This is a genomic window from Kribbella sp. NPDC048837 (genome assembly GCF_055586945.1).
On sequence record NZ_JBVJHF010000016.1, the window covers coordinates 1 to 86,140 of the forward strand.

Genomic DNA, 86,140 nt, shown 5'->3' on the forward strand with positions numbered 1-86,140 from the left:
CCCTCGGCCAGGAACCGCGCCACCCACCGGTGCGCACACTGCCGGGAAACCCCCAACTCCTTGGCAACATGAGCCGCCGGCCGACGATCCCGACAGATCCTCTCGATCAACAACAACCGACCATGCACAGTCAGACGCGCGTTACGGTGGGACACGAAGACCTCCGGGCAGGTGAAGACGGCTATCTCCACCGCACTCGGAGGTCTTCCCTACGTCAACCCACCAACCCCACTGTCACCAACGTCCTGGCCGAGTACATCTAGAGCGACACCTGTTCGGTGCTGTCCGTCCACCCCGTCGACCGGGTAGAGGAGGATGACGACCTTCGACCGTTCCTTGACGATCGTGCCGCTGTCCGAGGCAGGTCTGTTTCCGAATGACCGGTCACACAGCGTAGTGAAACGACGTCTGGACAGCGCACCGGGTGACTGCTCAAATGCACCGAGATATTCCGCCCGTACCCCAGGAGGGGACACATGAGGAGTCGACTCGGCCGCATCATCGGCATCTGCGCACTGGCACTCGGCCTGGCCACCACGCCGGCTCTGTCCGCCAGCGCCATCACCGGCGGCCAACCCGACGGCAACGGCCACCCGGCTGTCGGGTTGATCCTGTTCTACCAACCGGACGGCCGCTTCCGGTGTACGGCGACGCTGGTGTCGCCGACGGTGCTGGTCACCGCGGCGCACTGCACGCTGGGCACGCTCGGGAAGACGCTGGTGACGTTCGACTCGGTGATCGCCGAGCAGCCGCCGTCGCCGTTCCCGGTGGCCGCGGACCCGGCGAAGGGCTACACCCAGGCTGAGCTGGAGAAGGCCGGATACAAGTCCGGTACGGCGCACGCGCACCCGAACTACTCCGACTTCACCGACCTGGCCAACTGGAACGACGTCGGCGTGATTGTGCTCGACCGTCCGGTGACGAACATCGCCCCGGTCAAGATCGCCCCGCAGAACTACCTGAACGCGTACCAGCAGCCGAAGCTGAACAGCACTGTCTTCACGTCGGTCGGCTACGGCACCGAGGTCCGCAAGGCCGACTCCGGTCCGCAGAAGCCGACGCCGATGTCGTACCCACTGCTGCGCCGCTGGGCCGAGGAACCGGGCCAGAAACTCACCCCGCAGATCCTGCAGGTGAACGGCAACGAGAACGACAACCGTGGTACCGGCGGCACCTGTTTCGGTGACTCCGGCGGCCCGACCTTCCACGGCGGCTACCAGGTCACCGTGACCAGCTACGGCTACACCCAGAACTGCCGCTACCTCGACGGTCTGCAGCGGATCGACATCAAGGTCGTCCAGGACTGGCTGAAGACGTACGGCGTACCGATCGGCTGACAGTCCGTCGCTACCGGTGCCGCGACCATCTCAGTAGGTCGCGGCACCGGTGCTATCCTGGGCCCATGCGAGTGAGCCTGCTCCTTAGTTAGCCGTACTGGCATCAAGGCGCCGTGAGAGCGCCGGTCAGTGCGGCGTCCCCTCCTGTGCGAGGGGCTTTTTCATTTCCAGGGATGCCTTCTGGCACATTTAGGCTCAACAACCACGATTCGCAGGAGTAGGACAGTGAGCGAGCAGGTGGAGGACGCCCCGATCGACCGGGGTGGGTACGACTTCAACGCCATGCAGGCCAAGTGGCGCCCGGTCTGGGAGAAGCTGGACCCGTTCAAGGCACGCGACGACGGCACGGCCGAGCGGCGCTACGCGCTCACGATGTTCTCCTACCCGTCCGGCGACCTGCACATGGGTCACGCCGAGGTGTTCGCGCTGCACGACGTGCTGTCGCGCTACTGGTTCCAGCAGGGGTACGACGTGCTGAACCCGATCGGCTGGGACTCCTTCGGGCTGCCGGCCGAGAACGCGGCGATCAAGCGCAACGAGCACCCGGCGACGTACACCTACGCCAACATCGAGACCCAGGCCGAGTCGATCCACCGGTACGCGATGAGCTTCGACTGGTCCCGCCGGCTGCACACGTCCGACCCGGAGTACTACCGGTGGACGCAGTGGCTGTTCCTGCGGTTCTACGAACGCGGACTGGCCTACCGCAAGGCGTCGTACGTGAACTGGTGCCCGCACGACCAGACCGTGCTGGCCAACGAGCAGGTGATCCAGGGCCGCTGTGAGCGGTGCGGGCACGAGGTCACCAAGCGCGAGCTGACCCAGTGGTACTTCAAGACCACGGAGTACGCCCAGCGGCTGCTGGACGACATGGAGCTGCTGCAGTGGCCGGAAGAGATCCTGCTGATGCAGCGCAACTGGATCGGCCGGTCCGAGGGCGCGTTCGCGAGCTTCCAGGTCGAGGGCCGCGACGAGCCGATCAAGGTCTTCACCACCCGGCCGGACACGCTGTTCGGCGCCACCTTCATGGTGGTCGCGCCGGACGCGAAGCTGGCCGCCGAACTGGTCACGCCGGAGCAGCAGAGCGCCTTCGACGAGTACCTGGCCGCGGTCAAGTCCGAGACCGAGATCGAGCGGCTGAGCACCGAGCGGGAGAAGACCGGTGTCTTCCTGGGCTCGTACGCGATCAACCCGGTGACCGGCCAGCGGATCCCGATCTGGGCGGCCGACTATGTGCTGGCCGACTACGGCACCGGCGCGATCATGGCGGTCCCCGGCCAGGACACCCGGGACTGGGAGTTCGCGGAGAAGTTCGGGCTGCCGATCGTGCGGACCGTCCAGCCCGCGGCGGACTTCGACGGCAAGGCGTACACGGGTGAAGGCCCGGCGATCAACAGCGCCAACGACGAGATCAGCCTGGACGGGCTGGACGTCGCCGAGGCCAAGGCGCGGATCAGCGACTGGCTGGAGAGCAAGGGCCTGGGCGAGCGGACGATCAACTACCGGCTGCGCGACTGGCTGCTGAGCCGGCAGCGCTACTGGGGCTGCCCGATCCCGATCATCCACTGCCCGTCCTGCGGCGAGGTGCCGGTCCCGGACGACCAGCTGCCGATGGAGCTGCCCGACCTGCGCGGCGCCGACCTGGCGCCGAAGGGGGTCTCGCCGCTGGCGGCCGACCGCGAGTGGGTCGAGGTCGACTGCCCGAAGTGCGGTGGGAAGGCCGAGCGCGACACCGACACGATGGACACCTTCGTCGACTCGTCCTGGTACTTCCTGCGCTACCTGTCCCCGGAGTTCGTCGAGGGTCCGTTCGACCCGGCGGCGGCCGAGCGCTGGATGTCGGTGTACCAGTACGTCGGCGGCAAGGAGCACGCCGTACTGCACCTGCTGTACGCGCGGTTCTTCGTCAAGGCGCTGCACGACATGGGCCTGCTGACCGTGGTCGAGCCGTTCACCCGGCTGCTGAACCAGGGCCAGGTGATCAACCAGGGCAAGGCGATGAGCAAGTCGCTGGGCAACGGTGTGAACCTGGGCGACCAGATCGACCTGTACGGCGTCGACGCGATCCGGCTGACCATGGTGTTCGCCGGTCCGCCGTCGGACGACATCGACTGGGCCGACATGTCGCCGGGCGGCTCGCTGAAGTTCCTGCAGCGGGCCTGGCGGCTGGCGGGTGCGGTCGAGGCGCCGGTGGGCTCGGATCCGTCGACCGGTGACGTCGCGCTGCGCAAGATCACCCACCGGACGGTGGCGGACGCGGCCGAGCTGATCGACTCGATGCGGTTCAACGTGATGGTGGCCCGGATCATGGAGCTGGTGAACGCGACCCGGAAGGCGATCGACGCCGGCCCGGGCCCGGCCGACCCGGCGGTCCGCGAGGCCGTCGAGACGGTGGCCGTCCTGCTGAGCCTGGTCGCGCCGTACACGGCCGAGGAGATGTGGGAGGAGCTGGGCCACGAGCCGACCGTCGCCAAGGCCGGCTGGCCGAAGGTCGACCCGGCGCTGCTGGTCCAGGACACGGTCACCTGCGTGGTCCAGATCGCCGGCAAGGTGAAGGATCGGCTGGAGGTCTCGCCGGACATCACCGACGCCGACCTGGAGCAGCTGGCGCTGGCCTCGGACGCGGTCCAGAAGGCCCTGGACGGCCGAGGCACCCGCAAGGTCATCGTCCGCGCGCCGAAGCTGGTCAACATCGTCCCTGCCTGACAGTCTGCTCAGATGCGTTCCGAGCTGATCGACGTCGCGACCGGCGGGACCGAGGTCGTCTTCGATCTCACCAGCAGGTGCGAGCAGTTCGTCGCCGCCGAGGCCCACCAGGCCCAGGGCGACGGACTGCTGCACCTGTTCGTACCGCACGCGACCGCGGGGATCGCGATCCTCGAGACCGGGGCCGGCAGCGACACCGACCTGCTCGCGGTGCTCGAGGAGTTGCTGCCGCGCGACTTCCGCTGGCGGCACCGGCACGGTACGCCGGGGCACGGTCGTGACCATGTGCTGCCCGCGCTGATTGCGCCGTACGCCAGCATCCCGGTGCTCGACGGCCGGCTCGCGCTCGGCACCTGGCAGTCGATCTGTCTGGTCGACACCAATGTGGACAATCCCCGCCGGCAGGTCCGGCTTTCCTGGCTGCCTGGTTAACGGACTACCCGGTAACCGCATTTCGCGGTTTTTGGTGACTTATCGTGATGTTGCCGATCGCGTTACGTTTGCGAAACACGGCTCCGCTTGAATTGTCCGCATGGCAGCCCTCGACTCCCTGCGTGACATGACCGCGGACCTGCTGATTCGCGCCACCCGCGGGATCTGCCTCGGCAGCCTGCTGAACGCGGATTCCGGCCGCGCCGACACCAGCGCCCGGCTCGACGACTGGGCCGCGGTGCTTTCTCTCTACACCGGTGAAAATGAATCCACCTCGGTTCGCGCGACTGCTTGAAACAGTTCTTCTGCCACCGCAGTAATTGCAGCCTGAATCAGATTTGTTGCCCTCATCAACGTTTTGGTGTGATCCAGGCCGCATCCCGCCCCTCGGTTCCGCCCGACGCCGGGCCCGCTGTCACGCTATGTTGTGACAGGTACGTGGGGCCTTCAGAGGGGTGACGGGCTGTGTCGGACGCGGGTGGCCGGGCTGACGGTCGGCGGAGTTTCGCCGATCTCTTGCTCGACTTGCGGGTCCAGGCCGGGCTCTCCCAGGAGGAGCTGGCCGAGCAGGCCGGTCTGAGCGTCCGCTCCATCCGTGAGATGGAAGCCGGGCGCGTGGCGCGGCCCAGGAAGGACTCGGTCCGGCTGCTCGCTTCCGCTCTCGAACTGCAGGGCGACGACTCTGAGGCGTTCCTTGCTGCCGCCGGACGTGGTCCCGGAGCCGGCCGAGCGACGGTGCGGCCGGTCGTGTCGGTGGCCGATCCCGCACCGACCGGACTGCGCTGGCGCGGTACTAGACCCATCCCCGATGGTCTCGTCGGTCGTGAGCAGGAGCTGCTGGAGCTGGAGACGCTCCTGGGGCAGAACAGGCTGGTGACGCTGGTCGGTCCGGGTGGGGTCGGCAAGACCGAGCTCGCGCTCGCCGCGGCCGATCGCTTCTCCGGTGTGGACACCACCGTCGTGGTCGTCGACCTCACCACGGTCCAGCGCGACGCCGCCGTACCGTCGGCCATCCTGGACGCCTTCGGCACAGCCCCCGGTACGTCGGACCTCGACGACGTCCTGTCCGGACGCCAGCCGGGCGACCTGGTGATTGTCGAGGACAACGCCGAGCACGTGCTCGACGGAGTCGCCACGGTCGCCAACCGGATGGTCCGTAGCTTCCCGGGCATCGGCGTACTGGTGACGTCGCGGATCCCGCTCGGCCTGCCCGACGAGGTGGTCCGCCGGGTGCAGGTGCTCGGCGTACCGGCCAACGACAAGGACTTCGAGGAGATCGCGGCCAGTCCGGCGGTGGAGATGTTCTGCCGGCGGGTGGCGCGGGTGCGGCCCGGCTTCGTGCTGACCGAGGAGAACGCGGCCACCGTGGCCGGCCTGTGCCGGCGGCTGGACGGACTGCCGCTCGCACTGGAGCTGGCGGCCGCTCGGGCCGGGTCGTTGTCGGTGGAGACGATCCTGGCCGCGCTGGACGACCGGTTCCGGTTGCTGTCCGGGCCGCGGCGGTTCGGTGCGCCACACCAGCGGACGCTGGCCGACACGATCGCGTGGAGCGTCGATGCGCTCTCCGACCCGGCGCGGCAGTTGTTGTACCGGGCGTCCGTCCTCGGTTCGCCTTTCACGCTCGATGCCGTGGCCGGCGTGTGTACGGGCGATCCGATCGACGCTGCCGACGTACCGATGCTGCTGGCCGAGCTGGTGGAGAAGTCGCTGCTGCAGCCCGTCCACGAGTTCGAGCAGCTCTATGGCGCGCGCTACAAGCTGCTGGAGACGATCCGCGAGCACGCGTACGCCGGTCTGTCGTCGCAGGGCGATGATCTGATCGAGTTCCGGGACCGCACGGTCGCATGGTGTTCGACGTACGTCTCGGGGCTGGAAGGCGCGTGGTCGTCGCCGGACCGGGATCGGCGGTATCGGGCCGCGCATGCCAACTCCGCTCTGTTCGAGGTGGCGCTGGAGCGCGCGTCCGAGCTCGGGCACTGGGACGTGGCCGCGCGGATCGTGCTGGGGTTCCGGATCGCGTGGCAGTACCAGGCGAGCGTGGCCGAGAGCGGGATCCGCTGGGCGACGCTGTGCGCCGGCAACGTGGCGGACAAGGAGGTCAGTGGCAGGCTGCTCGCGATCGCGGGACGGCTGTCCAGTCTGACCGGTGACATCCGTGGAGCCCGCCGGTACTACGGCGAGGCGCGGACGCTGATCCCCGGCGAGACCGAGATGGGTCTGGTCGCCCGGGGCGGCTGGGTGTCCTCTGGCTCGCACCTGCTCGACCAACAGAGCCTCGCGGAGATCCCGGCGCTGGTGGACGACGCACGCAAACATGGCGACCTCCAGCGGTCGGCGACCGTACAGGCCATCTGTGGGCTGGCTCTGCTGCGTTGGGGCCGGCTGCCGGAGGCGAAGGAGCTCCTGCTCGCTTGGGAAGCCGCACTGGTCAACCCGGGCGTCTACGCGGACGAGATCGCGTACATGGCGCTCAGCCGCGTCGAGCTCGAGCTGGGCAACCTGTCCGAGGCCCGGCGCTGGGTTTCGCTGGCCCGGGACAGCCAGGCCTCCGACGATCCCGAGCGTACGAAGGTCGCCGGCTGCCTGGCCATGGTCGAGTACCACGCCGGCCGGTACGACGAGGCGCGGGCACTGCTCGACGCGGCGGAGGCGGACATCCGTGGGCACCGCGGGTACTTCGACTACACGGTGATGCTCTACCGGTCGCGGCTCGCCCGTGACGCCGGCGACGTCGAGCAGGCCCGGGTGTGTATCCGGGACGCGGTCAACCGGCTCCTGGTCGAAGGCCGGGTCGTGTACCTGCTCGAAGTACTGCCGGAGGCTGTGGCGGTCCTGCACGCGCTGGGGCGTTCGGATGCGGGTGACGCGTTGTGCGGCCAGTTGCTGGCGTGGCAGCGGTCGATGGACCCGCCGATGCTGCCGACCGCCTGGGCGGTCCTGCAGGAATCGTGCGCCAGTGCGTCCGTCGCCGAGGGGTGGCCGGAGCCTGACGCCGCGGCCGCGGTGCAGCGGCTGGCGAACGACGTACTCGTCTCGCTTTCGTGACGCGCATCCGCTGAAACTGCCGGGTAACTGCCGGTCCTTCTGCCTCGTCCGGACATGGCTGCCCGACGAAGAATTACAGCCGTAGGACAGGTTCCACGAAGCAGAGACCGACGCCGGGCAGTGCGGGCAGACAGGGCGGTGAACCCATGAACAAGAGGCCGTGGAGCACCGCTGGACTGCCGTCGAGCTTGGGGGAGGCGACGCGGAGGGCATCCGGCGGCCGGACGGTGGGGGCGCCGATCGGCTGTCGAGAGCTCCGGAGTGCTGCCGTGTGCGGATCTGTCCTGCCTGAACCGGGTGCCGTGCGCCGTCAGGGCACCACACCCGGGGCGAGGTCCCAGCAACGGGCCAGGCACACGAGACAGGGGACGAGTGCCGCGGTCCGGCTGACACGGGGAAACCGGTGGGTTTGGTCACCCGCCGGCGGGTCAGTCGCTGGGGCCTCCCGGGATCTCGACGAGCTCGCGGTCAGAACGGTCCACACCGGACCGGCACGGGGAGTAGCTCGCCGAGGAACCGAACACAGCCACGCCGGCACGCTGGCCGACAGGGGGAGCCAGCACGCCGGCGCCATGAGGAAGCCGCCCGCTGACGGACGGGGGGAGTCACCAGGCTGACGCACGTGGGGACGTCAGCCCGGTGACATCCGGCAGTCAGCAAAGCGAGGTGAAGGTCCCGGAGGGGTGGCCTTCACCTCGCTGCGTCTTTGAGCACCGCGGCTTTGTCGAAGGCGTAGCCGACCATCCAGCTCGGCTGCAGGCGGCAGTAGACGATGTCGTCGGCCCAGCTCGACGGGGAGCTGCCGTAGTGCTTGACCAGATGCGCCTCGATCTCGGCGAAGTCCGCGTGGTCCGGCGTCAGGAACTCCACGTCGCCGTGACTGAACACGCCGATCCGCTCGCCGTCGACGTACGAGAGGCTCGCCGCCGGTCTGGCCTTCAGATGCCGCGCCTTCGCCGCCGAGCCGGAGGTCGTGAACACCCAGCGCGCGTGCAGGAAGTGCCCGTCGACCGCACTGATCCGCGGCTCGCCCTTCGCGGTGACCGTAGCCAGGTTGAGCGTGCACATGCCGGTCAGAACCCGCACCAGATCGTCGGCGTCCAGCCGGCGCGGGTCCGTGATGATGTTTTGCAGATGCTTCGTCGAACGCCCGTACGAGGCATCCAGAAGCGTCTGCAACCCGGTGACTTCTGCGGCTGTCTCCTTCATCTTGTGAAGTCTGGCACTGCGCGTGGACATAAACCGTCCGGTAACCTCGCTGCATGTCAGCCCGCGTGCAGGTCGTCACCGACTCCACGGCCGGCTTGTCCACGCACGAGGTGCTCCGGTACCCGCTGACCGTCGTACCGCTCCAGGTCGTCATCGGCGGGACGTCGTACGACGACGGCGCGACGTCGGCCGATGCGGTCGCGGAGGCGCTCAAGACGTTCACACCGGTGTCGACCAGCCGTCCGGCGCCGCAGACGTTCGCCGACGCGTACATGCAGTGTGCGAAGGACGGCGCGGAGTCGGTGGTGTCGATCCACCTCTCCGGCGACATGTCCGGCACCTTCGAGGCCGCCATGATCGGGGCCAAGGACTCACCGATCCCGGTCCGCGTCGTCGACTCGCGCTCACTCGGTATGGGGCTCGGCTTCCCCGCCCTCGCCGCGGCCGCCGCAGCCGCCGAGGGGGAGGACCTGGCCGGCGTCGAGGCCGCGGCCCGCGCCCGGATGAAGTCGATCTCGACGTACTTCTACGTCGACACCCTCGAGTACCTCCGCCGCGGCGGCCGCATCGGCGCCGCCCAGGCCCTCCTCGGTACGGCGCTCGCCGTCAAACCCCTGCTCACCATCAGCGGAGGCCGCATCGTCCCCCTCGAAAAGGTCCGCACGTCCAGCCGAGCCATCGCCCGCCTCGCCGACATCGCCGTCCAACGCGCCGGCGACACCCCCGTCCAGGTAGCCGTCCACCACCTCGCCAACCTCGAAAAAGCCCAAACCCTCGCCGACGGCCTGGCCGACCGCCTCCCGCAAGCCGAGGAGATCGTCCTCCGGGAAGTAGGCGCAGTCATAGGAGCCCACGTGGGTCCCGGGCTCCTGGCGGTAGTGATAGCCCCCCGCTGACCGCGCGCCGCCCAGCTCGCGACCGGCCTCGCCTGACCTGCTTTTCCACAGCTTCGAACTCGCGGTCCCACCTGCCTCGCGGACTCGTACTTTCTCTGGCGTGAAGGTCTTCCGTCGTGCTCCAACGCCCACCCCGGGCGCCCGCGAGCGTGCGCTGTCACGTCTCGGCGCCCGCCCACCGGAGCACGCCCCCGACGAACACCTGGAGGAGCGTGATGAGCAGGTGCGAGGTGGATGGATCCCCGAATCAGTCCGACCCGAACGACTACGAGACACCCGCTGGACCCTGTCCCCACGACACGTCGCGGTCCTGGCCGCCGTACTGGCCATCGGCCTGTCCTGGGCCGCCTGGTCCCTCTTCCGCGCCCGCCCCGAACCCCTCCCCGACACCCGCCCCTCCACCGCCACCACAGGCGCACCCGTCACCCAACCCTCGTCCCCAGGCGCAGCACAACCCAACACCACGCCGCAGCTCTCACCCGGCCAACCCAGCCAGTCAACCGCCATCGTCGTCGTGCACGTCGCCGGCAAAGTACGCCGCCCCGGCCTAGTCCGCGCCCCCACCGGCTCCCGCGTAGCCGACGTACTCACCCTCGCCGGCGGCCCCCTCCCCGGCGTAGACCTCACCACCCTCAACCTCGCCCGCCAAGTCACCGACGGCGAACAAATCCTCGTCGGCCAACCCAACGCACCCCCACCCACCACCGCCCCCGGCACAACCACCTCACCCGCACCGGCCGACGCCCCCATCAACCTCAACACCGCCACCGTCGACCAACTAGACACCCTCCCCGGCGTAGGCCCCGTCCTAGCCCAACGCATCCTCGACTACCGAACCCAGAACGGCCCCTTCACCACCATCGACCAACTCCAAGAAGTCCCCGGCGTAGGCCCCAAAAAGTTCGAATCCCTCAAACCCCATGTCCGCCTCTAACCCCACGACCTCCTCCGAGCCCCCCACCAACCCCGAACCATCCGACCCCGCCACCAACCCTGAGCAACCCGGCTCGACCCCCGCCTCCGCGCTACCCGATCCCAACAACCTGCCCGCCAACGCCGACCCGACCGTCCCCGCCGACCCCAAACACTCGACCGACCGCGCCGACTCCGCTGCCACAACCGACCGCGCTACCCTCGCCGACCCCACCGACCCCGCCGACCCGGCCGACCCGGCCGACCCCGCCGACCCGGCCGACCTGGCCGACCCCGCCGACCGCGCTGCTCCGTCCGACTCAGCCACCTCCGGCGACTCGACCGATCCGACCGACCCGGTTGCTCCCGCGGAGCCGCTGGATGTCCGGCTGCTGGTGCCTGCGGGTGCGGGCTGGCTCACGGCGGTGCTCCTGGTTGGCCACCGTCCACTCGCCGGCGCGATCACGGCTGCAGTCGCCCTGACCATCGCCGTCGTACTCGGCCTGACGCTTCCCCGGACACTCATCACCTCCTCCGTCGTCGGCGTCCTGGTCGTCGTCTCCGGAATGGGACTAGCGGCCGGCTTACAGGTGGAGAGCCTCCGCGCCGGCCCGGTGCACGGCTTGGCAGCCGACAACGCAACGGTCAGTGTCCGACTGAAGATCAGCGCCGATCCATCCGTGCGCCAGAGCCCGGGCAACCGGCGCCCGCCGTACGTCGTGGTGAAGGCAACGATCGAGCAGGTGAAGTCCCGAGGGACGACGACCCGAGTGCGTACGCCGGTGCTCATCATCGGCACCACGCAATGGCAAGCGATCCGCTACGGGCAGCACGTCGACGCCAACGGTCGACTCGAAGCGGTAGAGCCCGGATCCGACGTCGCCGCGATGCTCTCGATCCGTTCACCACCAAGGGTTGTGGACGAGCCGGCCTGGTGGTTGCGCGCCGCCGAGCAGGTACGCGCCGGCCTCCGCGAGTCCGTCGCCGGCGAGCCAGAAGACGTCCGCGGCCTCGTGCCCGCGCTCGTAATGGGTGACGAGTCCGCCCTGCCCGCCGACCTGACCGAAGACTTCCAGACGACCGGACTCACTCATCTATCAGCGGTCTCGGGCACGAACCTGACCTTGCTGCTGGCGTTCATCCTGCCCTTCGCCCGGCTGATCGGTGTACGCGCTCGCGGCTTGACCGTGTTAGGGGTCATGACGGTCGTCGTGTTCGTGATCCTCGCAAGACCGCAGCCGAGCGTGCTCCGAGCGGCCGCGATGGGCCTGATTGCCTTGGCGGCAATGACCAGCGGCGGAGCGAGCCGACGCGCCGCACGCAGCCTGTCGGTCGCGGTCATCGCCTTGCTCCTCCTCGACACCTCGCTCGCGCGATCGGCGGGCTTCGCGCTGTCCGTCCTCGCAACCGCAGGGATCGTCCTCCTCGGCCCCGGCTGGCGCGACGCGTTGGCCAAGTGGTTGCCGACCTGGCTGGCCGAGGCGATCTCCTGTCCGCTCGCCGCGCAAATCGCCTGTACGCCGGTCGTCGCCTGGCTCTCGGGTCAGGTCTCACTCGTCGCAGTCGCTGCCAATCTGCTGGCAGGTCCAGCCGTCGGCCCAGCAACCATTCTCGGATTCACCGCGGCCGGCGTCGCACTCATCAGCACGGCGGCAGCCCAACTCGTCGGCTGGGCAGCAGGCTGGCCGGCGCGATGGATCATCCTCGTCGCCCGCGAAGGCGCCGATCTCCCCGGCGCCGCGAACGCCTGGCCCGCGACCACAGTCGGCGTCGCCGTACTCACCCTGCTCTGCATCGCGCTTGTCCTCGGTCTCCATCGCATCCTGGCAAGACCGATCGCCATGGTCCTCGCGGTGGTCTTGCTCGCGGTCGTCGTACTGCGTCCGGTCGGCCAACTCGGTTGGCCGCCGGACGACTGGCTGCTCGTGATGTGCGATGTGGGCCAGGGAGATGGGCTCGTTTTGCGCGCGGGCGAGCGTACGGCAGTGGTCGTTGACACAGGCCCGGATCCTGCCGCGATGGATCGGTGTCTGCGTGACCTCGGGGTCGAGCACATCCCGGTGCTCGTGCTGAGTCACTTCCACGCGGACCATGTCGGCGGACTGGCCGGCGTACTGAAGGGTCGGCGCGTCGACGAGATCGAGGTGACGCCGTACTTCTCACCTCGAGCGGAGTACAAGCGTGTCGTCGATCTCGCGTCGCAACACGGGATCAGCCTGCGTACGGTCACTTATCGCGAGAAGCGTGTCGTCGGTCAACTCAGCTGGACCACCCTCTGGCCCGCCCGCGTCCCCGCGCTCCCACCACCCGGCACCTCATCCGCGACCCCGACCGACGAGGGATCCCCGGAGAACAACGCCAGCATCGCGATGATGGTCGAACTGTCCGGTCTCCGGATCCTCCTCACCGGCGACCTGGAACCCGAATCCCAACGGGCCATCCTCGCCACCGGCGCCGACCTCCACGCCGACATCCTCAAAGTCCCGCACCACGGCTCGGCCCAACAAGACCCGACCTTCCTAGCCGCCGCCAACGCCCGCTTGGCCCTCATCTCCGCCGGCCGCAACAACGACTACGGCCATCCCGCCCCCCGAACCCTCGACCTCCTCTCCCACGACGCCACCCGTACCGCCACTACCAACACCAGCGGCACCCTGACCGTCACCAACCCCAACAACCACCTATCCCTAACCACCCACGAAGCCGCGTCCCTTTCCCGCTGAGGCTCCGGTTGGGCTCAGGCGGTGGTGGTGAAGGTTACGGCTGCTGAGGTGACTGTGGTTTCGGGTTGGTTGCCCAGGGACCAGGCGGCTACTCGGGAGACGGTGCGGGCAGGGATCTTTTCGCTGACGCCGGGGGCGGCGGGGATGTCGTAGGTCGCGTGGGTGTCGTGGGGGAGGACGACGCGGTAGCCGCGGGTCAGGGCTGTTCTGGCGGTTGCTTGGACGCACATCTCGGACATGACGCCGCAGATTGCCAGCGCGCGTACGGCGGCTTTCACGAGGAGCTCGCCTAGTGGGGTGCTGTCGAAGCCGTCGTCGTGGGGTTTGCGGACCACGTGCTCTCGGGGGCCGGGTTTGACCGGGAGGTAGAGCTCCCAGCCGGGGGTGTTGGGTTCGTCGTCGGCGCCGGGTGGGCCGTCGTTCTGGAGGTGTACGACGAGCGCGCCGGCCGCTCGGGCGCGGTCGAGCAGGTCGGTGGTGCCGGCGAGGAGGCGAGGGGCGTCGGGTACGGCGTTCGGGCCTGCGACGAACGCGGATTGCATGTCGACGATGACGAGGGCGTCGACAGGCTGGGTGTTGGTCATGCCGTCATCCTCGCGGGTGCCTGCGCGAAGTCTCCAGGGAGTTTCCACGCGGCTTGCTTTGTTGGCGGGGTGACCTCCGCAGATTGTCCGGGGTGAGTTGTCGGTATGGGCGGGTCGTCGGGAGGTTGGGCGGGGCGGGGGTTGTCGGTGGGGCGTGGGATGCTGGCGGGGTGGCTGCTCGTAGGGGTTCTGCGCCGAAGCTGGGCGACGTGTTGCTGGTGACCGGGGCCGAGGCGTTTCTGGCGGATCGGGCGGTGCGGTCGGCGATCGCCGCGGTGTCCAAGGGGAGCGCCGAGGTTGAGGTGACGGACCTCGAGGCGTCGACGCTGGATGTGGGGGTGTTCGCGGAGCTCACCGGGCCGTCGCTGTTTGCCAGCGAGCGGGTGCTTGTGTTGCGGGGGCTGGAGAATCTGCCGAGCGAGATGGCGCCGCACCTGATCGAGTACGCCGGCTCTCCGGCGGACGACGTACTGGTCGTGCTGGTGCACTCGGGTGGGCAGAAGGGGAAGGCCGTCCTCGACAAGTTGCGGAAGGCATCGGTCAACGAGGTGGTCGCGACGGCGCCGAAGGCGTGGGAGTTGCCGCAGTTCGTCGCGGGCGAGATCCGGTTGCAGGGCGGGAGTGTGGACGAGCGGGCTTCGTCGGCGCTGGTGGATGCGGTCGGGCACGATCTGCGGGCGCTGGCGGGGGCGTGTGCGCAGCTGGTGTCGGACTCCGGCGGGCAGGCGGTCACGGCGGAGCTGATCGGGCAGTACTTCGGTGGTCGTGCGGAGGTCACGAGCTTCGCGGTGGCGGACGCGGCGATCGCTGGGCGGACCGAGCCGGCGCTGGAGCAGTTGCGCTGGGCGTTGGATTGCGGGGTCGCGCCGGTGCTGGTGACGAGTGCGATGGCGGGCGGGTTGCGCGGGCTGGCGAAGTTCGCGAGTGCGCCGGGCGGTATGCGGGAGGGCGATCTGGCGCGGGAGGTCGGCGTACCGCCGTGGAAGCTCAAGCAGTTGAAGCAGCAGTCCCGGGGCTGGACTCCCGGGGGACTGGCGACCGCGATCAAGGCGGTGGCTCAGGCCGATGCCGATGTGAAGGGTGCTTCCGGTGACGCCGGGTACGCCCTCGAGCGCATGGTCATCACCGTCAGCCGCGCCCACGGCCGCCGCTGATCTGCTCCGTCAGCCGACGGCCGGCGCTGGTGTACTTCGTCAACCGCGCGCCGACTCAACTCGGTTCGAGCTGGGGCTGTTCAGGCACGCAAAAACGATCGGCCGGTCGAGGACGGGCCGATCGTTGGCGGGCTGCTTCAGAGAGAAGCGGCCTTCTTGAAGATGGCCGACTTGCGGTTGGCGGCCTGGTTGGCGTGGATGACGCCCTTGCTGACGGCCTTGTCGAGCAGCCGGCCGGCCTTGCGAGCGGTGTCCTGCGCCTTGTCGGCCTCGCCGGCCTCGACGGCCTCGTGGAAGCGGCGAACAGCCGTCTTGAGGGTCGACTTCACCGACTTGTTGCGAAGTCGCGCAGCCTCGTTCTGGCGGTTGCGCTTGATCTGGGACTTGATGTTCGCCACGTGAGCAGAGCCTCGATCAGGAGTATGCGGTCATTACAGGAAAATGTCGCGGCGCACGGCTGAACACCACCCGTGGGCGCGCGAAGAGCCAGATTACCAACAAGCGGCCGCCAGCTCCAAACTCAGCCCCGGCGGGCTCCAGGCTCAGCCACGCGTGGGCCGAAGGCCATCATACGGCGGAGGGGGCAGCTTCGGCGGTGGCCTTGAGGCGCACGAGGGTCGTGTGGATGCCGTGCACGTTGCGCGGGACGCGGTCGCCGAAGATCGGGCGGAAGAGGAGGCGCAGGGCGGACGGGCGGTGGTCGGTCCAGGACTCGGTGACCTCGCAGCCGGTCGCGGTCGGGGTGACGTCGTAGGCCCAGAGGGAGATCGGGATCGGGCCGAAGTGGATGGTGAAGGCGAAGCGCCGCCCCGGATCGGCGTCGACCACTCGCCCGAAGGTGAACCAGCGGACCACGCCGGCCTTGTTGTGTCCGACGAACCGCGCCCCCACTGCCGGTCCCGGCGTACCCGAGCTCCAGGTGACCCGCGTGCATTCGGGGCTCCAGTCGCGCATGCGGGGGAGGTCGCTGACCAGGGCGTAGACCGTGGCGGCCGGGCTTGGACCGGGATGGACTCGGTCAGGTCGGCCATGGGGTTTTCCCTTGCTCTCGGCTGGCAGGTGGCCATCGAAGCGTGACATCCGGCCGGGCCGGACGGCATACTCGGCCCCGCGTGACGCTGATCACCGCAGTCGCCCGGTTGCGCGCGGAGAGTCACCGATCCCAGCGAGCCCAACTCCACCATCGCGCCGTCCCAGCCCTGGAGGAACTCAGTGACCCGCCGTACCCCCAAGCGTCAGGCGATCCTCGTCGCCACCGCGCTGATCGCCGCGGCTGCCGGCGTACCGATCCTGGTCAGCGCGGCCAGCGCCAGCCAGACCCCGCCCGCCGTCGCCGACCCGGAGGTCAAGCGCTCCGGCACCGGCTCGTACATCGTCCAGCTCGACGACTCCCCGGTGGCCGAGTACGACGGCGACATCGCCGGCCTGGCCGCGACCAAGGTCGCTCCGGGCGGCAAGCTCCTGAAGACCGCCGCCCCGGTGATCGACTACGTCAAGCACCTCACCACCGAGCGCGACGAGCTGCTGCAACAAGCCCCAGGCGTCAGGAAGCTCTACGACTACAGCTACACCTACGCCGGTTTCTCCGCCGAGATGTCGTACGACGAAGCCGTCAAGCTGGCCAAGTCCTCCGGCGTGAAGAGCGTCGAGCCGAGCGAGCTGCAGCACGAGGACACCGTCGACACCCCGCGGTTCCTCGGCCTGTCCGGCAAGGGCGGCGCCTGGCAGCAGGCGGGCGGGATCGACAAGGCCGGCGACGGCGTGATCATCGGCATGATCGACTCCGGTTTCGTCCCGGAGCGGCCGAGCTTCGCGCCGATGCAGACCACGAAGCAGTCCGACGCCATCGTCGCGAAGAAGTGGAAGGGCACCTGCCAGGCCGGTGAGGAGGCGCCCGTCACCTGCAACAACAAGGTGATCGGAGCCAGGTACTTCGACAAGGGCATCGGCACCCGCCCGATCCCGGAGGAGTTCAAGTCGCCGCGCGACTACGGCGGCCACGGCACCCACACGGCCAGTACGGCGGCCGGCAACTACGGCGTCGAGATGAGCGTCATGGGCCGGGACTACGGCAAGGGCTCCGGCATCGCCCCGCACGCCCGGCTGGCGATCTACAAGGCGCTCTGGGCGGTGGACGCGACCGGTGGCGGCAGCGGGACCGACGCCGACATCGTGGCCGCCATCGATGCGGCGGTCGCCGACGGCGTGGACGTGATCAACTACTCGATCTCCGGCTCGGGTTCGACGTACGTGAACGCGACCGGTCTGGCCTTCCTGCGGGCGGCCAAGGCGGGCGTGTTCGTCGCGACCAGCGCGGGCAACACCGGTCCGGGCGAGGCCACGGTCGGCAAGACCTACCCCTGGGTGACTTCGGTTGCCAACGGCACCCATGACCGCGACATCCAGACCACGGTGACGTTCGGCGACGGCAAGTCGTACACCGGCGCGGGCATCGGTGCCGGTACGCCCCAGGCACCGGTGATCCTCGCGAAGGATGCCGGCAAGGACGGTGCCAACCCCACCAACCTCGTCCTCTGCCAGGCCGGCACCCTCGACCCGGCCAAGGTCACGGGCAAGATCGTGGTCTGCGACCGCGGCGTCAACGCCCGCGTCGACAAGAGTCTGCAGGTGAAGACCGCCGGTGGCGTCGGCATGATCCTGCTCAACATCACCCCGGGCACGCTGGACGCCGATCTGCACACGGTCCCGACCGTGCACCTCGACGACAAGGCCGCGCCCGAGGTCAAGGCGTACGTGAGCGGTACGGCGAACCCGACCGCCACCATCGGCGCCGGTACGCCGGTCCGCGTGACCGCACCGAAGGTCGCCGGCTCGTCCAGCCGCGGCCCGTCCCCGGCCGGCAACGGCGACCTGCTGAAGCCCGACATCATGGCTCCGGGGACGAACGTCCTCGCCGCGACGACCGCGTTCAGCGCGGCCGGTGGCGAGTACGCGTTCATGAGCGGTACGTCGATGTCGACGCCGCACATCGCCGGGATCGCGGCCGTCCTGAAGAGCAAGCACCCGACCTGGTCCCCGATGGCGATCAAGTCCGCGCTGATGACGACCGCGACCGACAAGGACACCAGCGGCAAGCCGATCCAGAACGACTCCGGCTCGCAGGCCACCCCGTTCGGGTACGGCGCCGGCGAGGTCCAGCCGAAGCAGGGGATGGACCCGGGACTGGTCTACGACTCGTCGTACGCCGACTGGGCGAAGTTCGTCTGTGGATCCGGCCAGGTGCCGAGCACGCACGAGCTGTGCGCGGGCGGAAAGATCGACCCGAGCGACCTGAACTACCCGACGATCGCGATCGGCGACCTGGCCGGCAAGCAGACCGTGACCCGGACCGTGACGAACGTCGGTCAGCTGCCCGAGGTCTACTTCCCGAAGGTCGAGGGTCTCAAGGGTCTCAAGGTGACGGTGTCGCCGCGGATCCTGATCACGCTGCCCGGCCGCAGTACGACGTACAAGGTGACGATCGAAAACGACGGTGCGCCGCTGGAGCAGTACTCGTTCGGCAAGCTGACCTGGAGATCGGACCGGCACGCGGTGAGCAGCACGCTGGCGATCAAGCCGCTGACCGTGAAAGCGCCGGTGCAGGTCAACGGCACCGGGACCGCGGGATCGGTGCAGGTGCCGATCACGGCCGGGTACTCCGGCACGCTGAACACCACGTCGGTCGGCCTGACGCCGGCCACCGTGGTCGATGCCGCGCTGAAGAACCCGGGTGGCGTGTCGTTCCCGACGACGAGCCCGCAGGTCAACGACCACGTCGCCAAGTTCACGGTGACCGTCCCGGCCGGCGTCAAGTACGCCCGGTTCTCGACTTTCGACGCGGACTACCCGGCCGGCACGGACCTGGATGTCTTCGTCTACAAGTCCGGTACGACGACCCTCCTCGCCAGCAGCACCGGTGGTTCCGCCGAGGAAGAGGCGAACCTCCCGGCCCCGGCCGGCGGCTCCTACGACGTGTACGTCGACCTGTACGCCGGAGCCACCGAGCAGCAGGTGAAGCTCAACCACTGGGAACTGCAGAACCCGGAGAGCAACCTCACCGTCAGTCCGGCCGGCCAGTCAGTCCAGGTAGCGGCTCAGACCAACGTCACCGCCTCCTGGACCGGCCTGACCACCGGGACCCGCTACCTCGGCCAACTCCACTACTCCGACGGCGCCGACGGTTCCGGCTCCACGATCGTCCGAGTCGACAGCTAGCGCCTCTGACGGGGCCGGCCCAGGCCGGCCCCGTCGAACGGTCAGGGCGCCTGCAGCGTGATGCCCGTGGCGTTCTTCTGCAGGACCGCGCACTGGCCGCTGCGCACGTCACACCGGTACATCGTTTGCGGCGCCAGCTTGCGCGTGCTGTGCGGCGGTGTGGTGAGGAGGATCAGCTGGTTCGCATCCTCGAATTGCGCCGACGGGAAGTCGGTCATCTCCTCCGCCGCGGGCAGCTGTAGCTTGGTGACCTTCCCCGACCGTACGTCGACCACAAGCTTCAGCAGGCTGTTGACCATTTTCCGGCCGCCCGGCGACATCACCGGGTAGAGCCCCTCCGGACCCGCGTCGCAGTACTGACGCAGGATCTTGAGCGCGTTGTCGTGCAGGACCGCGGCCTTGATACAGCGGTCGTTCCCGTTCCTGGAGTAGAGGGCGATCGTGTCGGTCTCCGCCGGAGCGCTCAGCCCACCACCCTGGAAGCCGGCGAAGTCGAGGTGTTGGGGCTGACCGGACCCCGGCTGCTGCCACACCATCAACTCCGACGTGGTCGCCGTGTCGTTGCTCATCCAGAGCCCGCTCTGGTTCCAGCCGAGCAGCGTCGGCTGGTACGGCAACGGAGTGGTCGACACCGCCTTGCCCGACTCGACATCGACGATGACGATCTCGCCCTGAGTGGCGGTCCGGTAGCGCATCACGGCGACCTGCCTGCGGTCGGGAGACAGGGTGGATCCGCCCGAGCGCTCAGGGCCGATCGTGCGGAAGGTTCCGTCCGCGTTGAGCACGCCGGCCTGGAACTGCCCGGGCTTGGGCAGGCTCATGCCCAGCCAGCCACCGTCCACCCTCCCGAAGAAGAAGCCGTCGATGCCCTTCGGGACCCGCACCCGCTGATCACCGTCGTGCAGCGTCGCACCAACGGTGTACGGGATCTTCGGGGCAGCGGTGGACACCGGGCCGGCCGGCTCCGGCATGTCCTCCGGGAGCCGCGTCAGGACGGTCGCGGTGATCGCAACTGCCACGGCGACCGCGGCGGCGGCCGCGAGGACGGGCCAGTGGCGGCGGGCGCGAGGTGCGTCGAGGCCGGGCCCCTGGGCGGTGTCGGGAACAGTGCTCGCTTTGGCCTGCAGATAGTCGCGCAGGCGGGTCTCGGTGTCGTTCATCGGAGTTCCTTCAGCTTTTCGGTCAGGACGGCCATCCCGCGCGAGGAGGCGGATCGGGCGGTGGACTCACTGATCCCGAGCGTCTGAGCGATGTCGGCGAAGGGGAGGTCGAGGTAGTACCGCAGGACGAGGACCTCCCGGGTGCGGGTGGGCAGAGCTTGGAGCGCGCGCTGGACCTGAGCCCGCTCCTCGCCGATCAGGGCGGCGCTCTCGGCGGAAGCGTGCGGTTCCTCGTGGGGTGGGGTGTAGAGCCGCGCCGCCTTGCGACGCCGCAGTACCGACCGGCAGCGGTTCACCACCGTGGTCCGCAGCCACCCCAACGCCTTGGCGTTGTCCCGCAGCGGCCAGTGCCGGTACAGCTGCGCGAAGGACTCTTGTACGGCGTCCTCCGCCGCCTGCCGGTCGTCCACCACCAGTACGGCCAGGCGCACCAGTCCGGCCCAGTGCAGCCGGTAGAGCTCCGAGACGGCAGCGTCGTGCGCCAGAGTCCGGACCTGGCCTCTGATGCTCACCAATGGATTCGTCACACCCCTTAGACGCGCATCCCCCGAGAACGCTGCGTCTAGCCGAGCCTCTCCCGCACCCAGTCCAGATGGATCAGCGCGTGCCTACGCTGCCAAGTACGGATCGTCGGCAACCCGGGTGGGGGCGGCTGAAACGCTCCCCACCACAGGCCGCCCGCTATGGCGGCGAGGAAGCCGGTGATGGCGATGTCGTCGGGCAGCGTGGGCAGGGTGACCGATTCACGCATGTCTGCCTGCAGGATGACGGTGTCGGCCCAGTGCGGCGCGAGCGCGGGGTGCGCCCAGTCGATGAAGACCACACGGTCGTCGGTCAGGATGATGTTGTCGGCCCGCAGGTCCCAGTGCGCCAGGGCCTTGCCCTCCGCGAGTGCCCGCACCCCGGTCCGGGCGAGCTCCGCCAGCTCCTCCTCCCGCCCAGCAGCCCACGCGGGTACGTCGAGACTGTCGGCGATCACGTTGTCCCACCGGCTCAGGAACTCCAGACTCCGTACGGCGGCCACCGGCGCATCCGGCCACGGCGACGGGTCCAGGGCCTCGGACAGCTCGGACACGGCCTCCAGGACGCGATCGGCGTCCCGCTGCTCCCACGGGTGGGACGGCAGCCGGCCCTCGATGTCCTCGAAGAGCAGGCCGACCCAGTCGCCGTCGTCGTACACGTCGTACAGCGCGGGTGCGGTCGGCAGCGGGCCGATGGCCCGCACGGCGGTGATCTCCTGGCGGAACAACGACGGCGTCTTCGGATTGAGCGACGGACCGACGGCCTTCACGAACGCGCGGCGCCCGGAGGCTGTCACCAGGCGGGCGGCGACACCGGGGGAGAAGCCGCCGTGCTGGGTCGCGGCGGAGACCACCACCGATCCGAGCGCGCGCTCCACCCACGCCCGCACCGCGGCGGGCACCTCCTCGAACGGCAACCGGACCCCAGCAGCGTGTGCCATGCCGCCCTACGGTAGGTCCCCGGGCCCCGGGTCGCTCGGCATTTTCGAATCCACTGGCCCCGCATGGGATGATTGACCGGTTGACCTGCATTATCTAGACGAACTGGATCCCCTCCGTGCCCGTAGGCCCCACGACCGTGCCGCAGCCGGGTCGCACCGACCCGTCGCTGATCCGGAACTTCTGCATCATCGCCCACATCGACCACGGCAAGTCGACGCTGGCCGACCGGATGCTGCAGATCACCGGGGTGGTCGACGACCGTTCGATGCGGGCGCAGTACCTGGACCGGATGGACATCGAGCGGGAACGCGGCATCACGATCAAGTCGCAGGCGGTCCGGCTGCCGTTCGCGCCGAAGGCGGACTCCCCGGGCGGACTGCTCGGCCCGGACGGGACGACGTACATCCTGAACATGATCGACACGCCCGGCCACGTCGACTTCACCTACGAGGTGTCGCGGTCGCTGGAGGCGTGTGAGGGCGCGGTGCTGCTGGTCGACGCGGCGCAGGGGATCGAGGCGCAGACGCTGGCGAACCTCTACCTCGCGCTGAACGCGGACCTGCACATCATCCCGGTGCTGAACAAGATCGACCTGCCCAGCGCGCAGCCGGAGAAGTACGCCGCCGAGCTCGCGCACATCATCGGCTGCGACCCCTCCGACGTGCTGAAGGTGTCGGCGAAGACCGGCGAGGGCGTCGAGGAGTTGCTGAGCGAGATCGTCGCCCAAGTCGAGCCGCCGAAGGGCGTCAAGGACGCACCGCCGCGGGCGCTGATCTTCGACTCCGTCTACGACACCTACCGGGGCGTGGTCACCTACGTCCGGGTCGTCGACGGCGAGCTGACCCACCGGGACCGGATCAAGATGATGTCGACCGGCGCGGTGCACGAGATGCTCGAGGTCGGCGTGATCTCACCCGAGCCGATGAAGTCCCCGAGTATCGGCGTCGGCGAGGTCGGCTACCTGATCACCGGTGTGAAGGACGTCCGCCAGTCCCGGGTCGGTGACACCGTCACCGCCGCGGTGCACGGCGCGACCGAGGCGCTCGGCGGCTACAAGCACCCGCAACCGATGGTGTACTCCGGCCTCTTCCCGATCGACGGTGACGACTACCCGACGCTGCGTGACGCGCTGGAGCGGCTGCAGCTGAACGACGCCGCCCTGCAGTACGAGCCGGAGACCTCGGGCGCGCTCGGGTTCGGCTTCCGCTGCGGCTTCCTCGGTCTGCTGCACATGGAGATCGTCCGGGAGCGGCTCGAGCGCGAGTTCGACCTGGACCTGATCTCGACCGCGCCGAACGTGGTCTACCGGGTCGAGATGGAGGACGGCAAGGAACACGTCGTCACCAACCCGAGCGAGTTCCCCGAGGGCAAGATCGCCGAGATCTACGAGCCGGTGGTGAAGGCGACGATCCTCAGCCCGAAGGACTACATCGGCGTCATCATGGAGCTGTGCCAGACCAAGCGGGGCAACCTGCAGGGCATGGAGTACCTGTCCGAGGACCGCGTCGAGCTGCGCTACACGCTGCCGCTGGCCGAGATCGTCTTCGACTTCTTCGACCAACTCAAGTCCAAGACCAAGGGGTACGCGTCGCTCGACTACGAGCCGACCGGTGAGCAGGCCGCGGCGCTGGTCAAGGTGGACATCCTGCTGCAGGGCGAGACGGTCGACGCGTTCTCGGCGATCGTGCACCGCGACAACGCCTACTCGTACGGCGTCGCCCTGGCCGGCAAGCTGAAGGAACTGATCCCGCGGCAGCAGTTCGAGGTGCCGATCCAGGCCGCGATCGGGTCCCGGATCATCGCCCGCGAGTCGATCCGCGCGATCCGCAAGGACGTGCTGGCCAAGTGCTACGGCGGTGACATCACCCGGAAGCGCAAGCTGCTGGAGAAGCAGAAGGAAGGCAAGAAGCGGATGAAGATGGTCGGCCGCGTCGAGGTCCCGCAAGAGGCCTTCATCGCCGCGCTGCGGACGTCGGACACCGCGGAGAAGGCCAAGAAGTAAGTGCCGGTCGACATTCCTGAGGGCCTGCTGGTCGTCGGTTCCCGCGGTCCGGACTGGGCCGGCTGGCTCGACCGGCTGCCTCGGCTGACCCGGGACCTGCTCGACGAGTGGGACCTCAGCGTCGACGGTACGTCGTTCTACGGGAACTGCGCGCTGGTCGTCCCGGTGGTCACGGCCGACGGGCAGAGCGCCGTACTCAAGGTGCAGTTCCCGCACTGGGAGGCGGAGACCGAGCATCTGGCCTTGCGGGCGTGGGGTGGGAACGGCGCGGTGCAGCTGCTGCGGGCGGATCCGCGGCGGTTCGCCTTGCTGCTCGAGCGGCTGGAGCCGCGGGACCTCACCACGATCGACGCGCTGGACGCGTGCGAGATCGTTGGCAGCACCTACAAGCGACTGCATGTGCCCGCAGGTCCGCAGTACCGGACGCTGTCGGGTGAGCTGACGCGCTGGCTGGAGCGGTTCCGGCAGTTGCCGCTGTCCGCGCCGGTCCCGCACCGGTACGTCGAGCAGGCGATCTCGCTGTCCGAGGATTTCGTCGCGGACCCGGCCACCGACGGGCGGCTGATCCACACCGACCTGCACTACGAGAACATGCTGGCCGCGGAGCGTGAGCCGTGGCTGGTGATCGACCCGAAGCCGCTGTCCGGCGATCCGCACTTCGAGGTCGCGCCGCTGGTCTGGAACCGCTGGGACGAGGTCGTTGCCTCCGGCGACCTCCGGTTCGCGGTCCGGCAGCGGTTCTACACCGCGATCGACGCCGGCGGCCTGGACGAGGAGCGGGCCCGCGACTGGGTGATCGTCCGGCAGATGCTCAACGTGCTGTGGACGCTGGAGGACGCCGGCAACGACGAGTCCCTCCCGCAGGACTGGCTGACCCGCAACATCTCGATCGTGAAGGCGATCCAGGACTGAGAGTGAGTTGGCCCACTCCGGCTTAAGTTAGTAGTTACTACCTACTAACTTAAGAGTATGTCGCCGACACGGATGAGCGGGCGCGAGCGCCGCGAGCAGATTCTGGCCATCGCCGAGGACGAGTTCGCCACCGCCGGTTTGTACGGTGCCTCGACCGAGACGATCGCCCGTCGGGCCGGGATCACCCAGGCGTACGTGTTCCGGTTGTTCGGCACCAAGAAGCAACTCTTCCTGGAGTGCGTGGACGCCGCGTTCGAGCGGATGACGCTGGCGATGCTGGCCGCCGCCGGTGGTGCGAGCGGGATCGAGGCGCTGACCGCGATGGGCCACGAGTACAACGAGATGCTCGCCGACCGCACCACGCTGCTGCTCCAGTTGCAAGGCACCGCCGCCGCGGCCGCCGGGGATGGTGAAGTACGCGACGCGGTCCGGGGCAGCTTCGGCCGGCTCTGGCAGGCCGTCGCCGACACCGCTCGCCTGGACCCGGTGACCGTGAAGGCGTTCCTGGCCTTCGGGATGTTGCTCAACACCAACGCCGCCCTCGACCTGCCCGAGGTCGATGAAACATGGGCGCGGCAGGCGCGTACTCGCATCCAGCCCGGCCTGTTCACCCACATCACCAGCGAAACCAACCGATGACCAGATCGGAAACCGTCGGCACGGAGACCTCGCCGCGGGTCCTGGTCGCGGTCGTCGTCTTCGTCGGTCTGCTCGTCGCCGTCATCGGGAGCCTGGGCGCCCCGCTGATCACCGCGGTCGCCGAGCATTACGACGTCTCGCTCGCCGCGGCCCAGTGGACGCTGACCATCGCACTGCTATCGGGTGCCGTCACCACTCCGGTGGTGGGCCGGCTCGGGTCCGGTCCCCGGCGGCGGACCGTCGTACTCGTCACGCTGGCGGTTGTCGTCGCGGGCAGTCTGCTGACGGTGATCCCGCTACCGTTCGCGGTGCTGCTCGTCGGCCGTGCGGCGCAGGGCGCCGGGCTCGGCCTGATCTCACTGATGATGGCGACCGCTCGCGATCACCTCGACGCGAGGCGTTCCGCCAGTACGATCGCGCTGCTGTCGGTCGCCTCCACCGCCGGCATCGGCATCGGCTATCCACTGGCCGGATTGCTGACCGACCTCTGGGGTATCCGCGCCGCCTACGGGCTCGGCCTCGCCATCACCGCCGCCGCGCTGATCGTTGCCGTGGTCGGCATCCCTGCAGCACCGGCGCGACCGTCGAGTCGCGTCGACGTGCGTGGGGCGGTGCTGCTCACGGTCGGTCTGCTGGCCCTGCTGATCGTCATCAGCCAGACCGATCTCTGGCGACACCACACCGCGCTCGCGGTCGTCGTACTCGCGGTTTCGATCCTGGTGCTCGCCGCATGGGCAGTCGTCGAGGCGCGGACCGAGAAGCCGCTGGTCGACGTACGGCTCCTTCGTCATCCAGCGATCGCCGCCGCCAACCTGGTGATGCTGACCGGTGGTGTCGGCATGTATCTCCTGCTCAGCCTGATCACGCGCTACGTCCAGACGCCCGCGTCCGCCGGGTACGGGTTCGGGCTGAACACGTTCCAGGCCGGGCTCGTCCTCGTGCCGTTCTCGGTGCTCGGGTTCGTGGCCGGCCGGATCCTGCCGGGCCTGCGCGGCCGGGCCGGAGTGCGTCTGTTGCTCGCGGCAAGTACCTCCGTCGTCCTCGCGGCGTTCGTCCTGTTCGCGCTGGCCCGCGGGCACCTGGCCGAGCCGGTCATCGCGATCAGCATCCTCGGCTTCGGTGTCGGCGCGTTCTCCGCCGCCATGCCGGCGGTCATCCTGGCCGCGACTCCCTCGGCCGAGACCGCGAGTGCGATGAGCGTCAACCAGGTCGTGCGCAGCGTCGGCTTCTCCATCGGCAGCGCTCTCGGCGGACTCATCCTCGGTGCCTACACCACCGACATCTTCCCGCGGGAATCCGGCTACACCGCAGCCGCCTGGGCCGGTGCGGCCACCACGGCCGTCACTCTGCTGGTCGTTGCCGCCGTACCCCGGTCGCGCGAATAACCGGTGGATCCGGCCCGGCGATCGGGGAGAGGATGCCGGTATGCGGTTGCTGACGGTCAACGTGGTGGAGAAGCTGATTCCGGGTCCGAAGGACACCGGCTTCACCGCCATCGACAAGCGACCGCAGCCAGGACGTGTCGCCGTCCGCGAGCTCGGCCTCGCCGGTGACCGGGTGTGTGACACCGCGAACCACGGCGGTCCCGACCTCGCGCTCTACGCGTACGCCGAGGAGGACGCGAACTGGTGGGCCGCGGAGCTGGGCCGCGAGATCCCGACCGGCCTGTTCGGGGAGAACCTGCGCACCGAAGGGCTCGACATCACCAATGCACTGCTCGGTGAGGTCTGGCGGATCGGCGACGAGGTCGAGGTGATGGTCCGCGCACCCCGCATCCCCTGCGTCACGTTCCAGCACCGCATGCAGATACCGCACTGGGTCAAGCGCTTCCACCAGGCCGGCTGTCCCGGCGCCTACCTGAAGGTTCTCCGGACCGGGACGATCGGCGCGGGGGACCCGATCCAGATCCTGAGCCGGCCGGATCACGAGGTCACCATCGGCGAGATGTTCAGCGCCCAGGATTCGGCGAAGATGCAGGGGATGCTGGACTCGGATGTCGACCTGATGGACGAGCTCCGCGAGACCGCGCGGCGCGTGGCGGCGCGCGCGTGAGCGCGCGGCAGTCGACCGGGATCCTCCCAGCCCCCGGACCATTGCGCCCGTTGGCGCTCGCGACCCTGCTCAGCCGGATCGGCAACGGGCTGCTGATGACGGTCAGCGTGCTGTACTTCACCCGGATCGTCGGACTGTCCATCGCGCAGGTCGGTCTCGGCCTCACCATCGCCGGTCTGTTCGGTCTGCTGTCGGCGGTGCCGCTGGGACACCTGGCCGACCGCCGTGGTCCTCGCACCCTGTTCGTGATCCTCAGCCTGCTGCTGTGCGCGATATCGCTGCTCTATCTGCTGGTGCACGCGTTCTGGCAGTTCCTGATCGTCTCCGTGGTGCTCACCGTGCTCGACCGGGGAGCCGGAGCCGTGCGGGCCGCGCTGATCGCCGCCATCACGCAGGGAGCGGACCGGGTCGCGGCCCGCGCTTACCTGCGGGCGGTGACCAACATCGGCATCATGGCCGGCGCCGGGATCGGGGCGTTCGCGCTGCACTTCGACACGGGGACGGCGTACCGCCTGATGTTCGTGCTCGACGCGGTGCTGAGTGCCATCGCGGCCCTCGTCGTACTCGCGGTGCCGCGAGTGGAACCGCTGCCCCACGGCGACGGCGGGCCGGTGTGGGTGGCGCTGCGGGACCGTGGATACCTCGCCGTGGCGGCCCTGAATGCCGGGATGTCGATCCACTACGCGGTGTTCGACGTCGCGATCCCGCTCTGGGTGGTCGACCACACCGACGCGCCCCGGTGGGCGGCCGCACTGGTGCTCATCATCAACACTGCCGTGGTCGCACTGTTCCAGGTCCGCTCGTCGCGGGGGATCGCCGACCCCACCACGGCGGCCCGGGCGACCCGGCGCGCCGGGGTGTTGCTGCTGGCATCGATGGTGCTGTTCGCGACGGCGTCGGCCGGTGACGCCGTGATCGCCGTCGCCCTGCTCGCGCTCGGCGCCGTCGTGCAGGTGATCGCCGAGCTGCTGCAGTCCTCCGCCTCGTTCCTGCTCGGTTTCGACCTCGCGGCCGACCACGCGCAGGGTCAGTACCAGGGTGTCTGGAACACCAGCATGTCGATCAGCAATATGGTCGCCCCGACCGTCCTGGCCCTGCTCCCGCTCGGCCTCGGCGTTCCCGGCTGGATCATCCTGGGCGTGTGGTTCGCCGTGACCGGGGCGCTGTTCGTTCCGGTCGTGCGGTGGGCGGCGGCGCGTCAGTTGGTCGGCTCGCGGTAGCCCAGGGCCGCGGAGATCTTGCGGGCGGCCTCGATCGCGGCCGGTGCCATCAGGGCGACCTGGGCGATCGACTGCTCGAGCGACAGCGTGGAGATGCTGACGGCGGCGATCGCGGTGCCGGTGTGGTCGTGGATGACCGATGCCACGCAGCGGATGCCGGGCTCGTTCTCCTCGTCGTCGAGGGCGTAGCCGCGAGCGCGGACCTGGGCGAGGTCGGCCTTGAGAGCGGCCGCGGTCGTGTGGGTCAGGGGAGTGCGGGCGGGCAGGCCGGTCCGGGTGATGTGCGCGTCGAGCGCCTCGTCGTCCTTCTCGGCGAGCAGCGCCTTGCCGATGCCGGTGCAGTGCAGCCAGAAGGCCTTGCCCACGCGGGAAGGCATCCGGTACGGCTTCGGGCCGTCGAGGCGGGCGACGTAGATCGCCTCGTCACCGTTGAGCAGGCCGACATGCACGGTGCACCGGGTCTGTGCGACGAGGTCCGCGAGGACCGGCCGGGCGACCGTGGCGAGGTCGACGTTGGTGAGGGCGTGACCGGCCAGCCGGAGTGCCTTCGGTCCCGGGTGGTACGAGCCGTCCTCGGCCTGGGCGACGAACTCGTGCTCGACCAGCGACGCCATGATCCGGTGCACGGTCGACTTCGCCAGGCCGGTCGCGTTGACCACGTCGGTGAACCGCGAGTGTTCCAGTACGGCGTCCAGCACCATCAACGTCTTGTCGATGGCCGAAGGCGAGCTCATGTCAGGCATCCTTGCACTCCTATCTGGCCAGCCAGCCGCCGTCGACCGCGAGCACGTGCCCGTTGACGTAACCGGCCGCCGCCGAGGCCAGGAAGACCGCGGCGCCGACGATGTCCTCCGGCCGCCCCCAGCGACCGGCCGGGATACGCTCCCGGATCGCGGCCTCGCGAGCCGGATCCGCGCGCAGCACGGTGGTGTTGTCGGTACTGATGTACCCGGGCGCGATCGCGTTCACCTGAACGCCGGCCGGTCCCCACTCGCTGGCCAGTGCCCGGGTCAGTCCCGCGGCCGCGTGCTTGCTCGCAGTGTAGGCCGGAACGGTGATCCCGCCCTGGAAACTCAGCAGTGAGGCGATGGTGACGATGCGGCCCTGACCGCGTGCGACCATCGCGCGGCCGATCGGCCGGGTGACCGCCCAGGTGGAGTTGAGGTTCACGTCGATCACGTGCTGCCAGTCGGCGGTGCTGGTGTCGGCCGCCGGCGCGCGCCGGATCGTGCCGGCGTTGTTGACCAGGATGTCGATCCGGCGCTCGGCTGCCAGTGCCTCCGCGGTGGCCTCCACCGCTGATGGATCTGCGAAGTCGGCGGTGACGACCGTCGCCTCGCCGCCGCCGTTCTGCTCGATCGCTTCGAGGGTGTCCTCGAGCGCCGCGTCCCTTGCCATCAGGATCAGCTCGGCGCCGGCCGCGGCGTACCCGGCCGCGATCGCCGCCCCGATACCCCGCCGGGCTCCGGTGACGAGCGCCGTACACCCTTCGAGACTGAAGGGATCAGGCGTCACCGCAGATCCCGTACGTCGACGCCGTCCATGTCGCCGAACGCCTGGTTCTCGCCCGCCATCGCCCAGACGAAGCTGTACGACGAGGTGCCGGAGCCGGAGTGGATCGACCAGCTCGGCGAGATCACGGCCTGCCGGTCGGAGACGATCAGGTGCCTGGTCTCGCCGGGTTCGCCGAGCAGGTGCACGATGCGCTCGCTCTCGGGGAGTCCGAAGTACAGGTAGCACTCGGTCCGGCGGTCGTGGGTGTGGGCGGGCATGGTGTTCCAGGTGCTGCCGGGGTGGAGCGTCGTCACACCGAGCACGATCTGGCAGCTACGGACGCCGTCGGCGTGGATGTACTGGTCGATCGTGCGGCGGTTCGCGGTCTGCTGGTCGCCGAGCTCGAGCCGGTTGCCCTCGCCGGGATTCACCTGGGTGGTGGGGAAGTCGGTGTGCGCGGCAGCGGAGAAGACGTAGAACGCCGCGTCCGGTCCGTCGAAGACGACCTCGCGGACGCCGCGGCCGGCGTACAGGCAGGCTCCGGTGCCGAGTTCGTACTTCGTGCCGTCGGCGGTGACGGTGCCTGGGCCGCCGACGTTGACGATGCCGGCCTCGCGGCGTTCGAGGAAGTACTCGCTGCGCAGCTCGGGCCAGGTCGGCAGCGTGAGCGGACCGTCCGCGGGCCGCGCGCCGGCCAGGACGATCCGGTCGTGGTGGGTGAGCACCGCGGTGATCGTGCCGGGGGTGAAGAGGTCGTCGACCAGGTAGTGCTCGCGCAGCGCGGCGGTGCCGAAGCCGGGAACCTGGGCGGGATGGGTGGCATGCCGGATCTGCAAGGTGGTCTGCACAGAACCAGGTTCTAGTGGACGGAACCTGCTGTCAACGGATGCTGGCGCTGGAACAAGCGCCGGAATTGTTCCGGGTTCCGTGTCTTGACACGTAGTTCTGTTCAGTGGAACCTTCCAGGCATTCGCCCATCGGCCCTGGTCGTCGCGTTGCCGCTGGCAACATCTCTGGTGGTGTACGTCGGCCTCGGCCTGCTGCTGCCGGAGGGTGGTTCCGACGTGGACGAGCTGGTCGACTCCCTGAACACCGACCCCGCCGAGGTCACCGTTCGCCCGGCCGCCGCCCTCAGCTGAAACACTTGCCACCGCCAACCCCTTTGAGGAGAACCCCTTCATGCCGAACATCACCGTCGAACTCCTGTCCGGCCGCACCCTCGACCAGCGCCGGGAGTTCGTCGCCGCCGTCACCGACTCCGCCATCGCGATCCTCGGCGCCAAGCGCGAGTCCGTCCGCATCGTCTTCCAGGAAATCGAAAAAACCGACGTAGCCAACGGCGGCACCCTCGCCGCCGACGCCTAGAAACGCGCGGCCCGGCACCTCCGTCCGCTCCACGGCGCCGGGCCGCCGCACGCCCACCCGCAGCCCCGCTGCCCCCTCCCTCCGCCTTAACCCCAGGGGGCAGCACCGCATGCTGAAACAACCGGGCGGTCGGGGCAGCGACCTACTACTGTTCTTGAGCATGCGAGTAGGTGTTTTCGGAGCCACAGGCCAGGTCGGTAGCGTCATGCGGGAGCTGCTCATCAAGCGCAAGTTCCCGGTGGACGAGGTGCGGTACTTCGCGTCCGCGCGGTCGGCGGGGACCAAGCTCCCGTTCGGCGCCACGGAGATCACCGTCGAGGACTCCGCCACCGCGGACTTCACCGGCCTCGACCTCGCCCTGTTCTCCAACGGGAAAACGGCATCCAAGGAGTTCGCTCCGAAGGTGGCCGCGGCCGGCGCGGTCGTGGTCGACAACTCGTCCGGCTGGCGGATGGACCCCGACGTACCGCTCGTCGTCTCCGAGGTGAACCCGGGCGACCTCGACCACCTCCCGAAGGGCATCGTCGCCAACCCGAACTGCACCACCATGGCCGCGATGCCGGTGCTCGCCCCGCTGCACCGCGAGGCGACGCTGACCCGGCTCGTGGTGTCGACGTACCAGGCCGTCTCCGGCTCCGGCGGCGTCGGCGTCAGCGAGCTCGAGGACCAGGCCCGCGCCCTCGTCGAGCCCGGCGGCAAGCTGGCCCGCGGCACCGAGGGCATCACGCTGCCCGAGCCCAAGGTGTACGCCGGTCCGATCGCGTTCAACGTGCTCCCGCTGGCCGGCTCGATCGTTGCCGACGGCACCGGTGAGACCGACGAGGAGCAGAAGCTCCGCAACGAGAGCCGCAAGATCCTGCACATTCCCGACCTCCCGGTCGCCGGCACCTGCGTCCGCGTCCCCGTCTTCACCGGCCACTCGCTCAGCATCCACGCCGAGTTCGCGGAGCCGATCACCCCCGAACGCGCCACCGAGCTCCTCGGCGACGCTCCCGGAGTCGCGCTCGCCGACCTCCCGACGCCGTTGCTCGCCGCCGGCCAGGACCCGTCGTACGTCGGTCGCATCCGCCAGGACCAGTCCGTCTCCGGCAACCGCGGCCTGGTCCTGTTCGTCTCGAACGACAACCTCCGCAAGGGCGCCGCCCTCAACGCGGTCCAGATCGCCGAGCTGCTCGCCAACCGCTGAAACGCCCGCTCAGCCGTGCTCCGGAGGCACGGCGACGGGCGGCGTGGCCGCGCTCGCCGGGGCGACCGGATCGAGCGGTAGAACGGATTGTGAGTCGTCGGCCACCGACCGTAGGCACCTGTTGCGGAAACGTAATGGAGAAGGTTCAGGCGGGCGAGCGAGTGCCATGGTCAGGCATGCCTTCCACCAATTACCCTCCGGTTACTTGACCCCCGATGGAGGCCAGTTATGAAGCCTGTCGCCGATTCCGGCCAGCTCGCACTGCTCAGCAACCGCAAGGACACGATGGCCCAGATGTTCCTGGACCGCGTCGCCGCGACCCCGCACCGCGAGGCGTTCCGGTACCCGGCCGGGGATCAATGGAAGTCGGTGACCTGGCGCGAGACCGACGAACTGGCGCGCCGCCGGGCGGCCGGCCTGATCGCGCTCGGCGTCGAGCCGGAGCAGCGCGTCGCGATCGCGTCGAGCACCCGGATGGAGTGGATCGACTGCTACCTGGGCGCCGTCCTGGCCGCGGCCGCGACGACCACGATCTACCCGTCGACGATGTCGTCCGACGTCGCGTTCATCGTCGCGGATGCCGACGTACAGGTCGTCTTCGCCGAGGACGCGGGGCAGGTGGACAAGCTGCGGTCGCACCGGTCCGAGACGCCGTCGCTGCGCAAGGTCGTGCTGATCGACGGCACGCCGTTGGAGAGCGACGGCGACTGGGTGATCAGCCTGTCCGCGCTGGACTCGCTGGGTGAGTCGTACCTGGCCGAGCATCCGTCGGCGGTCGACGAGCGGTTGGCTCAGATCAAGTCGGACCACCTCTGCACGTTGATCTACACGTCCGGCACGACCGGTCGTCCGAAGGGCGTGCGGCTGCCGCACTCGGTGTGGACGTACGAGGGAGCGGCGGTCGAGGGGATCCGGGTGCTGAGTCCGGACGACCTGCAGTTCCTGTGGTTGCCGTTGTCGCACGTGTTCGGTCAGGTGCTGGTCGCCGTACAGTGCCAGATCGGTTTCGCCACGGCGGTCGACGGGCGGATCGACAAGATTGTCGACAATGCGGCGATCGTCCAACCGACGTTCATGGCCGCGGCGCCGCGGATCTTCGAGAAGGCCCACGGGCGGATCGTGACGATGGTCGCGTCCGAGGGCGGGATCAAGGCCAAGCTCTTCGACTGGGCCTTCGGGGTCGGTGCGCGCGTCTCCACGCTGCGCCAGGCCGGCAAGGAGCCGAGCGGCTTGCTGGCGGCGCAGTACGCGACGGCCGATCGCTTGGTGCTATCGAAGATCCGGGCTCGCTTCGGCGGCCGGATCCGGTTCTTCGTCTCCGGCTCGGCCGCGCTCGACAAGAAGCTGGCCGAGTGGTTCCACGCCGCCGGGCTGCTGATCCTCGAGGGCTACGGCCTGTCCGAGACCGCGGCCGGCTCCTCGCTGAACCGCCCGACGCAGTACCGGCTCGGCAGCGTCGGTCCGATCTTCCCGGCCACCGAGATGAAGATCGCCGAGGACGGCGAGATCCTGATCAAGGGCCCCGGCGTGATGAGCGGCTACCACAACCAGCCCGAGCAGACCGCCGAGGTGATCGACGCCGACGGCTGGTTCCACACCGGGGACATCGGGCACTTCGAGGACGAGTTCCTCTTCATCACCGACCGCAAGAAGGACCTCTTCAAAACCTCCGGCGGCAAGTACGTCGCCCCGCAGGTGATCGAGGGCCGTTTCAAGATGATCTGCCCCTACGCGTCCCAGTTCGTTGTCCACGGCAACAAGCGCAACTTCGTCTCCGCCCTCGTCACCCTCGACCCCGACGCCATCATCGCCTGGGCCGCCGCGAACAACCTCGCCGGCCGCCCCTACGCCGAGATCGTCACCTCGGACGCCGCCCGCACCATGGTCCAGACCTACGTCGACGAACTCAACGTCGGCCTCAACCGCTGGGAAACCATCAAGAAGTTCACCATCCTCGACCGGGACCTCACCATCGAATCCGGCGAAATGACCCCCAGCCTGAAGCTCAAACGCAAGTACGTAGAAACCCAGTACGCCGACCTCCTGGACAAGATGTACGAGTAGCCCCGGCGCCCTGTGTCGCCTCGCACACCGTCCCAACCCTGAACTGACGGGGCGGCGCAGACACCCGCGCCGCCCCGTGACTGAACCGTCGTCCAGGCTGATCTGATGCCAGGCTCGTCGTCGGTCATCGGCTCAGGGTGAGACGGCCGGGTCGGCAGCCGCGGCGGTTGCCGGTGCGCCCGCTTCGGCCGGGGAGGGCGCCGGTGACGCGGCGCGCAGTGCGTAGAAGCAGCCAGATCCCGGGTTCGGCGGTGCCGATGCGTACCCCATGATGCCTGACATCGCGTCCGCGGAGACCGTGGCCGTGTAGACCAGCCCCGGCGCGTTGGTGAAGTTCCAGAAAGCGTTGCCCCCCACCTGGACCCAGCGGCCGCCGCCGAAGGCGTAGCTCCAGGTGCCATCCGGATTGAAGGTGAACGCGCTTGCCTTGAGCACCGATCCGGAGCATCCCCAGTCGACCGCCACCACGGGCCAGGTTCCCACCACACTCGCCATCGCACTTCCTCCTTCTGTAGTCACAGTCATCGATGCGCCCGGCGCGGAGACGCTGACGATCTCCAGCCCGGATGCGGTTCCGTCCCACCACTTGCTGTCGGGTCCTGTCGCCGTACCGAATCCCTCGGCCGTCGGCGCTCCGTACAGGTCATCGACGTCGCCGGGATTGACCCGCCGCTCGAGATCGAATCGGTCGTCCGCCTGCTCCAGCGACAACTCGTAGTGCATGGTGGGCGTCATCTGCTCGTTGTTGTTGCTGCCCAACCGGTCGACATGCCAGATCAGCAGCCCGGCGTCCGGTAGCGCGCTGTCCCGGCCGCTCTGTTGCCGGTTCTCCAGGATGAAGTACTCGTTCACATCGCGGCGGTGCATCAGGAAGTCATTGCTGCCGGCCCCGACCGTCGCTGTCATACCCGGCCCGAGTGTGGTGAGTCGCGACGTCCACCCGGACACGTCCTTGAGATAGGCGCTCACGTGGCACGGGTTGGTGTCCGACGCGCCGTAACACATCAGGCAGTAGTTGCCGACCCCGTAACCCTCGCCACCGTAGTCGTACAGGTCGGGGTAATCGCAGACCATGTGCCCGTTCTCGTGGCAGAACGTGCGCAGCGTCAGCTGACTGCCGACGTTGGTGATCTGATAGTCGGACAGCTTCTTGGTCGGCGTCGCCTGGTACGGCGTGGACAGCCCCGACGAGTGTGGCCACAGCCCCTGGGCCCAGTTGTTCACCCGGTCGCCCGCGTAGAACACGTTCAGCGCGTAGACGAAGCCGGCACCGTCCGCGCTCAACCCGGAGAAGTCGAATCCGTGCGCGGTGAGATCCGCCAGCGCTTCCCGGATGAGCTCCTGAGCACGCTGACCGTAGGGAATCGCCGGGTCCGTGTAGTACGACCGCGGATGTACGGCGGTGTAGTACGTCGTCACCGCGTTCGTGTAGCGCAACTTGCCGTCCGACACGGACCGGAAGTAGTCGTAGACCGAGCCGTTGTTGCCGAACCCCGTGTACCCCGGCTGGTTGCAGAAGTTGTCGATCTCGCCCTGCGCGATCGTGGCAGGCACGTCGGGGAACTGAACCAGCACGCACAACCCGCGGTAGTCGCCAACCGTTCCGGCCGGCTCCGGAGGACCCGCGTCGACGTCCGGTTCGGCTGCCAAACCGGCATCCCGCCTGGCCTGTGTCCGCCGCTGCTCGCGTCGAATCTGCCAGCGTGGCCGGCTGCCCTGCTCTTCCAGTGCCGCATGCACCGCCGCCGCGCGAGAGCGGCTGGTGGCGCGCGGTGCCCGCAGGTGCCGCGCCATGCCGAGACCGCTTGGATCGGCCTCGCCGACCCGGGTGGTCGTGGGCACCAGGTCGGTGAGATCGGCCGCCAGCGTGGCGTAGTGGTAGAAGCCGGTGTCCGGGTCCTGCACGACGGTGTAGCCGTCGAGCGTCTCGAACACGGCCTGGAACTGATCGCCCCAACCACGCACTTCGACCTGTGTGCCGTCGGGATTGGTGAACGTGAACTGCTCGCCAGAGAATGGTGTAGGCATGAGACCCCCTCAGAACCCTCGTATTGGTCTGAGGCATGCACCGCCCGGTCAGATACATCGGCTTCCCGAGCGCTCAGCCACGATCTGCAAGAGCTGCCCGGGCTAGCGCGACGCTGCCGTACCGAACGACGGGTAGTGGTGCGCCGCTCCCGGTGTCGTCGAGCGGGCTCCAGTCTGGCGAGTGGCAGCCTGAGCGACCACTACCCGTTGTTCTGCACGGTGCGCGGCGGTCAGCTGTTCCGCCGCTGGCCCCGTGGGCCCGCTTGAGCGAGCTGATCGCTCAAGCGGGCGCGGGCAGGCTGGCGGTCGTCAGGTGGCGCGATGAGGCGTGGCAAGAGGTGCCGTGCCGCCAGTCTGTTGTCACCTCGGACATGGCGCTGGGGACAACTGCACCTCACCTCAACTTCAGGTGGTGGTTTGCGAGGCGGGGACGGTGGGGTCGCTGGCGCCGAGCACGGCCCGAAGCCGCTGTAGTGCCCGGTCGGTGAAGAGTCCCGCCAATGCCCCGGCGATGGCGAGTATCGTCACGCCGGCGACCGACGTGGTGGTGTCGCCGATGCTGACGAGGCCTGCGCTGACGGCGAGTACCGTGATTGCGCCGAGCAGTGCAGACCACATCGGTCGCAGGAGGTACCACCAGAGGTAGCCGCGCTCGAGTGACTCGTTGCCGGCGCGGAGTGCGAAGACGATGCTCTGCTGGATAGCGCTTCCTACCGCACCGGCTGCAGCACCCACCATCATCAGACTCATGTTCAGGCTGATGAGGCCGGCCTGGCCAGCCGGACCAGCCAAGGCGAGCGTCTGCTGCGTCGAGGTTTTGGCTTCTGCGGCCTCTTGTGCGATCACCAGTTGCTCGGCCAGGCCGAAGGCAGCGACGAGCGCGGTCAGTGCAACGGTGCCGACCGCCAGGTTCACTAACCCGATCTGGCGCCGTCGTCGGGAGGACATCAACCGTAATTGTCCGCCAGTAGAGATTTCTGCGGTTGTCATTTCGAGCTCCTTGTGTGTTTGACGCCCGCGGGGCGAGTGCGCCGCCGGCGAGTATGGGGTAGGGACCTCGCGTCCCGGGTCCCGGGGCCGATTGAGGCGGATTCACCTTCGTGGGCGGCGAAATCGCCCACGAAGGTCCTTTGATCAGCCGCCAACGGCGGCGAGCGTCTTTGCGATGTAGAGCCCGACCTGAAGCGGTGGTTGCAGCAACTGCCACTGCGGTTCACCCGCCGGTGCGGGTCGTGCCTCATCGAGCCCTGCCCCTGGTCTCCATCAGTGGCCTGGAGGCCGGCGACGATCGCGAGCCGCACCTGGGCGACCCCGCCGCCGCCTGGGCCCTCCAAACATCGTTTGATTTGTCATCGGCGACCTGGATGCCGATGGCGGTTGGTCGAACTCTCCGGATCACTGTCCCTGCCTTCGATCGGACGAAATGGATTTCGTCGGTTACCGAGGGAGACTGGGCGACTCGGACCTTCGGATGACAGGTCGTGATTCTGGTCTTTGGCGCTGGGTCACTTCGAGGAGTGATGACGGTTGCGCGTCATCCATGGACGGCTTTCAACCGGTCTTCCCAGATGTGACCATCGATGTACGCAGGCTTGCACTGCGGTCAGGGGGACCGATGACGGCAGCGGAGGGATTCGACGCATTCGTCGGGGCACGCTCGCGCCAGCTACTCCGAACGGCGTACCTGCTGACTCACGACCATGCGTTGGCCGAGGACCTCGTGCAGACCGCGCTCGCCAAGGCGTGGTTCTCGTGGAGTCGAATCGAAGCCGACGACCCGGAACCGTACGTACGCAAGATCATGGTCAACACCTACGCCTCGTGGTGGAGGCGCCGCTGGAACGGCGAGCAATCTACCGACGAGGTTCCGGACATCGGGGAAGTGGCCGGCGGGGCGGACGAGCGGACCGATCTGTGGGCAGCGCTTCGCCGGCTCCCCAAGCGGCAGCGCGCCGTGATTGTGCTCCGGTTCTACGAAGACCTTACCGAGGTCGAGACCGCGCGGGTTCTCGAATGCACGGTCGGCACGGTGAAACGCCACTCCAGCAGGGCACTTGCGAAGCTTCGCGTGGACCCGGCGCTGCTGGACCAGTCAGGGCAGGAGGCGAACCGATGAACCTCAACGACCTGCGTGGTGAACTCAAGGCACGCTCCCACGACGCTGACTCGAGCGAACCGGATATGCGCCCGGGAATCGAACAGAAGATTCGAACCACGAAGCGGCGGCGCGCAGCCATCGCCACCGCTTCGGCAGCCGTGGCCGTCGCGCTACTGGTCGCCACGCCAGTCATTCTCGAGCGTCACCGTTCGAGGCCGGACAACCCGGTCGACAGACCGACTACACCGGTCGTGGTCGTTTCTCCACCAACCGGCGACGTTACGGCTGCCGGCGTCACCTACCGCAAGAAGATCGGCGGCCGGACACTGCTCGCGGCGGTGCTCGGCGAACCTGGCCAGCGTTCGGTAACGCTGCGGTGGAAGATCTCCACCACCAACATCGCGATGTACCAGTACTGTGACGCCATCGGGGCGGCGAACGGAGTGTGGCCACAGTTGGAGATGGCAATCAACGGGCCGTTTCGCAGCGTCGGAGATTGTGGTGACAGGAATCTCCCGGACGCGACATTGGGGTCGAATATCGACATGACGAGTGTCTCCAGCCTCAACCTTCAGGTGGGTTCCACACTCGAGTGGACCGTCAGGTTCACGGCGTCACCAGGTGCGCCGACGCCCGGCCCGCAGGCCCGCTTGGGTCTGGCGATCTACGACCGTGGCGAAGAACGACAGGTCCCTGGTGGTGTTCTCGAGGTCCTGCAGGAGATCGAGGGTCAGAATTACCGCCTCAAGGCCATCGTCAGCAAACCGATCTGGCGTGGCGCCGAGATCAGTATCCCGACGCCGGCCGATCGCCGCTTCTTCCTGCGGTACGGAGGAGCCAAGGTTGGCCCCGGAGCCCGGACCCGTCTGGAGGGAATCGGCGTAGGTCGGGGCAATGTGTGGCCTAACGAGAGCGGCTTCCCGTTCGCCGGCACCGGGGTCACTGACATTCAGCCGAACGGCCTGGTAATCAAGCCCCGCCCGGCAGGCGTCGCGACACTGCGGGTTCTGGTCAGCAAGCCGACTCCTGGCACCATGTTCCTCGCGTTGTACGAAGCAGACCAGTGATGACTTGCTCCTTGCGGTTCAGTCTGGCAGGAGTGATAAGGACCTGCGCCGTACTCGGGACAATCTGGGTGGGTTCTTCTGACGAGCAAGGCGAGGCTTTCGAAGTACACGTGCCAGCGGGTCGGGTCGGAGACACGATCGCACCGAGGTTGTCGTAGTGCTCAGCCAGACGTCACATTCGTTCGAGGGTTTGCTTCAGTACGGCGAGGTTGGCGGCGACTGCGGACTTGATGCGGCCCGCCACCAGCGGGCCCAAGAGGTTGAGTGGGCCTGGTGGGTGGAGGTCGATGGTGTTGGTGAGGGTGGTGGCGTTGGTGGTGGGGTGGAGGGTGTAGGTGAGGTGGGCGGGGAGGGCGTTGAGGGTGCCTTGGATGGTGAGGGACTGGGGTGGGGTGAACTCGGTGATTTCGAGGGATTCCTCTGTGTGGACAGGGATTGTGCGGGTTTGGAGGTAGCGGGTGCCGATGCCGGGTGGGCCGGGGGTGAGTTGGCGGGTTTCGGCTAGGGCGTAGTTCCATTGGGGGAGGTTCTCGAGGTTTGCCAGGTAGGCCCAGACCGCCGACGGGGAACGGTTGATGGTGATCGTGTTGGTGAACTTCATCGGGGCCGCCGGGAGCTGTCGACGAGGCGTTGGGCGGCGGTGGGGTCGTGGGCGGGGAGGATGACGAGGCCGGGGAGCTGTTCGGCCAGGGCCAGGACCTTGTCGGTCGTACGCGCGAGTTCGCCACGCGCGCCGACTCCGGGGAGCTGGCGGCGTTCGAGGAGGGCGGCTTCGTAGGTGAGGTCGCCGACCATCAGGAGGGGTGGGAGGTCGCGGCGGCGTACGAGCATCGAGATCGAGCCGGGCGTGTGACCGGGGGTCGGGAGCAGGACGATCGAGCCGTCGCCCATCACGTCGAACGCCTCGGTGAAGGGCCCCAGGTCGGTCGGTTCGAAGGTGATGTGCTTCCAGCGCCTGCCGGGGATGTCGATGTGGGCGCGAAGGAAGCCGCGGGCCTCGGGGGAGAACCCGGAGAGCTGTGCCCATTCCGCCGGCGTGATGAGAAGTTCGCCGCCGAGCTGGGGGATGCCGCCGATGTGATCCTGGTGCAGGTGCGAGATGACCGCCTTGTCGACGTCCGCGGTCGAGTACCCGAGGGTGCCCAGTTGCGCGTCGAGCGTCTCGTGCTCGGCGATGTGGAACTTGGCGAGCCGGTCGTACACGACGCCGTTGAACCCACCCGGGAAGTACGACGGATCCGTCACCGAGGCGCGGTCCTGGCCGGTGTCGAACAACACGAGTCCGTTGGCGTGCTCAACGACGTACACGTTGATCGGCCGGGGTGGCAGCCACCGGCGTGAGGTGAGCAGCCACCAGTAGAGCGGCTTCTTCGAGCCGTGGGCGTGTTCGGGGTGGATCTCGACGGTGCCGGTGCTGATCACCGACACCGCGCGTACCGGGTCGCCAGTACCGTTACGGGCCGGCAATCTGGTCGCTTCCGTGGACATGTTGACTCCTGAGGTGCCGATCGGTCCCGACGGATTCGGGGCCGAGGGCATCAGTCTTCGCCCGCGGACGCGCTGTGTCTGTGACTTTTGTAGTGCGCCGGAGTAACCGAGGTCACGCGTCGTCCGGGTTCCACGTCTGGTCGTGGAGCCCGGTGGGGTCGAGGATGTGGACGCGGTCCGCGGACGTCGCGACCAACTGGGCCAGCCGGAGGTCCCGCAGCACGCGCGCGACCACCTCACGGACCGAACCGACGGCATCCGCGAGCTCCTGCTGGGACACGCGAGCGACGAGCTCACCGCGTGGACTCTGCTGGGTGGACGCGAGGTCCAGCAGGTGCGCGGCGACCCGTTGGCGCACGGTGCCGAAGGCGTTGACCGCTGTCTGCTGCAGGTTCTCGTACAGGCGGCGGCTGAGCTCCTCCGCCATCGCCCACGCGACCCGGCTGTCGTCCCGCGCCGTGGCGGTCAACAGGCCGGCGTCGATCCGGAAGAGGCTCGAGTCGGCAAGCGTCTGTACGCCGACGTCCGCCGGACCGCCGACGAGTACGGCGATGCCGAGTACGTCGCGGGGACGCGCGTACCGGACCGTCACCTGACGACCCTCGGGCGACGACATGTACACGCGCAGCAGCCCGTGGACGACCAGCAGCGCCCGCGGCGCCGACCGCTCCCGATAGAGCGTGCTACCCGCCGGGTAATCGATCCGGTCACCCGTGGCCAGCAACCGCTCGACCAGCTCGGCCGGCAGCCCGCCGAGAAAGCTCCCGGCCATCGCCGCCGCGACATCCGCATCCACCCCCCAAGCATCCGCCACTCATCACCGGATTGCTTCAAATGGGTGCTCTTTCGAGCGGGATGTACGTTTCGGCCTCGATCTCTCCTCCGGATAGGTGAGGGGGAATCATGAGGACCATTCGGGGGCGTCTGGCGTTGCTGGTCGTACTGCCGTGTCTGGCCGTCACGAGTTGTGGGTCGAACCCGGCTCGTTCGGGTGTGGCAGACGCGATCCCGGCGGCATCACCTACGCCTGGGCAGAGCGAGGCGAAGACCTGGACACCGGCGCAGCCGTCGACGCCGGCACCGACCGGTACGTCGTCGACGTGGCCTGGATCAGGCAGTACGACGACCCCGCCGGCGCGCACCTCCACGCCAGGGCAGACCCCCGCGCCCGGGCCCACGTCGACGCCAGGCGAGACGGCCCGACCAGGTAAGACATCCCAGCCAGGTCACACATCCTCGAGCAAGCCAAGTCAGACGACCTCGACAGGACCAGGTGCTACGACCTCGACCCAGCCGGGCCAGGGACGCACGTTCCCTCGGAAGGTGGCAGTCGCCAAGGTGACCTGGGTCCCGTTCGGCCCGGCTGCCGCCGACTCGCCGCCGCCGATGGAGTGGTTCGGCCGGACGCATCGCGCAGTTCTCGCCACCGGAACGGAACGCGTACGGCGCTGCGAGGACCTGGCCGTCGTGGAAGGCGACACGCTCGGACGGATGCGCTCGGCGTACCGCGGTGTCGGCGAAGCCTGCCTGGGCGCCCTGAGCGGTGACCCGGCGCGCTGGAGCACCGCGATCGCGTACCTGAACCAGTCCCAGCAGGCCCTCGCCGGCCAACCACAGAGCTGCTTGGAGCGCTCGGTGGTGTCGCTGCTGGAGCGGCTCGTCTCCGTGCACCGTGCGCAGCCGCGCGCTCGGCTGGAGCTCGTCCCGTCGGCCGGAACGGCTTGCCCGTGGGGCATCGACAAGCTGGAGCTCAGAGACCCGATCGAGAGCGCTCCCGAGCAGGTCGCGGGACCGCTCACCGGTGGGACCGAGGTGAAGATCGTCGGCGCGGGTCTCGTGCAGGTGTCCGAGGTGTACTTCGGTGACGTCAAGGCGACCAAGTTCACGAGCGGCAACGACTTCGCCGGCCAGTTCATGTACGCGTGCTCGCCACCCGGCATCGGTCCCGGGAAGGTGCCCATCACGGTCACGTCGCCGGGCGGCCGTCGTACCAGCCCATCGGGCGCGGTCTTCGAGTATTCGGCTGGTCTGCCCGCGGCCGGTACCAGCTGTGGATCCTAAGGAGCGATCCGTTGTCGACAATCAGACGTCGTCGAGGTCGAGCGAATCCGGCACAGCCCGAGGCAACCGGACATGAGCCGTTCGACGTCCTGAGGTCAGCGCTGAGTCTCGTCAGCGTCTTCGGTCCGCCGCTGACCGTGGCCACTGCGTTGCTCGTCTATTTCGGCTGGGCGAGGAGCGATGAGCAGGCCCGTCAGCTCGGGCTCGAGGAGAGCGTCCTCGGCATGTCCACCCGTGACTACGTACTCAGGAGCATCGACACCCTGTTCGTACCGCTGCTGGTGGTGGGTTGTGCCGGGATCGCATGGCTGCTCGCGCACGAGCAGATCTCGGCGGCGATCGATCACGGCCGAGGTCTGCCGGGCTGGCGTAGGAGCTTCCGTTGGCTGAGGTTCAGCTGGATCGCGCTGCCGGCACTCGGCCTGATCGCGGCCTTGGTGTGGCCGATGTGGCTGGAACTGATCGTGCCGCTGGCCATGGCGGTCGGCATCCTGATCTCCAGCTACGCGTCGGTGATGTGTCGCCGGATCGACGATCTGACCCGGTCCGACGACGAAGGCGGCCGGCTCGCCAAGTGGCATTGGCCGCTGATGAAGCTGCTCGTCGGAGCCTTGGTCGCACTCACGATCTTCTGGGAGCTGTCGACGTTCGCCGGCGTCGTCGGCCGCGGGCTCGCGCACCAGATCGTGGCCGGCCTCGATCAACGTACGGGCGTTGTCGTCTACAGCAAACAGGACATCCAGCTCGGCGGCCCCGGCGTCACGAAGTACCGCATCACCGAGCCCGCGTCCGCCTACGGCTTCCGGTACGACGGCCTCCGCCTGCTCCAGCGCACCGGCGACAAGTTCTACCTCCTCCCCGTCGGCTGGCGAACCGCCGCCGACGGCGTCATCGCCCTGCCGGACGACGGATCGGTACGAGTCGAATTCAGCACAGCCGGGAAGTCGGCAGACGATCCCGGCCAATAGCAGTACCCGTGGTGAGTGAGGGGAGTGTCATGGCCAGTCCTGAGGCAAGGACGTATCGAAACGTGCGGCTCGCGATGATCGCCGTTCTGGTTCTGCTGACCGCGTCGGTCCTGATCGAGCGGTTCAACACCGATCCGCTGTGCTGGCAGGGGTCGATCAGTGCGTACTACTACACACCGGCGCATGCGGTGTTCGTCTGCTCGGTGCTCGCGATCGGCGTCTGCATGATCGTGCTCAAGGGGAGTACGGCGCTGGAGAACGTCCTGCTGAACATCGGTGGGATGTTCGCACCGGTCGTGGCCCTGGTACCGACGCCGGGTCCGGGGGACTGCTGGTCGGTGGAGTACACGCCGAGCAACGCGTCGCCGAACATCGGCAACAACATCTGGGCCTTGTTCGCCGCCGGCGCGCTCGGTCTGCTGCTGTCGGTCTGGATCAGGGGCGATACCAAGCGCAACCCCGCGGGGACTGGGGACGACGAGCGGTGGGGCACCGCGCAGGACCGGGCACTGGGGGTGTCGAGTGCGATCCTCGTGGTCGGCGTCCTGTGGTTCGTGCTGTCCCGCTCCACCTTCGAGCGCAACGCGCATTACGTGGCGGCCGTCGCCTTCTTCGCGCTGATCATCTGGATCGTCGCGCTGAACGCGCTGCACGCACCCCGCAACCCCGAGACCGGCGAACGACTGAAGGCCCGGGTGACCTGGATCTACCGAGTGATCGCGGCGTTGATGCTGATCTTCGTCGTCTACGGACTCCTCGGCTGGTGGCGAGACTGGACGTACTCGCTCCTGCGCGTCGAGGTCGCCCTGATCTTGTTGTTCCTCGCCTTCTGGATCACCCAGACCAAGGAACTCTGGACCCCGGGCGTGCGACCACCTGACTCGGCGGAGAAGGTGAAGGTGTCGAAGTAGATGTGGGGTCCGGAGGTTCTCAGCCCGCGCGACAAGGTCTGTCTGTTGCCCACCGTGGTTGCTCGACTCAGCACCACGGTCTTCGGGTTGGCGGCGTACTGCGCGGGCAAACGCGGCCGCCCGCTGTCACCGGAGGTTGACGTGGAACCTCCGGTGACAACCTGGACGACGAACGCCGAGGTCCGCAGTCTCGAGGTCCTGGGTCACGACTTCTACGCGCATTCCCTGCGGACGTGGTGTTTCGGGCTGGCGCTGGCCCAAATCGAACACGCCGTACTCGACCGGGAACTGTTCTACGTCGCCGCGCTGCTGCACGACATCGGCCTACGCAAACCGATTGCCGATCGATGCTTCACAGTCGCCGGAGCCGAGGCCGCGGAGTCCCTCGCCCCCGCTGACACGCCACCGCAAGACGTCGAGCGAGTCCAATCGGCAATCCTCGCGCACATCGACGTCAAGCAGCCCACCGATCCGCTGGCCCATTACCTCCAAGCCGGATCCCTCCTGGACGTCGCCGGCGCACGAATCTCCGACCTCGATCCATGCTTCGTGCACCAAACCTGCCAACAATGGATCCGCGCCGATTTCCCAGCAACCTGCCGCTCCCTCTGGCGCGCCGAGTGCCACCGCTTCCCCCACGGCAGAGCGGCCTACGCCCGCCGCCCAGGCGCACTCCTCCTGAGCACCCACCTCAACCCCCTCCCGAGCTAACCGCCGTACGGCAGTTGGGGTGGCTAGCCGAGCTGGCCTGGTTGGTAGTTGCCGCCGGGTTGCTGGAAGGTGACCATCATGCGGTTGAAGGCGTTGATGAGGGCGATCTGGCATACCAGGGCGGTGAGTTCTTCTTCGTTGTAGTGCTTGGCCGCGCTCTCCCAGGCGTCGTCGGTGACGCCGGTGCCGTCGGCGAAGCGGGTGCACTGCTCGGTGAGTTCGAGGGCGGCCCGCTCGGCGTCGGTGAACACGGTCGTCTCCCGCCAGGCCGCGACCAGGTTCACCCGGAGCGGCGTCTCGCCGGCGTGCAGGGCTTCCTTCGTGTGCATGTCGAGGCATCCGCCGCAGCCGTTGATCTGGCTGGCGCGGATGTTGACCAGTTCAATGGTTGCCATCGGCAACGTAGTACCGGCGACGGCCTTGTGGGCCGACACCAGATGCTTCGCGACCTTCGGCCCGAGGACGGTGGCCTGCGGGTTCAGCCGAGCCATCTCAATCTCCTTCGTCGTTTTGGTAGACCTTCTACTCACCCCGACGAGCCCGCGACCAAAGAGGTAACAGCTCTCGAGGTGTGACGTGTGTCCCATCGACAGCACTACAATTAGGCGGGGGTGGAACGGTGATGCGACTGCTCGGCGTTGTGATGACGGCGGCAGCGCTGGTCGCGGCCGCGTGCGGTAGTGACGCGTCAACTGGCGCGAGTGAAACGGGTGCAAGCACAGCGTCTGTTGGCGCGGCGGGTGGTGGGTCGCCGGTCGGCAAGACGTACCTGTCTGTGGCCGTGACCGAGGCGGGCAAGGACCGGCCGTTGGTGTCGGAACACCGGATCCGGCTGATGTTCCGGGACGGCGCGCTGTCGGCATGGGCCGGGTGCAATGACCTGAGCGGAAGGGTCACGACCACGGGCGGGACGCTGACGTTCGACACGATCGTTGGTACCGGCATCGGCTGCCGTCCCGACTGGCAAGCGCAGGACCAGTGGCTCGAGAAGCTTCTCCTGGATCGGCCGACGTGGAAGCTCGAAGGTGACGTACTGACCATCACCAGAGCCAGTACGACGCTCGTCCTGAAGGACCGCGAGATCGTGGAACCCGACCTGCCCCTCGAAGGCACCACATGGCTCGTCGACTCAGTCGTTGCCGGCCCGGCCCTCGATCATTTCCCTGACGCGGAGACGGCGTACTTCACCATCACCGGCAACCAAGCCACGGGCTCGACTGGCTGCAACACGTTCACGAGTCCGGTCAGCCACACCGGCAACACGCTCAGCTTCGGCCACCTCACCGTCACAACCGCTGCCTGCACAGGCGATCCAGCCCGGCTCGACCGCGCAGTGATCGGCAACCTCCGCGGCACGCTCACCTACACAGTCGACTCCAACTGCCTCGAACTCCGCACCCCCAGCAACAAGGCCGGCCTCAATCTGACATCACCAACCCAGCCCACCCGCAGCCCGACAGGCAACTGCTTCCGCTGAGATGATCGGATGCAGGGACGGCTCACGGGCTGTCGACGCGGGCGAGGATGATGGCGTAGCGGCACTCGGCGTTGCTGGTGTTCGCGAAGACGCACGCGACGGGTTCGTCGACCTCGATCGAGTCGCCGGGGTTGAGTTCGTGGACCGTATCGCCCTGGTGGAAGGTCAGCCGGCCGTCGAGTACCCAGACGGCCTCCCGTTGGAAGGCCAGCGATGCTGCCGGATACGGCACGCGGGCGCCGGGCGGTAGGTGGACCTCGGCGATGTCTGCGGGGAAACGCGGCCCGGTGATCTGGCGCCGGCGGTATCCGGTGGCGGGGTCGTGCCATTCGGTGGCGTCGGCCATCCGGTGCACGCCAGTGGCCTCGGCCGGGGTGAGGAGGGCGGACACGGAGACCTGGAAGGCAGCGGCCAGTTTGCCGAGTACGACGGCGGTGGGGCTGCTCTCGGCGCGCTCGATCCGGTTGATCATCGCGCGGGACACCCCGGAGGCGTCCGCGAGCTGTGCCAGGGTCCATCGGCGCTGTTCCCGTTCGCTGCGGATGCGGGCTGCGATCTGTTGGGCCAGCGGATCTACTATATTGGGCACAGGTTCTAATATATAAGAAAGGGACCCACTCGGCACGTCAGCGAGCCGCCCTGATCCGATCAGTCCGACGAGACGGTCGGCGACCCCCTCATGCAGCGCCGCTGCCCGAGGTTGGCCACCGCGTCGGCAGGACCGCCGATCCCCGGGGGCATACGGCCGCGCGCAGAACCGTGCCATCGCTGACTCGCCGGGACCGCGATCCCTGACAACGTTGATGAATTCCACCTGCTGGAGGACCCATGGAACTCGGTCTCGCACTGCCCACCGCCGGGCCGCAGACCTCGCCGGAGACGATCGTGAAGGTCGCCAAGGAAGCCGAGCGGCTCGGCTACGCCGCCGTGTGGACGTTCGAACGCCTGCTCCGTCCGCTCGACAAGGTCGTGCTGTGGACGGGAGGTGAACCCGAGATGTTGCCGGACTTCTACGGCTCGGTCTACGAGCCGCTGGAGACGCTGAGCTCTGTCGCCGCTGCGACCGAGCGGATCAAGCTGGGTACGGCGGTCCTGGTGGCGCCGCTGCACGTGCCGGTGATGCTCGCCCGCCGGCTCGCCACGCTGGACCAGTTCAGCGGCGGCCGGGTCATCGCCGGTCTGGGCCAGGGCTGGCAGCACAACGAGTTCGAGACGGCGAACGTGTCGAGTAGCCGCAAAGGCGCCCGTACGGAGGAATTCATCACGGCGATGCGGGCCGCGTGGGGTCCGGATCCGGTGCGGCACGAAGGCGAGTTCTACCGGATCGCGTCGTCGCAGGTGAACCCCAAGCCGGTCCAGGCCCATGTTCCGGTACTGCTGGCCGGGACGTCGCCGGCCGCTATCAAGCGCGCCGGCCGGATCGCGGACGGGCTGATCCCGATCACGTCCTCGGCGGAGGAACTGCGCGGCGTCGCGTCCGCGTTCTACGACGCCGCCCGGGAGGCGGGCCGCGACCCTGCGGACCTCATGGTGGTCAACCAGGTGCCCTGGCCGACCCCGATCACCCGTGATCCGATCGGGTCCGGCCGGCCGTTCCTCGGCGGATCGCCCAAGCAGATCGCCGAGGACCTGACGGCCGCGCGCGAGAGTGGTGTGACCCAGGTATACCTCGCCGGCGGCCAAGGCCTCGGGCTCGACGTCGGCCTGAACGCCGCCGACGTCGACCAGTGGCTCGAACTACTCGCCGAGGTAATCGAGGCGGCCGGCCACCTCGGCGTCCTCGAGCCGTGAGCAACATGCCCTCCACGAGCTGGGCAAGAACCTAGACAGAGATGAGGGCGGCGGCGTGTTTGCCGGTGGTTAGGGATTGGCCTTGGTCGATCATTTGGGCGGCTAGGCGGTCTATGGCGCAGGAGAAGGCTTCGGTGTTCTCGGGGTCCCAGTCGTCGAGGCGGGTCGAGCATCCAGATCCGGAAGGCGCCGACGAAGCGCTGGAACATCTCCAGGCCGGCGGTGGTGAAGCGGTAGTGGCCGAGGGTCTCGGAGAGGTAGCCGTCGGCAACCAGTTGGGTGGCGAGGGGTTCGAAGACGCCGGGTGGGACGCGGAGGTCGCCGGTGATCTCGGCGAGGGTGGCCGAGCCGTTGCCGGCGCCGCCGCGGAAGACGCGCATGATCATCCAGGCCTGAGCGACGTTCAGCGGGATGCCGGACTGCGCGAGGACTTCGGGGCGGGGTTGCGTTTGTGGTGGCGTACGACGAGGGCCGCGAGCTTCTGGAGTTCGCGTTCGGAGTCGAACGAGGCGGGGGCGGCGAAGTTCTCGCCGACGTGCCGCGACGGGGACGGCCCAGAGGAAGACGAGGTGCAGGGAGTCGGCGTACGCGGCGGTGACCAGGGAGCGCGCGGGTTCGGGCAGGTTCCGGACGCCGTCGACCGTGGTCGCGAGCCGCGGGTCGATCTGAGCGGCCTGGACGGCACTACCGAGATTCTGCGGCAGCTGGTGGGCGTAGATGGACCCGAAGACCGCGACCCCGAACGAGCTCCCCATCGTGCGCAGGAAGCTCACCCCGGAGGTCGCGACACCGAGGTCGGCGTAGTCGACGGTGCTCTGGACGACGACCGTGGGGACCGGCATGCAGAGTCCCACGCCGGCCCCGAGGACGATCATGAAGCCGGCGATCTCGAGGTAGGAGGTCTGGTTGTCGAGGAGCGACAGCAACCACAACCCGACGCCGATCAGCACGGTCCCGGCGATCGGGAACAGCCGGTACCGCCCGGTCTTGCTGATGATCTGACCGACCACGACCGATGCGACCAGCAGACCACCGACGAGCGGCAGCATCTGCAAGCCGGACTCGGTCGCCGAGGCGCCGTGGACGAACTGCAGGTACGTCGGCAGATACGTGACCCCGCCGAGCATCGCGAACCCGATGATGAAGCTCATCACCGCGCACACCGTGAACACACTGGACCGGAACAACCGCAACGGCAGCAGTGGTTCCGCAGCCCGCTGTTCCACCACCACGAACAGCACGAGTGCGAGCACCGACCCGATCGCCATCGCAATGATGACCGTCGACGTCCAGGCGTACTCGATGCCGCCCCACGTGGTCACGAGCGTCAGCCCGGTCGCGGCCAGCCCGATGAACAGGATGCCGAGATAGTCGATCGTCGGCTCGACCGCGGCCTTCACCGACGGAAGGGTGATCGAGGCAACGATCAGGACGACGATGCCGAGCGGGATGTTCACGTAGAACGCCCACCGCCAGCTCAGGTGGTCGACGAACAGTCCGCCGAGCAGCGGCCCGGCGACGGTCGCGACGCCGAAGACCGAGCCCATCACGCCCTGGTACTTGCCGCGCTCGCTCAGCGGTACGACGTCCGCGATCACCGCCATCGCGGTCACCATCAGCCCGCCGGCGCCGAGACCCTGGATCGCCCGGGAGCCGACCAGCCACAGCATCGAGTCGGCCATCCCGCACAGCGCGGAGCCGGCGAGGAACAGCACCACACTGATCAGGAGCCTCGGTCTCCATGAGCCGAATGTAATCGGATCAGCACCCTCCGCCACTTCAGCAGCACTGCGATCGCGTCAATAATCCGCGTCCGTACGATGGAGGGGTGCCGTCGACACTGCCCGAGGGGGAGGTTGCGCCCCGGGACGGGTCGCTGCCGGAAGCCGCCGTCCGCGAGGCCGGATCCCGCCCGCTGGGCTTCTACCTGCATGTCCCGTTCTGCGCGTCCCGCTGTGGCTACTGCGACTTCAACACCTACACCGCGAAGGAATTGGGCGGCGGTGCGTCACAGGCGTCGTACGCCGATACCGCGGTCGCCGAGGTCCGCCAGGCCAGGCGAGTCCTGAAGGACCTGGACCGTCCAGTCGACACTGTGTTCTTCGGTGGGGGTACGCCGACGTTGCTGCCGGCCGGTGATCTCGGGAAGATACTGGCCGCGGTCCGCGACGAGTTCGGCCTGGCGCCCGGCGCCGAGGTGACGACCGAGGCCAACCCGGAGTCGGTCGACCCGGCGTATCTCGAGGCACTGCTCGAAGCCGGCTTCACGCGCGTGAGCTTCGGGATGCAGAGTGCGTCGACGCATGTACTCCGGATTCTCGATCGGCAGCACACGCCGGGCCGGGCGCTGGAGGCGGTGAAGGAGGCGACCGCGGCCGGGTTCGAGCACGTGAATCTGGATCTGATCTACGGGACGCCGGGGGAGTCGATCGACGAGTGGCGAGCCTCGCTGGAGTCCGCGTTGTCGGCGCAGCCGGATCACGTCAGCGCGTACGCGCTGATCGTCGAGGACGGCACTCAGCTGGCTCGTCGCGTACGACGGGGCGAACTGCCGATGCCCGATGACGACGACCTGGCCGACAAGTACGTGCTGGCGGACGAGATGCTCTCCGCGCAAGGGCTCAACTGGTACGAGGTGTCCAACTGGGCTCGCACCGAGGACGCGCGCTGCCGGCACAACGAGCTCTACTGGCGTGGCGATACCTGGTGGGGGATCGGCCCGGGCGCACACAGCCACGTCGGTGGCGTCCGCTGGTGGAACGTGAAGCACCCCAGCGCGTACGCCGAACGCCTCGACGCCGGCGACAGTCCGGCGTACGCGCGCGAGACCCTCGACGCCGAGACCCGCCGGGTCGAGCGGGTACTCCTCGAGGTCCGGCTGTCCGCCGGGCTCCCGCTGGACGTGTTGGACGACGCGGGGCGAGCCGCGGCCGAGCAGATGCCGGACCTGGTCGAGCACCGCGACGACCGGCTCGTCCTGACCCGGAAGGGCCGACTGCTCGCCGACGCGGTGGTGCGCGACCTGCTCCCGTGAAGTGGGGCATGATCACTCACAGCGAACTCCCGGTCAGCGGCGCACTGGGTAGTCGGCGGGGTTCGCAGCGTGACCACGGCTGACACTATGTACTGACCTGGAAGAGCCGGTATCTCAGCGTGACGACCGAGTGCTTGACATATCCGGGCGCAACGCTGAAAACTCAGCACACTTTCGCGATCCGAGAGCGCTCTCAACTCCGTCCAGTTCCAGGGAGCTTTCCCATGCGGCCCAGTGCCCGCTATCGCCCCATCGCAGTACTGCTCGCCTGCGGTGCGGTCCTGCTGGCCGCCGCCTGCGGCGGGCCCGGTGATTCCGATGCCTCCGGCAACGAAGCTGACGGGCCGAAGATCGAGCTCACCATCGCCACCTTCAACGAGTTCGGCTACGAGGACCTGTACCGCGAGTACGAGGCCCAGCACCCGAACATCAAGATCGTCGAGCGCCGCGCCCCGACCGTGGACGCGCACATCAAGAACCTGGAGACCAACCTGGCCTCCGGCTCCGGGATGGCCGACATCGAGGCGATGGAGGTCAGCTGGATCTACAAGTACCTGGCCAAGGCGGACCAGTTCGTCGACCTGCGCGACTACGGCGCCGACGACCTGAAGGACCGCTGGCTGGACTGGAAGGTGGCCGGCGCGACCACCCAGGAGGGCAAGATCCTCGGCTACGGCACGGACATCGGGCCGGAGGCGATCTGCTACCGCCGCGACCTGTTCGCGAAGGCCGGCCTGCCGACCGATCGCGCGCAGGTGGCGAAGCTGTTCGCGGACTGGCCGTCGTACTTCGCCGCCGGCCGCAAGTTCAAGCAGAAGGTGCCCGGCTCGGCCTGGTACGACTCCGCGGTGCTCACCTGGGAAGCGATGCGCAACCAGCTGATCCAGGCCTACTACTCCAACCAGGACCGCTTCCTCGGCGCGGAGAACCCGTTGCTGAGGCGGACCTGGAACCAGGTGGTCCAGGGCAGCGAGGACGGGCTGTCGGCCCGGTTGCCGGCCTGGAGCGACCCGTGGAACCAGGCCTTCCGCACCGACAAGTTCGCGACGATCGCGTGCCCGGGCTGGCTGCTCGGCGTGATCCAGGACAACGCGGGCACGTACGGCAAGGGCAAGTGGGACGTCGCCGACGTCTTCCCCGGCGGGGGCGGCAACTGGGGCGGGTCCTACCTGACCGTGCCGAAGCAGTCGCAGCAGCCGGCCGAGGCGGCCCGGCTGGCCGCGTGGCTGACCGCGCCGGAACAGCAGGTCAAGGTGTTCAAGAAGGTCGGTTCGTTCCCGTCCACCCTGGACGCCTACAGCGACCCGCAGGTGAAGTCCCAGGTGAACGCCTACTTCAACAACGCACCGGTGGGCCAGATCTTCATCAACCGGGCGAGGAACGTGATCCTCAAGCAGCACAAGGGTCCGCGGGACGGTGAGATCAACCAGGTCTTCAGCGCCGCGCTCGCCCGCGTCGACGAAGGCAAACAGGCCCCGGACGCCGCGTGGAAGCAGGCCCTCGACCTGGCCGACAAAGCCGCCAACACGAGGAAGAGCGGGTAGGTCGGGACACGACCGAATCCTGACGCGCGTTCGACCGGGTAAGTACTACGGTGTGAACGCAAGCCCACCGACCCCGGGAGGACCGATGAACGAGTCTGGTTCTCCGACGTTGGAGCAGGTCGCGGCGCTCGCCGGGGTGTCTCGCGCCACCGTGTCGCGGGTCGTGAACGGATCGCCCAAGGTGCTGCCGGACACGGTGGCCGCGGTCGAGCGGGCGATCGGCCAGCTCGGCTACGTGCCGAACCGGGCCGCCCGCGCGCTGGTCACCCGCCGGACCGACTCGATCGCGATCGTGGTGCCGGAGCCGGACAGCCGGGTGTTCTCCGACCCGTTCTTCGCCGGCATGCTGCGCGGCGTCAGCCTGACGCTCGCGCCGACCTCGTCCCAGCTGGTGCTGCTGATCGAGCCGGCCGAGGGGGACGACCAGCGCCTGCTGCGGTACCTGCGCGGCGGGCATGTCGACGGCGCGATCATCATCAGCCACCACGGCCGGGACAACGTGCTGCAGGAGCTCGCGCAGTTGCCCCTGCCGATCGTGTTCAGCGCCCGTCCGCTCGGCGTCGACGTGCCGGTGGCGAGTGTGGACGTGGACAACGTCGCGGGCGCCCGGACCGGCGTCGAGTATCTGCTGTCGATCGGCCGCCGGAAGATCGGGACGGTGGCGGGCCCGCTCGACATGACCGCGGGCCTGGACCGGCTGACCGGGTACCAGGAGGTGATGAAGGAAGCCGGCCTGCCCCAAGCCATCGCGTACGGCGACTTCACCGCCGACGGTGGTGAGCAGGCGGCCCTCCGGCTCCTCGACGAGCACCCCGACCTGGACGGACTGTTCGTCGCATCCGACCTGATGGCGACCGCGGCGCTCCGCGTCCTGTCGCAGCGCGGCCGCCGGGTGCCGGGCGATGTCGCGGTGGTCGGGTTCGACGACTCGGTGCTGGCGACCACGACGACGCCGAAGCTGACCACGGTCCGCCAGCCCGTCGAGCAGCTCGGTGCCCGCCTGGCCGAGATCCTGCTCGCGAAGATCGGCGGCGCCGACCTGCACAGCCCGGAGATCTACGACACCGAGCTGATCGTCCGCGAGTCCGCCTAGGGATTGAGGCGCTGCGGATCTGAGGGTTTGTGGCGCGTATCTGAGGGTTTCCCTCGGATGTGGCTGCCGGGGGTGCGGGCGGACCGTGAAGGGGTAGCGGCGATCCGCGTCGCACAGTCCCCTGGGAGAAGTCATGAACCGCAAGTACTACTCAGCTCTGGCAGTGTCCGCCGTTGCGCTGGGCACCGTCGTCCTCACCGCGACCGAGGCTTCGGCCACGCAGCAGGACCCGCAGCCCAGACCCACGTCGCAGACCGCGCCCTGGCCGGACGAAGGGTCGGGCTTCCCGGGTTCGGGGCAGACGACGGAGTACAACTACCCGAAGTACGACCGGAAGTACCAGATCACCGGACCGACCAAGGCCGAACCCGCCAAGGTGACGACGCAGAGCTCGTCCGACGGCAACGGCGGCCAGTTCGTGCAGTCCGGCGCCTCCGCGCTGGGCGGCGCGGCCCTCGCCCTGAGTGGCGTCTGGCTGTACCGCCGCCGCCAACTTCACACCGCTTAGCCCGCATGGCGAAGCCCTGACGTGAGGGGGAGGGACCGATGTCAGGAATCGTTCAGCTGCTGATGGCCGGAGTCGCTCTGGGCCTGGGTGTCCTGGTTCTGGTCAGTGTGCATGGTCGCGGTGACCAGGATCAGGAGACCGAGATCGAGAACTGGCGCCGGGTGAACGCCGAAGTGGTCTCGGTCCTGCGTACCGGCACCTCCACGTTCCTGCTGGTGCGCTACGTGGTCGGGACCTCGCTGATCCAGAACGACGTGCGGTACCCGCTCCCGGGAGCCGTACCGCACGCGGGTCAGCGGGTCCCGATCCGGTTCGATCCGCTGGCGCCCGCGAGAGCGGTGTTCGACCGGCAGGCGGAGAGCGCGACGCCGAAGAAGGTGGCCGGTCCGGCCTGATCACGTCAGACTGGGAGCCGTGGGAGGGGCGGCGGTCGCGCGCTCGCCTGGCATGGTGGGCCGGATCGGGGAACGAGGGATCCTGGGCGCCGCGGTCCAGGGAGCCGTCGAAGGGCGGCCGTGTGCGGTGTTCGTGCACGGAGAAGCCGGCGTGGGCAAGACCCGCCTCGCCACCGCGGTCTGTGACGAGGCGGCTGCGAAAGGCGTCGCGGTCCTGTGGGGCCGATGCGTCCGTTTCGGTGCCGTGGATGCGCCGTACGTTCCGTTGATCGGTGCGTTGGAGGGGTGGCTCGAGTCGGCCGAGCCTCGCGAGCGGTCCGCGGTACTCGCTGCGGTCCCGGCCGCGGGGGAGTTGTTGCCTTCGCTGGGCGGGCGCACGTCCGACAGTGCGGTCCGGCTGTTGTCCGTGGTGGATTCGCTGGTTCAGGCGATCGCTTCGCATGGTCCGACGGTGCTGGTGGTGGACGACGTGCAGTGGGCCGATCTGGCCTCACGCGATGCCCTCGCCTACCTGGTCGCCGGCTTCCGCGGACAGCGGCTGGCCGTGCTGACCACCTACCGGGACGAGGAAATGATGTCTGGTGACCCGATGCACACGTGGCTGGCCGACCTGCGTCGGCTGCCGTCGGTCACCGACCTGCGGTTGGACCGGCTGAGCTGGGACGAGACCGAGCAACAGTTGACACTCCTGCTGGACGGTCCGCCGCAGCGCCGCTTGGTGGATCAGGTCGTACGCCGGTCCGACGGCAATCCGTACCTCACCGAGCTGCTCGTGCAAGGTCTGACGAGTAGCGCCGAAGGGCTCCCCACCGATCTCGCGGCGGAGCTGACCGGAGCCCTGCTCGCGGCGTGGCACCGGCTCTCGATCCCGGGCCGTGAGGTCATGCGGTTGATGGCAGTCGCCGGGCGGCCGACGTCGATCGACGATCTGCGCGAGGTCGCGGCGGCGCGGGGGATCGACCGTGAGGCACTGACCAGCGCGCTGACCGAGGCGACGAACGCCGGCATCAGCGTGGCGCAGGGGCGGGACCTGTGCTGGTTCCGGCATCCGCTGCTCGCCGAGCTTCTCTACGCCACGTTCGTTCCCGGTGAGGCCGAGCCCGTGCATGCCGCGTGGGCGACGACGCTGGAGTCCCGTCCCGCCAGCGGCCTCGACGAGCTGCAACGACAGAGCGACCTGGCGCTGCATTACGAGCGCGCCCGCAACCTGGAGGCCTGTCTGGAGGCGTCGCTGCGAGCCGCCGATCTGGCCAAGGGTGCCCGATCGCCGCATGAGGAGGCGGTCCATCTCCGTCGTGCGGCCCGCCTGTGGCCGATGGTCCGCCGCGGTGCCGGCGAGGATCCGGACAGCGAGGTGGATCTGCTGGAGCGGGTTGCCCGGGCCAACGACCTGCTCGGCGACGGCGAGGCGAGCTTCGCGGCGTGGAGCCGCACGCTCGAGCTCGTCGACGAGCGCACCGACCCGCTGCGCGCCTGCCGGCTGCTGCGCCGGTGGGCGGATTCGGCCTGGGCCACCGGTCGGACGAAAGGCAGGCCGGTCGCCGAGGCGGAGCACGCCGTCGAACTCAGCCGCCCCTTCCCCGACAGCGACGAGTACGCCGATGCCCTGGCCTACCTCAGCTGGTGTCAATGGTGGAGCAACGAGCTCGAGCTGTCCCGGACGTACGCGGAGGACGCCGTCGCGGCAGCTCATCGATCGGGATCCAGCGCGGCCCTGAGTCTGGCGTACGCGGTCCGGGGCAACGGGGACATCCGCAGCGAGCACTCCGACTCCGACACCGCGGAAGGCCTGCGTTTCGCCAAGCTGTCCGGGGACCCGGAACTGACCTGGCGGGTTCTCGTGATCAGGCACAACTACCTGGAACGGCGAGGTCGCGTGACGGACTGCGTCGACGTGACCCGCGAGTTCCTCCCCGTCGCGCTCAACGTCGGTGCGTTCTCGGTAGCGGTCTTCGCCGCCGGACTGCTGGCCCATCACCTCCTGATGCTGGGACGCCTGCCCGAAAGCGGCGTCGCCATCCGCGAAGGGCTCTCCGTGGCGGCCCTCCCGAATGCGAGTGCCATGGTCCGGTTGGGCGCAGCCTCGCTGGCAGTCCGGCGGGGCGAACTGGACGTGGCCGGACTACACCTGCAACGCGCGCGAGAGTTGATACCGGGCCTCGAGGACCGAGCCGGTCTGTCGGCCCAGCAGGTCCTGGCCGAGTACTTGATCGCCGTGGGGCAGGCCGAGCAGGCCTTGGATCTGCTCGCGCGCACGATGGTCGCCCAGGTAGCCGACACCCGCGACGCGGACGAGATGCTGGTCTGGGGTGCCCGGGCGGCCGCCGACCTGATGGAGGCGGCGCGGGACCGCAGCGACGGTGCGGACGTCGGCAGAACCCAAGAGGCCTTCGAGGATCTCCTCGAGGTGCGACGCGGCATGCAGCCGGCGCCGTTCGAGGTCATCGGTCCCGAGGACCTGATCCAGCCGGCGAGGAAGGCGCTCTTCCAAGCCGAAACCGCCAGGTACGAGGCGGAGAAGCCCACCTCCAAGCTCTGGGCGGAAGCGGTACGCCGGTGTGCCGCCGCCGGACTGCGGTGGGACGAGGCGATGGCGTCCTGGCGCTGGGCGCAGGCCTTGCTCGGCGAGAGAGCGACCCGGTCCACGCTCGCCGAACCGCTCAGATCGGCGTACCGCTTCGCGCAGGAGGTCGGCGCGATCCCCCTGCGGGAGCAGGTCGAGACACTCGCCGCCCTCGCCCGGATCCGGCTCGAGGAACCGGTGACGACCGCGCCGCCCGTCCAACCGCCGGCGCCGTTCGAGTCGTTGACGCGACGCGAGCGGGAGGTACTGTCCCATCTGGTCGCCGGCCGGACGTACGCCGAGATCGCGAAGGCGCTGTTCATCAGCGAGAAGACGGTCAGCGTGCACGTGTCGAACCTGCTGCACAAGACCGGGACGGCGTCGCGGCGTGAGGTGGCCGCCCTCGCGGTCAGACTCGGTCAAGAGCCCGGCGCTCGAGGCGGTTCCCACTGACGGGGTGACCGACTGCCGTGCCGTACAGGACGATCTCCGACTCGGTGTCGAGGGCAAGCAATTCGGAGAGCTCGTCGTCCAGGAAGCCACCGAGAGTGACTGCGCCGAGGTTGAGCCCGGTCGCCGCGAGGACGAGGGTCTGCGCCACGTGTCCTGCTTCGAGGAGCAGGTAGCGATATCCGCGGTCGGCGTACCTGGTCAGGCTGCGTTCGCACACCGCGGAGAGCACGAGTACGGCGGCGGCCTCGGCTGCCCACGGCTGACCCAGGAACAGCCGGCTGACCAGGGCCGGCGGCACAGCCTCAGCCCGGACCTGCTCGAGGCCGTCGGCGAACGGCACATAGTGGTAGATCCCGGCGGGGAGGCCGTGCACCGATCGCACCAGCACACTCACCTCGAGCGGGTAGAGCCCGCCGGCGGACGGCGCCGCGCGATCGATGATGCGTACCGGGCCGCCATCGGTTGCCCCGGTGACGCCGTACCCGATCCGCAGCAGGGTGGCCAGTTCGGCGAGGCCGAGCGGCTTGTCGAGGAACGCCCGGCAGGAAACCCGTGCGCGGACGAGATCGGTCAGCGCTGCTCGGATCAGTATACCGGGTGGCAACGGGAACCAAGGTGCCGTCGGGTCCTCCCGCCCCGGCCCGTGCTGCGGTGAGGTCGGCTGCGGAGGATCGAGCAGCACGCGGGAACTGCCACGGTGATAGGTCCAGGCGAGCGGCTGGCCGTCGCGGAAGGTCTCGGACATCGGTCAGCCCTTCACGCGAGTGGATGCGGGTCGAGGTTCAGCTCGTCCCACCGGGCCGGCCGCGGCCGCAGACCCATCCGGCTCGGCAGCTCCAGCAACCGCTGCCCGCCGAGCCGGGCCTGGTCCGCACCGAACCAGATCGGAACGAACCCAGGCACCACCGCGCGCACCACGCGGACCCCGAGGCCGGCCACATCCGGTGGCGTGAGGTCCATGGCGAGCACATCCGGCGCCACCTGCGCCAGCGACCGGGTCAGCTCGGCGAGACCATCCTTGCCCTGAGCAACGAGTGGTACGGCGTCCGGCCACGGCTGACGCGGTGCCTCCCGGAGGAAACCCATCCCGGCCGCGGCCGCGTGCGGGTCGGCGTACAGCAGGTCGTGGTCGTCCAGGGTCGCCACGTTCGACGGCGCGGCGGCCAGCTCCGCCATCCGGGCTCGTACGGCGGACTCCCGCAGGCGACCCAGCAGGATCGGCCGCACCTGCCCGGCCTCGAGGACGGCGGACCTCGCGGCGGTGACCGGATCGAGCGCCGCACTCACGCCGACCACCGCGGCCGGCGCCTGAGCGGACCACAGGATCGCGAGGGCCACCGCCGCCACCGTGTCGGACGGCAACAGATGCACCACGACCTCGACGCCGCGGCGCGCGTACGACAGGGCGATCGCGCGGGTCTGCTCGTCCGGAACGTCCGTCGCGGCGACACAACGCCCGGGCAGCCGGTGCGACCAGGCGATCGAGAACGCGTCCCGCTCGACCACCTCGAGCAAGGCCCGCAGCGTCGCGCCGGCCCGGTCCGGCCAGGCGGCGAACCCGTTCGATGTCGCCGGGAACAGGGCGGCTTCGGCAGGTGGGCGGTACCCCAGATGCGTTGCCAGCAAGGGGATCCAGACCTCATCACCGGTCACGAGCGACTCGGCCGGCACCCACTCCAGCTCGGTCTCGGGCCGCCACGGCTGGTAGGGCAACGCGTCGTACTGGTGGTCGGCGAACAGCACGAGGTCGCGCGGATGCACCGCCGGCCGGCCGAGTCCGTCGTACGTCGAACTGACGCGGCGGTCGGGGTGCCAGGTCATGGCGGCGTACCGTTCCAGGGCTTCGCCGAGCGCGCCGTCGCGGGCCTCCTGCCGCGTCCAGCCCTTGCCGGAGCACACCAGGAAGGCAGCATCGCCGGTGCGGAAGTGCACGTTGGCCAGCTCGGCGGCGGCAATGAGGGGTCGCTCGGGCTCGGACACATCCTTCGGCAGCATTTCGAGCCGGCGGACCACGCCGCACAACGAGTCGACAGCAGGCCCGGCAGCGACCACAACGTCGCTGGCGCGCACTTTCGAACAGGCTGGGCAGTCCGGGCGCGGCAGCACCGGGTGCAGGTCTTCGGTGCCGTGCGCATCGAGTGTCAGTACGCCGGCATTGAGTCGTGGTGGCGCGATCCCGAGCGTCAGCGCGAACAGCTCCGCCACCAGCACGCCGGTGACCATCGGCAACAGCGCCGGCAGGACCGGCCACTCCGCGTCATCCGGGATCCGGCGGGCGTCGAGCTCCTCCTCGAGCGCCATCGCCGCCGCGAAGTCGTCCGCACACGCCAGCGCGCGCATCCGCCAGCACAGGAAACAGGGTCCCGTGCCGGGCAGCACCAGCGGACCTACGGTCGCCCGCGTGCCGCGGAGCTCGGTGTGGACCGTCGGTACACCCAACATCAGGCCGGTGGTGTTGACCCACGGATGCAGGACCGGAAGCGAGCCGTCACCTGCCGCGACCACGAGATCCGCACCCGTCATCAGCTCGGGCAGTTCGTCGCGCTGCCGCGGATACGGCACCCGGATGACGAGGTCAGGCTGGATCCCGGAGCCGGTCAAGACCGCGCGCACCGCGTCGGTGATGTCCGCGCGCCCGATCAGTACGACGCGCAGCGCGGCCAGCCGGCTCGCGAGCATCTCCCGCTCGCGAGCTGACGACGACACCACGGACAGCCAGTCGGGGACCGGAACCGCCCGCACCGAGGTCATTCGCCGAGATCAGCGAACCGCCGTACGGCGCCTTCGTCGTACCCGCCGATCGCGCCGGCACCCACCGCGGGCTCGAAGACACCGAGCATCGCGCACCGCACGACCTTGCCGAAGAAGGCCGTCGCTCCGGCCGCTTCCGTCGCTCCCGCACCGCCGCCGAGCAGGAGATCGGAGCCGAGCGCCAGAATGTCGCGGACCTTGACGTAGGCCTCCCACTCGGTCTCGGTGATCGAGTTCAGCTTCTCCTTCAGATCCGTCAACTCGGACATCGCTTCCCCCTTGGTTGCCTGCCTCCGAGTATCAGCCCGGCCCAGTCCGGCCGTCGAGGGTCAGGGTGGGTCGTTCTGGAACTGGAACTGGACCCGGATCGAGTCGTCCAGCGGTACGACGACCGTCGTGTTGGACGCGGTCCAGTTCTGCGGGACCAGGAACAGGCGGTTCTCGCCGACCACGAGGAGCCGGAGACCGCGGTAGCGGTAGTTGAAGGTCTGGCCGGCGCCGGCGCGGAGGGTGGTTTCTTCGAGACCCGGTGACCGGAGGGCGAGCTTCTCCTTGGTGTCCAGGATGACGACCGGGAAGCGGTCCAGGTGCCGCGCGTCGGACTTCGCCAGCCCGCGTCCGGAGTACTGCGCTGTCGTTGCCGTCGCCCAGAACGCGCAGGTCACCGTCACGACCCCGAGCAGCACGATCAGCACTCGCTGGGTGCCGAGCCCCGGATCGACCTTGCGGCGCAGGTACGTGAGGTACGCGAGCGCGGCCGCGGCCAGACCGATCACGGCCGGCACCACCAACGCGTAGTACGGAAGGTGCCCGATCAACGGATACGCGAGCAGTCCGGCCACCCCCAGCACCAGGACGACGACGGCCAGCCGGGCGGCCCGTCGTACGCCGGAAGCCGTTGGATGGATCGCGTTGTGCAGCAGCAGACCGGCGACCGCGAGCAGCGTAATGACGAGCAACGGCACCAGCAACGGCTGGGGACTGCGCATCACGTAGTCCTGCGTACTCAGACCGATGGTGTCGACGTCGATCCCGAAGTACGCGTACTGCGATCGCGCGGACACATACCCGAAGTAGAACAACAGCGCGCTGATCAGGGTGATCGGCGTGACGATGCCGGCGGCGAAGCTCACCCAGCGTTCGGCCTGCGACCGCTCGTCCGCCATCCCTACCCGCCCGAGGGTGGTTGTGCGGTGAGCAGGATCTGGCTGCCGCTCCGGCCTTCCAGGCTGTCGCAGTCCTCCTGGCTCGCACAGGTCGCCTTGCCCGGGATCTGCAGGGTCGTGGTGCCGGTGTCGGCGCTCTGCCGGACGCCGGCGTAGCAGGTGTCGTGGCTGTCCGCCGTCCACTTGACGCCCGGACAGGCCAGGAGATCGCCGGGGCAGGCCGACTGATCGGCGTCGAAGACCCCCGGAGGGTCGAAGGTGGGTGAGCCGAGTTCGATCGTGGTGCCGTCCGGGAGCGATGTGTCCGTCAGGCTCACCGAGGTGCAGTTCGGACTGGCGTCGTCGATCGGCGATCCGCCGACCGGTAGCGATGCGATGTTTATCGACGGCTGCTCTTGTTGGGGCTGTGTCGATTCAGGCTCTGTCGGTTCGGGTGCCGGCTCGTTGGTGTTCTCCGCCGGCGTGGTGACCTCCGGTGACGACGTGCCGCTGTCACCGGACGTGTCCGAACACCCCGCGAGCAGAACCACCAGCACCGAAACCGTCACTGCGAAACCGCGCATGACGACCACCCCCACTGAACAGGATGACCCTGCGTGCAGATCGCGACAACCTTTTGTTCACTCTCCGCTGCGACAACTGTCAATCGACGTCACGGCCGTGGTATCTCTGGGTCGAGGGGGGACGCATGACCGATCACGAGATCCGGATCGCGCTGGTGCTGAACGGTGGGGTCAGCCTGGCGGTGTGGATGGGTGGGGTGACGCACGAGCTGGATCTGATCCGGCGGGCGTCCGGCGACGGCAAGGCACCGAAGTCGCAGCCGTACGACGAGGAGCTCGCGCGCCGCTGGCGGGAGCTGTGCCGCAGTGGTGAGGACGACCGGCGGGTCGTGGTCGACGTGATCGCCGGCACGAGCGCCGGCGGGCTGAACGGGTCGTTGCTCGCGACAGCGATCTCCAACGGCTCGACGCTGGACCCGGGCGGCGACGGCGGTCCGTGGCTGCGGCAGAAGTGGGTCGGCCTCGGGTCGCTCGAGGTCGGCAAGCTGGTGCCGTCGGCGGGGGAGAAGTCCAGCTCGGTGCTCGACGGCAAGTATTTCCTGCAGGAGCTGGACAACCTGATCAAAGGTGTCGCCGACGCGGGCGAGAGCGCGGCGGAGGAGCCGGTCACGCTGTTCGTCACCGCCTCCGGGTTGGGTGTGCAGCAGTTCGAGGCGAGGGACGCCGCGGGCCAGGCCTTCGTCGTACCGGATCACCGCTATCTGTACGCGTTCACCAGTGAGAACGCGGAGACGTACGACGGCAAGACGCGGAAGTACTCGGTCGCGGACAAGAACGGACTGAAGGACACCAGGCTGCTGGCCCGGGCGGCTCGTGCGTCCGCGTCGTTCCCGGCCGCGTTCGGACCTGTGCTGGAGACGCCGAAGCTGGCCGCGGCGCCACCGCGGATGCAGCCCACCGCGGTGGCCGGATCCGGTGCCTGGCTGGTGGACGGCGGGGTGCTCGACAACGCGCCGTTCGGGCCGGTCCTCGATGTCGTCGCGCGCCGGCCCGTGGCCGGACGAGCGAGCCGCTACGTGCTGTACGTCGTACCGTCGGCCGGGATCGGGAGTGCGTCGACGGCGCTGCCCGAGGCGAAGGAGCCGAGCTGGCGGGTGTCCGCGTTGTCGGCGGTGCAGTTCCCGCGCGAGGTGGACTTCCGGTCCGATGTCGAGCAGCTCGAGCGGCTGCTGATGGAGGCGGACGCGTCCTGGTCGGACACCCAGCGGCTCTTCGATCGTTGCATGGAGCACCCTGAGGAGCGGGTCCGGCTGAAGGCGGCCGCCGAAGCACTGCAGCCGGTGTACTCGCGGGGTCGTGCGGCCGGCGGGGTGTGGGAAGCGGTGATGATCGCGAACCACGACCAGTCGACCGTGCTGGATGCCGCGACCGCACTGTCGGAGCCGGAGATCGACGAGGTCCTGGCGACCAAGCATCCGTGGGTTCCGGGCCCGGACGGTTCGACGGCCGCGTTGCAGAACGACGAGGCGGGTCAGTCGAGCTGGCTGTGGGGGACCGGGGCGGCGGAACGCGTCGTACGGCTGATCCTGCGGTCGCTGCGGAGCCGGGTCAGTGACGCAGGGCCCGCCGAGCGGGGCGAGCTCGAGCGGCGGCTGAAGGCGGCCAGTGATTGCCTGCTGCACGTACAGGCGGTGCGGGACGCGCTGAACGACGAGCTGGCCAAAGCCGATCTCGATCTGCGGCCGGCCGGTGGTGCCGAGGCGGTCGCGATCGGCTTGGCGGACATCTTCGACGAGCTGCAGATCCAGCGCGCGCTCGGCGACGTCTTCCTCGATCTGATCGCCTCGATCGGGTGGGACCTGATCGACACCGCGCTCGAGGTCGAGATCGTGTCCCGGTGCACGTCGGCGCGAACGCCGCAGCAGCGTAGTGCGCCGTTCCAGTTCCTCCGGCTCGGACCGGACATCCCGCTGACGTTGCTGGACGACCAGCCGGAGGGCTCGATCGCCAACGACCTCAAGGACCGCATCCTGTACGGCTCGCAGGTCGGGCACTTCGGCGCGTTCGGTGCGGCGGACTGGCGGCGGTGGGACTGGCTGATGGGCCGGTTGCACTGCGTCGCCCACCTCGGGGCGATGCTCGGTGCCGACGCGGACTGGATCCGCGAGACGCAGCGGCAGGTGCTCGAGGCGGAGGACTGGAAGATCGGGGCGATTGCCGAGCGCATCCAGCGGCTGGCCGAGGACTTCCCGGTCGACGCCGGCCTGGGCGCGCTGGTCACGATGCGGGACGAGCTCAATCAATCCGCCGAGGGACGCGCGACCACCAAGGGACTGGCCGACCGGATGGTCGAGGTCTCCGGCGGGCTCGGGCCGCAGGTCGGCGACTGGGTCAAGTCGGCCGCGGGCCGCAAGCATCAACCCCGGTCGTGGCTGCTGCGGTGTGCTCGCTGGTTCGCCGAGCCGGCCCGGGAGTCGGTGTGGACGCGGATGGTCCGGGGGGCGAACCTGAGCCCGGCGCAGCGGCCGCTGCTGTTCGAGCCATGGTTGCCGTTGGCAACGTTGCTGGTGGGCGTGGTGCTGCTCGTCGTCGCCGGGGTCGTCGACGGCGGCGCCGTACGCATCATCGCCGCCGTGCTGGCCGGAGCGGTCCTCGCGGTCACCGCGATCCTCGGCCTGGTGACCTGGTACGTCCGGCGCGCGCGGCGCCGGATCCAGGCCTGGATCGAGCGGCGGATACCGGACCTCAGTCCAGCGTCACGAAATCGATGAGCTCCTCGACCCGGCCCAGCAGGGCCGGGTCGAGATCGGCGAAGCTGTTCACCTTGGACAGGATGTGCTTCCAGGCCGCGGCCACGTCGGCCTGGTCGGTGGCCGGCCAGCCGAACGTCCGCAGCACGCCCTTCTTCCAGTCCTGCCCGTGCGGGATCGCCGGCCAGGCCTTGATCCCGACGGACGACGGCTTGATCGCCTCCCAGATGTCGATGAACGGGTGACCGACGACGAGCACGTGCTTGTCGGTGACCTGGGCCGCGATCTTCGATTCCTTGGAGCCTTCGACCAGATGGTCGACCAGGACGCCGAGCCGCCGGCCGGGACCGGGCTGGAACCGGTTGACGATCCCGGGCAGGTCGTCGACCCCCTCGAGGTACTCGACCACGACGCCCTCGATCCGCAGGTCGTCGCCCCAGACCCGCTCGACCAGCTCGGCGTCGTGCCGGCCCTCGACGTAGATCCGGCTCGCGCGGGCGACCTTCGCCCGGACGTTGTCGACCGCAACCGAACCGGACGCCGTCCGGGTCTTCCTGGCCGGCCCGGCCTTCTTCGGCGCCTTCAGGCTGACCGGCTTGCCGTCCAGCCAGAAGCCGGGGCCGAGCGGGTAGGTCTTGATCTTGCCGAACCGGTCCTCGAGATCGACCACGCCGTGCTCCCAGCGCACGATCGCACCGACGAACCCCGAGCTCGGCTCCTCGACGACCATCCCCTTCTCGATCTCGACCTCGACGGTCCGCCCGTTCTTGGGCTTGCGCCAATCCCCACTGAGTACGTCGTTCCCATACCGATCAGCCACCGCACAACCGTATGTCGTGGGAGGACTAGAACGTGGGAGCGGCGTGCGACGGGCTGGGCTGGCGGCTCGGTGCGGTGAGCGTCAGGACCAGGTACGTCAGGAAGCCGACGACGAGGCCGACCGCCCACGAGTAGTCGTACAACGGCTTGAGGAACGGGATCAGGCCGTCCTCGGGGAACGGGCCGGCGCCGGGGTTCGAGTACGCGCCACCGACCGCGAGCAACGAGCCGAGCAGGGTGGCGACGACCGCACGCCAGTTCCAGCCGGCGGAGTACCAGTAGCGGCCGTTGACCTGGTACAGATCGGCCAGGTACAGGTTGGTCCGGTCGATCAGCCAGTAGCCCGCGATCAGGACGCCGGCCACCGAGGCGAGCAGGCCGCCGTAGAAGGACAGCCAGACGAAGATGTAGATCGACGGGTCCGAGATCAGCCGCCAGGGCTGGATCACGATGCCGATCACGCCGGTGACCAGGCCCGCGGTGCGGAAGTTCAGCCAGCGCGGCAGTGCGTTCGCGAAGTCGTACGACGGACTGACGACGTTGGCGGCCACGTTGCACGACATCGTCGCCAGGATCGCCATCACCAGGCCGATCGTCACGACCAGCGGGTTCTCGAACCGGCGGGTCAGCTCGACCGGGTCCCAGATCGCCGTACCGTAGACCAGCACGGTCCCGGACGTGGTGATGATCGAGACCAGCGCGATGAACGACATCGTCGTCGGCAGGCCGATGATCTGGCCCCAGACCTGTTGCCGCTGGCCCTTTCCGAACCGGGTGAAGTCCGGCATGTTCAGCGACAGCGTCGCCCAGAACGCGATCATGCCCATCAGCGCCGGCGGGAAGATCTTCCAGAAGTCGCTGCCCCAGCCGAGTTTCGACGGCTGGTCCAGGATCGGGCCGAGACCGCCGGCCTTGACCAGGATCGCGATCATCAACGCGAGGAACGCGACCGTGACCAGCGGCGCGGCCCAGTTCTCGAACCGGCGCAGACCCTCGATACCGCGCCAGATCAGCACCATCTGGAGCACCCAGAAGAACGCGAAGCTGAGCCACAGCGTCCACGGGTGCCCGCCGATCGCGGACGCGTCGGTCCAGCCTTTGCCGAACAGTTCGCCGACGATCACGAAGATCGCCTGCCCGCCGATCCAGGTCTGGATGCCGAACCAGCCACACGCGATGAACGCCCGCAGCAACGCCGGGAAGTTCGCACCGCGGACGCCGTAGAACGCTCGCGCGAAGACCGGGAACGGGATGCCGTACTTCGTTCCCGCGTGGCTGTTCAGCAGTAGCGGGATCAGGACGATCAGGTTTCCCAAGGTGATCGTGAGGAAGGCCTGCAACCAGTTCATCCCGAGCGCGACCAGACCGGCCGCGAGCAGGTAGCTGGGGATGTTGTGCGCCATGCCCATCCAGAGCGCGGCGTAGTTGTACGTCGTCCAGTGCCGCTCGGGCAACCGGGTCGGCGCGAGTTCGGCGTTGGCGTACGGGCTGTTCGCGACCGCGTCCGGATCGGTCAGTTCGACCCGCCCGTCAGGATGAACCGTCTGCTCCGTCGTGGTCATTGGCCCCACCACCCGATCCGGTCGAGACATCCGTTCCGCAACAACGTGCGGTACGACGTGACGTCCTGTCAACGGACAACTACCAAACGGTCAGCATCTCGGGCCGAGGAGGGGAGGGGCGGCTGGCTTTTTCGGGCAGTTATCCCGGGCCGACGAGGGGGAGGGTCGGCCGGGTCGGGGCACCGAGTGCCCCGTAGCCGCGCTTGATCGCGTCCTGCAGTTTCTCCAGCGGCCACGGCCAGTCGTCGGTGTGCGTGAGGGCTTTGTCCAGCGACGTACCGGCGTGGTGCAGGCCGGAGATGGTGTTGGCGACCGTGCCCATGTCGTCGGCCTGGTCGCGGACGAACTCGGCGTCCACCACGGCGCCGTGCCCGGGGACGACCTTGGCGGTGCCGGACAGCAGGCCGATCACCCGGTCGACGGTGTCGGGCCACTCGAGCGGATACGAGTCTTCGCCGTACGACGGCGGTGCCGACTCCTCGACCAGGTCACCCACGAAGAAGACGTCCGCGTCGGGGACGACCACGACGGCATCGCCATCGGTGTGTGCGTTGCCCAGATGAAGGAGCTCGACCCGGCGGTCCCCGAGGTCGACGACCTTCGCGACCGCGAACGTGGTCGCCGTCAGCTTGGCCGCGGCGGCGGCGTTCTCGTGCGCGATGATCTCGGCCTGGTCGAACACGCTGTTGCCGACGACGTGGTCGAAGTGGGCGTGGGTGTTGACGACCCAGCGCACGGGTTGGTCGGTGACCTCGCGGACGTGCTCGCGCAGTTCCTCGGCCTGCTCGGTCGTGGCTCGCGTGTCGATCAGCAGTGCGCCGCCGGATCCGGCGACCAGGCCGATGTTCAGGTCCCATTCGTCGTACCGACGGACCCAGCAACGATCTCCGACCTCGGCCCACGCGCTCATGGCGCCGACATTACTTGCTCAGCACATCGCCCTTGAGCACCTGGTCCCGCTGGAGGCCGCGGAGCAGCAGACCGACGTTGTCGCCGGGCTTGGCCGTGGTGACCGTCTTGCGGAACATCTCGATCCCCGTCACCTCGATCTGCACCAGCGGCTGTCCGGCCCGGCTCAGCAGGACCTGCTCGCCGACGGTCACCGTGCCGGCCATCACCCGGCCGGTCACCACCGTGCCCCGGCCGGTGATCGAGAACACGTCGTCGACGGTCAGCCCGAACGAACCCACCGGCAGAGTGTCCTGCGGCCGCGTCCCCGGAAAGGTGTTCGCGGGTGCGCTACCACGCTTCCAGAACTTCCATCCCATTGATCGACCTTAATCCAGGTGGCGGAATCGGACTTGAAGGCCGGTCGGGACGGGCCTACTGTCACGGTGGCGGTTCGCAATCTTTCCGTCTCGGTTCCGAAAACTTTCGAAAGGGTGGATGTCTTGACGACACGACGTGCACTGGTGGTCCGGGGCGGCTGGGAAGGTCATTCCCCGGTCGAGGCGACGGACCTGTTCATTCCGTACCTGAAGGAGAACGGCTACGAGGTCACCGTCTCCGGCACGACCGAGAGCTACCTCGACCTCGACGGTGTCGACCTGGTGCTGCAGTGCGTCACCATGAGCGACATCCCCGCCGAGCACGTCAAGGGCCTGGACGCCGCGGTCCGCAACGGCACCGGCCTGGCCGGCTGGCACGGCGGTATCGCGGACTCGTTCCGGAACAGCGTGGACTACAACTTCATCGTCGGCGGGCAGTTCATCTCGCACCCGCACGGCTTCACCGACTACCGCGTCGAGGTGGTCGCCGAGCACCCGATCGTCGAGGGCATCTCGCACTTCGACGTCCACACCGAGCAGTACTACATCCACTACGACCCGACGAACACCGTGCTCGCGACGACGACCTTCCAGTCGCACCCGGACTACCCGTGGATCGAGGGCGCCGTGATGCCGGCCATCTGGACCCGGACCTGGGGCGAGGGCAGGGTCTTCGTCTGCACCGTCGGCCACAAACTGGACGACCTCGAGAACGCCGACGTACGCACGATCATCGAGCGGGGGCTGCTGTGGGCGAGCAAGTGACCGGTATCGGCATCGTCGGCACCGGAGTCATCTCCGGCACGTACCTCGACCACCTGGCGAAGCTCCCCGGCGTCGACGTGGTCGCGGTCGCTGACCTCGACGTCAGCCGCGCCCAGGCGATCGCCGAGAAGAACCCGGGCATCCGTGCACTCTCCCCGGACGAGCTGTACGCCGCGGATGACGTGGACATCGTGCTCAACCTGACCATCCCCGCCGCGCACGCGCCGGTGCACCAGGCCGCGATGGCAGCCGGCAAGCACGTGTACGGCGAGAAGCCGCTGGCCGTCGACCGCGCCGAGGCGGAGCCGCTGCTCAAGTACGCCGCCGCCAACAACCTCCGGGTCGGATGTGCTCCGGACACTGTGCTCGGCACGGGCACCCAGACCGCTCGGGCGGTGATCGACCGCGGCGACATCGGCGTACCGCATGCTGCGACGGCGTCCTTCTTCACGCCAGGGCACGAGCTGTGGCACCCGGCTCCGGAGTTCTACTACCAGCCCGGTGGCGGTCCGGTCCTCGACATGGGTCCGTACTACGTCACCAGCCTGGTGACCCTGCTGGGTCCGGTGCGACGAGTCACTGCGCGTGCTGGGCAGTCCAAGCAGGAGCGCAAGATCCACACCGGTCCGCGGGCGGGTACGACGTTCCCGGTGCAGGTGCCGACGCACGTGACCGGCGTACTCGAGCACGAGTCGGGTGCGTTGACCACTGTGTTCATGTCCTTCGACACCTGGGCCGCACGGCTGCCGAGGATCGAGGTGCACGGGACCGAGGGCAGTGTGTCGGTTCCGGACCCGAACGGGTTCGACGGCACGGTCGAGATCGCCACGGCTACGAACCGTGACTGGACCGAGGTTCCGGTCGCCGGTGGGTACGCCGGAGCCGGCCGGGGTGTCGGGGTCGCGGACATGGCTCGGGCACTGCGCAACGGCGAGCCGCACCGGGCCGACGGCGCACTCGCCTACCACGTGCTCGACGTCCTCGAGTCGCTGCTGGAAGCGGCCGCTCAGGACCAGCCTGTGGACGTGGCGAGCACGGTCGAGCGCCCGTCCGCCGTACCGTTGGGGGCGTCGCCCGAATCAGCCTGAGACCCGCCCCACGCCGTCACGCGTCGGTGCGAGCTACTACGGCTCGGTAGACTGGCACTCTGAACGCCGGAGTGCCAAGGGTCGACGCTGAGAGAGGGTGGTGCGCGTGCTGGACGAACGCAAGCTGGATGTTCTCCGCGCCATCGTCGAGGACTACGTGGCGACCCACGAGCCGGTCGGCTCCAAGACACTCGTGGATCGCCACAACCTCGGGGTGTCGCCGGCGACCGTGCGCAACGACATGGCCGCGCTGGAGGAGGAGGGGTACATCACCCAGCCGCACACCAGCGCCGGCCGGATCCCGACCGACGCCGGCTACCGGCTGTTCGTGGACAAGCTGAGCACGGTCAAGACGCTGTCCCCGGCGGAGAAGAAGGCGATCACGTCCTTCCTGGCCGGCGCGGTCGATCTGGACGACGTCGTCCGCCGTACCGTCCGGCTGCTCGCGCAGATCACCCGTCAGGTCGCGATCGTGCAGTATCCGTCGCTCAACCGGTCCAGCGTCCGGCACATCGAGGTCGTCACGATGACCCCGCGCCGGCTGCTGCTGGTGCTGATCACCAGCACCGGCCGGGTCGAGCAGCGGATCGTCGAGCCGCCGCACGACGTCGACGAGCAGCTGATCGCCGACCTGCGGTCCCGGCTGAACACGGTGCTCGCCGGTCAGCGGCTGACCGACGCGACCACGTCGCTCGCCCAGGTCACCGAGACGTTCGCCCCGAGCGACCGCAACCTGGTGGCGGCGATCGTGACGACGCTGCTGGAGGCGTTCACCGACGAGGTCGGCGAGCAGCGGATCGCGGTCGGCGGCGCGGCCAACCTGACCCGGTACGGCGACGACTTCGAGCGCAACGTGAAGCCGGTGCTGGAGGCGCTCGAGGAGCACGTCATCCTGCTCAAGCTGCTCGGCGAGGCGACCAACCCACAGACTCTGACCGTCCGCATCGGCCACGAGAACCCGTTCGAGGAGCTGGCCACCACGTCGGTGGTCGCGACCGGCTACGGGTCCAAGTCGGAGGCGCTGGCCACGCTCGGCATCGTCGGCCCGACCCACATGGACTACCCCAGCACGATGGGCGCGGTCCGCGCCGTCGCGCGCTACGTCAGCCAGATCCTGGCAGACACCTAATGAGGGCGTGTCTGATGGTCCCCCGCCTACTGCGCGGCACGCCCACTTCCCCCAACCCCTGGTCTGGAGTATGAGCACCGATTACTACGCCGTCCTGGGCGTCAGCCGTGACGCGACACCGGACGAGATCAAGAAGGCGTACCGCAAGCTGGCGCGCCAGTACCACCCGGACGTGAACGACTCCGAGGACGCGCACCACAAGTTCCAGGAGATCGGGCGCGCCTTCCAGGTACTGAGCGACCCGCAGAAGCGGCAGATGCACGATCTCGGCGGCGACCCGTTCGCGACCGGTGCCGGAGCGGGCGCCGGCGGTGCCGGCTTCGGCCAGGCCTTCACGTTCACCGACATCATGGACGCCTTCTTCGGCCAGACCGGCGGGGCCACCCGCGGGCCGCGGCCGCGGACCCGGCGTGGCCAGGACGCGCTGATCCCGCTGCGGATCGACCTGGCCGAGGCCGCCTTCGGGACGACCCGGGAGCTCAAGGTCGACACCGCCGTACTGTGCCCGACCTGTTCCGGTTCCGGCGCTGCGGCCGGGTCCGAGCCGGTCACCTGCGAGATCTGTCACGGGCGGGGCGAGGTCACCCACACGCAGCGGTCGTTCCTCGGTGAGGTCCGGACCATGCGCCCGTGTCCGAACTGCCGCGGCTACGGCACCACCATCCCGAACCCGTGCGTCGAGTGCGCCGGCGACGGCCGCGTCCGGTCCCGCCGTACCGTCACCGTGAAGATCCCCGGCGGCGTCGACACCGGCACCCGGGTGCAGCTGTCCGGTCAGGGCGAGGTCGGCCCCGGCGGCGGCCCGTCCGGCGACCTGTACGTCGAGATCGAGGTCGAACCGCACGAGATCTTCACCCGCAACGGCGACGACCTGCACTGCACGGTCACCCTGCCGATGACGGCGGCCGCGCTCGGCACCACGATCGACCTGCCGACGCTCGAGGGCGAGACCACCCCGCTGGAGATCCGGCCCGGCACGCAGTCCGGTACGGCGCAGACGCTCACGGCCCGGGGTGTCCCGCGTCTGCGGCACGCGGGCCGCGGCGACCTGATCGTCCAGGTGATCGTCGAGACCCCGACCAAGCTCGACGACTCCCAGGCCGACCTGCTCCGGCAACTCGCCGAGGTGCGCGGCGAGGAGCGCCCGCAGGGCCATGTCCAGGCCACCCACAAGGGCGTCTTCGGCCGCCTCCGCGACGCCTTCGGCGCCCACTAGATGGGCGTCGCGGTCTTCCATCTGGAAGATCTGTCCGGTGACGAGTTGTCCCTGGACGGCGCCGAAGGACGGCACGCGTCGGTCGTCCGCCGGATCGGGCCGGGCGAGCGGATCCGGCTCACCGATGGACAGGGGTCCTGGGCTGAGGGCGCGGTGGTTTCTGCCGGCAAGACAGGCCTGACGGTTGCCGTCGACGAGCGTGGCTCGGTGGCGGCGTCCTGTCCGCGGCTCGTTGTGGTGCAGGCGTTGCCGAAGGGTGAGCGGGCTGAGCTCGCCGTCGAGATGCTGACCGAGGTCGGCGCCGACGTGATCGTCCCGTGGAACGCCGAGCGGAGTCAGTTCCGGAGCAATCCGGAGCGGTCCGCGAAGACGCACGCCAAGTGGCAGGCGTGGGCGTTCGAGGCAAGCAAGCAGTCGCGACGGGCGTGGTTCGCCGAGGTCGCGCCGATTGCGACGACCGCCGAGGTCGCGCGACTGGTCGCCGACGCTGCGCTGCCCGTCGTACTGCACGAGGAAGCCAAGGTCCCGCTCGCCGAGCTCGACGTACCGGCTGAGGGCGATGTCGTCATCGTGATCGGACCCGAAGGTGGAATCGCGCCGGCGGAACTGACCGCCTTCGGAGTCGAGCCGGTCCGACTCGGCGACACCGTCCTGCGCACGTCAACCGCCGGGGTCGCGGCGGCCGCCGCACTCCTCGCCCGCTCCCGCTGGACCTGACCACGCGGCCTGGACTTCTCCGTCTAAGCTGTTAGACGGCAACCGAACACTTCCGTGCGACGAGGATCGAACGCTGATGGCAGCCGACTCCGCCCGGGCGCGGGCGCTCGTGCACACCGAGCCGGTCGAGGTTCCGCTGCAGGTGGCGCTGGACGCGCTCGCGGACCCGGTCCGGCGGTCGATCCTGCGCGACCTGGCCGGGCACGACGACTGGACCCGCGCCTGCGGCACCTTCGACCTGCCCGTGACGAAGGCGACCCGCAGCCACCATTTCGCCGTACTGCGCGCCGCCGGGCTGATCGAGCAGCGCGACGAGGGCGCCCGCCGGCTGAACCGCCTCCGCCGGCCCGAGTTCGACCAGGCGTTCCCGGGGCTGCTGGCCGCGACCATCGACCGCCCGGACTGATCCTTACAGAGCCCGAACATTGCTCCGATCGTCCTCGAATGCCACTCGGGGAGAGTCGTTCCTGTCAGGTTGACCGAGAACGAGGAGTGAAGATGCGCAGGTCTGTGCGCGGCATGGTGGCGGCGGGTACGTCGGCCGTCGTCCTGATGGGCGGTCTGGTCGCGAGTACGACGGTGGCCGCGGCTGATCCGAGTCCGACGCCGACTCCGTCGTACAAGCAGGTCACGCTGAGCCCGGAGGAGTCGCAGAAGCTGTGCGCCGAGAAGCTGCCGAAGCTGATCGAGCGCCGCGACAAGCTGGCCAAGCGGATCAGCGGTGGCGCCGACGTGAAGGGATCGGTGGCATGGCTGAAGGCGCGGGCCGAGAAGCAGAAGGCCAAGGGGCACGACAAGATCGCGGCCCAGTTGGAGAAGCGTGCCGAGCGTCGCGCCGGCCGGCTCGAGCAGCTCGCCACGATGAAGACCAAGCTCGAGACCTTCAAGACCCAGCACTGCCAGGTGGTCAAGTGATGCGCAGGGTGCTGGTCGCTCTCGTCGGTACGGCGGCGATCGTCGTCGGATTGTCCGCGTGTGGACAATCCGACGAGCAACCCGGTGGACAGCCGACCGGCCGGCCGGCGACGACTCAGGTGGAGTCGCCGGATCAGGAACTGGCGCAGATCGGGTCTACCCTGGACGCGATCGATGGCGAACTGGCGACGGACGGTTCGCCCTGAGCCGGCACCCCGGGAGCAGATGATGACCGCAGCCGGTCGCGGGCTGGTCCTGGTGGTGGAGGACGAGGCGGCGATCGCCGAGGTGATCGCGCTGTACCTGCGCCGGGACGGGTTCGGCGTACAGATCGAGTCCGACGGCGAGGCCGCGCTGGCCGCCTGGCGACGGGTGCATCCGGTGGCGGTCATCCTCGACATCGGGCTGCCGGGGCGCGACGGCGCGGACATCTGCCGGACGATGCGCGCGGCGGGGGACTGGACTCCGGTCCTGTTCGTCACCGCACGCGACGACGAGGTCGACCGGCTCCTCGGCCTCGAACTCGGCGCCGACGACTACATCACCAAGCCGTTCAGCCCACGCGAGCTGGCCGCGCGGGTTCGGACGGTACTGCGACGGTCCGCCGGCACGCTCCCGTCCGGTGACGTGCTGTCGGTGGGTGCCGTGCGCGTCGACGTCAGCCGACGACGCGCGTGGGCGGGCGATGCCGAGGTGGCTCTGACATCCACCGAGTTCGACCTGCTGGCCCAGCTGTTCCGTCGACCCGGCCGCGTCTTCGAGCGCGACGAACTCCTGAGCTCGGTCTGGGGCTACCAAGCGTCCGCGGGCACCCGCACCGTCGACGTACACATCGCCCAACTCCGCTCCAAGCTCGGCCCGTCCAGCCCCATCCGCACAGTCCGCGGCGTCGGCTACGCCGCAGACCACGACTGATGCCGAGGTCGAACGGATGACCGGCCTCGGACGGATGACGGCGCTCGGCCGGCTGGCAGGGCTCGGCCGGCTGGTAGGGCTCGGGCGATGACGGGGTTTGAGCGGACCGGGGTTCTTGGGCGGCGGGCGGGTGAGCCGGGGCGGGGGTCGTTGGCGACGCGGATTGTGCTGGCCTGTGTGGCGGTGGCGGGGATTGCCGTGTTGGTGGCGGGTGTGGTGATGGCTGGGTTGGCTCGGCGGTCGGCTCAGAACGTGTTGCAGGATTCGCTGTCGGCACAGGCCGATGTCATCGCCAGTCAGGTGGACGAGCGCGGGCTGGGTTCCCGGGCCGTGGGGCTCGGGCGGGTGGCCGAGGTCGTGCGCGGGCAGGGGATCGTGGTGGTGATTCTGTTGCCTCGGCGCGGTATCCAGCCGACGGACCAGCGATCCATCCAGGCCGCGACCACAGCTGGTCTGAACGACATCGGGAGTACGCAACGGATCTCGTCCACGGTCAGCGTCGACGGCACGGACTACCTGGTGGAGGCGCGCGGGATCGGCGCGAGTTCAGGCTTTGCCCTGGTCGAGCCGGTCCGGATGGCGTCGGACACCCAGCGCATCCTGATCCGCAACATCCTCTTCGCGTTAGGCGCCGGCCTGTTGGTGGCAGCGCTCGCCGGTGCGCTCTTAGGCCGATTGCTCGGACGCCCGTTACGCCGTACGGCGGATGTCGCGGCCGCGATGCGCCAAGGCCGACGGGATCTGCGCGCACCGGTCGAAGGCCCGGCCGAGGTCGCCGAAGTCGCGCAGGCCGTCAATGAGCTGTCTGTCGCGTTGCAGCACAGCGAGGAGCGCCAGCGTGAGTTCTTGTTGTCCGTCTCGCATGAACTCCGCACGCCACTGACCGCCGTACACGGCTTCGCCGAGTCTCTTGCTGACGGTGTGGCTACCGACCCGCGGCGTGCCGGCCAAGTCATCCAACAGGAATCACAACGGCTCGAACGCCTCGTCAGCGACCTCCTCGACCTGGCCCGAATTGGCGCTGACCAGTTCCAGCTCGACCTGGCCCAGGTGGACCTCCGCGAAACCCTCACCGCCTGCGCCGAAGTCTGGCGAACCCGCTGCGAACGCCAAGGTGTCCGCTTCCACCTGGACCTGCCACCCGTTCCGGCCGTCGTCACCACCGACCCCCGCCGAATCCGCCAAGTCCTGGACGGCCTCGCCGAAAACGCCCTCCGAGTAACCCCCGCCGGCGCAAACCTCACCATGTCCCTCGGCCACGCGGGTCCTGGCGCGGTCGTGATCCAGGTCCGCGACGGCGGCCCCGGCCTGGCCCCCGAGGACTACGCCGTCGCCTTCGAACGCGGCGTACTCAACCAGAAATACCGCGGCCGCCGCCCAGTCGGCTCCGGCATCGGCCTAGCCCTGGCCCACGGCCTCATCACCCGCCTGGGCGGCACCCTCACCGCCGCCCCCGCCCCCGAAGGCGGCGCCGCCTTCACCATCCACCTCCCCACCACCTGAAGCGCCAACCACACCACAAGAACACCGCCCGCAAAGGTCACCGCTTCGCGGCGGCAGTCCTTTGGCCGCCTCCGGCGGCAGCCGCGGACCGGGTTGCGGTGTCGGCGATGGTCGGCGGACGGAGTGTGGTCCCGTGAACTGGCGTCGGTGGTGATCCGCCGGCTCCATCACCTGCCCGACGCCGGCTGCGCCTGGGATGTCGCAAACGGACCCCACCTCCGGTGCCCCGAGAGGACACCGCTTCGCGGCCGCTGTGCATTTAGCCGCCTTCGGGGGTGTCCGCGGATCGTGGTCGCGTGTCGGCGTGGTTGGCAGATGGAGTGTGATCCCGCGAACTGGAGTCGTGTGGGTCCGTCGGGCTGCGTGAGCTGCTGGTCGTGGTGGGTCCGCCGGATCCGTCACCTTGGTCGGATCCCCGGCTCGGTCACCGACGAGCCGCCTGCTGCGGCGGGACTGATAGTTGCTCCTGGCATGTATGTCACTTGCTGCAGAAAGGTGGTCGCGGTCGGCGGTGGGTGCATAGGCTGCTCGGGCGAGGTTCGCTCACCTTTGGAGGAGCTGATGGTTCGGTTGTCTCGGGTTGTTGTGGCGTTGGCGGTTGTTGCCGGAGGGCTGTTTGTGCAGGCTGTGCCGGCGAGTGCGACCCATCTGCCGGGCTGTTACGGCACCCGGCAGGAACATCTGCCACTGACCTACCACTCCACAGTGGTCGGGTACGTCGACCTCTACTACAGCTCGGCGAACAACGGCACGAACTGTGTGAAGACGACGTCTGCCGGACCGTCGGCCGGCGTCTCCAAGTTCATGCTCGCGAAGATCTACCGCTGCACGGGTCCATCGGGCAGTAACTGCTCCGACGGCCTGGGAGGTTTCGACCAGCGGGACGAGGACAAGGGCAACTTCCAGTCGTTCGCCGGGCCGGTCAGCGTGACCGGGACCTCAGGCAGGTGCGTGTCCTTTGTCGGCCTGGTGACCTGGGGCGGGCAGAACCTCGGCGCGGGGTCCTCGCCTAAAGCCGTCCACTGCGGCTGACACGGCTCACTTGACGAAGATCGTCTTCGAGTCGGCGTCGGAGATGGAGCCGTCGGCGTCGGAGATCAGGTAGGCGTCGATCTGGTAAGGGCCGGGAGTGAGTTTGAGTTCGATGAGGAACGGCGAGAACTTCAGGCCTTCCTTGGTGTTGACGTAGCTCTTCGCGGCTGTCTTGCGGGTCTTCAGGTTGGTGACCTGGTAGTTCACCGTGGCTTCGAAGGCGTTGGCGGTGCCTTGGATGGTGAGCGGGCTGGTGGTGGTCTGGCCTTCGGTGGGGGAGTCGATCCAGACGAGGGCCTGGACGTCGGCGGCCTGGGCCCGGCCCAGGGGTTCGCTGGTGTCGATCTGGCCGAAGAGTCTGGCGCCGGAGCGGCCTTGCTGGGTGACCTGGACCGGCTCCTTGCTGTTGTGCAGGGCGCCCTGGACTGTGTAGATGAGCTGCTGGGTGGCGATGTCGGCGGTGTCGGCGTCGAGGTCCGTCGCGGGGAGTTGCTTGAAGTCGACGGTCACCACCCCCTCGGACCGGGTCACGCTGGTCACCTCGGCGCCGCGCCAGACGGAGTAGTAGTCGGGGTCGCCGGGCTGCTTGCTCGTCATGATCCGGACTGCCTCGACGGCCGGGCGGCCGCTGACCTTGGCCCACGTGCGGTACAGCCGCACGGTGGAGCGGGTCTGCGTGCTCGGCTTCGGTCCGACGACGACGGACTTGCCCCCGGCCCGGTCGCCCAGCCAATAGACGGGTACGACGGCGCTCTTGACGACCTGCTCCGGTTTGCCGCGTTCGGTGGGGGCCGTGGTGGCCTCGGGCGCGGTGGTCGGGGGGAGAGTCGCCACCGGGGATGGGGTGGGGCTCGGGATGGTCGAGGAGGGCGCGCCGCTGGCGGTGGTCGTCGTACCGGGGCCGGCTACGGCGTCGCCGTCGTTCGCGGTGTTCTGGTCGCCGTTGAAGACGGTGAACGCGCCGATCGCCGCGGCGGTGCCGACCGCGGCCGCGCCGACGGTCATCAGCCACGGGCGTCGGGCTGCGGGCCGGCGCTGGGCGTGCGCGCGGGCGCGGATCTCCGGAAGGGCGTCGGCCGGCTCGATCCGGTCGGCTTCCTCGGCCAGGGCCCGCCGCATCATCTCGTCGAACGGCTCGTTCGAGTGGTCGTTCATATGGTCTGCTCCAGGAGCTGGCGCAGCGACTTGCTCGCGCGCGCGGCGTGGCTCTTCACGGATCCCCGGCTGATGCCCATCGTGTCGGCGATCTCGGCCTCCGACAGGTCACCGTAGTACCGCAGCACCATCACGGTGCGCTGCTTCTCCGGCAGGGTGCGCATCGCCTCGATCACCCGGTCGGTCTCGGCCGTCCGCAGTACCGCCTGCTCGGCGCTCGGTTCGTCCGGCAGGGTGCGTGGAGTGTGCTTGTCCACCACCACCAGGTGCCGCTGGCGGGAGCGGCAGCGGTTCACCACCGCGGTGCGCAGGTACGCGAGCGCCTTGTGGGGGTCGCGCAGCCGGTGCCAGCGGCCGTGCATCGCGACGAACGCGTCCTGCACGATCTCCTCGGCCGTACCGGTGTCGCGCAGCAGCAAGGCGCCGAGCCGGACCAGCGACGTGTAGTGCGCCGTGTAGACAGCCGTCAGCGCCTCGTCGGCATCCCACGAGGACTCATGTGTCACGCACTCTTCGTACACCACGGCCGGTTGTGCCACGACACGAAGACGCCAAGACCTCCTTCCAGGTTGACAACGGCGATGGTTCGTCGACGGCGGGGGCGAGACGAACTGCGCTCATCGCTGCATGTGTTCACGCCCGCACACGCGGTGGGGATCCCCGGCCGGGGGTAGACGCTCGGGCGGGGCGGCTAGTCCTCCGAGCCGCCGCGGAGCGGCGTGTCGTTGCCCGGAGGGCGTGTTGGGAGGAATTACGAGTGAGGGTGTCGGGCGGGGCGGCTAGCATGGGTGGGGTCAACATTCTCGGCATCAGGAGGAAGAGCCTGTCCAGGCCACGCAGTATCGAACCGGAGGCGCGCGCCAACGGCGCCGGACGCGATGAGCTGTCCCGATCGAACACCGCCGCCGGCGCGCAGGCAAGCCACAAGATCATCGTGCCGAACAGCATCGACATGGTGGCCCTGCTCGGAGCCCGGGACGAGTTCCTCCGCATCGTCGAGAAGGAGTTCGCTGCCGACATCATGGTCCGCGGCAACGAGATCACGCTCAACGGCGAGCCGGCCGAGCTGGCCCTGGCCGAGCGGCTGATCGACGAGCTGATCGCGGTCGTGCGGACCGGGCACGGGCTGACCGCGGACTCGGTCGAGCGCAGCATCGCGATGATCAAGTCCGCGACGGCCGAGAGCCCGGCCGACGTGCTGACCCAGAACATCCTGTCCAGCCGCGGCCGCACCATCCGGCCGAAGACGCTGAACCAGAAGCGGTACGTCGACGCGATCGACAAGAACACGATCGTGTTCGGCATCGGCCCGGCCGGTACCGGCAAGACCTACCTGGCCGTGGCCAAGGCCGTCCAGGCCCTGCAGGCCAAGGAGGTCAACCGGATCCTGCTGACCCGGCCGGCGGTCGAGGCCGGTGAGCGGCTCGGCTTCCTGCCCGGCACGCTGTCGGAGAAGATCGACCCGTACCTGCGCCCGCTGTACGACGCCCTGCACGACATGCTCGACCCCGAGTCGATCCCGCGGCTGATGACGGCGGGCACGATCGAGATCGCGCCGCTGGCGTACATGCGCGGCCGGACGCTGAACGACGCCTTCATCATCCTGGACGAGGCCCAGAACACCTCGCCGGAGCAGATGAAGATGTTCCTCACCCGGCTCGGCTTCGGCTCGAAGATGGTGGTCACCGGCGACATCACCCAGGTCGACCTGCCGACCGGCACCAACTCCGGTCTGCGCGTCGTCCAGGAGATCCTCGAGGGTGTCCAGGACCTGACGTTCTGCCGGCTCACCTCGCACGACGTCGTCCGGCACAAGCTGGTCGGCCGGATCGTGTCGGCGTACGAAAACTATGAAGGTAGCGCTGACAACAAGCGATGAACGTCGAGGTCAACAACGAGTCCGGGGTCGAGATCGACGCACACGGACTGATGCGGCTCAGCCGGTTCGTGATGTCGTCGCTGCGGCTGCACCCGGAGTGTGAGCTGTCGATCAAGCTGGTCGACGAGGACACGATGGCCCGGTACCACGTCGAGTTCCTGGACCTGCCCGGTCCGACCGACGTGATGTCGTGGCCGATGGACGAGCTGCGGCCCGGCGCCGAGGACGACGGCGAGCCGCCGCTCGGGCATCTCGGCGACATCGCGCTCTGCCCGACCGTCGCGGCCGCGCAGGGCGCGAAGGCCGGGCACGGCACCTGGGCCGAGCTGGAGCTGCTGACCGTGCACGGCATCCTGCACCTGCTCGGCTACGACCACGCCGAACCCGCCGAGAAGGCGGAGATGTGGGACGTCCAGGGCCGCCTTCTGGAAGCATGGCGGGCTCCTGGTAACCGGCTGGAAGGGTGACGTTCCGTTGACCTCCCACGACCTCGTTCTGCTGGTTGTGGCCGCGGTGCTCGTCCTGCTCGCCGGGCTGTTCGCCGGCGCCGAGGCCGCACTGTCGTCGTACTCCAAGGTCCGCGCGAACGAGCAGGTCGAGCAGGGCAACCTGCGCGCGGTCCGGCTGCGCGACCTGCTCTCCGACGCCCCGCGGTACCTGAACTCCCTGCTCCTGCTCCGGCTGAGCTGCGAGATCACCGCGATCGTCCTGGTCACCCAGGCGCTGTCCGGCGTCTTCGAGGTCACCTGGGAACACATCCTGATCACCGCCGTGGTGATGATCCTGGTCTCGTACGTGATCATCGGCGTCGCGCCGCGGACGCTGGGCCGGCAGCACTCGGACCGGTTCGCGATCATCTCGGCCGGTCCGGTGATGGCGCTGACCCGGGTGCTCGGGCCGCTGCCGAAGGTGCTGATCATGATCGGCAACGCGCTCACCCCGGGGAAGGGCTTCGCCGAAGGCCCGTTCGCGACCGAGGCCGAGCTGCGCGCGCTGGTCGACTACGCCGAGAAGTCCGCGGTGATCGAGTCCGGCGAGCGGCAGATGATCCACTCGGTGTTCGAGCTCGGCGACACCATCGTCCGCGAGGTGATGGTGCCGCGGACCGACATGGTCTACATCGAGCGGCACAAGAAGCTCCGCCAGCTCACCTCGCTGGCGCTGCGCTCGGGGTACTCGCGGATCCCGGTCATCGGCGAGTCGCTCGACGACATCCTCGGCGTCGCCTACCTCAAGGACGTGATGCGCCGGGTCTACGACAACTCCTCGGCCGAGTCGACCGAGCGGGTCGAGTCGGTGATGCGGCCGTGCATGTACGTGCCGGACTCCAAGCCGGTCGACGAGCTGCTGCGCGAGATGCAGGCGGCCCGGATGCACCTGGCGATCGTCGTCGACGAGTACGGCGGTACGGCGGGACTCGTGACGATCGAGGACATCCTCGAGGAGATCGTCGGCGAGATCACCGACGAGTACGACGAGGACCCGGACTCGGTGCAGCAGCTGTCCGACGGCGCGTACCGGGTGTCCAGCCGGCTCCCGATCGACGAGTTGGGCGAGCTGTTCGGCGTACCGCTGGACGACGACGACGTCGACACGGTCGGCGGTCTGATGGCGAAGCTGCTCGGCAAGGTGCCGATCCCCGGCGCCGAGGTGGAGATCGCGGGTCTGTCGCTGACGGCGGAGCGGCCGTCCGGCCGCCGCAACCAGGTCGGTACTGTGCTGGTACGGCGCGAAGAGACCGCTCCGTCGCCACAGGACCAGAACCACCAGCACGCCTAGGAGCACTTCTTGTCAGACCTCTCGGCGGAGGACGCCAAACTCGTCACGCTCGCTCGTGCGGCCCGCGCTCGTACGCGCGCTGCCGAGGGCGCGGCCGTCCGCGACTCCGACGGGCGGACGTACGCCGCCTGCACGGTCTCGCTGGACACGGTCGACCTGACCGCGCTCCAGCTCGCGGTCGCGATGGCGCTCGCCTCGGGCGTGAAGGGCCTGGAGGCCGCCGCGGTGGTCAGTGAGGCCGACTCCGTCGACGTCAACGTCGTCCGCCACTTCGCCGGCGCCGCGATTCCCGTAGTACTTGCCGAAGGCACCGGAGAGGTCCGCGATGTCGTCCACACCTGAGCCGTTCAAGTCCGGTTTCGCCTGCTTCGTCGGCCGCCCCAACGCGGGGAAGTCCACCCTCACCAACGCGCTGGTGGGGAAGAAGATCGTCATCACCTCGTCCAAGCCGCAGACGACCCGGCACGCCGTCCGGGGGATCGTGCACCGGCCGGACGCGCAGCTGGTGCTGGTCGACACGCCCGGTCTGCACAAGCCGCGGACGCTGCTCGGCGAACGGCTCAACGACCTGGTGAAGACCACCTGGGCCGAGGTCGACGTGATCGCGGTCTGCCTGCCGGCCAGCGACAAGATCGGGCCGGGCGACCGGTTCCTGGTGAGTGAGGCGGCGAAGGTCGCGAGAACCCCGAAGGTCGCGCTGGCCACCAAGGCGGACCTGGTCGAGCCGGACCGGATGGTCGAGCACCTGGCCGAGATCGCCGCGCTGGGGGAGTCGGCCGGGATCGAGTGGGCCTCGATCGTGCCGGTGTCGGCGACGTCCGGCTTCCAGGTCGACGTGGTCGCCGACGAGCTGGTCAAGCTGCTGCCGGAGGGCTTCCCGCTCTACCCCGACGGCGACATCACCGACGAGCCCGAGGAGACCCTGGTCGCGGAACTGATCCGCGAGGCCGCGCTCGAGGGCGTCCGGGACGAGCTGCCGCACTCGATCGCGGTCACCATCGACGAGATGGGCCTGCGCGAGGACCGCCCCGAGGACAAGCCGCTGCTCGACGTGTACGCGAACATCTACCTCGAGCGGGACAGCCAGAAGGGCATCGTGATCGGTCACAAGGGTGCCCGGCTGCGCGAGGTCGGCGCGGCCGCCCGCCGCCAGATCGAGGCGCTGCTCGGTACGCCGGTCTACCTCGACCTGCACGTGAAGATCGCCAAGAACTGGCAGACGGACGCCAAGCATCTCCGCAAACTCGGGTTCTGAGGGGACCATCCGGTGCTGACCAACCCCGTGTACGCCGCTCTCACCGGCCCGCACGCCACCTTCGCCGAGACCCGTGGCGACGTACGCCGCTACCCGACCGCGGTCGCGCCGTTCCTCGGCCTGCCCGACCACCCGACCGAACAGGACTGGTCGGACGCCGCTGCTCTTCTAGGCCCCGGCACGACGGCCGCGCTCATCCGCCCCGAGCTGCCGCTTCCGGAGTTCTTCAAACTGGACCGCCAGTTCGGCCTGGTGCAGTTCGTCGCCCCCGCGTCGCTGGCCGCCGAGGACCCCGAGACGGTCGTCCTCGGTCCGGACGACGTACCCGAGATGCTGTCCCTGGTCGCGCTGACCGACCCCGGTCCGTTCCGCTCGCGCACCATCGAACTCGGCCCGTACCTCGGCATCCGCCGCGACGACGAGCTGATCGCGATGGCCGGCACCCGCTTCGACCTGCCCGGCTACACCGAGATCAGCGCCGTCTGCACCCACCCGTCCTACCAGGGCCAGGGCCTCGCCACCCGCCTCATCCGCGCGGTCGCCGCCCACATCACAGCCGCCGGCAAACAACCCATCCTCCACACCGGCAGCACCAACACCAACGCAATCCGCCTGTACAACGCCCTGGGCTTCACCCTCACCAACGAAATGAAGGTAACCCGCGTCGAGGTGGTGTAAATCCACCCACGCGTGCTACGCGGCCACTCCTCCGTCGCGCCCGCTGTCCGACGAGCTGGCCCCCCACAGTCGCCGCCACCACAATCGCTCGCGTCCCCACGCCGACTCCGGTCGTCGACCGCGCGTGACGAAGGAACGCGCGGACCGCGGGCGGAAGCCCGTAAGCCGAGCGGGCGGCAGCCCGCGCAGCACGGGGCGATCAGCCTCGCACAACGCGGGCGGTAGCCCGCAGGGAAACGTCCTGGGCTGTGTCAAGGATTGTGGACAGTTGCGGGGGTGTTGGTTAGGCGGCTGTTGTGGGTTGTTGGTGGTGGGTGAGGGCTTCGTGCGGGGTG

The 86,140-nt window shown here is 68.8% G+C and carries 82 protein-coding genes and 1 pseudogene; 53 read left to right on the forward strand and 30 right to left on the reverse strand.

Going from position 1 to position 86,140, the window contains the following annotated elements:
• On the reverse strand, window positions 1-155 hold a 155-nt coding region (locus tag ACZ6O0_RS42370), incomplete at its 3' end, for a leucine zipper domain-containing protein (RefSeq protein WP_465770849.1).
• Window positions 156-476: 321 nt separating this feature from the next.
• Here ACZ6O0_RS42370 and ACZ6O0_RS42375 point away from each other — a divergent pair.
• The 5 genes from ACZ6O0_RS42375 to ACZ6O0_RS42395 all read left to right on the forward strand — a co-directional run bounded on the left by ACZ6O0_RS42375 (window position 477) and on the right by ACZ6O0_RS42395 (window position 7,520).
• The gene (locus ACZ6O0_RS42375; RefSeq protein ID WP_465770767.1) at window positions 477-1,337 is read left to right on the forward strand and encodes a S1 family peptidase; all 861 of its coding nucleotides are present in this window, start codon (window positions 477-479) and stop codon (window positions 1,335-1,337) included.
• Window positions 1,338-1,562: 225 nt separating this feature from the next.
• A complete protein-coding gene (gene leuS, locus ACZ6O0_RS42380; protein ID WP_465770768.1) occupies window positions 1,563-4,043 on the forward strand; it encodes a leucine--tRNA ligase in 2,481 nt (826 codons plus the stop codon).
• Between the two features lie 12 nt (window positions 4,044-4,055).
• A complete protein-coding gene (locus ACZ6O0_RS42385; RefSeq protein WP_465770769.1) occupies window positions 4,056-4,475 on the forward strand; it encodes a YjbQ family protein in 420 nt (139 codons plus the stop codon).
• Window positions 4,476-4,575: 100 nt separating this feature from the next.
• Window positions 4,576-4,770, forward strand: a complete 195-nt coding sequence (locus ACZ6O0_RS42390; protein ID WP_465770770.1) for a hypothetical protein — start codon at window positions 4,576-4,578, stop codon at window positions 4,768-4,770.
• A 170-nt stretch (window positions 4,771-4,940) separates the two neighbouring features.
• The gene (locus ACZ6O0_RS42395) at window positions 4,941-7,520 is read left to right on the forward strand and encodes an ATP-binding protein (protein ID WP_465770771.1); all 2,580 of its coding nucleotides are present in this window, start codon (window positions 4,941-4,943) and stop codon (window positions 7,518-7,520) included.
• Window positions 7,521-8,210: 690 nt separating this feature from the next.
• Here the strand turns inward: ACZ6O0_RS42395 and ACZ6O0_RS42400 are convergent.
• Window positions 8,211-8,729 (reverse strand): pyridoxamine 5'-phosphate oxidase family protein, encoded by a 519-nt coding sequence (locus ACZ6O0_RS42400; RefSeq protein ID WP_465770773.1) that lies wholly within the window; start codon window positions 8,727-8,729, stop codon window positions 8,211-8,213.
• Between the two features lie 53 nt (window positions 8,730-8,782).
• Here ACZ6O0_RS42400 and ACZ6O0_RS42405 point away from each other — a divergent pair, with 53 nt between their 5' ends.
• The 3 genes from ACZ6O0_RS42405 (at window position 8,783) to ACZ6O0_RS42415 (ending at window position 13,260) form a co-directional block, all read left to right on the forward strand.
• Complete coding sequence (locus tag ACZ6O0_RS42405; protein ID WP_465770774.1) at window positions 8,783-9,625, forward strand: DegV family protein; 843 nt, start codon at window positions 8,783-8,785, stop codon at window positions 9,623-9,625.
• Between the two features lie 100 nt (window positions 9,626-9,725).
• A complete protein-coding gene (locus ACZ6O0_RS42410; protein WP_465770775.1) occupies window positions 9,726-10,559 on the forward strand; it encodes a ComEA family DNA-binding protein in 834 nt (277 codons plus the stop codon).
• Window positions 10,546-13,260 carry a ComEC/Rec2 family competence protein gene (locus ACZ6O0_RS42415; protein WP_465770776.1) on the forward strand — a complete coding sequence of 905 codons (2,715 nt, stop codon included), beginning with the start codon at window positions 10,546-10,548 and terminating at the stop codon, window positions 13,258-13,260. The genes ACZ6O0_RS42410 and ACZ6O0_RS42415 overlap by 14 nt, the downstream gene beginning before the upstream one ends.
• Window positions 13,261-13,274: 14 nt before the next feature.
• Here the strand turns inward: ACZ6O0_RS42415 and ACZ6O0_RS42420 are convergent, their stop codons facing one another.
• Window positions 13,275-13,844, reverse strand: a complete 570-nt coding sequence (locus ACZ6O0_RS42420; RefSeq protein WP_465770777.1) for an isochorismatase family protein — start codon at window positions 13,842-13,844, stop codon at window positions 13,275-13,277.
• Window positions 13,845-14,014: 170 nt separating this feature from the next.
• Between ACZ6O0_RS42420 and holA the strand changes: the two genes are divergently transcribed.
• Complete coding sequence (gene holA, locus ACZ6O0_RS42425; protein ID WP_465770778.1) at window positions 14,015-14,998, forward strand: DNA polymerase III subunit delta; 984 nt, start codon at window positions 14,015-14,017, stop codon at window positions 14,996-14,998.
• A 137-nt stretch (window positions 14,999-15,135) separates the two neighbouring features.
• On the opposite strand, the gene rpsT is transcribed toward holA, so the two are convergent.
• Both rpsT and ACZ6O0_RS42435 read right to left on the reverse strand, forming a co-directional pair.
• Window positions 15,136-15,396, reverse strand: coding sequence for a 30S ribosomal protein S20 (gene rpsT, locus ACZ6O0_RS42430; protein WP_465770779.1), 261 nt, complete (start codon window positions 15,394-15,396; stop codon window positions 15,136-15,138).
• 169 nt (window positions 15,397-15,565) lie between these two features.
• Window positions 15,566-16,078 (reverse strand): SRPBCC family protein, encoded by a 513-nt coding sequence (locus ACZ6O0_RS42435; protein WP_465770780.1) that lies wholly within the window; start codon window positions 16,076-16,078, stop codon window positions 15,566-15,568.
• 132 nt (window positions 16,079-16,210) lie between these two features.
• Here ACZ6O0_RS42435 and ACZ6O0_RS42440 point away from each other — a divergent pair, with 132 nt between their 5' ends.
• On the forward strand, window positions 16,211-19,213 hold the full coding sequence (locus ACZ6O0_RS42440; RefSeq protein WP_465770781.1) for a S8 family serine peptidase: 3,003 nt from the start codon (window positions 16,211-16,213) through the stop codon (window positions 19,211-19,213).
• A gap of 41 nt (window positions 19,214-19,254) precedes the next feature.
• Here the strand turns inward: ACZ6O0_RS42440 and ACZ6O0_RS42445 are convergent, their stop codons facing one another.
• Genes ACZ6O0_RS42445 through ACZ6O0_RS42455 form a run of 3 tightly spaced genes read right to left on the reverse strand, consistent with a single transcriptional unit; the run spans window position 19,255 to window position 21,835 of the window.
• Window positions 19,255-20,373 (reverse strand): hypothetical protein, encoded by a 1,119-nt coding sequence (locus ACZ6O0_RS42445; protein ID WP_465770783.1) that lies wholly within the window; start codon window positions 20,371-20,373, stop codon window positions 19,255-19,257.
• The gene (locus ACZ6O0_RS42450; RefSeq protein WP_465770784.1) at window positions 20,370-20,885 is read right to left on the reverse strand and encodes an RNA polymerase sigma factor; all 516 of its coding nucleotides are present in this window, start codon (window positions 20,883-20,885) and stop codon (window positions 20,370-20,372) included. The genes ACZ6O0_RS42445 and ACZ6O0_RS42450 overlap by 4 nt, the downstream gene beginning before the upstream one ends.
• 50 nt (window positions 20,886-20,935) lie before the next feature.
• Entirely contained in the window at window positions 20,936-21,835 is a 900-nt protein-coding gene (locus tag ACZ6O0_RS42455) for a phosphotransferase family protein (RefSeq protein WP_465770785.1), read from the reverse strand.
• Between the two features lie 116 nt (window positions 21,836-21,951).
• Between ACZ6O0_RS42455 and lepA the strand changes: the two genes are divergently transcribed.
• The 6 genes from lepA to ACZ6O0_RS42485 are packed head-to-tail and all read left to right on the forward strand — an operon-like array spanning window position 21,952 to window position 28,661.
• On the forward strand, window positions 21,952-23,838 hold the full coding sequence (lepA, locus tag ACZ6O0_RS42460) for a translation elongation factor 4 (protein WP_465770786.1): 1,887 nt from the start codon (window positions 21,952-21,954) through the stop codon (window positions 23,836-23,838).
• The gene (locus ACZ6O0_RS42465) at window positions 23,839-24,750 is read left to right on the forward strand and encodes an aminoglycoside phosphotransferase family protein (RefSeq protein ID WP_465770787.1); all 912 of its coding nucleotides are present in this window, start codon (window positions 23,839-23,841) and stop codon (window positions 24,748-24,750) included.
• A 57-nt stretch (window positions 24,751-24,807) separates the two neighbouring features.
• Window positions 24,808-25,389, forward strand: a complete 582-nt coding sequence (locus tag ACZ6O0_RS42470) for a TetR/AcrR family transcriptional regulator (protein ID WP_465770788.1) — start codon at window positions 24,808-24,810, stop codon at window positions 25,387-25,389.
• Window positions 25,386-26,774, forward strand: a complete 1,389-nt coding sequence (locus tag ACZ6O0_RS42475; RefSeq protein WP_465770789.1) for an MFS transporter — start codon at window positions 25,386-25,388, stop codon at window positions 26,772-26,774. Before ACZ6O0_RS42470 ends, ACZ6O0_RS42475 begins: the two co-directional genes overlap by 4 nt.
• Before the next feature lie 40 nt (window positions 26,775-26,814).
• Window positions 26,815-27,441, forward strand: coding sequence for an MOSC domain-containing protein (locus ACZ6O0_RS42480; protein ID WP_465770790.1), 627 nt, complete (start codon window positions 26,815-26,817; stop codon window positions 27,439-27,441).
• Window positions 27,438-28,661, forward strand: coding sequence for an MFS transporter (locus tag ACZ6O0_RS42485; protein WP_465770791.1), 1,224 nt, complete (start codon window positions 27,438-27,440; stop codon window positions 28,659-28,661). Before ACZ6O0_RS42480 ends, ACZ6O0_RS42485 begins: the two co-directional genes overlap by 4 nt.
• On the opposite strand, the gene ACZ6O0_RS42490 is transcribed toward ACZ6O0_RS42485, so the two are convergent.
• Genes ACZ6O0_RS42490 through kduI form a run of 3 tightly spaced genes read right to left on the reverse strand, consistent with a single transcriptional unit; the run spans window position 28,640 to window position 31,003 of the window.
• Window positions 28,640-29,395 carry an IclR family transcriptional regulator gene (locus ACZ6O0_RS42490; protein WP_465770792.1) on the reverse strand — a complete coding sequence of 252 codons (756 nt, stop codon included), beginning with the start codon at window positions 29,393-29,395 and terminating at the stop codon, window positions 28,640-28,642. The two genes, ACZ6O0_RS42485 and ACZ6O0_RS42490, sit on opposite strands and share 22 nt — an antisense overlap.
• Window positions 29,396-29,414: 19 nt before the next feature.
• Window positions 29,415-30,176 carry an SDR family oxidoreductase gene (locus ACZ6O0_RS42495; RefSeq protein WP_465770793.1) on the reverse strand — a complete coding sequence of 254 codons (762 nt, stop codon included), beginning with the start codon at window positions 30,174-30,176 and terminating at the stop codon, window positions 29,415-29,417.
• Window positions 30,173-31,003, reverse strand: coding sequence for a 5-dehydro-4-deoxy-D-glucuronate isomerase (kduI, locus tag ACZ6O0_RS42500; protein WP_465770794.1), 831 nt, complete (start codon window positions 31,001-31,003; stop codon window positions 30,173-30,175). The genes ACZ6O0_RS42495 and kduI overlap by 4 nt, the downstream gene beginning before the upstream one ends.
• 84 nt (window positions 31,004-31,087) lie before the next feature.
• Between kduI and ACZ6O0_RS42505 the strand changes: the two genes are divergently transcribed.
• From ACZ6O0_RS42505 to ACZ6O0_RS42520, 4 genes are all read left to right on the forward strand, one after another.
• Complete coding sequence (locus ACZ6O0_RS42505) at window positions 31,088-31,294, forward strand: hypothetical protein (protein ID WP_465770795.1); 207 nt, start codon at window positions 31,088-31,090, stop codon at window positions 31,292-31,294.
• A gap of 40 nt (window positions 31,295-31,334) precedes the next feature.
• Complete coding sequence (locus ACZ6O0_RS42510) at window positions 31,335-31,520, forward strand: tautomerase family protein (RefSeq protein ID WP_363865795.1); 186 nt, start codon at window positions 31,335-31,337, stop codon at window positions 31,518-31,520.
• 160 nt (window positions 31,521-31,680) lie between these two features.
• Complete coding sequence (locus tag ACZ6O0_RS42515; protein ID WP_465770796.1) at window positions 31,681-32,706, forward strand: aspartate-semialdehyde dehydrogenase; 1,026 nt, start codon at window positions 31,681-31,683, stop codon at window positions 32,704-32,706.
• Between the two features lie 228 nt (window positions 32,707-32,934).
• Complete coding sequence (locus ACZ6O0_RS42520; RefSeq protein WP_465770797.1) at window positions 32,935-34,770, forward strand: AMP-dependent synthetase/ligase; 1,836 nt, start codon at window positions 32,935-32,937, stop codon at window positions 34,768-34,770.
• Between the two features lie 132 nt (window positions 34,771-34,902).
• Here ACZ6O0_RS42520 and ACZ6O0_RS42525 read toward each other — a convergent pair whose 3' ends face one another.
• Together ACZ6O0_RS42525 and ACZ6O0_RS42530 are read right to left on the reverse strand one after the other, a co-directional pair.
• Entirely contained in the window at window positions 34,903-36,798 is a 1,896-nt protein-coding gene (locus tag ACZ6O0_RS42525) for a M6 family metalloprotease domain-containing protein (RefSeq protein ID WP_465770798.1), read from the reverse strand.
• 405 nt (window positions 36,799-37,203) lie between these two features.
• A complete protein-coding gene (locus ACZ6O0_RS42530) occupies window positions 37,204-37,788 on the reverse strand; it encodes a hypothetical protein (RefSeq protein ID WP_465770799.1) in 585 nt (194 codons plus the stop codon).
• Window positions 37,789-38,338: 550 nt separating this feature from the next.
• On the opposite strand from ACZ6O0_RS42530, the gene ACZ6O0_RS42535 reads away from it, so the two are divergent.
• Together ACZ6O0_RS42535 and ACZ6O0_RS42540 are read left to right on the forward strand one after the other, a co-directional pair.
• The gene (locus tag ACZ6O0_RS42535; RefSeq protein WP_465770800.1) at window positions 38,339-38,914 is read left to right on the forward strand and encodes a SigE family RNA polymerase sigma factor; all 576 of its coding nucleotides are present in this window, start codon (window positions 38,339-38,341) and stop codon (window positions 38,912-38,914) included.
• A complete protein-coding gene (locus ACZ6O0_RS42540; RefSeq protein WP_465770801.1) occupies window positions 38,911-39,963 on the forward strand; it encodes a hypothetical protein in 1,053 nt (350 codons plus the stop codon). The genes ACZ6O0_RS42535 and ACZ6O0_RS42540 overlap by 4 nt, the downstream gene beginning before the upstream one ends.
• A 172-nt stretch (window positions 39,964-40,135) precedes the next feature.
• Here ACZ6O0_RS42540 and ACZ6O0_RS42545 read toward each other — a convergent pair whose 3' ends face one another.
• From ACZ6O0_RS42545 to ACZ6O0_RS42555, 3 genes are all read right to left on the reverse strand, one after another.
• The gene (locus ACZ6O0_RS42545) at window positions 40,136-40,564 is read right to left on the reverse strand and encodes an SRPBCC family protein (RefSeq protein WP_465770802.1); all 429 of its coding nucleotides are present in this window, start codon (window positions 40,562-40,564) and stop codon (window positions 40,136-40,138) included.
• Window positions 40,561-41,451: an MBL fold metallo-hydrolase gene (locus ACZ6O0_RS42550; RefSeq protein WP_465770803.1), complete on the reverse strand. Its 891-nt coding sequence runs from the start codon at window positions 41,449-41,451 to the stop codon at window positions 40,561-40,563. The genes ACZ6O0_RS42545 and ACZ6O0_RS42550 overlap by 4 nt, the downstream gene beginning before the upstream one ends.
• 112 nt (window positions 41,452-41,563) lie before the next feature.
• Complete coding sequence (locus ACZ6O0_RS42555) at window positions 41,564-42,247, reverse strand: Crp/Fnr family transcriptional regulator (protein WP_465770804.1); 684 nt, start codon at window positions 42,245-42,247, stop codon at window positions 41,564-41,566.
• A 151-nt stretch (window positions 42,248-42,398) separates the two neighbouring features.
• Between ACZ6O0_RS42555 and ACZ6O0_RS42560 the strand changes: the two genes are divergently transcribed.
• From ACZ6O0_RS42560 to ACZ6O0_RS42580, 5 genes are all read left to right on the forward strand, one after another.
• A complete protein-coding gene (locus ACZ6O0_RS42560; protein WP_465770805.1) occupies window positions 42,399-42,662 on the forward strand; it encodes a hypothetical protein in 264 nt (87 codons plus the stop codon).
• Window positions 42,663-42,774: 112 nt separating this feature from the next.
• Window positions 42,775-43,512 carry an IPT/TIG domain-containing protein gene (locus tag ACZ6O0_RS42565; protein WP_465770806.1) on the forward strand — a complete coding sequence of 246 codons (738 nt, stop codon included), beginning with the start codon at window positions 42,775-42,777 and terminating at the stop codon, window positions 43,510-43,512.
• Window positions 43,513-43,523: 11 nt separating this feature from the next.
• Window positions 43,524-44,480: a hypothetical protein gene (locus tag ACZ6O0_RS42570; protein ID WP_465770807.1), complete on the forward strand. Its 957-nt coding sequence runs from the start codon at window positions 43,524-43,526 to the stop codon at window positions 44,478-44,480.
• A gap of 29 nt (window positions 44,481-44,509) precedes the next feature.
• Window positions 44,510-45,391 (forward strand): hypothetical protein, encoded by an 882-nt coding sequence (locus ACZ6O0_RS42575; RefSeq protein ID WP_465770808.1) that lies wholly within the window; start codon window positions 44,510-44,512, stop codon window positions 45,389-45,391.
• Window positions 45,392-46,102, forward strand: a complete 711-nt coding sequence (locus ACZ6O0_RS42580) for an HD domain-containing protein (RefSeq protein WP_465770809.1) — start codon at window positions 45,392-45,394, stop codon at window positions 46,100-46,102.
• A 23-nt stretch (window positions 46,103-46,125) separates the two neighbouring features.
• Here the strand turns inward: ACZ6O0_RS42580 and ACZ6O0_RS42585 are convergent, their stop codons facing one another.
• Window positions 46,126-46,593: a carboxymuconolactone decarboxylase family protein gene (locus ACZ6O0_RS42585; RefSeq protein WP_465770810.1), complete on the reverse strand. Its 468-nt coding sequence runs from the start codon at window positions 46,591-46,593 to the stop codon at window positions 46,126-46,128.
• 290 nt (window positions 46,594-46,883) lie between these two features.
• Here ACZ6O0_RS42585 and ACZ6O0_RS42590 point away from each other — a divergent pair, with 290 nt between their 5' ends.
• On the forward strand, window positions 46,884-47,579 hold the full coding sequence (locus ACZ6O0_RS42590) for an META domain-containing protein (protein ID WP_465770811.1): 696 nt from the start codon (window positions 46,884-46,886) through the stop codon (window positions 47,577-47,579).
• Window positions 47,580-47,601: 22 nt separating this feature from the next.
• Here ACZ6O0_RS42590 and ACZ6O0_RS42595 read toward each other — a convergent pair whose 3' ends face one another.
• Complete coding sequence (locus ACZ6O0_RS42595) at window positions 47,602-48,168, reverse strand: helix-turn-helix domain-containing protein (RefSeq protein WP_465770812.1); 567 nt, start codon at window positions 48,166-48,168, stop codon at window positions 47,602-47,604.
• Between the two features lie 239 nt (window positions 48,169-48,407).
• Between ACZ6O0_RS42595 and ACZ6O0_RS42600 the strand changes: the two genes are divergently transcribed.
• Window positions 48,408-49,370, forward strand: a complete 963-nt coding sequence (locus ACZ6O0_RS42600; protein WP_465770813.1) for a TIGR03619 family F420-dependent LLM class oxidoreductase — start codon at window positions 48,408-48,410, stop codon at window positions 49,368-49,370.
• A gap of 680 nt (window positions 49,371-50,050) precedes the next feature.
• Here the strand turns inward: ACZ6O0_RS42600 and ACZ6O0_RS42605 are convergent.
• A pseudogene (locus ACZ6O0_RS42605) lies at window positions 50,051-51,148 on the reverse strand (MFS transporter); the annotation flags it as partial.
• Window positions 51,149-51,198: 50 nt separating this feature from the next.
• On the opposite strand from ACZ6O0_RS42605, the gene hemW reads away from it, so the two are divergent.
• The 6 genes from hemW (at window position 51,199) to ACZ6O0_RS42635 (ending at window position 58,960) form a co-directional block, all read left to right on the forward strand.
• Window positions 51,199-52,404 (forward strand): radical SAM family heme chaperone HemW, encoded by a 1,206-nt coding sequence (gene hemW / locus ACZ6O0_RS42610; RefSeq protein WP_465770814.1) that lies wholly within the window; start codon window positions 51,199-51,201, stop codon window positions 52,402-52,404.
• A gap of 224 nt (window positions 52,405-52,628) precedes the next feature.
• Window positions 52,629-53,948: an ABC transporter substrate-binding protein gene (locus ACZ6O0_RS42615; RefSeq protein ID WP_465770815.1), complete on the forward strand. Its 1,320-nt coding sequence runs from the start codon at window positions 52,629-52,631 to the stop codon at window positions 53,946-53,948.
• An 85-nt stretch (window positions 53,949-54,033) separates the two neighbouring features.
• On the forward strand, window positions 54,034-55,041 hold the full coding sequence (locus ACZ6O0_RS42620; RefSeq protein WP_465770816.1) for a LacI family DNA-binding transcriptional regulator: 1,008 nt from the start codon (window positions 54,034-54,036) through the stop codon (window positions 55,039-55,041).
• A 133-nt stretch (window positions 55,042-55,174) separates the two neighbouring features.
• Window positions 55,175-55,549, forward strand: coding sequence for a hypothetical protein (locus tag ACZ6O0_RS42625; RefSeq protein ID WP_465770817.1), 375 nt, complete (start codon window positions 55,175-55,177; stop codon window positions 55,547-55,549).
• A gap of 38 nt (window positions 55,550-55,587) precedes the next feature.
• Window positions 55,588-55,944 (forward strand): hypothetical protein, encoded by a 357-nt coding sequence (locus ACZ6O0_RS42630; protein WP_465770818.1) that lies wholly within the window; start codon window positions 55,588-55,590, stop codon window positions 55,942-55,944.
• A gap of 19 nt (window positions 55,945-55,963) precedes the next feature.
• Window positions 55,964-58,960, forward strand: coding sequence for a helix-turn-helix transcriptional regulator (locus ACZ6O0_RS42635; protein WP_465770819.1), 2,997 nt, complete (start codon window positions 55,964-55,966; stop codon window positions 58,958-58,960).
• Here ACZ6O0_RS42635 and ACZ6O0_RS42640 read toward each other — a convergent pair.
• The 5 genes from ACZ6O0_RS42640 to ACZ6O0_RS42660 are packed head-to-tail and all read right to left on the reverse strand — an operon-like array spanning window position 58,917 to window position 63,440.
• The gene (locus ACZ6O0_RS42640; RefSeq protein WP_465770820.1) at window positions 58,917-59,705 is read right to left on the reverse strand and encodes a SagB/ThcOx family dehydrogenase; all 789 of its coding nucleotides are present in this window, start codon (window positions 59,703-59,705) and stop codon (window positions 58,917-58,919) included. The genes ACZ6O0_RS42635 and ACZ6O0_RS42640 overlap by 44 nt on opposite strands.
• Before the next feature lie 11 nt (window positions 59,706-59,716).
• Window positions 59,717-61,711, reverse strand: a complete 1,995-nt coding sequence (locus tag ACZ6O0_RS42645) for a TOMM precursor leader peptide-binding protein (RefSeq protein ID WP_465770821.1) — start codon at window positions 61,709-61,711, stop codon at window positions 59,717-59,719.
• The gene (locus ACZ6O0_RS42650; RefSeq protein WP_465770822.1) at window positions 61,708-61,980 is read right to left on the reverse strand and encodes a hypothetical protein; all 273 of its coding nucleotides are present in this window, start codon (window positions 61,978-61,980) and stop codon (window positions 61,708-61,710) included. The genes ACZ6O0_RS42645 and ACZ6O0_RS42650 overlap by 4 nt, the downstream gene beginning before the upstream one ends.
• Before the next feature lie 60 nt (window positions 61,981-62,040).
• Window positions 62,041-62,877: a hypothetical protein gene (locus tag ACZ6O0_RS42655; RefSeq protein WP_465770823.1), complete on the reverse strand. Its 837-nt coding sequence runs from the start codon at window positions 62,875-62,877 to the stop codon at window positions 62,041-62,043.
• Between the two features lie 2 nt (window positions 62,878-62,879).
• Window positions 62,880-63,440, reverse strand: a complete 561-nt coding sequence (locus ACZ6O0_RS42660) for a hypothetical protein (RefSeq protein WP_465770824.1) — start codon at window positions 63,438-63,440, stop codon at window positions 62,880-62,882.
• A 125-nt stretch (window positions 63,441-63,565) separates the two neighbouring features.
• On the opposite strand from ACZ6O0_RS42660, the gene ACZ6O0_RS42665 reads away from it, so the two are divergent.
• Window positions 63,566-66,151 (forward strand): DUF3376 domain-containing protein, encoded by a 2,586-nt coding sequence (locus tag ACZ6O0_RS42665; RefSeq protein ID WP_465770825.1) that lies wholly within the window; start codon window positions 63,566-63,568, stop codon window positions 66,149-66,151.
• Here ACZ6O0_RS42665 and ACZ6O0_RS42670 read toward each other — a convergent pair.
• The 4 genes from ACZ6O0_RS42670 to ACZ6O0_RS42685 form a co-directional block, all read right to left on the reverse strand.
• The gene (locus ACZ6O0_RS42670) at window positions 66,126-66,950 is read right to left on the reverse strand and encodes a DUF3097 domain-containing protein (protein ID WP_465770826.1); all 825 of its coding nucleotides are present in this window, start codon (window positions 66,948-66,950) and stop codon (window positions 66,126-66,128) included. The genes ACZ6O0_RS42665 and ACZ6O0_RS42670 overlap by 26 nt on opposite strands.
• A 25-nt stretch (window positions 66,951-66,975) precedes the next feature.
• Window positions 66,976-68,511, reverse strand: a complete 1,536-nt coding sequence (locus tag ACZ6O0_RS42675) for an NCS1 family nucleobase:cation symporter-1 (RefSeq protein ID WP_465770827.1) — start codon at window positions 68,509-68,511, stop codon at window positions 66,976-66,978.
• A gap of 139 nt (window positions 68,512-68,650) precedes the next feature.
• Entirely contained in the window at window positions 68,651-69,421 is a 771-nt protein-coding gene (locus ACZ6O0_RS42680) for an MBL fold metallo-hydrolase (protein ID WP_465770829.1), read from the reverse strand.
• 10 nt (window positions 69,422-69,431) lie between these two features.
• The gene (locus ACZ6O0_RS42685) at window positions 69,432-69,779 is read right to left on the reverse strand and encodes an EF-Tu/IF-2/RF-3 family GTPase (RefSeq protein WP_465770830.1); all 348 of its coding nucleotides are present in this window, start codon (window positions 69,777-69,779) and stop codon (window positions 69,432-69,434) included.
• Window positions 69,780-69,902: 123 nt separating this feature from the next.
• On the opposite strand from ACZ6O0_RS42685, the gene ACZ6O0_RS42690 reads away from it, so the two are divergent.
• The 11 genes from ACZ6O0_RS42690 to ACZ6O0_RS42740 all read left to right on the forward strand — a co-directional run bounded on the left by ACZ6O0_RS42690 (window position 69,903) and on the right by ACZ6O0_RS42740 (window position 79,059).
• Entirely contained in the window at window positions 69,903-70,544 is a 642-nt protein-coding gene (locus tag ACZ6O0_RS42690) for a ThuA domain-containing protein (protein WP_465770831.1), read from the forward strand.
• A complete protein-coding gene (locus ACZ6O0_RS42695; RefSeq protein WP_465770832.1) occupies window positions 70,529-71,632 on the forward strand; it encodes a Gfo/Idh/MocA family protein in 1,104 nt (367 codons plus the stop codon). Before ACZ6O0_RS42690 ends, ACZ6O0_RS42695 begins: the two co-directional genes overlap by 16 nt.
• A gap of 106 nt (window positions 71,633-71,738) precedes the next feature.
• A complete protein-coding gene (hrcA, locus tag ACZ6O0_RS42700; RefSeq protein ID WP_465770834.1) occupies window positions 71,739-72,761 on the forward strand; it encodes a heat-inducible transcriptional repressor HrcA in 1,023 nt (340 codons plus the stop codon).
• 70 nt (window positions 72,762-72,831) lie between these two features.
• The gene (gene dnaJ, locus ACZ6O0_RS42705; protein WP_465770835.1) at window positions 72,832-73,977 is read left to right on the forward strand and encodes a molecular chaperone DnaJ; all 1,146 of its coding nucleotides are present in this window, start codon (window positions 72,832-72,834) and stop codon (window positions 73,975-73,977) included.
• The gene (locus ACZ6O0_RS42710) at window positions 73,978-74,694 is read left to right on the forward strand and encodes a 16S rRNA (uracil(1498)-N(3))-methyltransferase (protein WP_465770836.1); all 717 of its coding nucleotides are present in this window, start codon (window positions 73,978-73,980) and stop codon (window positions 74,692-74,694) included. It begins immediately after the preceding gene.
• A 76-nt stretch (window positions 74,695-74,770) separates the two neighbouring features.
• A complete protein-coding gene (locus ACZ6O0_RS42715) occupies window positions 74,771-75,100 on the forward strand; it encodes an ArsR/SmtB family transcription factor (RefSeq protein ID WP_465770837.1) in 330 nt (109 codons plus the stop codon).
• 92 nt (window positions 75,101-75,192) lie between these two features.
• On the forward strand, window positions 75,193-75,609 hold the full coding sequence (locus tag ACZ6O0_RS42720; RefSeq protein WP_465770838.1) for a hypothetical protein: 417 nt from the start codon (window positions 75,193-75,195) through the stop codon (window positions 75,607-75,609).
• Complete coding sequence (locus ACZ6O0_RS42725; RefSeq protein ID WP_465770839.1) at window positions 75,609-75,815, forward strand: hypothetical protein; 207 nt, start codon at window positions 75,609-75,611, stop codon at window positions 75,813-75,815. The genes ACZ6O0_RS42720 and ACZ6O0_RS42725 overlap by 1 nt, the downstream gene beginning before the upstream one ends.
• A gap of 22 nt (window positions 75,816-75,837) precedes the next feature.
• Window positions 75,838-76,524: a response regulator gene (locus ACZ6O0_RS42730; protein ID WP_465770840.1), complete on the forward strand. Its 687-nt coding sequence runs from the start codon at window positions 75,838-75,840 to the stop codon at window positions 76,522-76,524.
• 219 nt (window positions 76,525-76,743) lie between these two features.
• Complete coding sequence (locus tag ACZ6O0_RS42735; protein WP_465770841.1) at window positions 76,744-78,027, forward strand: sensor histidine kinase; 1,284 nt, start codon at window positions 76,744-76,746, stop codon at window positions 78,025-78,027.
• A gap of 561 nt (window positions 78,028-78,588) precedes the next feature.
• Window positions 78,589-79,059 carry a hypothetical protein gene (locus ACZ6O0_RS42740; RefSeq protein ID WP_465770842.1) on the forward strand — a complete coding sequence of 157 codons (471 nt, stop codon included), beginning with the start codon at window positions 78,589-78,591 and terminating at the stop codon, window positions 79,057-79,059.
• Window positions 79,060-79,065: 6 nt separating this feature from the next.
• Here ACZ6O0_RS42740 and ACZ6O0_RS42745 read toward each other — a convergent pair whose 3' ends face one another.
• Together ACZ6O0_RS42745 and ACZ6O0_RS42750 are read right to left on the reverse strand one after the other, a co-directional pair.
• On the reverse strand, window positions 79,066-80,214 hold the full coding sequence (locus ACZ6O0_RS42745) for a Gmad2 immunoglobulin-like domain-containing protein (RefSeq protein WP_465770843.1): 1,149 nt from the start codon (window positions 80,212-80,214) through the stop codon (window positions 79,066-79,068).
• Window positions 80,211-80,720, reverse strand: coding sequence for a SigE family RNA polymerase sigma factor (locus ACZ6O0_RS42750; RefSeq protein ID WP_465688291.1), 510 nt, complete (start codon window positions 80,718-80,720; stop codon window positions 80,211-80,213). Before ACZ6O0_RS42750 ends, ACZ6O0_RS42745 begins: the two co-directional genes overlap by 4 nt.
• 446 nt (window positions 80,721-81,166) lie before the next feature.
• Between ACZ6O0_RS42750 and ACZ6O0_RS42755 the strand changes: the two genes are divergently transcribed.
• Genes ACZ6O0_RS42755 through ACZ6O0_RS42780 form a run of 6 tightly spaced genes read left to right on the forward strand, consistent with a single transcriptional unit; the run spans window position 81,167 to window position 85,805 of the window.
• Window positions 81,167-82,093, forward strand: coding sequence for a PhoH family protein (locus ACZ6O0_RS42755; protein WP_465770850.1), 927 nt, complete (start codon window positions 81,167-81,169; stop codon window positions 82,091-82,093).
• Window positions 82,090-82,560: an rRNA maturation RNase YbeY gene (ybeY, locus tag ACZ6O0_RS42760; protein ID WP_465770844.1), complete on the forward strand. Its 471-nt coding sequence runs from the start codon at window positions 82,090-82,092 to the stop codon at window positions 82,558-82,560. The genes ACZ6O0_RS42755 and ybeY overlap by 4 nt, the downstream gene beginning before the upstream one ends.
• A gap of 7 nt (window positions 82,561-82,567) precedes the next feature.
• Window positions 82,568-83,872 (forward strand): hemolysin family protein, encoded by a 1,305-nt coding sequence (locus ACZ6O0_RS42765; protein ID WP_465770845.1) that lies wholly within the window; start codon window positions 82,568-82,570, stop codon window positions 83,870-83,872.
• 9 nt (window positions 83,873-83,881) lie between these two features.
• Window positions 83,882-84,214 carry a cytidine deaminase gene (locus ACZ6O0_RS42770; RefSeq protein ID WP_465770846.1) on the forward strand — a complete coding sequence of 111 codons (333 nt, stop codon included), beginning with the start codon at window positions 83,882-83,884 and terminating at the stop codon, window positions 84,212-84,214.
• Entirely contained in the window at window positions 84,198-85,127 is a 930-nt protein-coding gene (era, locus tag ACZ6O0_RS42775; protein WP_465770847.1) for a GTPase Era, read from the forward strand. The genes ACZ6O0_RS42770 and era overlap by 17 nt, the downstream gene beginning before the upstream one ends.
• A gap of 12 nt (window positions 85,128-85,139) precedes the next feature.
• Window positions 85,140-85,805 (forward strand): GNAT family N-acetyltransferase, encoded by a 666-nt coding sequence (locus tag ACZ6O0_RS42780; protein WP_465770848.1) that lies wholly within the window; start codon window positions 85,140-85,142, stop codon window positions 85,803-85,805.
• Window positions 85,806-86,140: the final 335 nt, after the last annotated feature.

Coding starts and splice junctions, on each gene's coding strand:
- ACZ6O0_RS42375 (WP_465770767.1), top strand. CDS start 477: ATGAGGAGTCGACTCGGCCGCATCATCGGCATCTGCGCACTGGCACTC.
- ACZ6O0_RS42385 (WP_465770769.1), top strand. CDS start 4,056: ATGCGTTCCGAGCTGATCGACGTCGCGACCGGCGGGACCGAGGTCGTC.
- ACZ6O0_RS42390 (WP_465770770.1), top strand. CDS start 4,576: ATGGCAGCCCTCGACTCCCTGCGTGACATGACCGCGGACCTGCTGATT.
- ACZ6O0_RS42400 (WP_465770773.1), bottom strand. CDS start 8,729: ATGAAGGAGACAGCCGCAGAAGTCACCGGGTTGCAGACGCTTCTGGAT.
- ACZ6O0_RS42405 (WP_465770774.1), top strand. CDS start 8,783: ATGTCAGCCCGCGTGCAGGTCGTCACCGACTCCACGGCCGGCTTGTCC.
- ACZ6O0_RS42415 (WP_465770776.1), top strand. CDS start 10,546: ATGTCCGCCTCTAACCCCACGACCTCCTCCGAGCCCCCCACCAACCCC.
- ACZ6O0_RS42420 (WP_465770777.1), bottom strand. CDS start 13,844: ATGACCAACACCCAGCCTGTCGACGCCCTCGTCATCGTCGACATGCAA.
- ACZ6O0_RS42435 (WP_465770780.1), bottom strand. CDS start 16,078: ATGTCACGCTTCGATGGCCACCTGCCAGCCGAGAGCAAGGGAAAACCC.
- ACZ6O0_RS42445 (WP_465770783.1), bottom strand. CDS start 20,373: ATGAACGACACCGAGACCCGCCTGCGCGACTATCTGCAGGCCAAAGCG.
- ACZ6O0_RS42455 (WP_465770785.1), bottom strand. CDS start 21,835: ATGGCACACGCTGCTGGGGTCCGGTTGCCGTTCGAGGAGGTGCCCGCC.
- ACZ6O0_RS42470 (WP_465770788.1), top strand. CDS start 24,808: ATGTCGCCGACACGGATGAGCGGGCGCGAGCGCCGCGAGCAGATTCTG.
- ACZ6O0_RS42475 (WP_465770789.1), top strand. CDS start 25,386: ATGACCAGATCGGAAACCGTCGGCACGGAGACCTCGCCGCGGGTCCTG.
- ACZ6O0_RS42480 (WP_465770790.1), top strand. CDS start 26,815: ATGCGGTTGCTGACGGTCAACGTGGTGGAGAAGCTGATTCCGGGTCCG.
- ACZ6O0_RS42490 (WP_465770792.1), bottom strand. CDS start 29,395: ATGAGCTCGCCTTCGGCCATCGACAAGACGTTGATGGTGCTGGACGCC.
- ACZ6O0_RS42510 (WP_363865795.1), top strand. CDS start 31,335: ATGCCGAACATCACCGTCGAACTCCTGTCCGGCCGCACCCTCGACCAG.
- ACZ6O0_RS42515 (WP_465770796.1), top strand. CDS start 31,681: ATGCGAGTAGGTGTTTTCGGAGCCACAGGCCAGGTCGGTAGCGTCATG.
- ACZ6O0_RS42520 (WP_465770797.1), top strand. CDS start 32,935: ATGAAGCCTGTCGCCGATTCCGGCCAGCTCGCACTGCTCAGCAACCGC.
- ACZ6O0_RS42525 (WP_465770798.1), bottom strand. CDS start 36,798: ATGCCTACACCATTCTCTGGCGAGCAGTTCACGTTCACCAATCCCGAC.
- ACZ6O0_RS42530 (WP_465770799.1), bottom strand. CDS start 37,788: ATGACAACCGCAGAAATCTCTACTGGCGGACAATTACGGTTGATGTCC.
- ACZ6O0_RS42535 (WP_465770800.1), top strand. CDS start 38,339: ATGGACGGCTTTCAACCGGTCTTCCCAGATGTGACCATCGATGTACGC.
- ACZ6O0_RS42540 (WP_465770801.1), top strand. CDS start 38,911: ATGAACCTCAACGACCTGCGTGGTGAACTCAAGGCACGCTCCCACGAC.
- ACZ6O0_RS42545 (WP_465770802.1), bottom strand. CDS start 40,564: ATGAAGTTCACCAACACGATCACCATCAACCGTTCCCCGTCGGCGGTC.
- ACZ6O0_RS42550 (WP_465770803.1), bottom strand. CDS start 41,451: ATGTCCACGGAAGCGACCAGATTGCCGGCCCGTAACGGTACTGGCGAC.
- ACZ6O0_RS42575 (WP_465770808.1), top strand. CDS start 44,510: ATGGCCAGTCCTGAGGCAAGGACGTATCGAAACGTGCGGCTCGCGATG.
- ACZ6O0_RS42580 (WP_465770809.1), top strand. CDS start 45,392: ATGTGGGGTCCGGAGGTTCTCAGCCCGCGCGACAAGGTCTGTCTGTTG.
- ACZ6O0_RS42585 (WP_465770810.1), bottom strand. CDS start 46,593: ATGGCTCGGCTGAACCCGCAGGCCACCGTCCTCGGGCCGAAGGTCGCG.
- ACZ6O0_RS42600 (WP_465770813.1), top strand. CDS start 48,408: ATGGAACTCGGTCTCGCACTGCCCACCGCCGGGCCGCAGACCTCGCCG.
- ACZ6O0_RS42615 (WP_465770815.1), top strand. CDS start 52,629: ATGCGGCCCAGTGCCCGCTATCGCCCCATCGCAGTACTGCTCGCCTGC.
- ACZ6O0_RS42620 (WP_465770816.1), top strand. CDS start 54,034: ATGAACGAGTCTGGTTCTCCGACGTTGGAGCAGGTCGCGGCGCTCGCC.
- ACZ6O0_RS42625 (WP_465770817.1), top strand. CDS start 55,175: ATGAACCGCAAGTACTACTCAGCTCTGGCAGTGTCCGCCGTTGCGCTG.
- ACZ6O0_RS42630 (WP_465770818.1), top strand. CDS start 55,588: ATGTCAGGAATCGTTCAGCTGCTGATGGCCGGAGTCGCTCTGGGCCTG.
- ACZ6O0_RS42640 (WP_465770820.1), bottom strand. CDS start 59,705: ATGTCCGAGACCTTCCGCGACGGCCAGCCGCTCGCCTGGACCTATCAC.
- ACZ6O0_RS42645 (WP_465770821.1), bottom strand. CDS start 61,711: ATGACCTCGGTGCGGGCGGTTCCGGTCCCCGACTGGCTGTCCGTGGTG.
- ACZ6O0_RS42650 (WP_465770822.1), bottom strand. CDS start 61,980: ATGTCCGAGTTGACGGATCTGAAGGAGAAGCTGAACTCGATCACCGAG.
- ACZ6O0_RS42655 (WP_465770823.1), bottom strand. CDS start 62,877: ATGGCGGACGAGCGGTCGCAGGCCGAACGCTGGGTGAGCTTCGCCGCC.
- ACZ6O0_RS42660 (WP_465770824.1), bottom strand. CDS start 63,440: ATGCGCGGTTTCGCAGTGACGGTTTCGGTGCTGGTGGTTCTGCTCGCG.
- ACZ6O0_RS42665 (WP_465770825.1), top strand. CDS start 63,566: ATGACCGATCACGAGATCCGGATCGCGCTGGTGCTGAACGGTGGGGTC.
- ACZ6O0_RS42675 (WP_465770827.1), bottom strand. CDS start 68,511: ATGACCACGACGGAGCAGACGGTTCATCCTGACGGGCGGGTCGAACTG.
- ACZ6O0_RS42680 (WP_465770829.1), bottom strand. CDS start 69,421: ATGAGCGCGTGGGCCGAGGTCGGAGATCGTTGCTGGGTCCGTCGGTAC.
- ACZ6O0_RS42685 (WP_465770830.1), bottom strand. CDS start 69,779: ATGGGATGGAAGTTCTGGAAGCGTGGTAGCGCACCCGCGAACACCTTT.
- dnaJ (WP_465770835.1), top strand. CDS start 72,832: ATGAGCACCGATTACTACGCCGTCCTGGGCGTCAGCCGTGACGCGACA.
- ACZ6O0_RS42710 (WP_465770836.1), top strand. CDS start 73,978: ATGGGCGTCGCGGTCTTCCATCTGGAAGATCTGTCCGGTGACGAGTTG.
- ACZ6O0_RS42715 (WP_465770837.1), top strand. CDS start 74,771: ATGGCAGCCGACTCCGCCCGGGCGCGGGCGCTCGTGCACACCGAGCCG.
- ACZ6O0_RS42720 (WP_465770838.1), top strand. CDS start 75,193: ATGCGCAGGTCTGTGCGCGGCATGGTGGCGGCGGGTACGTCGGCCGTC.
- ACZ6O0_RS42725 (WP_465770839.1), top strand. CDS start 75,609: ATGCGCAGGGTGCTGGTCGCTCTCGTCGGTACGGCGGCGATCGTCGTC.
- ACZ6O0_RS42730 (WP_465770840.1), top strand. CDS start 75,838: ATGACCGCAGCCGGTCGCGGGCTGGTCCTGGTGGTGGAGGACGAGGCG.
- ACZ6O0_RS42735 (WP_465770841.1), top strand. CDS start 76,744: ATGGCTGGGTTGGCTCGGCGGTCGGCTCAGAACGTGTTGCAGGATTCG.
- ACZ6O0_RS42740 (WP_465770842.1), top strand. CDS start 78,589: ATGGTTCGGTTGTCTCGGGTTGTTGTGGCGTTGGCGGTTGTTGCCGGA.
- ACZ6O0_RS42745 (WP_465770843.1), bottom strand. CDS start 80,214: ATGAACGACCACTCGAACGAGCCGTTCGACGAGATGATGCGGCGGGCC.
- ACZ6O0_RS42755 (WP_465770850.1), top strand. CDS start 81,167: ATGGTGGCCCTGCTCGGAGCCCGGGACGAGTTCCTCCGCATCGTCGAG.
- ybeY (WP_465770844.1), top strand. CDS start 82,090: ATGAACGTCGAGGTCAACAACGAGTCCGGGGTCGAGATCGACGCACAC.
- era (WP_465770847.1), top strand. CDS start 84,198: ATGTCGTCCACACCTGAGCCGTTCAAGTCCGGTTTCGCCTGCTTCGTC.